The organism is Ewingella allii (genome assembly GCF_044430645.1).
Classification (GTDB): Bacteria; Pseudomonadota; Gammaproteobacteria; order Enterobacterales; family Enterobacteriaceae; genus Ewingella; species Ewingella allii.
Window position 1 is genome coordinate 283,334 of the sequence record NZ_JAWUDN010000003.1, and the last position, 115,343, is coordinate 398,676.

The window sequence follows — 115,343 nt, forward strand, 5'->3', positions numbered from 1 at the left end:
TCAGGGTCTGAATTCCAAAGCGGAAAAAGACATGCAGTCCATCTGGTGCACCGGCAACCGCAAACAGTCCTTTGATGCGGCGATGCGTGGCGACGATATTTCTCCAGCGAGCTGCAAAACCGACATCTCCAAACATTTCCAATTGGGCGTTCAGTTCGGCGTATCGGGAACTCCGGCGATTGTGCTTGAAAACGGCATGATGATCCCAGGTTACCAGCCGCCAAAAGAGATGGCCGCCATGCTCGACGCGCAGGAACCTTCACAAAAAACCGGTGGTTGATTTTAAGTGACTTTGCAGACCCAACTTCGTCGTCGTCAGGCAGCTGACGGCGCTAATCTCCCTGCCGAGCTTTCACCTTTACTGCGCCGCTTATACAGTGCGCGCGGTATTAAAGGTTCACAGGAGCTTGAGCGCAGTGTTAAAGGATTGCTGGGATATCAGCAACTTGATGGCATTGATGCTGCCGTAGAATTATTGCAGAAAGCCCTGCGCGACCGCCTGCGCATTATGGTGGTGGGCGACTTCGACGCCGATGGCGCGACCAGCACCGCGCTAACCGTACTCTCGCTGCGCAGCATGGGATGCAGCGAGATAAAGTATCTGGTGCCTAACCGTTTTGAAGATGGTTACGGGCTTAGCCCGGAGGTGGTTGAACAAGCCGCCGCGCGGGGGGCCGAACTGATTCTGACGGTGGATAACGGCATTTCATCTCACGCGGGCGTCGACTTAGCCCACGAGAAAGGCATTCAAGTGCTGGTCACCGATCACCACTTGCCGGGCGACACCCTGCCTGCCGCTGAAGCCATTATTAACCCCAATCTGCACGGTTGCGAATTCCCCTCCAAATCCTTGGCGGGCGTTGGCGTAGCCTTCTACTTGATGCTGGCCCTTCGCGCCGCGCTCAATAAAAGCGGCTGGTTCGAAGAGCAGGGCCTTACCGCGCCAAATCTTGCCGAATGGTTAGATTTAGTGGCGTTAGGCACCGTGGCTGACGTGGTACCTTTGGATGCCAATAACCGCATTTTGGTTTATCAGGGGCTGAACCGCATTCGCGCAGGTAAGTGCCGTCCGGGCATTCGCGCCTTGTTAGAAGTGGCAAATCGCGAAGCGCGCACGCTGGCGGCCAGTGACCTCGGCTTTGCCCTCGGCCCGCGTTTAAATGCGGCGGGGCGCTTAGATGATATGTCGGTGGGCGTGGCGTTGCTGCTCAGTGATGACATTGCGCAGGCGCGGGCGCTGGCCAGTGATTTAGACGCTTTGAACCAAACCCGTCGAGAAATTGAGCAGGGGATGCAGGTCGAGGCGCTGGCGCTGTGCGACAAGCTGGAAAGCAGCAGCGACGCGCTGCCCTATGGTCTGGCAATGTATCACCCAGAGTGGCATCAGGGCGTGGTGGGCATTTTGGCTTCACGCCTCAAAGAGCGTTTCAATCGGCCGGTCATTGCTTTTGCTCCGGCTGGCGACGGCGTATTGAAAGGCTCCGGCCGTTCCATTGCCGGTCTACATATGCGCGACGCCCTCGAACGTATTGATACCTTGCATCCGGGTCTAATGATGAAATTTGGCGGGCACGCGATGGCGGCAGGCTTGTCGCTGGAAGAAGCCAAATTTGATGAGTTCCGCGATCGGTTTGCAGAATTGGTCGGCGAATGGCTGGATCCCTCGCATCTGGAAGGCGTGATTTGGTCTGACGGCGAGCTGGCGGGTCAGGAGCTGACCATTGATACCGCCGAGCTGTTGCGCGACGGCGGCCCTTGGGGGCAGTCCTTCCCCGAGCCAACCTTCGACGGGCGTTTCCGCATCTTGCAACAAAAGCTGCTTAAAGAGCGCCACCTAAAACTGATGATTGAGCCTATTGGCGGCGGGCCGCTGCTCGACGGCATTGCGTTCAACATCGATCCGACTTTTTGGCCGGACAGCAGCGTGCGAGAAGTTGAACTGGCCTATCGGCTGGATATTAATGAATATCGCGGAAATCGCAGCGTTCAGCTGATTATTCAGCATTTGTGGCCGAAATAAGCCTTTTCTACCCTCTCGGATAGGCTTAGCGTCGTCTCACAGACGGCGCTAAAAAAACAGCAACTTGCTATAAAAGAGCCGCTAATTCCGCTAGAATCAGCGGTTCGAATGGCATTGGGCCAACTCCGAATCAACGTAAGACGCGAAAATCATGTTTGAAATTAATCCGGTAAAAAACCGAATTCAGGACCTGTCCGAGCGGACAAACGTCCTTAGGGGGTATCTTTGACTATGATGCCAAGAAAGAGCGCCTAGAAGAAGTTAACGCCGAGCTGGAACAGCCGGACGTTTGGAACGAGCCAGAACGCGCACAGGCGCTGGGCAAAGAGCGTTCCGCACTGGAAGCTATCGTTGAAACCATCGACCAGTTAACTCAGGGCCGTGACGATGTGTCAGGCTTGCTGGAACTGGCGGTTGAAGCTGACGACGAAGAGACTTTCCACGAAGCCGTTGAAGAACTCGACCAACTGACAGCCAAGCTGGAGCAGTTGGAATTCCGCCGCATGTTCTCCGGTGAATACGACAGCGCAAGCTGCTATCTGGATATCCAAGCCGGTTCCGGCGGTACAGAAGCTCAGGACTGGGCCAGCATGCTGGTGCGTATGTACCTGCGCTGGGCCGAAGCCAAAGGCTTTAAAACTGAGATGATTGAAGAGTCCGACGGCGACGTCGCGGGCCTGAAATCAGCCACCATCAAGATCACCGGTGACTACGCTTTCGGCTGGCTGCGCACTGAAACCGGCGTTCATCGTCTGGTTCGTAAAAGCCCGTTCGATTCCGGCGGCCGTCGTCATACCTCCTTCAGCTCGGCCTTCGTTTACCCAGAAGTGGATGACGATATTGAGATTGAAATTAACCCTGCCGACCTGCGTATCGACGTATACCGCGCGTCAGGTGCGGGTGGTCAGCACGTTAACAAAACGGAATCTGCGGTACGTATTACCCACCTTCCGACCAACATTGTGACCCAATGCCAGAACGACCGTTCTCAGCATAAGAACAAAGATCAGGCCATGAAGCAGATGAAAGCCAAGCTTTATGAGTTTGAGATGCAAAAGAAAAATGCTGATAAACAGCAGATGGAAGACAACAAGTCAGACATCGGCTGGGGCAGCCAGATTCGTTCTTACGTGCTCGATGATGCACGTATCAAGGATCTGCGCACTGGCGTTGAGACACGAAACACGCAGGCCGTTTTGGATGGCGACCTGGATAAATTCATTGAAGCAAGTTTGAAAGCCGGGTTATGAGGAACCAAAATGTCTGAGCAACAACCGTCCGCTGAACAGCAATCAAAAGCGCAGGGCGCTGAGCAAGTACCAGATCTGAACAACGAGCTGAAGGCGCGTCGTGAGAAGCTGGCTGCACTGCGTGAAACCGGCATCGCTTTCCCGAACGATTTCCGTCGTGACAGCATTTCTGACGAAATCCACGCTAAATACGACAGCAAAGAGAACGAAGAGCTGGAAGATTTAGGCGTTGAAGTGACCGTCGCTGGCCGCATGATGACACGCCGTATTATGGGTAAAGCCTCTTTCGTTACCTTACAGGACGTGGGCGGTCGTATTCAGCTTTACGTTGCTCGCGATGATCTGGCTGAAGGCATTTATAACGAACAATTCAAGAAGTGGGACTTGGGCGATATTCTGGGTGCTCGCGGTAAGTTGTTCAAAACTAAGACCGGTGAGCTGTCTATCCACTGTTCTGAACTGCGTTTGTTGACCAAAGCGCTGCGTCCGTTGCCGGACAAGTTCCACGGTCTGGCGGATCAGGAAACGCGTTACCGTCAGCGTTACCTCGACCTGATTGCTAATGACGAATCGCGCAAAACCTTCAAAGTGCGTTCACAAATCATGGCTGCGATCCGTACCTTTATGGTCAATCAGGGCTTTATGGAAGTGGAAACGCCGATGATGCAAGTGATCCCTGGCGGCGCTGCGGCTCGTCCGTTCATCACTCACCATAACGCGCTTGATATCGACATGTACCTGCGTATCGCGCCGGAACTGTACCTGAAGCGTTTAGTGGTTGGCGGCTTTGATCGCGTATTTGAGATCAACCGTAACTTCCGTAACGAAGGCGTTTCTCCGCGTCATAACCCAGAGTTCACCATGATGGAACTCTATATGGCGTACGCGGATTACAAAGACCTGATCATCCTGACCGAGAGCCTGTTCCGTACGCTGGCTGAGCAAGTCAACGACGGCAACCCGCAGATCGTTTATGGCGACCAGACCTTCGACTTCGGGAAGCCTTTTGCCAAGCTGACGATGAAAGAAGCCATCTGCAAATACCGTCCTGAAACCAACGTAGCTGATCTCGACGATATGGTGAAAGCCACGGCGATCGCGGAGTCCATCGGGATCAAGATTGAGAAGAACTGGGGCCTTGGCCGCATCGTAACTGAGATCTTCGAAGAGACCGCTGAAGCGCAACTGATCCAGCCAACCTTCATCACCGAATACCCGGCAGAGGTTTCTCCGCTGGCGCGCCGTAACGACGAGAACCCAGAAGTGACAGATCGCTTCGAGTTCTTCATCGGCGGTCGTGAAATCGGTAACGGCTTCTCCGAGCTGAACGATGCAGAAGATCAGGCACAGCGTTTCGCCGATCAGGTTGCAGCGAAAGACGCAGGCGACGACGAAGCGATGTTCTTCGACGAAGACTACGTCACCGCGCTGGAGCACGGTCTGCCGCCGACGGCTGGTTTGGGTATCGGTATCGACCGTATGGTTATGCTGTTCACCAACAGCCATACCATCCGCGACGTTATTCTGTTCCCGGCGCTGCGCCCAACGAAATAAGTTCGCAACGGCGAGTGTGATAAAAGGGAGCTTCGGCTCCCTTTTTCATGCCCGAAGCAGTCCGCAAGGCTAATTGCTTAAATCTCAAGCGCATATCGCAAAACACGCCTTGCTCGCCGCACGTAACGGGTTATAATGCCCACGCATACCTAAGCGGGTGTAGTTCAATGGTAGAACGGTAGCTTCCCAAGCTGCATACGAGGGTTCGATTCCCTTCACCCGCTCCAAGTACACTCTTGAGTATCTCAAACGACTCCTTCAAAGCGCCAGCACGGCCAGTTTTGCCACTTCCGAAATAAATAACTGCTTTAAAAATCCGTTTGGCTAACCGGCATTTCACTACCTGATAGATAAAAAAAGCCCCGAGTCATCGAGGCTTATCTAGAAATATTGCGAAGGTTAGTCAAAAACGCCGTTAATGACCGAAGCGACAATCGCAGTGCTCAGGGCAACTAATATCAGATCGTCTCCAGCGATACGCCATTCATAACCGGGATAAGAAGGGAGTTGGTCTAACATGGCAGAAGGCACCATTTTCTTGGCAATGCCTGGGGGGAGTGGTTTGCCCCGAGCCAGATTCTTCGCAATCCCCGGCGGTAAAGACTTATAACCCGTTAAGCCATAGTTCACTGCCAGCGAGCGAACGCGATCATAAGAGACATTTACAGAGACCAGATTATCATGGCTATTCTGGGCTGCTTTACCCTTGTGAGCATTACCTTTGCCGTTCCCGTGGGAGCCACTATTACCATGATTACCGCTGCTATTACCATTGCCTGGATTGGCCATAATGGGAAGAGATGCTAACGATATCGACATAACCAGCGCTAAGGCGGCGACAGACCTGCAACGTTTGAACATTTTTGTGGCCTTTTTTAAGCAGTTATACTCAAATCTAGTGCTTATTCACCTTACAGACAAGATGGACTTTTCTTATATATATTCTTAGTCAACGAATGCAATCGAAGTCCCTGAATCAGCTTATATTTATAATGGTCAAATTAAGGCATCTGACCTTTTACAACGTTCGATAAAGCGTATGGCAATGTGTCCATCTCTTTTTGTACTCCATCGAGGGTTTACCGAGATTCACGCGCATCGCTTTTTGCGCAGCCTGTGCCACAGTCTGGGCCTCTTGGATATTTAGCCACATGAGTATGCTGCCCAGGCTGAGGTGTTTGTATTTAGGATCCAGCCCGCCATTCACGACATCAAAATATAACCATTCGGGGGAGTCGGTTTTAACAATATAATCAATGGCGCACGGCTGGTTATCAATCAGCAGGACGTGCCCAAAAAGCATTTTCTGAAATCTATTTGAAAATGATTTGAGAGAGTTAAAATAATCATCTCTAAAGCTTTTCCCCCATCGCATAGCGAAGAGTTTCTTATAAATATGACAGATTTCATCGGGTGTGAAATCTTTTATGGAGCGAATTTCCCCGCCACTGCGTTGAAAACTATGTATTTCATTTCTTCTGTTCTTTTTTGTCTTAGAACAGAAGTTATCTTTTACCAGGCAAACGGTGCGTTTATTAAAAACGTTAGGCAGCAAATTGATAATGTTTTCTTTATTAACGTCAGAGATGATTTTCGATTTGAAAGGTAAGATAAACCGCGAACTCGGTTTGGCAGGAAAAATCGTCTCATCGAAGTTAACATGCTGGTGTGATGACGTGGACGGCGGCGGGCACAGGTCCATCTTATCGTTAGTAAAGATGGCAGCGACCTTCTCGCCATGTTCCTGTTTGGCAAAATAGCGCAGTTTATGACGGCTTTGCGAATTAATGAAATCAACAATCTCTGGATGAGTATTACTACTGCCACCATAGAGCATATAGATATCGGTATAATCAGAAGCTGTACATTCTTTCCATCCGCAAACGGATGATAATGATTCCCTGAGCATATATTCATTCCTTGAATAATGTTTTTTAATGTTATTTATATTTTATATGTATTTTAATGGCTATGATTTTATCTAGTCGTCTAGTACTCCTTGCGCTAAAAGGTTGGACTATTCCTAATTGGTCATAGAGTAAAAGAGTATAATCTTGCGAAACTAAATAAAAGTTAAATGGAATAGCGAGTATTTATCTCAGGTGAATAAAGGGTAAATAAATCATTGGTATGAGTTTTTTTTTTGGTTTTACTTAATCGTTTAGTTATTAAAACTAAAAGTTATTTAGCGATTCTCTTACTTAAAGAGGGGAGATATCCATTTATCTAGTATTCAGCACTTCACTTTCCCAATCGCAAAAAAGAACGCTATAGCCGTTTACGCTTTAACGCGGGGCGAAGACCAAACTTTCTTTTCATAAAAATGATGGAGTTACTCTTTAGGTGCTGCAAAAGTTATCCAACGGAGAACTTTAGGCCTATTCTTACAGCGTATGCGGTAAAACGGGTTCATGCTGTTATCAGGTTAAAATAAACGTATCTGTCCAATGAGGGAGTATTATGAAAAAGGCAATTATTGCTCTGTCCGCGATTTTACTGGCTTCACCTGTGTTTGCTGCCGATACCGTCAGCCACGCAACTGATGAGACTGTCGCTGAAGCGCACAAAGGTGCAGATACCGCTAAAGAAAAACTGCACAAAGAGCAGAATAAAGGCGAAGAGCAAAAACAGAAAGCTAAGCACGCCGCTGAAGGTAAGCGTGACTCTACCACCAGCAAAGTGTCAGAAGGCACTAAAAAAGGCTGGGATAAAACCAAAGAAGGTTCGGAAAAAGCGTGGGACAAAACCAAGCAGGGTAGCGAAGACCTGAAGAATAAAGTCACTAACTAATCGACTTATTCTCCACACTGAAGGCCGGTTATCCGGCCTTTTTTTATGGGCGTGGCGCTTGAATTTTCTTGCTGCAGACCATAAAAAAGCCCGCCATGTTCGGCGGGCTTTTGCATTTCAGCTTCTCGCTAGCGAGCTTATTTCACCACGCACTTGGCGCACTGGTTGATGCGGATTTGCTCGAAGAAGTCGTTACCTTTGTCATCCACCAGAATGAACGCCGGGAAGTTTTCCACTTCGATTTTCCAGATAGCTTCCATCCCCAGTTCAGGGTACTCGACGCACTCGAGGCTCTTAATGCTTTGCTGAGCCAGCACTGCCGCCGGGCCGCCGATACTGCCGAGGTAGAAACCACCGTGCTTGTGGCAGGCGTCGGTCACTTGCTGGCTACGGTTGCCTTTCGCCAGCATGATCATGCTACCGCCGTTGGATTGCAGCAGGTCCACGTAGGAGTCCATGCGGCCTGCGGTGGTTGGGCCGAGGGAGCCGGAAGCATAACCTTCAGGGGTTTTGGCCGGACCCGCGTAGTAAATCGGGTGATCCTTCACATACTGTGGCAGGCCTTCGCCGTTATCCAGACGCTCTTTCAGCTTGGCGTGCGCAATGTCGCGGCCAACGATGATGGTGCCGCTCAGAGAGAGGCGAGTTGAGACCGGATACTCAGACAACTGCGCGAGGATCTCTTTCATCGGACGGTTCAGGTCAACTTCAACCACGCCGGTTTCACCCTGCTGGCGCAAGGCTTCAGGGATGTATTTGCCCGGATTGTCTTCCAGTTTCTCAATCCAGATACCGTCACGGTTGATTTTAGCTTTGATGTTACGGTCGGCGGAGCAGGAAACGCCCATGCCTACTGGGCAAGATGCGCCGTGGCGTGGCAGACGAACCACGCGGATATCGTGCGCGAAGTATTTGCCGCCGAACTGTGCGCCGAGGCCGAGATTATTGGCTTCCACCAGCAGCTCTTTTTCCAGCTGTACGTCGCGGAACGCCTGACCGTGCTCATTACCTTCGGTCGGTAGACCGTCGTAATAGTGGGTAGAGGCCAGTTTAACGGTTTTCAGCGTGGCTTCTGCTGACGTCCCGCCAATCACGAAGGCGATATGGTACGGCGGGCAGGCAGCCGTTCCCAAAGTACGCATTTTATCGACCAGATAATCTTTCAGCTTGGCCGGAGTGATCAGCGCCTTAGTTTCTTGATACAGATAGGTTTTGTTGGCCGAGCCGCCGCCTTTGGCGACGCAGAGGAATTTGTATTCGTCGCCATCTACGCTGTAGAGATCGATTTGTGCTGGCAGGTTGGTGCCAGTGTTCACCTCTTTATACATATCCAGCGGGGCGTTTTGCGAGTAGCGCAGGTTATCTTCGATAAAGGTGTTGTACACGCCTTTGGAAAGCGCGGCTTCGTCGCCACCGCCGGTCCAGACGCGTTGACCTTTTTTACCCATGATGATCGCCGTGCCGGTGTCCTGACAGGTTGGCAACACGCCTTTGGCGGCGATTTCGGAGTTTCTGAGGAATTGCAGCGCGACGTAACGGTCGTTCTCGCTGGCTTCCGGGTCATCAAGAATGGCCGCCACTTGTTTCTGGTGAGCCGGGCGCAGCATGAAAGAGGCGTCGTGGAAGGCTTGCTGTGCCAGCAAAGTCAGACCTTCTGGCGCGACTTTCAGCACTTCTTCGCCATCAAACTGGCTAACGGAAACGTGGTCACGGGTTAACAGATAATATTCGGTGTCCTCTTTGGCGAGAGGGAATGGATCTTGATAATGGAAAGTTTTATTCGACATTGTTTTCTCACTTAATCCGTTATTGCCGCCATGGGTACAGCGATTTCCTGGAGTGATCTTCGGGTAGATCGGGGGCGACGTTTTTATTCGTGTGTATGTTGCCAGCCAAGGTGATTGGCTGGCAACAGGCTGGGGATGTTTTATTTGAGTAAAAGCTCTGTTAATGGCTTGAGTGTCAAATTAATCCTCCTTTAGAACAGCATGGCCATCCAAGGGTAGCCGATAAACAGCAGGGCGGCTAAGAACAGTGCGCCGAAGATGGTGCCTAAGCGCCAGTAGTCTTTGGTTGGCAGATAACCGCTGCCGTAGTAAATCGGGCTTGGGCCAGTACCGTATGGAGTGATGATCCCCATCACACCCAGAGACGTCACCATCAGCAGGCAGAAGACTTGCAGATTGATGCCTGGGATAGCGGCACCGATGGTCAGCATCGCAGGCAGCAGCGCCGTGGTGTGCGCGGTGGTGCTGGCAAACAGGTAGTGCAGCAGGTAGAACGCCAGCAGCAGGACGATGGTCGCTGTTCCCGGAGAGATGCCGCCCATCAGCAGCGCGCCTTCTTTACCTAACCAAGAGATGAAGCCGGTGCGAGATAAGCCGTCGGCCAGAGCCACCAATGTGGCGAACCACGCGAAGGTGTTCCACGCCGGTTTGTTGCTGGTGATGTCGTTCCAGTTCAATACCCCGGTCCACAGCATCAGCACCACTACCAACAGGGCAGCCATCGCAGGTTCAATGAAGCTGGCGGCGAAAATCCACATCATCAGGGCGCAGCATACAAAGACCAGCAGCAGGATTTCATGACGGGACATTTTGCCCAGTTTGGCCAGCTCGGCGGTGGCCCAGCGCGGCACTTCATCATTCACTTTGACTTCCGGCGGGTAGAGCCAGTAAGCCAGCAGCGGCATGGTCAGCAGTAACAACAGACCCACTGGCAGGAAGGCGAAGAACCACATTCCCCAAGAGATATTGATGCCGGTGATGCTGTTAACGATGCCCAGTGCCAGCAAGTTAGGTGCCAGCGCGGAGAGGAACATGGAGCTGGTGATACAGGCTGCGGTGATAGCGACCCACATCAGGTAAGAGCCGATTTTACGCGCACTTGGGTCATTCGGTTTTGAACCGTACAGCGGCGGTAAGTTAGCAATGATTGGGTAAATAGTCCCGCCGCTGCGCGCCGTGTTTGACGGAGTGAAAGGCGCCAGAAGCAGATCCGCGAAGGCGATGGCGTAACCCAGCGTCAGGCTGCGGCGGCCAAGATATTTCACCAGAATCAGTGCCAGACGGCGACCGAACTGGGTTTTATCGTAGCCTGCGGCAAACATGAATGCGCCGAAGATAAGCCACACGGTGGAGTTGCCGAAGCCGCTCACTGCCCATTTAAAGGACTGCGCCGCCATTTTGAATTTCGGGTCAGCCAGCTCAGCCGGGCTAAACAGCAGCCACTGGCTGAACAGCGCAATCACCACCACGCCGGTCAGGCCAATCACCGCGCCAGGCAGAGGCTCAAAAATCAGACCGACAATGACACCGACGAACACGGCGAAGAAGTGCCATGCGTGAGGCTGCAAGCCTTCAGGGACTGGGATAAACAACAGAATTACGGTTACCAGAATGGGCATAAGCATCATCATCAGGCGGTTTTTTTTACCGCCTGAAACTTTGCTAACCGGAGGTGTCACCATCGTTTTAGAGATATCAGTCATAGGTTTGACCTAACAAGTAGTTGAGAATTCTGAGTACCCAAGATCTCGCGAGCGGCAGGGAGGTCACTGCGGGCTCTTAACGGCTCTGTTGGGTTGATGTGCGTAATAAAGTCAGCGTCTTTTTGATTTTTTTAGTTACTTAACTTTCTTAAGCTATTTAATGGCGGCATTTACGTTGCTCCATTATTGATATTCATTATTTGGTAGGGTTATCCCCCTTAATGGGGAGAAGTTATTTATATAATGCGATTTTCCTGTTTATTACTTTTGATCTGGATCAAGAAAAGCTATTTATATTTTTCTTTTTAATCATGCACAAAAATAAAGGTTAATTTTGGCGGGAGTGATACTAAGTGAAATTGAGATAGGAATTTTAGTATGAAATGCTTGCTCCCGTAATCATTGGTCATCCTCTGGGGGAGGGTGATTGATTTTAGTTTTATGATTTTAAAGGGTTATTTTAGTTGATGGCTTGTATCGATTTATTGCGTCTCATTCTTGATAAAGCATTTTCCCCTAATTAAATATAAAGCTGGTGAGTGTTTGATTAAATGTGATCATTCTATTTGTCATTTAACAATGTATTAATAAATACAGCGGAGTATTAATAGGTAAATAGTTAAATAACTAAGGTTAGAGATTATGAAACTAAAGAAAGTAATATATTAATACTATGAGAACGGAGACTAACTAAAAAGAATTAATTAATCCGATACCGAATTCACAAAATATTAAACACTTTAGGTTGGAGTTAATTATTATGAAAAATCGCGATCGGTTATTGAGTCCTATTACTCTGCCAAACGGCACCGCGTTGAAAAACCGTTTCCTGATGGCACCGATGACCACCTGCACCGGCTTTTACGACGGCTCAGTGAACAGCGAGCTGGTGGAATACTACCGCGCCCGTGCTGGCAGCATCGGCACGGTTATCGTCGAGTGCTGCTTTATTGACGACAAAGGTCTGGCCTTCCCCGGCGCCATTGGTATCGACACCGACAGCAAAGTGCCGGGGCTGGCTAAAATTGCGCAAGCAATCAAAGAGAAAGGCTCAAAAGCCGTATTGCAGATTTATCACGGCGGCCGCATGACCGAGCCAAAACTGATTGGCGGCCAGGCTCCGGTTGCGCCGAGCGCGCTGGCCGCGCCGCGTGAAGGTGCCGCCACCCCCATCGCGCTGACCACGGAAGAAGTGGACGGCATGATTGCTAAGTTTGGCGAAGGCGTGCGTCGCGCCATTGAAGCCGGATTCGACGGCGTGGAGATCCACGGCGCCAACACCTACCTGATTCAGCAGTTCTTCTCACCAAACTCTAACCAGCGCACCGACCAATGGGGCGGCAGCCGCGAAAACCGCGCCAAATTCCCGCTAGCGGTGCTGGAAATCACCCACCAGATGGCGCAGCAATACGCCGATCCTTCTTTCATTATCGGCTACCGCTTCTCGCCGGAAGAGATTGAAGAGCCGGGCATTCGCTTCGCTGACACCATGTACCTGCTGGAAAAGTTGGCGGCGCGCGGTGTGGATTACCTGCACTTCTCCGTCGGCTACACCCTACGTCCTTCGATTGTTGATAGCCAAGATCCAACGCCGCTGATCGACAAATATGTCGCGATGCGCTCTGAGACGCTGGCTAAAGTGCCGGTGATGGGCGTCGGTGGCGTGGTGAATATGGAAGATGCCGAGCTGGCGCTGGAGCACGGTTATGACATGGTGGCGGTCGGCAAAGCCTGCATCGCTTATCCAGATTGGGCGGATCGCATCACCCAAGATAAGAAACTCGAGCTATTTATCGACAGCACCCAGCGCGAAGCTTTGACCATCCCGGAGCCGCTGTGGCGCTTCTCGCTGGTCGACGCGATGATCCGCGACATGAGCATGACGTCGAAAAAATTCAAAGCCGGCGTCTTTAATGAAAAAGTGCAGGACGATACCCATCAGCTGGCGATTAACGTCAGTCTGGAAACCGATCGCATTGCTGACATCGAGCTGGATGCCGATGCCGAGCTAGACGTGGCCTTCACCACCAGCTTCGAAATCATCCGCAGCCGCATTCTGGATGCTAACAGCCCGCACGTGGACGCCGTCACCGGCGCGACCACGCAAAGCGAAGCCGTGAAGAAAGCCGTTTCAAAAGCTATCGCTAAATCCTGCAAAGCCCAGCTGCTGGAAGAGGGCGGCAGCCCGTCAGCGCCGCAAAGCTATGACGTGGTGGTGGTCGGCAGCGGCGGTGCCGGTTTGGCCGCGGCGATCCAAGCCTGTGATGAAGGGGCGAAAGTGCTGGTGGTGGAGAAAATGTCCACCATCGGCGGCAACACCATCAAAGCCTCTGTCGGCATGAACGCGGCGGAAACGCGCTTCCAGAAACTCAAAGGGATTGAAGACAGCAAAGAGTTGTTCTACCAAGAGAGCCTGAAAGGCGGCCAGTTCAAGAACAATAAAGTCTTGTTGAGAGAGTTCGTCGAGCGCGCGCCGCAGGCCGTGGAGTGGCTAGCCGAGCACGACATCGAGCTGAGTGATATCACCATCACCGGCGGGATGAGCATCGACCGTACTCACCGCCCGGCGGATCGCAGCGCGGTGGGTGGCTTCCTGATTAGCGGCCTGGTGAAGAACCTCAACAAGCGCAATATTGACGTGATGCTCGATACCTCGGTGACCCAGATTCGTTATGAGCAGGGCGCAGTGCAGGGCGTCGAGCTGTTAAACGATGAAAACGAAGTGCTGACTATCAATGCTAAAAGCGTAATTGTGGCTACCGGCGGTTTTAGCGCCAACCGCGACATGGTGGTGAAATATCGCCCTGAGCTGGACGGCTTTGTCACCACTAACCATAAAGGCGCAACCGGCGGCGGCATCGCGATTTTGCAGAATATCGGCGCGGATACCGTGGATATGGGCGAAATTCAAATCCACCCGACGGTTGAGCAAACCACCTCTTACCTGATTTCCGAAGCCATTCGCGGCGGCGGGGCGATTCTGGTCAATCAGGCTGGCAAACGCTTCTTTAATGAGATGGAAACCCGCGACAAAGTCTCGGCGCAAATCATCGCCCAGCCGGAAAAATACGCTTACGTGGTGTTTGATGAGCAAGTTCGACTGAACAACAAGGCTGCCGATGAGTATATCGCGCGCGGTTTTGTAATTAGCGCCGAGTCTCCGCGCGAGCTGGCGAACAAGCTGGAGATGGATTTCCACGCCTTCCTCGCCAGCCTCGAGACTTACAATGTGGCGGTGGATAAGCAGCACGACGCCGAATTTGGCCGCACCACGGCGATGCGCCACCCGATTAATCAGGGGCCGTTCTACGCCATTCGCATCGCGCCGGGGGTTCACCACACCATGGGCGGCGTGACCATTAACACCGAAACATGCGTGCTGGACAGCCAGAAACAGACCCTGAACGGCGCATTCGCCGCCGGTGAAGTGGTCGGCGGCATCCACGGCGGCAACCGAATTGGCGGTAATGCCGTTGCGGATATCATCATCTTCGGTATTCTTGCAGGACGCAACGCCGCTCGCTTCTCGATGAATTAACGGCGAATAGCCTGCGTCGCCTCCCCGACGCAGGCTTTATCCACTTGATTGACGAGATAACGCTATGACGCCAGACGATCGAATTTATGCTTACTCCGCCGTGCTGATGGGCTCCCCCATTCTGCTCAAGCTGTTTGAACATAATGAGAGTCTGGCGTCACGCGTTTTCCGGCTGATCAAACAGCAAGAGAACATCTTCACGGTCAATCGCCCGCACTCTGAAGTGATGGCGGTAAACCACGCGGCGGGCAGCCACCCGGTGGTGGTTAGCCCGCCGGTTTACGAGCTGATAAAACGCGCCAAGGCCGTGAGTTTGCTCGAAGACAGCCTGTTCAACTTCACTATCGGCCCTGTGGTAAAACGCTGGAAAATTGGCTTTAGCGGCCACAGCGTGCCCGCCGCCAGCGACCTGCAAAGCCTGCTCGCCCTGACCAACCCTAGTGACGTGGTACTCGATGACGCCGCGCGCTCCGTCTTCCTGCAATACGCCGGAATGGAAATCGATTTGGGGGCCATTGCTAAAGGCTATATCGCCGACGTGGTGAGGGATTTCCTGCTGGCCGAGCAGGTGCCGCACGGGCTGATTAACCTCGGCGGCAATGTCCAGACGCTGGGCGCCAGTGGGGAACAGGGGTGGGGGATTGGGCTGAAAAAGCCGTTTGCCGCCGAAGATGCGCTGCTGGGGGTGATCCATGTCAGCAACAAATCTGTGGTTACGTCGGGCATCTACGAACGTTATTTCGAGCTGGACGGCCGCCGCTACCACCATATTCTCGACCCGAAAACCGGGTATCCGCTGGATAACGAGTTACAGAGCGTGACGGTGATTTCTGAGGATTCCATCGACGGCGATATCTACACCACGCTGCTGTATGGCATGGGGGTAGAAAAAAGCCTCGAGTATCTGCAAGACCTTGCACATATCGAGGCGATTTTTGTCACTAAACAGCGGCAGATTGTCTGCTCGTCACAGCGCCAGTTTGGCTTCACGCTGCTGGATAATAGCTACCAGCTGCTGCGTTAATTCCCCAAATACTACTGGCAATACTGTTTTAGCAGGGCGTGATGATCTTCTTGCAGCCGATAGCGATAGACCGGCCTTCCCGTCACACCGTAGTGAATGCTGGTGAACAGGATATGGCTGTCAGCTAGCCAAATTAGGTACTTACGGCAGGAAACGCGCGAGATATTCACCGAGTGCGCCAGCTCGTCGGTGGAGAACTCGGTGTCAGGATGGGCGTCAATCCACTGGCACAGGGTGCGCAGGGTCTGCGGCGTTAAGCCCTTCGGCAGCTTTTTGTTGTCAGACGTGGTCTGCGGCTCGCCGTGTATCAGCCGATCCACGTCAGACTGCTCATAATACTGATGGTGATCCATCAGCGTTTTCTTCTGCTGCCAGTGGGTCAGCGCCTCTTCAAAACGCGGGAACTGGAAAGGCTTGATCAGGTAATCCACCACGCCGTAGTTCAGCGACTTCTTAATGGTGGCGGCATCGGCGGCGGAGGAGATCACAATCACGTCGATTGGCCGACCGGCATCGCGCAGTACGGGAAGCAAATCCAGCCCGTTCTCCTGCTGCATATAGACATCAAGCAAAATAAGGTCGATAGGATGTTGAGGATTCAACACCAGATCTTTGGCTTGTTGTAAGGTTGAGGCCACGCCAGTGCAGGTAAACCCTTCAATCTGAGTCACATAACAGCGGTTAAGCTCTGCAACCATGGCATCATCATCGACTATCAGCACATTGATCATGCCGGTTTCCTCTCACTATCCCACGGGAGTTGTACAAAAAATTGGGTGTATACGTCAGGTTCTGACTCAACGCTTATGCTTCCGCCAAGGTTCTCAATTTGCTGTTTCGCCAGGGATAACCCGACGCCGCGCTCTTCACCTTTCGACGAAAACCCTTTCTCAAAAATAGCATCAATATGCTCAGGCGGAATGCCGGGGCCGTCATCGCTGACCACGCCAGCGAGCCAGCCATTTTGGTAATGCAGCAACACGCTTATCTCTCCGTTCGGCTGCTGGCCCAGAGCGTCCAGAGCATTCTCAATCAAATTACCTAGCGCGGTGATCAGCGCCGCCACCTGATCTTCATTGGCATTGTCGGGCAGCAAGCTGTCATCGCTGAGCGTAAGCTGATGGTGCATATCCGTGGCGCGTTTCATCTTGCTTAACAAGAAACCGGCAATAACAGGTGATTTGATTTTTAACAGCAACGAGCCAATTTCTGTCTGATAGTTATTGGCCGTTTTGAGAATGTAATCCTCAAGCTGCGTGTAGCTCTTCATGTGCAGTAACCCGAGGATCACGTGCAGCTTGTTCATAAACTCGTGCGAGCGCTCACGCAGCGAATCGGCGTAGTTTACCATGCCGCTCAGGCGCTGCATCAACTGGCTGACTTCGGTCTTATCCCTGAAGGTACAGATAGCGCCGATAATCACCCCATTGCTGCGCACCGGCACGGTATTACTCAGCAATAAACGGCCTTTGACGTTGATCTCTTCATCCTGACGCGGCACCCCGGTCTGGAGCACGTCGTTAAGATTATGGATCAGTGGCTGGGAGCCGCCGATGTTCTCGACATTAATGGAAAACTCAGGGGCGGTTTCGCCAAACAGGTGGCGTGCCTCTTGATTAATCAGCGTCACCCGCGCGTCCTGGTCGACGGCAATCACCCCCTCTTTGATCGACTGTAACATCGCCTGGCGCTGTTCAAAAAGTGTCGATATTTCATAAGGTTCCAGCCCGAACAAGATGCGTTTGAGCATCTTCACTAAGGCGAAGGTCCCCAGCGCGCCGACCAGCGTACCAAACAGCACGGTCCACAAAATGCTCCAGCGGCTCTTATTGATTTGCTCGGTCACTTTGCTGAGGGAAATGCCAATCGCCACCACGCCAATTTGCTTATGCTGGTCATCATAAACTGGCGTGAACACCCGCAGCGCCTCCACCAACACTCCGTGATTGATCGCCACATTCTCTTTGCCCTGCAAGGCTGGATTGATGTCGTCACCAATAAAGCGGCGGCTAATCACCTCTTTATTCGGATGCGAGAAGCGAATGCCGCTCATGTTGGTCACCACCACGAACAGCAGGTCATTTCTCTTGCGCGCCGCGTCGGCAATCGGCTGAATGATGCCGCTGTCCGAAGGCTGAGTCAGCCCGCGCCTGATTTCCGGCAGGTCAGCCAGCGTGCGGGCCACCGCCAGCGCCTTCTCTTTCACGCCGTCGCGGGTGGTGTCGCTGACCTGAATAAGATAGAGCAGATGCACAACCAGCAGGACGGAGAGGATCACTGCGCCAATCATCAAAATGACCGACGTCATCAGTTTCATGGGGCGTTTGCGCGTGGCAAAAGGTTGTTTGGTGTCTCTCATTGAAGTCTCAAGGAAAAGTGTCGTTAACCATAGGGGGTAGCTTATGGTCCACGTTTGTCAGCCGAGAGTCTAGCTTGTTACTCTATTGCCGCAAACTGAACGCGAAGCTTTCTCGCCTGATGGCTAAACGATTATTTTTTGCTCAACTCCCGTGTCGAGGGCACGCAATTTATGTTAAAACGTTCGCTCTCAAAATTCGCACCCGCTCGACTCTCTCCACCAAAGGTTTCATGACATATGACAGATAATCTTCTCGAACGCATTTCGACAGCGTTAGAAGCAGAATATACGCTCGAAGGACTGGTTCGGCAGTTGCTGGAGATGCTCGAGCTGGTGACCAATATGGAGTCCACCTACCTGACTCGTATTGACGAAGATGGCGGGCAGCAGCACATTCTGTTTTCCCGCAATGGCAGCAATATGCATATCCCCGAGGGGCTGTCGGTGCCTTGGGGAGACACCCTGTGCAAGCGCGCGCTGGACGAAGGCCGCCGCTACACCTGCGACGTTGCCGGGATTTGGGGGGATTCAGAAGCCGCGAGGGCGCTGGGGATCACCACCTATGTCAGCACGCCGGTAACGCTGGCCGACGGCTCGCTGTACGGCACGCTGTGCGCCGCCAGCTCTGAACACCGCGAATTGTCCGAGCGCAGCGAGCAGGTGCTTCAGCTGTTCGCCAACCTGATTGCTCAACAGATCCAGAGCGAACAACTGTTGAAGAAATTACAGCTCGCCAACGACGCGCTGACCACCGCCAGCTATACCGATGAGCTGACCGGCTTGCCGAACCGCCGTTCGCTGTTCAACCAGCTGCCGACCCTGTTTTCTCAGGCCCACGCCACTTCGCGCTATGTGCTGATCGCCTTTGCCGATCTGGATGATTTTAAAGAGATCAATGACCTCCACGGCCATGAAGTGGGGGATGATTTTCTGGTGGCGGTGGGAGAGAGGCTGAAAGAGGGCGTGCGCGGCGATGAAGTGATGGCCCGCGTGGGCGGCGATGAGTTCGTGGTCGCGGGGGCCGGGCCGATGGAGTTTAGTGAAGCTCAACAGGCGGCGCAGGCTTTCAAAAAGCGCCTGTCCGAACTGCTGACCGGCGAGTATCAGCTGCAATCTTGTCTGATTGATTACGCCGGGCCGAGCATCGGCGCGGTGGCCATCAACCCAACGGACAGCACGCCGGACATGGCGCTGCGCGAAGCCGACGCCCAGATGTATGAAGAGAAAAACCGCCGCAGAAGATGGCGCGTGGTCTGACTTTTCCCTTTCTCCCGGCGAAATCCCCAAACCTCCCCAGTAAACGGGGAGGCATTGTTGATTCAATCAGTCGTTTTTCTTCTGGGGAATAAAGCCCGGCACGCCCGTCTCCACCACCGAGTTCAGGCGAATGCGGGTAGTTATCTCCTGCTTCATTCTGCTCAGCGCGCTCTCCGGCAGGGTCGAAATATCCCAGTTTTCTTCAATGTGGCTGCGGCGGGTAGACGTGGTCAGGAACGCCGTTCCGCGCTGCGCCGCCCAAGCCAAGGCCACCTGCGCCGGGGTTTTCTCCACCTGCTGGGCGATTGTGGTGATCACATTATCCTCCAACACTCGCGGCTCCATGCCGTGCCCCAGCGGGGCGAATGCCAGCAGGATAATGCCCTGCTGTTGGCAAAACTCCAGCAGCTCCCACTCGGGCAGATAAGGGTGGGACTCCACCTGCACCACCGCCGGTTTGATGCGCGCGTCGGCGACAATCTGTTTTAACGCGGGCAGGGTGATGTCGGACAAACCGATAGCCCGGCAGCGCCCGTCGTCCACCAGCTTCTCCATCGCCCGCCATGTCTCGAGTAAGGTCACGCCAGAGTCATAAATCACTTTCCCCTCGGCGTCGCGCGGGTCGAGATTGTCTCCCGGCTGGAAAGCAAATGGCGTGTGAATCAAAAAACAATCCACATAGTCCACCTGCAAACGGCGGCAGCTGGCCTCCAAAGCCGGGGCGACATATTCCGGGCGATGGTGGGTATTCCACAGCTTAGTGGTGACAAACAGCTGCTCGCGGCTAACCTTTCCAGAGGCTAATGCCTGCTGAAACGCCGCGCCAACCTGAGCTTCATTTTGGTAGCGCTCGGCGCAGTCGAAGTGGCGGAAACCGGCCTCCAGCGCCTCTGTTACTGCCTGCGTGGTGACGCTAAGATCCTTAAATAGCGTGCCAAACCCTGCCGCTGGCATCGCGCCGCTGCCGTGTTGAATCGGGAATCTTGTCTCGCGGAGCCTGTCTTGGGTACTCATATTCTGACCTCTTGGGTTCTATTTACGGGCTGGGTTTTCGTAACAGCAGCACCAGTGGACTCACCACCAGCATCACTACCATTAACGTTTTGAACTGGCCGATCAGGGCGATAAACGCCGCCTGGCCGGTGATGGCTTCATTGAGCGCCGCCAGCTGTGGCAGATTGTCGGCGGGGGTGCGAACAGCCGCGAAGTAATACGGCGTCAGGTGGCTGGCGAAAGCCAGGTGCAGCGCCTGCGTATGGGTGAAAAACAGCGCCTGCACCACGGCGACCCCCAGAGTGCTGCCATAGGTGCGGGCTAAATTAAACAGCCCGGCCCCTTCTGGGCGAAGCTGCGGGGCAAGGGTGCTAAAGGCGACATGGCTCAGAGCTGGCATTAACACCCCCAGCCCAAGGCCCTGAATCGCTCCGGCAATCGCCACCGGCGGCCAATCCATTAACGGCGAGTAATCCAGCATCGTGGCATTGGCATAAATCACCGTGGCGATTCCCGCCGCTACCGCTAGCCGACGGTCAATCCCCCTCGGCGCGCGGCTCATCAACACAAAGCCGCCGACAATGCCGATGCCGCGAGGAAGGGTCAGCAGGCCGGTCGTCATGGGCGGGTAGCCCAGCAGCTCGTCGAGCATCGGCGAAGTCAGCGCCATGGTCGGCAGCAGCACAAAACCAGCGGCGAAAAACAGCAGCGTGCACAAGACAAAATTGCGATCGCGAAACAGCGCTTTGCTGAGGAAATGGCTTGGTGAAGTCAGCACGTGCACCACCAACCAACAGAACCCAAGCAGCGCCGTGGCGGCTTCCAGCCAAATCTCTGGCGAGTCCCACCACTCCAGCCGTTCGCCGCGATCCAGCACCATTTGCAGGCCGATAATGGCGGCGGTAAAACTGATAAAGCCAAAGAAATCAAAGCGTGCGGGCTGCGCGGATTTTTTCTCCAGCAGATCCAGACTGGTCACTAAGGCGATAAACGGCACCAAGGGAATGCTGGTGAGAAACAGCGACGGCCAGCCAAAGTCGTCGGCCAGCCAGCCGCCAATCGCCGGGCCGCTGACAATGCCGAGCAGCACGATGGCGGTCCAGCTCGCTCCAAAATGGGGGCGCCGCTCCGGGGGCAGGGTTTCCAACGCAATCGCCATGGAAAGGGGCGCAACAATGCCGCTGGCCGCGCCCTGAACAATACGCGTGGCGATAAATCCCAAGGGGGTATTGGCCGTGGCCGCCAGCCATAGTCCGCAAGCAAAGGTGGCTAAGGCCGCTAGATAGGTCCTCTTCAAGCCAAAACGGCCCGCGAGCCACTGGGCAATCGGCAGGGTAATGCCGCTGGCAGCTAGATAAGAGGTGAAAATCCAGCCCGCCTGATCGTCCGCCATCGACAGGCCACCCTGAATAAAACGCAGTGCCGAGTTGGGGATGGACAGGTTCATCGCCTGAAGATAGGTCGCCAGCAGGGCGGCAAAACGCAGCGCGCGGCGACTCATTTTGCTATCAGCCCGCTTAAGGCTTGCCACCAACTATTCTTGCCGGTTTCCACTTGTACGCTGGCGCTGGTGCCGGAAAACAGTGGGATTTGCGTCGCTATCTCCTCCAGTTCCAGGCGCACCGGCACGCGCTGCACCACTTTGACCCAGTTACCCGTGGCATTTTCCGGCGGTAGCAGGGAAAAGTCAGACCCCGCTCCCGGACTCATGCTGACCACGCGGGCCTTAAAAGCCCGGTCAGGGTAGCTGTCGAGATGCACGGTTGCCGACTGCCCGGCGCGCATCTGGCTGATTTGGGTTTCGCGGAAATTGGCCTCAATCCACACGTGTTTCTTTGACAGCAGGGCAAAGGCCGGTGCGCCGCTGTTGATAAAGTTGCCGACCTGTAAGTCGTCAACCTTGGTGACAATGCCATCTTCTGGCGCACTGACGGTGGCGTAAGAGAGGTAAAGCTGGGCCTCGTCGAGCTGGCTCTGGGCCTCGCGCACCGCCGGGTGACTGTCGACGTGGATATTTGGATCGCCATTCAGGGACACCAGAATGTTCGCCACCTGCTGTTCAATGGAGGCGATGCGCTGGCGGGCGACTTTCAGGTCGGTATCGGCGCGCTCGTACATCGACTGCGACACAAACTGATTCGCCAATAAGGCTTTTTTACGGGCAAAATCCTTTTGCTCGAAATCGGCCTGCTCGCGGGCTGATTGCAGCTCCGCCAGCTGTTCGCGGTAGCTGGTTTTCAGCCCTTCAATCCGCAGGCGAGCCACGCTGAGCTGGGCCTGCGCCCGGTTTACTGCGATTTGTAATGGCTCTGGGTTTATCTGGAACAGCACCTGACCCTTGCGCACCGGCTCATTGTCCACCACGGCAATATTGACCACCTGCCCCGACACTCTGGCGTTAATGGCGGTTTTCGCCACTCGCGCATACGCGTTATCAGTGGAAACCGAATTTAGCGTTGCCAGAAAGTAGCCGCCGCCCACCAGCGTGAGCAGCACGGGCAATCCCACCAGCAGTATCGGGCGTGTAAAGTGGAGGCGTTGCAGGGTTTGAGTGGCAGTGTTATCAGCGGCTTGGGTCATGGTAACTATCACTTTTCTCAGAGTGCGTGGTGAAAACCTGGAGCGATTTCAGCTCAGACAGGCGCAGTTTTTATTTTTGTGCGACAATGTAAGAATATCGATCCGCTAACCGAATTCAAGGAATTTTGTACAACATGGCACAAAATAAAGCGAAGGAGTCAAAAGGCCGCGGGCGTCCTCGCGCCTATAACCCTGAGGAAGCCTTAGGGCAGGCGCTGGGCGTGTTTTGGAATACCGGCTTTTCAGCGGCGTCGCTGGACAGCATCGCCAGCGCGGCGGGCATGAATCGCCCAAGTTTGTATGCTGCATTTGGCGATAAGCACGCGCTCTACCTCAAGGCGTTGGGCCATTATTGGTCGCAGGCCGCCGCCGCCATGGACGCCGCGCTGGGCGATGACGGCCTCACGCTGCGGCAGGCGCTGGAACAGTTCTACCAAGGCCAACTGGAGATCTATTTCTCGGGCGAGGGACAGCCACGCGGCTGCTTTATGATTGGCACCGCCGCGACGGAAGCCATTGAAGATGCTGAGATTAAAGCTTTTCTACTCGAGGGGATGGGCAAGTTGGATGCTTTTCTTACCGGGCGGATTCAGGCCGCCATTGACACCGGAGAGCTAGGCCAAGAGGCCAGCGCCGCGACCTTAGCGATGCTGGCTTCATCGGTTTTACACAGTATTTCGATACGGGCGCGGGCCGGGCAATCTCGCGCAGAACTGACCGAGATTGCCGATGGCGCGGTGAAGATGATTTGCGGTTAGGAAGGCTTAAACCCGCCAGAACTTCTTCTTACTGGTTTTGCCGACCCCGGCGTTGAAACTGTTGGTTGGGTCAAGCTGGTGCATATGCCGCTCGTAGTCTGGCGAAGCGTGGTACTGGTTGCCGACATTGTGCTCGGCGGGGTATTTCGCCCCGCGCGTTTCGACATACTCCAGCACGCCGTGCTTGAAGGCAGTCGGGTCATAGCCGGGTTTGAGGATGTAATCCTGATGATTGACGAAACAGAAGAAGTGGCCGCAGCAGGACTCCAGCAGCACCTGCTGTTGTAAATGAGCCGGTAGTTTCAGCCGCCATTCGGGGTCGTTGGAGCGCAGCGCCACGTCGAACGCCACCAGACGCTGGTTGATATCCAGCCCCTTGCCTTCGCAATAGTAGACGGTACAGGCCCCGACGCCGAAGCGAATCAAAAACGCATTCTTCTCTTCGGCGCTGCTGCACTCAAAGAATTTACCCTGCCGGCTGGCAAAGAAACTCTGCAAAAGCTCTTTCAGCTCCGGCGCGTCTTTTTGCTCGGTTTTCAGCATCAGGTGATGCTCAAACTGGTGGTGGAAATCCATGATGCGCGGCTCCACGCCGTCTGCCGTGACGCGATTGTAAAGCTGGATCAGGCTGTCAAACGCGTGGTTTGGCAGGATCGGGATGGCGCGAACGATTTTATCAATCTGGTTTTTCTGCGCGAACATTTCAGGGATCTTTGCCGCGCCCTGTTTGCCAATGGCCTTATACACGTGTTTGGCATAGCGAATAGTTAAATCAAAGGCCTGACGATGAATGTATTCAGCCTGCAACGGCGAGGCTTTAAGGCTTTTTAGCAAGAAGCGGCGCAGCTCCACCAGCTCGGTTTCATCATTGGCGCCAATATAAAACGTCGTCGTGCCACGGCTGCTTTCAAAAGTCGGCAGGCGCACCGAGAACACCGCCAGCTTGCCGCTGGAACCGGCGCTTTCGTGCAGATACTCCGGGTTGCCGTTGTAGCGCGTGGGCTGGTCAGAATCGACATCGCGCAGCTTTTTCTCATAATCATCGGCCCAGATCCGCCCCTGCCAGTCCGCCGCGTCGCCGGTGGTGTATTTTTGGCTGACCAGATTGGCGAGGATCTCTTCGGGCGTTTCGCCCAGCTCAATGCCCAAATGGTTAATCAGCTGCAGCTGGCCCTGCTCATCAATGGCGGCATAGAGCGATTTTTCAGTGAAGGCAGGCCCACGGCGGATCAGCGAACCGCCAGAGTTATTGCAGATGCCGCCAATCACCGACGCCCCGATGCAGGAGGAGCCAATCACCGAGTGCGGCTCGCGTTGGTAAGGCTTCAGGGCATTTTCCAGCTCGGTGAGGGTCGTGCCGGGGAAGGCCAGCACCTGATTGGCATTATCCAGCAGGTGCAAACCGTTAATTTTGCGAGTGCTGATAATCACGATATCGCGGTCATAATCATTGCCGTCCGGGGTGGAACCGCCGGTGACGCCGGTGTTGGAGGCTTGCATCAAAATGATGACATCATGGGCGACGCAGACTTTCAGCAACTGCCACATCTCCATCAGTGAATTCGGCAGCGCGACGGCCAGCGCCTCGCCCTTGCCGACGCGAAAACCTTTGGTGTAGGGCACTTTGTCGTTGGGTTTGGTCAGCACGTGGCTATGCCCAACCACGTCTTTTAACTGGTTAATCAAAGGTGTATTCATAATGATAGGCTCCTTGCTGAGCATCCTCCCTAAGTGAACGATTTATCAACATACACCATGAAAAATGAAATGGGTGAAAGCGCCAATAAAAACAATGACCGCTTGTCCCTCACCCCGTGAGAACGGGCATAATTTGGGGCAACAGAGGGCGGCTAAATCCCGGTTTTTAGTGATCCTTTTCACAGATTAACTGCGCAATCACCCGATGAGGCGGGATGCCTCTTTCCAATCTTCCGCGAAGTGATAACCATCCCTAAAGAGGATGCGCCGAGGTGAGGGGAAAAGATGCAAAAAGAGATCGTGATTGTTCTGGACTGTGGAGCCACCAATATTCGCGCGATGGCCATCGATAGCCAAGGCAATGTGTTGGCCAGCGCCCATGAGCAAAATTTTACGCTGAACCCGGCAGAAAACCCGCTGTGGCACATTTGGCCGCTGGCGAGAATTATGCAAAGCCTCGAAAGCTGCTGCCAGTCGTTGGTGGCCAAGCTGCCCGACCATCCGGTTCGCGCTCTAACCGTCACGGCCTTTGGCGTCGACGGCGCGCTGGTAGACCGTCAGGGCGAGCTGCTTTACCCGGTGATCAGCTGGAAATGCCCGCGCACCGAAGCTGTGATGAATAACATCGAAAAATACCTTCCCGCCGCCGAACTCAAGGCTATTACTGGCATCGCGCCTTATAGCTTCAACACGCTGTATAAGCTGATTTGGCTGCGCGAAAATGCTCCAGACTTGCTCGACCGCGCCCACGCGTGGCTGTTTATGTCGTCGCTTATTAGCTTCCAGCTGACCGGCGAAATGACCACCGAAAGAACCATGGCGGGCACCAGCCAGCTGCTGGACGTCACTCAGGAAGTGTTCAGCGAGCGGCTGCTGAAACTGGTGGGCATCGACGCTTCGCTGTTCCCGCGCATGATTAATGCCGGAGATAAAATTGGCGAATTGCAGCCGCAGATAGCGGCGCGGCTGGGTTTGACGCCGGGCATTCCGGTGATTTCCACCGGCCACGACACCCAATTCGCCCTTTACGGCTCGGGCGTAGGCATCAATCAGCCGGTGCTGTCGTCCGGTACCTGGGAGATTCTGATGGTGCGATCGGCCAGCATCAATACGGATCTGCTGCAATCTCACCACGCGGCGACCTGTGAGCTGGACAGCGCCCGTGGCTACTTTAACCCCGGTTGCCAATATCTGGCTTCCGGCGTGCTGGAGTGGATCCGCAAACTCTATTGGCCTGAGGTGCCCGCGCCGCAGGTTTATGAACAGATGCTGCTGGAGGCCGGGCGTATTCCGGCGGGGAGTGAAGGGGTGACCATGCGCAGCGACCTGATGGGTGATAAGCAGGCCGGGTGGCAGGGCGTCACGCTTTCCACCCAGCGCGGCCATCTCTATCGCTCGGCGTTGGAGGCGCTGTCTGTGCGCCTGCGCGAGCAGTTGGCGATGCTGGAGCAGGTGGCCGGATTTAACACTCAGGAGCTGGTCTTAGTCGGCGGTGGCAGCCGCAATGCCCTGTGGAATCAGATAAAGGCTGATACTTTGCAACTGCCGGTGAAGGTGCTGGCAAAGGCGGAAACCACGGTGTCGGGCGCGGCGATGTTTGCCTGGGCGGGAATTGGTGTTTATGGCTCAGCCGACGAGGCGCGGCAGCAGGTCAGCTTCGATTACGATACCTATTATCCCCGTTAAATTATTGGCGGATAACCGTCGTCACGGCCGAAACCTGGCCGATAATCACCTCACCGCTGCGCTCAATTTTGCTGGAATCCACCAGCAAAATGCTTTGCAGGCTCTTCTTCAGCATAAATTTTTTAAACAGCGTGTTGCCGTTATCCGTGTCCCAGATATTGCCGTCGGCATCCACGCCGTCGCAGGAGAAAATGAATAAATCGATGTCGATGTTGCGCACCATGTGCAGCGGCGAATCATTAATATAACTGGCGTATTTCCTGTCCAGCGTGCCGCCAGAGCATAAAATCTCAATCTGCGCTTTTTTCTCTAACTCGTGGCAAATTCGGTAGCTGTTGGTGTACACCGTCAGCGGCTGGTCGCGCAGTTTCTTCGCCAAGTGCCAGCAGGTTGAACTGGCATCCAACGCGATGCACATCCCCGGCGTTATCCACTCAATAGCCTTATCCGCCAGTAGGCTTTTGCGCTGGGCGTGGCTTTTCGAGCGTGATTCAAAGGCCACGCTGGGGTCGTCGAAGGGGCGTTTCAGGCTTTTCGCTTTGCCATATTCCCTCACCAGCAGGCCTTTGAGTTGCAGATATTTGAGATCCCGGCGTAGCGTCTCTTTGCTGACATTCAGTGACTCAGCGAGATCATTGACCCGCAGAGAGGCATTGCCTTTGAGTAAGGCAACAATTTCATCCAGCCGTGCCTGCTTATTCATCTTCACTGCAAACCCTTATTCGACATTCGGCGGCTCAATAAATGGCACTTTTCGGCCCGCCAAGTCAAGGATGCGCTAACTGCCCGTTTGCCGCAAAGGCGCTGAAAACGGGCGCTGGAGAGGTTTTCCGGCGTGGGTGAAATCGCGCTTTTTTCAGCGATATTTTGAAGACGGTCACACATCCACGCGGCCAACTGTTGCCAGCCGGCATCGCACCAGAAGATAGGCGCAACGTCACCACACCGCAGTTTGCCGCGCCGAGGAAATCACCATGGAAAGAAACGTTATTGCACGCCAGATAATCGACACCTGTCTGGAAATGAGCCGCATGGGCCTGAACCAAGGCACATCCGGGAATATCAGCGTTCGCTTTGGTGACGGGATGCTCATCACCCCGACCAGCGTGCCTTATGAGCAGTTGAGCGAAGATGACATCGTGTTTGTCGATGGTCAGGGCAATGCCGAAGCGGGTAAAACCCCCTCCAGCGAATGGCGTTTCCATCTGGCGATTCTGCAAGCCAAGCCGGCGGAAAACGTGGTGTTGCATAACCACGCGGTACACGCCACGGCGGTGGCGATTCTGAATAGAGAGATCCCGGCGATCCACTACATGGTGGCAGCGGCGGGTGGCAAAAAGATCCCCTGCGCGGGGTATGCGACCTATGGCACTCAGGCGCTGTCGGACCATGCGGTGACGGCGTTGACCGGCTATAAAGCCACGCTGTTGCAGCATCACGGCATGATAACCTGCGGGAAAACCTTAGAAAAAGCGCTGTGGCTGGCGCAAGAGGTGGAGGTGCTGGCGAGGCTCTATCTGCTGACGCTGGCCGTCACGCCGGAAGTGCCGTTGCTGAGTGATGAAGCCATTGATGAAGTGCTGCGCAAATTCCACGGATATGGCCTGAGTGACGTGGCCTAAACAGCCATAAAAAAGGGCACGCGAGGTGCCCTTTTCCACTATCGGCCGTTATTACAACACCTTACTCAAGAACGACTTGGTGCGCGGATTGGTTGGATTGGTAAACAACTGCTCCGGCGTGCCTTGCTCTTGGATCACGCCCTGATCGATAAACACCACGCGGTCGGCCACTTCGCGAGCAAAGCCCATTTCGTGGGTAACGATCACCATCGTCATGCCTTCCAGCGCCAGCTGTTTCATCACCGCCAGCACTTCGCCAACCAACTCCGGGTCCAGCGCCGAAGTCGGCTCATCAAACAGAATCAACGCCGGTTCCATCGCCAGTGCGCGAGCAATCGCCACGCGCTGCTGCTGGCCACCGGACAGGCTGGAAGGCCAGGCGTCGATTTTGTCGATCAGTCCCACCTTTTGCAGCAACTTTTCAGCGCGCGACACGGCTTCGGCTTTCGACAACCCTTTCAAAGACATAGGCGCCATGATCAGATTTTCCAGCACCGTCATGTGCGGGAACAGGTTGAAGCGCTGGAACACCATGCCCACGCCGGAACGCAGCGTGTTCAGGTTGGTTTTCGGGTCGTGCACCGCAAAACCGTTGACCACTACTTCGCCGCCGTTTGGCTTCTCCAGCGCGTTTAAGCAGCGCAGGAAGGTACTTTTGCCAGAGCCTGACGGGCCAATCACGCAGACCACTTCCTGCTCCGCGATATCGCAAGAGATGCCGCGCAAGACGTGAGTTTCGCCAAACTGCTTCTGTAAATCCTTAACGTGAATCACTTTTGCCGAACCTCTTTTCCATGTGTTGAACCAGCAGCGACAGCAGGAACGTCAGTACCCAATAGACTAAGGAGATAGTCAGGTAGGGTTCCCAATAGGTGGCATAAGCGCCGGAAACGGTACGCGCGGCGTAGGCCAGGTCGGCCAGCCCGATAGCCGAGGCCAGCGAGGAATCTTTAACGATGGCGATGGCGTTGTTGCCCAGTGGCGGCAGAATGCGGCGAAACGCCTGCGGCAAAATCACTTTGCGCATGGTTTTGCCCCAGCCCATGCCGAGCGCGCGGGACGCTTCCATCTGGCCGTTGTCTATTGACTGAATACCGGCGCGGAAAATCTCCGACACGTAGGCACCGGCGTTCAGGGTGATCGCCACCACGCAGGAGAGGAACGCGCCGTAATCCGAACGCAGAGAGCGAGCGAAGTCCGAGGACATCAGGCCGTTGGCGACTAAAATGCCGTCACGCGGGTTAATAAATAATGGCACCAGTGCGAAGTGCACCACCATGATTTGCACAAACAGCGGCGTACCGCGGAAGGCGCTGACGTAAACGCGCACCGGCCACTGGACCGCGAAGCGCAAAATGAGTTTCCACGGACCATCATCAGCGCGGGCCATGCGACCCAGACCCAATAACAGCCCCCAGGTGGTGCCCAAAATAACGCAAATAATGGTGCATTTGATGGTCATCAACGCGCCCTGAACAAACAGCGGGGCGTATTCGGAGATGATCTCCCAACGAAATCCGGTCATGCTTTTCCTTGATTGGGGGCCGAGCTGGCCCCCATTTTATGCGTAATTACTTAGTTGGCAGGGTTGGTACGTTGTTATCGAACCAGTTGGCGTAAATCTTGGCGTAGGTACCGTCAGCAATAATGGTTTTCAGACCGGCGTTGATTTTGCCCAGCAGCTCGGTGTTACCTTTCGCCACCGCGATGCCGAAGTATTGACGCTGGAATTTGCTGTCCGGAACCAGCTTCAGCGCTTTCTCAGGATGGGATTTGATGTAGTACTTCACCACGCCCACGTCGCCAACCGCCGCGCCGATACCGTCTTCAGACAGCTCTTGCAGCATCAGCGGGGTGTTGTCGAAACGTTTGATATCCGTGCTGTTTTTGCCCAGCTCGTCAGAAACCACGATGTCGCCGGTGCTGGAGTTAACCACGCCCACTTTCTGGCCTTTCAAGGCCGCGACGGAGTCTACTTTTGAATCCGCTGGCACCACAATGGACTGCTCGGCCGGGAAGTAAGGAGTAGAAAAATCAACCATTTGCTGACGTTTGTCAGTGATAGTGATACCGGAAATGATGATGTCGCGGTCGCCAGAGTTCAGCGTCGCGAAGATCCCTTCCCACGGCGTGTTAACCAGTTTAACGTTGAAGTTCTCAGCCTTGGCGATGGCTTTAATGATATCAATATCAAAACCTTCCAGCTCTTTCTGGTTGTTTTCATATTCGAACGGACGGTATGTACCACCAGAGCCAACCACGTAGGTTTGCTGTGCCGCGAAAGCAGAAGTGGCGAGAGAGGAAAGCAGGCACCCGGCGAGAATAAAGGACTTAAACATGGTAACTCCTGTTGTGTTTGTTGTTTTATGCACTTAACTTGCATAAAAATACATAAATTGACGAATAGCTTCAACTAAAAACAACGGAGTTTTGTGTATTACATGGCGGGCAAGCGAGGTGGATTAAGGGTTCCAGCACCAATGCCAGGGTTCGTAAATGAAGCCCCAAGGGTTATTCGGCGGGAAGGAGAGGGTGAAACCAAAACGCGCCGCGTTGCCGCTAAGCCAGCGGAAAGCCTCGGTTTCGCCGAAAACGCCGGTGACTTCATCACAATCGGGGGTATTGATGTCCACCGCACGGCCTGTGTGGTGTTCGCTACAACCGGGAGGGGCCAGCGAGCTGAAAATCTTCTCGGGCGAAAGCCCGGCTTGCAGCTTCTGCTGAATCAGCCCGGATTGATAAGCCACATCGCGCCATGCCGAAATCAGCACAATCTCCACGCCATCCTGCTCGGCGGCGCGCTTCATCGTCAGCCAGGCATCGGCAGCGGGGGCCGTCAGCCGATGGGCTTTGCCGGTTTGGTCCGTCTCGGCAATGACCAGCAGGCTGGGATCGATATCCTCGAAAAACGGCAACGCGCGGTGAGCAATCACCTGTGGGTCAATGCCCAACGCACGTAAGGCCTGTTCGGTGGTCGCAGCCAGTGGGCGGCTCATTCTTCAGCCTTGCCCAGACGGTTCATAGCCAGGGCCATAGCCCGGCCGCTGCTACGCATGTTCTGCTGATAATGGGTGGCGGCGCTGACGAAGGCGGCTAACAGCTGCTGGTCCTGCTCATGCTGCTGATATTCAGGATGCCACTGCACGCCAAGGCAAAAATCGTAGCCTTCGCACTCAATCCCTTCGATCACCCCGTCCGGCGCGACGGCGTTGACGCGGCAACCTTCGCCGACGCTTTTCACCGCCTGATGGTGGGAGCTGTTGACCTCATAACGAGCAGCCTTCACGCAGCGAGCAAGCAGGGTATCAGCCACAATGTCGACCGGATGGCGGGCGCGCTTTTTGCCGCCAGCGTTCTCGGTATCGACCGTGGTGCTGTGCTCGAGGGCGTCAGGCAGGGCGTCGGGAATGTGCTGATGCAGGGTGCCGCCGGTCAATACCGCCAGCAGCTGTTGCCCACCGCAAATACCCAGCAAGGGCATATTGCGGCGCATTGCCCCTTGGATAATGGCGATTTCGAACTCGGTTCTGGCAGGTTTCAGGCGAATCTGGTCGCTCGACTGCTGCTCGTTAAACAGCGCGGGGGAAACATCAAACGCGCCGCCCGTGACCACGATGGCGTCGCAGAGCGACAAATACTCTTCAGCCAACTCGCCGTGATGGGGAAGCGCCAGCGGCACCGCGCCGAGCGAAGCCAGACTCGTCATATAATTTTGCCGTAACGCATACCATGGAAAATCGGCATAGCCGCCAGCCTCTTCACTATCAAGTGTCACACCAATAACCGGTTTAGAGGGAAAATTCGCGCTCATAGCTCTCCGCCGAGTTCTGTTATTAACTCAAATTAGAATGATGAGAAAAACACTTTCCTTCAACATATCAACAGGGCGGCGAGTGAAACAATACAAATTATCAATGTTTTTGTTATTTGATATTAGGTTCTGTAATGTGTTCGTTACGGTGACTGGAAAGGTTGGTTTAGAGTGGGGAAGTGGCGTGCGTGCCAACTTTACTGCTCCCACGGCGCTGGGGTATTCAGTAAAGTATGCAGACGATCATTGCTCAGGGCTGGTTTTTCAATACGAGTGACCAATTCGGTGTAAGTCTCTGGACTAACCGTTATCACTCCTTGATCCAGCAATATAGCTTGTGCGCTTTGCTCGGGTTCTAGTTTCATTTTCTAACCCTCTGAAAGGTGGGAGTTATTAATTTGGCGCCAGATAGCGCCAGCATTGCGAGTTTCAGATTGCATACTCATATTTCTTCAACACCAACTGGGTGCCTTCATTCAGCAGATCATTAATCGAATGACCTGTAGCCTGTGAAGCAATAACCAGCGCTTCATGGTAGGCCGGAGACAGTCGGGTGGTGACTTTGCCACTGAAGGATTTAAACGGATTTATCTCTTTCTCTTTGCAGACGTCGAAAAACACCTTCAGGGAAATAGCCCCTTCTTTCTTCAGCTGCTCAACACTGTCGGCATAAAAATCGGCACCGCCGTTAAGGTTTAAAAACTCGCCGCGAAACATTTCAATGTCAGGATCAAAAGTGATGACAGCCGTGACTCCGTCAATTTTAAGGGTATTGCGCATCATGGTTTAAACCCTAATTTTTGGCATGATTTTCATACAATGATGATACCAAAAAATGACACTACGACAAGCTATTTTAGTGTCACAAAATGGTGTCATTGGTTGGTAATCTTTCTCACTTACGCTCAATTCAATGTTAGAATTCCACCCATTCACCCGAAATATACTTTCTTAATTGTTAACGCAATCTTTGCGTAGTCCTAAAACCGCCGCAGGTATTTTTCGGGATAATAAATGCCGGGTAACGGAACTCTCTGGTTGAAGGATCGTTTTCAGCTGCTTTCTTCTCATAATTAGTGCGAAGCCAATAATTTTATGCTGCCAAATACCTCTTCTCGTCCTAAGAACCGCAATAGATTGTGGTTAGTCATCGCGGTAATTATCGCGGCTATTCTGGTTTGGTATTTTGCCTTCCATCACAGCAGTTCGAGCGCGCCAGAAAAGCATGCCGGGCAGGGCCGTGGCGGTATGCGCGGTGCGGCCATGGCGGGGATGCAAACGCCAGTGCAGGCGGGGAAAGCGGAACAGGCCGACGTGCCGGTTTATCTGCGCGCGCTGGGGACCGTGGTCGCCAATGCCACGGTGACCGTCACCAGCCGGGTGGACGGCCAGCTGATGAAGGTCTACTTCACCGAAGGACAGAAAGTGGAGCAGGGGCAGCTGTTGGCGCAGATTGACCCGCGCAGTTATCAGGCGACGCTGGAGCAGTATCAGGGCGACTTAGCCCAGAATCAGGCGCTGGCGAAAAGCGCCGAACTGACCCTGGCGCGCTATAAGAAACTCTACGCGCAAGACTCCTTAGCCCGACAAGATTTAGAGAGCCAGATGGCGACCGCAGGCCAGTACGCCGGTGCGGTGAAGGCCGATCAGGCGCAGATCGCCGCCGCCAAGTTGAACCTCGAATTTGCCAAAATCACCGCCCCGGTTAGCGGCCACGTCGGCCTGCGTCTGGTCGATCCGGGCAATATGGTCACCAGCGGCAGCACCACGGGCATCGTCACCATCACCCAAACTCAGCCGATTGCCGTCACCTTTAGCGTGCCGCAAAGCAATCTGCAAACCCTGCTCAAAGCCCTGCGTGGCGGGCAACAGTTGCCGACCACCGCCTTTGACCAAGACGGCAGCGAAGTGCTCGGGCAGGGCAAGTTACAGTTCATCAGCAATGAAATCGACACCAGCACTGGCAGCATCAAGCTAAAAGCCCTGTTCGACAATCAGGATGAAAAGCTCTATCCGAATCAGTTTGTAAACGCGCGTCTGCAAGTTGGCACGCTGGAAAAAGCCACGGTGATTCCGGCGGCGGCCTTGCAGCTCAGTGGCAACGGCGACTTCGTCTATGTGGTGAAAGCCGACAACTCCGTCGAGCGCCGCGAAGTGAAAGCAGGCCCGGCCTTTGGCGACGACAAAGTGGCGATTCTGTCCGGCATTCAGCTGGGTGAGCAGGTAGTGACGACCGGCATTGACCACCTGAATAATGGCAGCAAGGTGCAGGTGGTGACCGCCAGCGCCGAGGATGAAGCCACCGCCAGCAAGGCCGGAAGCTCGAAACAGCGCGCTGAACAAGGCGGCGTTGATAAGGCCACCACCGGCAAAGACAGCGGGTCGAAATGAATCCATCACGCCTCTTTATCCAAAGGCCGGTCGCTACCATCCTGCTGATGGTGGCGGTGATGCTGTCGGGCATTTTCGCCTACAACATGCTGTCTACCTCGGCCTTGCCGCAGGTGGATTACCCGACCATTCAGGTGACCACGCTCTACCCGGGCGCCAGTCCGGACGTCATGGCGTCGGGCATTACCGCGCCGCTCGAGCGACAGCTTGGGCAGATGGCCGGGCTGAGCCAGATGTATTCCACCAGCGCCAGCGGCTCGTCGATTATCACCCTGAAGTTCTCGCTAGACCTCTCTCTCGACGTCGCCGAGCAGGAAGTGCAGGCGGCGATCAACGCGGCGGACAACCTGCTGCCAAAGGACTTGCCGAACCCGCCAACCTACAAAAAGGTTAACCCGGCTGATAGTGCGGTGCTGACCATGGCAGTCACCTCTGAGTCGCTGCCGCTGACCAAAGTGCAGGATCTGGTGAACACCCGCGTCGCACTGAAGCTGTCGCAGATTTCCGGCGTCGGCATGGTGACGCTGGCCGGCGGCAATCAACCGGCAATTCGCGTGCAGGTCAATCCGCGCGCGCTGGCGGCCCACAATCTGACGCTGGAAGACATCAACACGCTGATTGGCAACAGTAATGTTAACGGCTCGAAGGGCGGTTTCGACGGCAAGCACCACTCCATCACCATTGACGCCAACGACCAGCTGCGCACCGCGGCGGAGTACGGCAACCTGATTGTCACCTACCAAAACGGTGCGGCGCTGCGCCTGCGCGACATCGCCACGCTCTCCGAAGCGCCGGAAAACCAGTATTTATCGGCCTGGGCCAACAAGCAGCCAGCGATTATCATCAGCGTTCAACGCCAGCCGGGGGCCAACGTGATTGCGGTGGTGGACGGCATCAAGCGCCAGTTACCGACTCTTCAGGCCGCGCTGCCAGACTCGGTCAAAGTCACCATTTTGTCCGACCGAACCCAGACCATTCGCGCCTCCATCAGCGACGTGCAGTTCGAGCTGATGCTCTCCATCGCGCTGGTGGTGATGGTCACTTTCCTGTTCCTGCGCAACGTGGCGGCGACGCTTATCCCGAGCGTCGCGGTGCCGCTGTCGCTGATTGGTACCTTTGGCGTGATGTACCTGTGCGGTTTCAGCCTCAACAACCTGTCGCTGATGGCGCTGACCGTCGCCACCGGATTTGTTATTGATGACGCCATCGTGGTGGTGGAAAACATTACGCGGCGGCTGGAGGAGGGCGAAACGCCGATGCAGGCGGCGCTCAAAGGCTCGGCGCAAATCGGCTTCACCATTATCTCTTTGACCTTCTCACTGATCGCGGTGCTGATCCCGCTGCTGTTTATGGGGGACGTGGTTGGGCGGCTGTTCCGCGAATTTGCTATCACGCTGGCGGTGTCGATATTGGTGTCGATGGTGGTCTCCTTGACCCTCACGCCAATGCTCTGCGCCTATTTGCTGCGCCACATTCCCGAAGAGAAACAGAGCCGGTTCTACCGCAAAGGCGGCCAAATTTTCGACCGACTGATTGCCGGTTATGACCGTCTGCTGATCGTGGTGCTGAATCATCAGCGCATCACTCTGCTGGTGGCGGCGGCGACTCTGGTATTCACCGCGCTGCTCTATGTGATGGTGCCGAAGGGCTTCTTCCCATCGCAAGATACCGGCATGATCCAAGGCATCACTCAGGCGTCGCAGGATGTCTCTTTCGGCGAAATGGGCCGGCGCCAGCAGATGCTGACGGCGGCTATTTTGCAAGATCCGGCGGTGGACAGCGTCTCTTCCACCATAGGTGTGGACGGCAATAACACCAGCCTGAACAGCGGCCGCCTGCAAATTAACCTAAAATCTTTTGACCAGCGTGACGAGCGCGCTCCGGCGATTATTGCCCGCCTGAAGCAAGAAACCGCCTCGGTGCCGGGTATTTCGCTCTACATGCAGGCGTCGCAGGATTTAACCGTGGACGATCAGGTCACGCCAAGCCAGTACCAGTTCACCCTCGACGATGCCGACAGTGAAAATCTGGTGACCTGGACGCCGAAGCTGACCGAAAAACTCAGCCAACTGCCGGAATTCAGCGACGTGGTCAGCAACCTGCAAAATCAGGGGCAGGTGGCCTATGTCGAGCTGGACCGCGACGCCGCGGCGCGTTTTGGCATTACCGCGTCGGATGTCGATACCGCGCTGTATAACGCCTTCGGCCAGCGTCTGGTGTCCACCATCTTTACCCAGTCGAACCAGTACCGCGTGGTGCTGGAAGTTGCGCCGCAGTATCAGCAGTCTCCGGCGTCGTTCGACGACATCTATCTGGCGACCAGCAACACTAACTCGTCCTCGTCGGCTTCCACCGATGCCAACAGCACGACCACCACCAGTGCCTCGGGCTCGACCACCTCGACGTCCGACACCGGCACTTCCACCAGCTCGGCGACGGGCATGGTCAAGCTGACCTCGATTGCCAAAATCCATATGCGCACCGGCGCGCTGTTGCAGGCGCGGTTGAACCAGTTCCCGACGGTGACCGTTTCCTTCAACGTCAAAGACGGTTATTCGCTGGAGCAGGCGCAGGCCGCCGTCCAGCAGAGCATGGCCGAGCTGAAGGTGCCGGACAGCATCACGTTGCGCTATCAGGGGGCCGCTGCCTCGTTTGAAAGCGCCACCGGCAACACCCTGTGGCTGATCCTCGCCGCGCTGCTGACTATGTACGTGGTGCTGGGTATTCTGTATGAAAGCTTTATTCACCCAGTGACCATTCTGTCGACGTTGCCGTCGGCGGCGGTGGGGGCGCTGCTTTCGCTGCTGTTTGCCGATACCGAGTTCAGCCTGATCGCACTAATTGGCGTTATTTTGCTGATTGGTATCGTGAAAAAGAACGCCATTATGATGATCGACTTTGCGCTGGAGGCCGAAACCAAGCACGGCATGTCGCCGCGCGAAGCCATTCATCAGGCCTGTTTGCTGCGATTCCGCCCAATCTTGATGACCACCATGGCGGCGCTGCTCGGCGCACTGCCGCTGATGCTCGCCAGTGGATCGGGTGCTGAACTGCGCCAGCCGCTGGGCTTGGTGATTGTCGGCGGGCTGATTTTCAGTCAGGTACTGACCCTGTTCTCCACGCCGGTGATTTACCTGATGTTTGACCGTCTGGCGACCCGCTGGAACCCGCGCCTGAAGCGCAAACGCGCCGCTAAGCTGAACCAACAGCAGGCTGGCGAATAGATGAATATCTCGCGCTTTTTCATCTTCCGGCCCGTCACCACGCTGCTGCTAACCAGCGCGGTGCTGCTGCTCGGACTGCTGGGCTATCGTCTTTTGCCGGTGGCTCCGCTGCCGCAGTTGGACCTGCCGGTGATTCTGGTGAGCGCCAGCCTGCCGGGAGCCAGTCCGGAAACCATGGCGGCTACGGTGGCGACGCCGCTGGAGCGCGCGCTGGGACAGATTGCGGGCGTCACTGAGATGACCTCCAGCAGCTCGCAGGGCACCACCAGCGTGGTGCTGCAGTTCGACCTCGACCGTGAAATCAACGGCGCGGCGCGCGACGTGCAGGCGGCGATTAACGCCTCGCGGGCGCTACTGCCGAGCAGCATGCCGTCGCTGCCGACCTACCGCAAAGCCAACCCGTCCGACGCGCCGATCATCATGCTCTCTCTGACTTCGGCCACGCGCAGCAAGGGCGAGCTGTACGACATTGCCTCCAGCCAGTTGCAGCAAAAAATCGCGCAGGTGAACGGCGTGGGGCAGGTTTCGATTGTCGGCTCGGCGCTGCCCGGCGTGCGTATTGACCTGCGCCCGGAGGCGATCAGCCATTACGGCATTTCCCTCGACACCATTCGCGCCGCCATCGCTAACAGCACCACTAACTTGCCGAAGGGCGTGCTGCAAGGCTCGAACCAGTCGTGGATGATTGAAAGTAACGGCCAGCAGAGCACGGCGGCGCAGTACAAAACCCTGATTGTGACTTATATCAAGGGCGCGGCCATTCGCCTGAGCGACGTCGCCAATGTCTATGATTCGGTTGAAGATAAATACAACGTAGGCTACTACAACAGCACGCCGTCGGTGATGCTGGGCGTGACGAGGCAGGCCGGGGCCAACATGCTGGAAACCATTCAGGCAATTAAAAATGCGTTGCCGCAAATGGAAGAGAACCTGCCGGGCGACGTCGAGCTGCACATCGCGCTGGACCGTTCCGGCACCATTTCTGGCTCGCTGCGCGCCACTGAGGTAACCCTGCTGGAAGCCACGGTGCTGGTGATCGCCGTGGTGTTCGTCTTCCTGCGCAACCTGCAGGCGGTGATCATCCCGGCGCTGGCGCTGCCCGTCTCCTTGATTGGCACCTGCTCGGTGATGTACCTGCTGGGCTACAGTCTGGATAACCTGTCGCTGATGGCGCTGATCATCGCCACCGGCTTTGTGGTGGATGACGCCATTGTGGTGCTGGAGAACATTACCCGGCATATCGAAGAGGGGCTGGGGCCAGTGCGCGCGGCAATCAAAGGCGCGCAGGAAGTGAGCTTTACCGTGCTGTCGATGACCCTTTCGCTGGTGGCGGTGTTTATCCCGCTGCTGCTGATGGGCGGCATCCTCGGGCGGCTGTTCCGCGAGTTCGCCGTCACGCTCACCGTGTCGCTGGTGATTTCGATGCTGGTTTCTCTGAGCCTGACCCCGATGCTGTGCGCCCGTTTTCTGCGGCGTAAACCGGCGGTGGAAAAGCGCCAGCCGCGCATTTATCGCCTGATCGAGCGCTGGCTTAATCGCCTGCTGGCGGGCTATGCGGCGGCACTCGGCTGGGTGATGCGCCACCAGTTGATCACTATGTTCGGCCTGCTGCTGACTATTATGCTTAACTTCTACCTGTACACCGTGGTGGAGAAGGGCTTCTTCCCCGAGCAGGATACCGGCATGCTGATGGGCATGATGCGCGCGGATCAAAACACCTCATTCCAGACCATTCAGCCGAAACTGCTGGAGTACAGCAAGATCATTCAAGACGATCCGGCGGTGGACGCGGTGATGAGTTCGGCGGGCAGCGGCGGCTTTGGTTCGCGCAACACCGCGCTGTTCTTCGTTCGCCTGAAAGACATTAAAGACCGTACCGCCACCGCCAGCCAAGTGGCCAACCGGCTGATGGCGAAAACCAGCAAACTGGCCGGGGCGCAGCTGTTTATGCAAGCCGCGCAGGATCTGCGAGTCGGCGCGCGCAGTGCTAACGCGCAATACCAGTACAGCCTGCAAGCCGATGACCTTTCGCTGCTGCGCGAGTGGGGGCCGAAGGTCAAAGCCGCGCTGGAGAAGCTGCCGCAGCTGACCGGCGTGGATTCTGACTCGCAAACCGGCGGGCAGGAAGTGATGTTGAACATTGACCGCGACAAGGCCACGCGGCTGGGGGTTAACATCAAGATGATCGACACGCTGCTCAATAACGCCTTCAGCCAGCGGCAGATCGCCACCATCTACAAGACGCTGAACCAGTACCACGTGGTGATGAATCTGACCGACGACTACACCAGCAATCCTGACGTGCTAAACCAGCTTTACGTGGTCACGGACAGTGGCGAGCAGGTGCCGCTGTCGGCCTTCACCACCTTTAGCGGAGCCAACGCGCCGCTGTCGGTGGCGCATCAGGGGCAGTCGGCAACCACCACGCTGGCCTTTAACTTGTCCGACGGCGTGGCGCTGGGGGATGCCCAACAGCTGATTAAAACCACCATGGCGAAAATCGGCCTGCCGGACACGGTTCAGGCCGGATTTGCCGGCACGGCGCAGGCTTTTGACTCGTCGGTGAGCATGATGCCGTGGCTGATTCTGGCGGCGCTGGCGGCGGTGTATATCGTGCTCGGCATGCTCTATGAGAGTTACATTCACCCGCTGACCATTCTGTCCACGCTGCCCTCCGCCGGGCTGGGGGCGCTGCTGCTGATGCTGCTGACCAATACCCAGCTGACGGTGATCGCGCTGATCGGCATCTTGCTGCTGATTGGGATTGTGAAGAAGAATGCGATCATGATGATCGACTTCGCGCTCGACGCCGAGCGCCGCCTCGGGCTGACGCCGCAGCAGGCGATCACCCAGGCCTGCCTGATGCGTTTTCGCCCGATCTTGATGACCACGCTGGCGGCCTTCTTTGGTGCCTTGCCTCTGGCGCTGGGCAGCGGCGGCGACGCCGACCTGCGTAGTCCGCTAGGCTTGGCGATCGCCGGTGGTCTGGCCCTGAGCCAGATTTTGACCCTGTTCACCACGCCGGTGGTCTATCTCTATATGGACCGTTCGAGCCGGGCGACGCGCCGTTTATGGCATCGCCTGCGCCCGCACCATGAGCCATCGCCACCGGCAGGTTCACATGACTAATTCATTGAAAAGCGAAACGACTTTGATGACATTGCGTAATTCCGGCTCCGCCGTTTTCCGTCTCGCCCCGCTGGCGTTGGCATTGCTGCTGGTGGGTTGTACCGTCGGGCCTGACTATCAGCGGCCTTCGGCCCCTCTCTCTTTGGAGTTTAAAGAGGCTAAGGGCTGGACGGCGGCCATCCCGAAGGATACCCAAACCAAGGGCGACTGGTGGGCGGTGTATCAGGACCCTGAGCTGTCGTCTTTGCTGAGTCAGGTACAGATTTCCAACCAAAACGTAGCCCAGTACGCCGCGCAATATCGCCAGGCGCAGGCGCTGGTTTCCGAGGCGCGCGCCGGGCTGTTCCCGACGATTAGCGCCACCGGCGACAGCACGCGCAGCGGCACGGCGCAGGCGGTGACCAAGCAGCAGTCGGCCAAGCTTAGCGCCAGCTGGGAGCTCGACCTGTGGGGCAAACTGCGTCGCACCGTGGAGCAGGACCGGGCCAGCGCGCAGGCCAGCAAGGCCGAGCTGGCGAACGCCACGCTGAGCGCCCAGTCTGAGCTGGCGCAGGACTACTTCCAACTGCGGGTGATGGATGAACAAATCGCGCTGTATCAGCGCAGCATTGCCGCCTACGAGCGCTACCTGACGGTGATCCAGAACCAGTATGAAGGCGGTAATACCTCGCGCGCCACGCTGGCTCAGGCGCAAACTCAGCTGGAAAGCACCCGCGCCTCGGCGCTGGAAGCCCAGTGGCAGCGCGCTCAGCTGGAGCACGCCATCGCGGTGCTGATCGGCAAGCCGCCGGCGCAGTTCACCCTGACCGCGCGGGAGATCAAATTCACCCTGCCGGCGATCCCGCCGGGCCTGCCGTCACAGCTGTTGCAGCGCCGCCCTGATATCGCCATTGCCGAGCGCAACATGGCCTCGGCCAACGCGGCGGTGGGCGTGGCGACCGCGGCCTATTACCCGGATCTGACTCTCAGCGCCAGCGGCGGTTTTGCCAGTGACGCCTTCCACAACCTGTTCTCCCTGCCGAACCGCGTCTGGTCGTTGGGGCCGGAACTGAGCCAGACGGTGCTCGACTTCGGCGCGACTAGCAGCCGCGTAGCGCAGGCCGAGGCGGCCTATGACGCGCAGGTGGCCGCCTATCGCCAGAGCGTGTTAGGGGCGTTGCAGGAAGTGGAAGATTATCTGGTCGAGCTGCGCACGCTGGATGCCCAGACGCTGGCCCAGCAGCGCGCCGCCGACGCTGCCAAGGAGTCGGCGCGGGTGACTTACAACCAATATCAGGCGGGGATGATCGACTATCTCGACGTCGCCACCACTGAGAACACCAGCCTCAGCCAGCAGCAAAACGTCCTGTCCCTGCTCAGCACCCAGATGGTCACCAGCGTTAAGCTGATTGCCGCGCTGGGCGGCGGCTGGAATGGCGATGTAGGTCAGTAAAGTTTTAGATTTAGCTAAAGAAAAGGCCAGCGCTGAGCTGGCCTTTTTGCTTTGGTTTTGGGCCTATTTTGAGGCGTCGCGTGCCGCTTTCACCTGTTCGGCGGTGACAGCTTCGGCCTGATTTCCCCAGTTGCCGCGCAGCGTGTTGGTCAGCTCCGCCACCTGCTGATCGTTCAGCGCCCAGCCGTATCCCGGCATGGTTTTTGACATATGCTCTGCGGTAACTGGCGTCTGCCCGCCACTCAGGATAACCCGCAGCAGGGTTTGTGGATTTGGCGAGGTGACCGTCACATTGCCCGCCAGCGCCGGAATGTTGAAGTCCTGACCTTCGCCCTGAGTGCCGTGACAGGTCGAGCAGTAGCGCGCGTAGGTCTGCTGGCCGCTGGCGGTGACAGTTGCCGGTTTCGCCGGGGACCCGGCTGGCTCCGCTTTCAGACTCAGCAGATAAACCGCCATGCTGTTGAGGTCGGCGTCGGTCATGAACTGCGTGCTGTTGGTGATCACTTCGCCCATCGGCCCGCTGACCGCCGCGTGGGTGTTGCGGCCCGTTTTCAGCAGGGTAACCAGCTCTTGCTGGCTGCCTTTTATGCCGCGCAGGGAAGGGGCGTACCAGCCGTCCAGCTCGCCGCCGCTGAGGAATTTAGCGTCGCTTTCATCCTCGGCTTTCTCCTGCTGCGCCCAGCCCCGTGGCGTATGGCAGGCACCGCAGTGCCCCGCACCTTGCACCAAGTACGCGCCGCGATTCCACTCCTCGCTTTGATCGGCCCGTGGCTTAAATTCGCCGGAGGAGAGGAACAGCGAGTTCCACACCCGCAGCGGCCAGCGCATTGACAGTGGCCAGCTGATGGGGTTTTCGCGATTGGCTTCTGGCTGGGGTTTCACCTCATCCATCAGATAGGCGTAGAGCGCCCGCATGTCCCTGTCGCTCATTTTGGCGTAAGACGTATAAGGCATGGCCGGGTAGAGTGGGTGGCCGTCTTTGGCGATGCCTTGGCGCATGGCTTTGTCGAAATCGTCAAAGCTGTAATTACCGATTCCGGCGGTTTTGTCTGGCGTGATATTGGTGGAGTAAATGTCGCCAATCGGCGTGGCAAAGCGCAGCCCGCCCGCCATGTCGCGGCCCTGCGGCGCAGTGTGGCAGGCGGCGCAGTCGGCAGCTTTGGCGACATATTCCCCTTCGGACATCGCCAGCGCCGAGGAGCTGGCCACCATCAGCACGGTAAACATCATCAACTTTTTCATGCGTTCACCTTCTTCATGGCGGTCAGTTCGTTGACGGCGCGCCACGCCTGATCGATGGCCGAGTTGGCGTACGGGCTCCAGTCTGCATCAGAGTTGGCAATGGTAATGCGGCCGACCGGCTGGCGGGCGCGCTGAATGATTTTCTGCGCTTCGGCTTCATCATCAAACATGCCGCTGAGGAAGTAGGAGTAGCCGTGGGACCAGCGATTGACGGTGATCGCCATGATGTCGCGCTGATGGTCAAAACCGGCATCGCCAAACATGCCTTGCAGCTGCTCGCGGATCATCTTCTCGTGGGCGTCAAACGAGGTGCCCAGCAATAAAGCCCGTCCCTTGCGCGACTGCTCGCGCGGGCTGAGGCCGCTGCCCGGCAGGGTCGGCACGTAAACCATATGCAGACCAATCGGCTGGTTCGGGTCGCGCGGATGCTGATAGCCGCCCATATTGACCGGGTAGTCGAGCTTGACGCGGCTGTAGGGCGCGGCGGGGGAGTAAATCTCATGCACGCCAAGCTTGATGAATGGCTGCCAGTTGCGGATCACCACTTTGGAATAGACCAGCGGCGCTTTGACGTTCTCCTTCAGCGCGGCCTTTTGCTCTTCCGCCATTTCCGGCACCAGATAGGGGATCATCATGTTGTAACCGGCCATCACCGCCTGCCCGGCGCGCACGCGATGCAGCTTGCTGCCGGTCATGTAGGTCACTTCCACCGCAGGCTTGCCCTGATGCTCAATGTTTTCAACGTGCATGCCGGTGCTGTTCAGGCGCAGGCGCACCGGCGCGCCGTCGCGGTCGAGCTGGCTGTAATCGAATTTCGCCAGCACCACGTCGTCCATGGTGCTGCCCGGCGCCACTTCCTGGATCAGATGGCGCACCATCAGCCGCGCCAGACCGGCGTTGCCGTCCGGGAAGTGGAAGATGTAAGGCTCGTCGAGGTCGGCGAGGGATTCGGCATCCAGCGGCGGTAGGCCCATGCCTTCCAGACCCGGCAGGGCGCAGATCCGCGCGTCGCTGCACGAGGTGGCGTCAATGCCCACGGCCTGGAAATCGTTGGTCCGCTGCTGGAAGTAGCGAATGGCGATTTCGCTCAAGCCCACTTTTTCGCGCAGGAACTGGGTGTAGCTGTGGCTATCGACCCACTCGATTTTCTGCTCTTTGCTCATGCCTGCCAGATAATCTTTTGACTCCGTATGTAGCGCAATCAGCGCCTTACGGTCGGCGTCCGACAGCGGGAAATCGCTGATAAAGTCGCTGATGTCGCGGCCGTTGAGGCGCTCTGGCGGGATGTCATCGGCCACGGCGCGGCCCGGATCGCCACTGACGATTTTATCCACGCCGAAGTTTTTGCGGTCGAAATAGACGCCGCGGCTGAGGTGCAGGTCCGGATAGAAGGTCTGGTCGAAGTCTTTCGCCATGCGCTCGATATCGACATCCAGCGTCTTCAGCAGGCCCATCGCCACCGGGCTGAAATTGGTGCGCGGTGACTGAAAAGACTCACTGCCGCCGTAGCCGAGAATAGTTTTATCTTCGACGTGAAATTCATTGCGCTTGGCGTGACCGCCAAAGTCGTCGTGGTTATCCAGCAGCAGGATACGTTGCTGCTTGCCATGCTGCTCCTGCCAGAAGCACGCCGCCGCCAGCCCGCTGATGCCCGCGCCGACAATCACCAGATCAAATTCACCCTCAATCGGCAGGCTGGAAGGATCGACTTTTTTGCCTTCACGCCCAAGCAGGTGCGCCGCCTCATAAGAGCCCTGATGGTTGCCGCGCAGCCCAGTGAGCGAAGGCGGATAATAGAGCGTTTGCGTCGCGGTTTGCGGCGAGGCCTGCAGCGCCTGCCACGGCGTCATGCCGGCAGTGACGGTAATAGCCACACCGTTGAGAAAATCGCGGCGAGAGATAGCCATAGTGCTTCCTTAAAGAGTCTTGATTAACCCGCGCTTGGAGTGACGCGGTAAAAGTAGGGCTTTTATGGGGTAGTAATATTTTTAACAATTTTAACATAAGGAGATGTTTTGTAGGAAGTTGGTGGTACAGCCGCCCTTTATTAAACAAGTAAATGCTTGTTTAATTGCGTGAGGATAGGGTATGGTGGCCGGGTGAATTTCCAGCAACAGGATGCTAAATATGACTACTTTGACGACTCCCCATGCAGTGATTGATTATCAGGACAGCGGTGTTGGCGAGACGGCGCTGCTGCTCATGCCGGGATGGTGCCAGCCAAAAACCGTTTTTGCCGAGTTCTCCACGTTGGCTGCTCCTCACTTTCGCATCATCAGTATCGACTGGCGCGGACACGGCCTGTCCACCACGGATGGCGAAGATTTTGCTGGCGAAGCCTTGGTTGAAGACGCGCTGGCGCTGGTGGATCATCTGGAATTGAAACGCGTGGTGCCGGTGTCCGTGGCGCACGCCAGCTGGGCGGCGGTAGATCTGGTGGAGCGTTTGCAGGATCGCGCTCCTGCTGTAGTTTTTCTCGACTGGATCATGAACCACCCCGCGCCGGGCTTTTTTGCGTCAATCAGCCAAATGCAGCAAGAGCACAGTTGGCTGCAGGCGCGCGACGCGCTGTTTGAGTTTTGGCTAGCGGGGGATACTTCGTCAAAGATGACGCAGCATATGTATCGCGATATGGCCGAATCCAGCTTTCAACTCTGGCGCCTTGCCGGGCAGGTGATCGCCGATGCCTACCACCAATACGGCTCCCCGCTACAGCGCCTCGCCGGGCTGAAAAAACCGCCAAAATCCCTGCACATCTACTCCCTTGACCGAGACGACGAGTATCTCGCACTCCAGCAGCGTTTCGCGGCAGAGCATGATTTCTTTAAGGTGAAACGCCTGCAAAATGCCAAAACGCATTTGGCGGTGCTGGAAAATCCGGAGGAGGTGTTGCAAGGGATTCGCGGAGTTTTAGCTTTAGTCTAGTGGCATACGATATACCCCAAACTGTGATCCCATTCATACTCTCGGTCATTATGTCTATACAACTATACATTATGGTCTTTACTCAATAGGTGGTTCTTTTTTCGCCAACTTATTGAGGGGAAACGGATGATCAAACTAGGCAGCAAAATCCACGATCTGGGTAAAGCGCTGATGACGCCGATCTCAGTGATCGCGGCAGCCGGTATTTTTCTGGGTCTGGCGGCGGCATTGCAGAACCCGGCGGTAACGGGCGAAGCGTTCGCTGAGATAAAATCCTTACAACTGGTGATCGGCTTTATTCGTCAGGTTTCCGGCGCGCTGTTCGCCAACCTGCCGCTTTTCTTTGCCGTTGCGACGGCAATGGGGCTGGCCAATGCAGAGAAAGCCACGGCGGCTTTCTCTGCAGTGATCGGCTTTGTGGGGCTGCACGTTGGGGTTAATTATAGCTTACTGGCGCAGAATATTACGCCAGACACCATCAGCGTGGCGCACCTTACCGCGCAGGGCATGTCGCAAAGTGAGGCGATGATTTACGCCGCCGAGTTCACCCAAACGCTGGGTATTTTCACCTATAACATGAGCGTGCTGGGCGGGGTCTTAGTCGGTTTGATCACCATGTGGCTACACAATCGCTTCTACACCATCACCTTACCGACGGCCATCGCCTTCTTCGGCGGTCGGCGCTTTGTACCGATTATTACCGTGCTGGTGCTGCCAATTGTCGGCGTGCTGATGTCGCTGGTTTGGCCAACGGTGGCCGAAGGCATTCAGTGGGTGGGAGAGTTAATCGGGCGCACCGGCGAGATAGGCACCTTTATTTACGCCACCTCTGAGCGTTTACTGATCCCCACCGGTTTGCATCACATCATCAACGAAACCGTGCGTTTCACGCCAATCGGCGGGGTGACGGCGGTGGACAATCAGAGCATCGTCGGCGCGCTGAATATCTTCAACGCCTCGCTGGCTAACCCCGGCGCTATTACCGATACCGTCACCCAGCAGGCCACGCGCTTCCTGGCGCAGGGTAAAATCCCGGTGATGATGTTTGGCCTGCCCGCAGCGGCGCTGGCGATGTATCACTGCGCGCGGCCCGAGCACAAAGGGCGGGTGAAAGCCTTGATGCTGGCCGGGGCGCTGGCCTCCTTCACCACCGGGATCACCGAGCCGCTGGAGTTCTGCTTTATCTTTGTTTCGCCGGTGCTCTACGTGCTGCACGCCGTGCTGACCGGGATCTCTTTTGTGCTGATGCAGATGTTCCACGTGATGATCGGCAACGTGCAGGGGGGGGCGATCGACTTCCTGATCTTCGGCGTGCTGGGCGGGGCGAAAACCCACTGGTGGTATCCGCTGATCCTCGGGATCATCTACGCGCCGATCTACTACTTCAGCTTCCGCTGGGTGATCTTACGCATGCAGATCAAAACGCCGGGGCGCGAAGATGAGAATGATGCCGAAGAGCGCGCCAAGCCCGCCGAAGGCAACCAGAAGACCAAAGACATCATTCTGGGGCTGGGCGGCGAAGGCAATATCTCTCAGGTGGATTGCTGCTTTACCCGCCTGCGCGTGAAGGTGAAGGACATGTCGCAGGTGCAAGATGACAAGCTGCTGAGAACCGGGGCGATGGGCGTGAAGCGCGTGACTGACAATGACGTGCACGTGATTTACGGCCCGCAGGTCGAGCAGGTGGCGAATCTGGTGAAAGCCGAGCTTTCCGGTATTAGCTAATGCGTGTTGAAGAAGAGTAAAAAGTAAGAAGGCTGGCCCTGGGGTCAGCCTTTATTTTTGCTCTTTGCCTTTGACTCTGGCCCGAATGCTGAAGCTGTAGTGCTTCTGGTTGTAATACACGTCTGAGACTTCAAACAGCGTACCGTCGGTGAATTCCGAGATGGCGTGGGCGTGTAGCACCGGCTCATCGCGCGACAGGTGCAGGGCCAGACGGATTTCATTGGCGGGAAGTTCTGCCGATATCTGCTTATTGCTGCCTGCGGGTTCATACCCTCTAGAGCGCAGATAGGCGTATTTCGAGGTTTGCAGATGCTGCGGCGTGAGGTCGGGGAACAGGTCGGCCAGCAGCCAGCACTGCTCGTAAACAAAAGGCTCTTCCCCCAGCAGCCGCAGGCGCACCATATAGTGCAGGGCGGTGCCGACCGGCACTTGCAGCGCGTTGGCGATGTCGGGCGTGGCCGAGACGCGCTCGAAAGCCAGCACGCGGTTTTCAATCGGCGCGTTGATTTCAACCGCCAGCTCGCTGGAGGTCAGGTGACGGTCGAGAGGCAGGTTCACTTTGCGGGTCAGGGCCTTTTTCACCACAAAGGTGCCGCGCCCGCGAAAACGTTCGACCCGACCTTGGCGTACCAGATAGTCCACCGCCTTGCGCGCGGTCATGCGCGAGACGCCATAAATGTCACACAGCGCGGCTTCGGTGGGGATCGGATCGCCAGGTTTGATCTCTCCGACGCTGATCCGTTCAGTAAGCTGCTGTTCTATTTGTAGATAAAGCGGTACGAACGAGGTTTTGTCGATTTTCATCAGCCCTCCGGTTGTCAAAATTAATTGTATAGCGGGGTATACAATTGAACAAATTTGAGGCGGAGAATTGTGCGCTAGGATGGGTTTTGGCTTGCCTCTCCCCGCGCTGGGGCGAGAAGAGGCAAGGAAGGCAAGTGTTAAAGCTTACTCAGGTAATAGCGCGGACGCCGAGAAGTGGCTGCCGCCCTCTTCGCTGCGTTTGAAGCGCCAGCAGTGCTGGTGGTACTTGGCGACGGTATTGCGGTGCGCCACGCTTATCACCGAAGTGCCAGGCAATTCGCTGACTAACAGGCTGTACATGCGCTGCTCGGTTTCGTCATCCAGCGCGCTGGTGGCTTCGTCGAGGAACAGAATGGCAGGCTTAATCAGCAGTGCACGAGCAAACGACAGGCGCTGTTGCTCACCCGGCGACAGGCGCTGGCTCCAGTTGGCATAGTCATCCAGCACGCTTTGCAGATGCGGCAGGCAGCACTGTTCCAACACGGTATTCAGCTGGTCGTCAGTGTATTCACGATCTGACTGCGGGTAGCTTAGCGCTTCGCGCAAAGTGCCAATCGGAATATAACTGCGCTGGGGCAGGAATAAATAATTTTTGCCCGCGGCAAGGTGAATACTGCCCGCGCCGTAAGGCCAGATACCGGCGATAGCGCGCAGCAGGGTGGATTTACCGCAGCCAGACGGGCCGGCGATCAGCACACGCTCACCGGCCTGCAGGCTGGCGGAGACATTGCTGAACAGCGCGGTGCCGTTCGGCAGCTTGAGGGTTAAATCGTCGAGTTGCAGATCCAGTTTGTCGGATTCGCGCACGTCAATGCCGCGCGGCTGGGCGTTCACCTGTTCAATGGCGGCGTTAAAACCGGCCAGACGGTTAACACAGGCTTTCCAGCTGGCTAAATCGGTGAAGGCGCCGATAAACCACGACAGCGCGCCCTGCACCTGACCAAAGGCCGAGGAGATTTGCATCAAGGAACCCATCTGGATGGCGCCGGAGAAGTAACGCGGCGAAGCCACCAGAATCGGGAAGATGTTAGCGAACTGGGCATAGAAAGTGGACGCCACGTTAAGGCGACGGGTCACTTTCATAATCGACCACCAGTTGGTTTTGATGGATTCAAACTTGCTGCTCAGCTGGTCGCGTTCACTCTTCTCACCGTGATAAAGCGCGATGGCGTCGCTGTTCTCACGGATACGGATCAGGCCAAAACGGAAGTTTGCTTCGAACCATTCTTGGTTGAATCCTAAACGAACCAATGGCTTACCCACCCACCAGACAATCACCGAGCCGACCACCGCGTAGAGCAGGGCGAACCACACCATGTAGCCCGGAATGGTGAATTCATGGGAGGAAAACATAAAGGTCAGCGGGCCGCTGATCGACCACAGAATAAAGACAAAGGAGAACAGCGTGACCACGCTGGATAGCAGGCCGAGCACCAGAGAAAGGGTGCCGCTGGTCAGCGCGTTGAGGTCCTCAGCAATACGCTGGTCGGGGTTATCGACCTGATGCTGATACTCCGTGTAATAATAGGCGTGATTGCCCAGCCACTTGTCCATATACTCTTCGGTCATCCAGCGACGCCAGCTCATTTGCAGGCCCTGGGTCAGATAGACTTTGTAGATGGCAATGACGATAAAGATCAGTGCAAGCCAGGTGAATTTCAACAGCTGGGCTTTGAATACGGGGTAATTACGATTTTGCAGCGCATCGTAAAAGACTCTGTTCCATTCATTTAGCTGGACGCTCAGATAGACGCCGGCCAATGAGAGGATAATGATGGCGGATAACATGCCCCAGGCACGCCACTTCTCTTCGGAAAGCCAATAAGGCTTAATCAACTGCCAGACAGCACGCCAAGGTGCCGATTTCCCAGGTTTGTTAGTCATAAATAGCCATGTTTCAATATATTCATGTTGTGAATGCGTAATCATCCCAGAATGGGTCAGCCAGCGCGAGAGGGCAATGGCACACATGTAAGGATGTTTTTCCTGCAAAAAGTTCCATTTGGTTATAAGAAAAAGGTGTTCGATGAAATTGGGGTTGAATTTGCTGCTGGTGGCGGGCTGTTCTGTCAGTCTTCAGGTATTGGCGAAAATCGATGAGCCTGATATTGAAAAGGATTGTCTGAAGGCGGGGATTTACGCGGCGGCGGGGAAAGTCTCTTATCAGCAAGGCGATTATGACAAAGCGCGCGAGCTATTCCGCGATCAGGTGGCCTGGAGCGAGTTTTGCCACAAGCCACAGGACACTATCGCCACGGCCTACAACAACATCGCGCTGACCTATATCCGTCAGGGTCAATATCGCAAAGCTAAAGCCTGGCTGATGCTGGCGCCGGATGATAAAAAATCACAATTTAATCTTAGCCAAATCCAACCCCAGCTCGATGCCTTGCCTGCCGCACCCAGCGTGGCCGGGCAGTATTGGCAATATGCCGGTTACGGCAGTTGGAACGAAGTGGATGTCAAAGCGGAAGAAGCCCAGTTTAAAATCGATTTCAGTGGCATGTACATGGGGCTGATGTCGCTCTATTACGGGCCGAATACCGGCGAATTCTCGGTGGTAACGGCCGTGAAAGACGGCAAAGCGGTTTACAATCAGGCAGATGACCAGAACGCGGGCGGCGGAGAGTGTAAAGTGAGCATGGAATTCGCGCCAGAAACTGTCAAATTGCATACCGACGGTGATTGTGGCTTTGGCATGAACGTGCAGGCTGCGGGGACATTTGTTCGCGTACAGCCTTAATCAGTCGATACTCACTCTGCTTTGCAGATTATGTTGGAATCTGGCAGGCCATAAATAACCCTGCATCCCCTTGATATTCAGTGATGTTAAACCTCTGAGCTGCTCGGAGGTTTCCACCCCTTCGACAATGACGCCCTGACAGCTGCGGCCTAGCTGCTGAATCACCGACTTCAGCTCCTCGCTGCCCTGATGCTGCCAAAAGAAATGTTTATCCACTTTAATGCACTCAAACTGGTTGAGCATGACGGGCGATAAGCGTTGATGATCGGCGCTGAAGTCGTCGAGCCAAAGTGGGCAGCAGGCGGCTAACTTGCTGAGCAGAGGCTGGGGGCTTGGGTGGAAGAGTTCTGAGAAGTGCTCGTTGATCTCTAAACGAATAAAACCCATAGATTTGAGTCTATTGGTTAATGCCACGGAGCGAACGATGCCCTCGGCAATCTCAGTATCCACATTTAAAGAGACGCTAAACCGGTGCTCTAAGAAGAACTCCGCTTGATGGCTCAGCGTATTCAATTGGGTGTAAAAAATATCGAACTTGTGTTCAGGATGCAGCTGAGAAAATAGATGTTCAATGCTTCGGCATGGCCCATTGAGCGAATTTTGTCGCGTGAGCATTTCAAAACCCAGCACATTGCCTGCCGGGCTGACGATGGGCTCGAAAACAAAATAGAATTCTGACGCCGAAGCTGGGTCCATTCTTCTTTCTCTATATTTATCGCGGCTGGTATTTGCAACATCGCCAGACTATCGCTCTAGAGCGCAGTCATATCCGCAACGCTGTGGTTAAAGAGAAAGAATAGTTCCTGATTATTCGTTATGCCTATTTTTTTAAATAGATTGCATTTATGTGCACTGACCGTTTTGATGCTTCTTTTTAATATCATTGAGATATCGCGGATAGAAACGCCTGATACCAGCATAGAAAGAATCTTTATTTCCATTTTGGTGATCACCAGAAAGTGCTGATCGCATAAATCTGAAATATCTTTCAGCAGGATAAACTTGGTAATGAGGCTGGTCGTCTCTTGTAAGTTGTTGTTTTTAGAAAAAGAACGAATTCCTCTTTTCAGCAGCGTGGACATGATGGTAGCGTCCAGCGACTCAGAGTAAAAAATCATCCGGTTATCATCCATTCTCTCGTGATGCGCTAATAAAAACTCATAGCATCGAGAGAAGCTTTTATGTGAAGGGTCAAGGATAAAATAGTCAGAAGAGTCGAAAATAATATTATTTTTATTTTGTGGGAAATTTAAAACATCAACGTGGAAAGGCAACTTTAGAATAAGTGTCTCAAGCGCCAGTTGAGTGAATTGACATTCACTCCATATAATAACTCTTGGCATGATAGCCTTCCATGTAACACAAATAATCCAGTCAAAAAGGCGATTCACACAGAGAAAAAAAACCACCCAAAAGCATAAAGCATAAGCCCAGAAAAGAGTTTTCTGCGCAAAAAGTTGGTGAGTTTTTTATGAATAATTAACAATCAATATAAATTATATAAAGTTCGAAACAAATCGTTTAACCCGATGTTTGGGATTACTTTTAATAGGTTTTGACGATTGAAATGCTTTCACTGATCGTTTGAAGTGATTGGTTATTAAGATAATACTGAACATAATTAATTAAATAGTTAGAATAAACAATAAGATAATTAGAGTTTGGTTATTTGAGGGTTGGAAGTAAGAGTTTTCTGAAGATACTGCTGGAAGAACCGACAACGCCGCCAAAAAGCCGATTTTCTCTATTTAGAGAGCACTATTTGCCTTACTGGCGGAAATTTATGGAGAAATAGTCCCGTAAAAACTATTTGTTCGAAAATTGAAGATTTATCGATTGGCGTCCACGGTGTAAGGAAATTCTTAAGAAGGAGATTGGGACAGGATTATTGAGTATTTTTCGAGGTGTATTCTTATCAGTCTGCTAATTATTGCTCATTAACCGGGTTTTGTTATGACGTTAAAAAATGGGTCCACTTTTAAGGACCCATCAAATCGTTTTATGCAAAAATTGACTTATTTTACTGCGGCCACTTCATTTCGCCTTTCAGCACTTTGGCGCTCATTTCTAATGACTCATCGCCTTTCAGTGCCGGGTAATGTCCTTTCATGGCTTTCACCAGCCCCTCCGCATTCTTAGCTTTTGGCAGTTCTTTCTCCAGCGTCTGTAAATACTGCTTGGTGAACTCGACCGACTTCAGCGTCTGTGCCGCACCGGGCAGGGAGTGGCCCGGCACCACCGTAGTTGGCTGCAACGCCGTGATCTGGTCCAGCGTGGCAATCCAGGCTTGGCGTGATTCAGGCGTTTGTGTATCTGCGACCCACAGATGCTGGGTATTACCATCCACAATAACGCCGCCGGCTACGGCTTTCAGCGCCGGTATCCATACAAAGGTGCGGGCGGGAGTTTGCCCTTTAATTTCAAACTTTTTGCCTTCCAGCTCGAAAGAATTGCCTTTCAGCGGCTCAGGGACAATCACCGTTTTTGGCGCGTTGTCTTTCAACTGCGGGCCCCAAAACGCCACTTTGCCGTCTTTGGTGGCGTTAATTTCATCAATTGTCGCCTGAGTGGCGACGATTTTGGCCTTAGGGAAGGCGGCGTGCAGGGTATCCAGGCCGAAGTAGAAATCAGGATCTGCCTGGCTGATGTAAATAGTGGTGAGGTTCTTGCCACTGGCTTTGATCATCTCCACCAGCTTCTGCGCATCGTTGCGCTGGAACTGGGCATCAATCAGCACGGCGTCTTTCTCGCCAGAGAAAATTTCTGACGAAACGGCAAAAATGCTGTTTTGACCCGGATTGTAAACGTCCATTTTCATGTCGGCAGCGCGAGCCGTCAGGCTAGTGCCCAGAAGCAGCGCGGCGGTAAGAGCCAATTTTTTCAGGCGCATAATGTGTCCTCGGAGGTTGGGCGTTGTCGCCAAATAATGTGGGTTAATGCCGCTACTTTACGTTGCATAAATCGAGAGAAAAACCGGATAATGCGCAACTGTTTATTGCGTAAATCGGATGAATAATATGGACAGGATCACCGCAGCCGAAGTCTTTGTCGCCATTGTTGAACGGGGAAGCATGGTCAGCGCCGCCGAATCGCTGGATATGTCCCGTGCGATGGTCACGCGCTATTTATCTGAAATGGAGAAGTGGTCCGGCGCGCGCCTGCTGCACCGCACCACGCGCAAACTCAGCCTGACCGATGCCGGGGAGAACACGCTGGCGCGCTGCCGGAAGATGCTGTCAGTGGCGGCGGAAATGACCAGCGCGGGGGAGAGCCAGGATGACGCGCTGCGCGGCCTGCTGCGCCTGAGCTGCTCTCAGTCCTTCGGGCAGGGGGCGGTGGCGATCGCCGTGACCGAGTTTTTGCGACTACACCCGCAGGTGAGTATTGATCTGCAACTGGAGAGTAAGGCTATCAATCTGGTGGAAGATCGAATCGATCTGGCGCTGCGCATTACCAATGATCTCGATCCTAACCTGATAGCCCGGCCGCTGGCCGAGTGTGCCTCGGTGATCTGCGCCTCTCCTGCCTATCTGGCGGCCCACGGCGTCCCGCAAAAGCCGGAGGATTTGGCGCTGCATAACTGCCTGACCTACAGCTATTTCGGCAAAAGCCTGTGGCAGTTGGAGCGCCAAGGCGAAAAGCTGGCGATACCGGTGAGTGGCAATCTTAGCGCCAACGAGTCGCAGGTATTGCTGAGCGGGGCAGTAGAGGGGGCGGGGATTGTGATGCAGCCCTATTACTCCGCCGCGCCGCTAATTTCCAGCGGGCAGTTGGTGGCGCTGCTGCCGCAATGGCAGCCGCAAACCTTGGGGATTTACGCCATCTATGCGTCGCGCCGCCAAATGCCAGCCGCATTGCGCGCCTTGCTGGATTTTCTGGTGGCATGGTTTGCCGGAAATCCTCGCTGGGTCATGGCCGGGACCTAAACTCCATTTTTCGAAATATTTGCACACATCTTCTAATCGATGATTTATCAGTGAGTTATCACTTATTCCCTAACATTTTGTGCCGTTGATTGGGCCGCTAACTGGTCAAAAGTGTGATCTGCGTGGTATTTCTGTTGGCAAGATACAACATTGCGCTAACAAATGAATTAACGCAGCAATGTACTTTGCAACGGGTTTTAGCGGCCCGTTACACCATCCTGATATCTTGATCTCTTGCTTACTTTTCGCGGACTGACTGCACGAGTCAGCCCGCTTTAGTGGTGTTCGTTGGGTAAATAATTAATCAATGGGGAGTTTCCTATGCCTGTTTCGTTACTGGCACTGGCGCTGAGCGCATTTGCGATCGGCACAACTGAGTTTGTCATCATGGGGCTGTTGCCCAATGTGGCCAATGATTTACAGGTGAGTATTCCGCTGGCGGGTTGGCTTATCAGTGGCTACGCGCTGGGCGTGGCCATCGGCGCGCCTATCATGGCCGTGCTGACCGCCAAACTGCCGCGTAAAAAAACGCTGTTGCTGCTGATGACTATCTTCATCTTCGGCAACCTGATGTGTGCGCTCTCTTACAGCTACGGCTTCCTCATGCTGGCGCGGGTTATCACGGCGCTGTGTCACGGTGCCTTCTTCGGCATTGGTGCCGTGGTGGCGGCCAATCTGGTGGCGCCGAACCGCCGCGCGTCTGCCGTGGCCCTGATGTTTACCGGCCTGACGCTAGCGAACGTGCTGGGCGTACCTTTAGGTACCGCGCTGGGCCAGGCGCTCGGCTGGCGTTCTACCTTCTGGGCGGTGGCGATTATCGGCGTGGCGTCGCTGTTTGCACTCTATAAAAAACTGCCGGACACCAAAGACGAAGAGCCGACGGACCTGCGCAAAGAGATGGGCGCGCTGCGTGGTTTGGGCCTGTGGCTGTCGCTGTCGATCACCGTGTTCTTCTCCGCCGCGATGTTTGCCCTGTTCACCTATATTGCGCCGATGCTGACAGAGATCACCGGCGTGTCTGAGCACGGCGTAAGCTGGACTCTGCTGCTGATCGGCCTTGGGCTGACTATCGGTAACGTGCTTGGCGGACGTCTGGCTGACTGGCGTTTAGGCGCTACGCTTACCCTTATCTTCTTACTGATTGCCATCTTCTCGGCACTGTTTAGCTGGACCAGCGTGAACCTACTGGCGGCGGAAGTGACGCTGTTCTTCTGGGCTATGGTCAGCTTTGCCGCCGTGCCTGCGCTGCAAATTAACGTGGTGACTTATGGCAAGAATGCGCCGAATCTGGTGTCGACTCTCAACATCGCCGCCTTTAACGTCGGTAATGCCTTGGGGGCCTGGGTAGGCGGCGCGGTTATCGCTCGTGGCCTGGGTCTGACGGCGGTTCCGCTGGCGGCCGGGGCGTTGGGGCTGGTTGGCTTTGTGCTCTGTATTATCACTTTCCGCCGCGCGGCGAAGAAAGCTGAAAAAGCGCTGGCTTAAGACATTCACCGCCCTCTGGCTCTGGCCGGGGGCGGCTTCTTTCTTCTTCTTATTATTGCTTTTTACCCGTCGCCGGGGTTATCCACACATAATCCGCCTGCTGGTTATCCACTTCCGCCCCCTGTTCCGCCAGCATGACTACCGTCACCTGCGCCTTAGGCTGTAAATCGCGAAGATGCACCGGCACCCCGACATTACGTTTGGCATGATAGCCACCGACGATCAGTAAAGCCGGCGTTGGCGCGGCTAGCAGCCGTTCAGCCATGCGGCGGTCGCGCTGTTGCTGGATTGCCAGCATGGCGTGAAGCTGCTCCGGCTCGATATTCTGCTGATGAGAAACCTTAATGGTGTCGGCAATGGCTTCCCTGACCTGTGGAGCCGCGCTGTTGGCTCCCGCCGGGAAGGCCGGTTTCTGGTAGAAAACCATGATTTCACTGCGATCCAGATTCGCCGCCAGCAGCGGATAAGGGGCTTTGATTGCTGGCATTACCACTTGGCCGTACATCGACCAATCCCAGCCTTTCTGCCATTTAAGCAGCTCCGCTACCTTCGTCGCCGACAGGTCCGGCTGGGTTTGCATCAGCCGCTTGGTGCTCTCGACGGCGGGTTGCTGGCTCGGCGTTAGCATCTCCATCAGCACGCTGCCCTGCGGGCGCTGGTCGGGCAGGTTTTCCACCAGCCAGGCTTCAATCTGGTGATGAGTCGGGTTGTCGTGCTTCTCGCCGACAATCACCCGTGGCTGTTTCGCCAGTTGCGCCAACAGCTGCTGCGGCGTAAGAGTTTCCCCGGTATGCAGATCTTTAATGCTGCTGGAGGCCAAATTGGGCGAAGCCGGGTGCTGGGCGCAGGCGGCCAGCAGCAATGTGGCTAAAAACAGTAAATTTTTCATGACGATCCTCATCATCCCATAACCGGGTAAATCACAAGTTGCCAGCATGTTATGGATAATGATTATCATTTACAAGTTAAGGTTACGCCTTATTCATGCGCCATTACCGCCCGTAAACGCTGAGGAAAACGCTGTGCCTGCTGATGGCAGTGATCGATAAAGGTTGAAACCAGTGCCGAGGCGGGGCGGTGCAGCGGGCGGATCAGGCTGACGGTGAACGGTACCGGCAGGCTGAACGCTCTGATCACCATGCCGCTGTTGCCGCGCTCCACATAGTCCAGCGCGGTGAGTGGGTTGACTATCGATACCCCAACCCCTTCGCGCACCATGCTGCACACCGAGGCGGCGCTGTGGGTTTCCAGCACCAGACGGCGCGCCACCTGATGCTCGCCAAACAGCGCGTCCAGCAGCTGGCGGTAGCTGTCAGTCGCCGACAGGCTGATGAAGTTTTGCCCAGCGAAATCCTGCGGCGTCAGGCGCTTTTTCGCCGCCAGCGGGTGGTCGGCGGGCAGCACGCACACTTCGTTTAAGGTCAGCAAAGGCTGGCGCTCGGTGCCCGCGGGCGTATGGGTATTCTCCGTCAACCCAAGGTCGTGGCGCTGGGCGGAAAGCCACTCTTCCAGCAGCGGCGACTCCTGCGGCACGATATTGAAACTGACGTCAGGGTAGCGATCCAGAAAAGGCTTACACACGGCGGGCAGCAGCGACTGGCTGAACACCGGCAGGCAGGCAATGGAGAGCTGCGCCTGCTCGAACTGGCGAATGCCCTCCGCCGCGCTGACGATGCGATCCAGCCCGTAATAGGAACGCTGAACCTCCTCAAACAGCCGCAACCCCTGCACCGTCGGGTAAAGGCGGCCGCGCAAACGTTCGAAAAGTTGTAGATTCAGCAGCTTCTCGCAGCGCGCCAATTCTCGGCTCACCGTGGGCTGCGAGGTGTTGAGCAGCGCGGCGGCTTCGGTCAAATTGCCGGTGGTCATCACGGCGTGGAAGATTTCGATATGGCGCAGGGAAATGGCGGGCATAGGCTTCTCCGTGGGAGAGTAATTTCCATATCATAAATGAATAGAGTGGTGCGAAATAGATATTTTTCAGCAGTCGCCGAGTGCGGGATACTCAGGTTAACTTTCGCTTCTTCAGACTTCAGGATCTTGTATGCCACGCGCCTTAAACGACACTTCTACTGCTCTGAACGCCGCTAATTTACTGGCACTGACCCAACAATTTGGCTGCCCGGTATGGGCTTATGATGCCGAGATCATCACTCAGCGTATCAGCCAGCTGCGCCAGTTCGACGTGATCCGTTTTGCTCAGAAGGCGTGCTCCAATATCCATATTCTGCGCCTGATGCGCGAGCAGGGCGTGAAAGTTGACTCAGTTTCTCTGGGTGAAATCGAGCGCGCGCTGCTGGCCGGTTTTAAGCCGGGCCGCGAAGCCAGCGAAATTGTCTTTACCGCCGACGTGCTGGACCAGCCGACGCTAGACCGCGTCACCGATCTGGATATTCCGGTTAACGCCGGTTCTATTGATATGCTGGGGCAGATTGGCCGCCAGAAAGCCGGGCACCCCGTTTGGCTGCGCGTTAACCCGGGCTTTGGTCACGGCCACAGCCAGAAAACCAACACCGGCGGCGAGAACAGTAAACACGGTATCTGGTTCGGCGATTTGCCGCAGGCGCTGGCGGAGATTCAACGTTATGACCTGAAGCTGGTGGGCATTCATATGCACATCGGCTCCGGCGTGGACTACGGCCATCTGGAGCAAGTGTGCGACGCCATGGTGCGTCAGGTGATTGAAACCGGGCATGATATTGACGCCATTTCTGCCGGTGGCGGCCTGTCGATTCCTTACCGTTTCGGCGAAGAAGCCATCAATACCGAGCATTATTACGGCTTATGGAACCGCGCCCGCGAGCAGATTGCTGCACATCTGGGCCATGCCGTTCATCTGGAAATTGAGCCGGGCCGCTTCCTGGTGGCCGAATCCGGCGTGCTGGTGGCGCAGGTGCGTGCCGCCAAAAATATGGGCAGCCGCCACTTCGTGCTGTGCGATGCCGGTTTCAACGATTTAATGCGCCCGGCGATGTACGGCAGTTACCACCATATTTCCCTGCTACCCGCCGATGGCCGCGACATCAGCAATGCGCCACTGATTAACTCAGTGATCGCCGGTCCGCTGTGTGAATCCGGCGACGTGTTCACCCAGCAGGCGGGGGGCGGGGTAGAAACCTTCGCGTTGCCACAGGTGGAAATCGGCGATTATCTGGTCTTCCACGACACCGGCGCTTACGGCGCGTCGATGTCTTCCAACTACAACAGCCGCCCGCTGTTACCAGAAGTGTTGTTTGAAAATGGCGTACCGCGCCTGATCCGCCGCCGCCAAACCATTGAGGAATTGCTGGCGCTGGAGCTGATTTAAGGCTTAGCTCGCCGGGCTGGTGACGGAATGACGGCGCACCAGCGTCGGGCTAAACATGTGGGTAGTTTCCGGCAGCGGCTGGTTGTTCGCTAAAGCTAATGCCAGCTGCGCCGCCTGATTGGCCATCGCCACCACTGGATATCTCACCGTGGTTAAACGCGGGCGCAGGTAGCGGGAAATCAGCACGTCGTCGAAGCCGACCAGTGAAATATCGGTCGGCACATCAATGCTGTTGTCGCTCAGCACCGACAGCGCCCCTGCCGCCATTGAGTCATTGTAGCAAGTCACCGCCGTGAAGCTGCGCCCTAGCCCCAGTAAGTCCGCCATCGCCTGCTCGCCGCCAATCTCGTCCGGCTCGGCGTAGGCAATCAGTTTATCGTCCACCGGAATATTGTGTTCTTGCAGCGCGTCGAGATAGCCCTGTAGGCGATCGCTGGCGTCCGAAATTCCGTGGTTGGAGCATAAAATCGCAATCCGCTGATGGCCGCTTTGAATCAGATGGCGGGTCGCCAGCCATGCCCCGTAGCGGTCGTCCAGCGCCACGCAGCGCTGCTCGAAACCTGCCAGGGTTCGGTTAATCAGCACCATGCCGGGGATCTGTTTCATTAAGCTTTGCAGCTCGTCGTCCGGCAGCATCTTGGCGTGAACCACCAATGCCGCGCAGCGATGGCGAATCAGTTGCTCAATCGCCTGACGCTCTTTATCCACATTATGGTAACCGTTACCAATCAGCAGGAAGTTGCCGGTGGCGTAAGCCACCTGCTCGACGGCTTTCACCATTGCGCCGAAGAAGGGGTCAGAAACATCGGCCACGATCAGACCAAGGGTTTCCGTAGACTGCTGTGCGAGGGCGCGTGCATTGGCATTCGGATGATATTGCAAATGTTGCATGGCGCTAAGCACCGCCTCCCGCGAGCTATCACTCGCCTTTGGCGAATGATTTATTACGCGAGAAACCGTGGCGACGGAAACACCCGCCAGTCTTGCAACATCTTTGATGGTAGCCATTACACGTCCAAAATTTGTGTGAGGGTAAACGCTTACACTATCAGTTTTACGGAAAATGACTCGGGCCGCAAGGCCATGGGATGGTAAGCATGTGATCTGAGTCAAATGTTGACGGGGCAAATTCAACTTCAAGGTCAAGACCGTGGGCCGACGCCCACGGTCTTGACCTTAAGGCGGGCTTGGGCAGCCGCCCAAAAAAGTTCCCGGCGTTGAACTGAACGCCAAACTAGTGCATGTTTCCCCTGAAACTCCTACTCCCGAGACAGAAACCCTTAATGACTATTCGCCGATTCCCACAGTTGGCCCACTGGGGGGCTTACACCGCCGTTGTTGAAGATGGACGCCTGATCCGCTGTGAACCCCACATCGCAGACAGCGATCCCTCGCCAATGCTGGACTCCATCATCCCTCTGGTCTATTCCGACAAACGCATTCGCAAACCGGCGGTGCGTCGCTCTTGGCTGCAAAAGCGTGAGCACAGCAACCGGGCGCTGCGGGGCAAGGAGGACTTTGTCGAAGTGGATTGGGATCTGGCGCTGGATCTGGTGGCGGAAGAGAACCGCCGGGTGCGGGACAAATATGGCGCGGCGGGGATCTTCACTGGCTCCTACGGCTGGTCGTCGGCGGGGCGTTTGCACCACGCGCGTTCGCTGGTGCGGCGTTTCTACTTTACCGGCGGCGGCGGGGTGGATCAGGAGGGGAACTACAGCTGGGGGACGGCGCAATTCTTCCTGCCTTACATTATCGGCACCTTCACGCCGCTTACTGGCCGGGTGACGACTTGGCCGAGCGTGGTGGATAATGCCGAGATCTTGCTGGCATTTGGCGGCTTAGCGCTGAAAAATGCCCAAGTGGCGTCGGGCGGGGCGGTGGCTCATACCCTCAAACCGGCGCTGGAACAGCTGGCGAAAAAGGGCACGCCGATCGTCAACATTAGCCCGATGCGCGATGACTGCCCAGAGTTTGCCAACGCCGAGTGGATCCCGATTCGGCCCAACACCGACGCCGCGCTGATGATGGCGCTGGCTTTTGAAATTCAAAGGCTTGGCGCGCAGGATGATGCCTTCCTTGCCTCTCACTGCGTGGGTTATCCCCAGTTGGCGGCTTATTTACAGGGTAAAAGCGACGGCGTGGAAAAGACGCCGGAGTGGGCCAGCCAGATCACTGGCATCCCCGCTGCGCGCATCGCCAAACTGGCGCAACAGCTGATTGGCGTGCGCAGCTTTATTACCTGTGCTTACTCGGTGCAGCGCGCCCATCGCGGCGAGCAGCCTTACTGGATGATGATTGCCCTGTCGGCGATGCTCGGACAGGTTGGGCTGCCGGGCGGCGGTTTCTCCTTTGGTCACGGCTCGATGAACGGCGTCGGCAACCCGCGTTTCGACACGCCGGGGCCTGCCGTCAGCACCGGACCGAACCCCTCGGGCTTATCTATTCCCGTGGCACGCATCAGCGACATGTTGCTTAATCCGGGCCAGCCTTATGAGTTTCAAGGCAAAACCTTTCATTATCCCGACATCCATCTGGTGCACTGGGCGGGCGGCAATCCCTTTCATCATCACCAGCAGCTGAATCGGCTGGTAGAAGGCTGGCAGCGGCCGGATACCATTATCGTGCAGGACAGCGTCTGGACCGCGGCGGCGCGCATGGCCGATATTGTCCTTCCCGCCACCACTTCCCTTGAGCGTAATGACATTGGCGGCTCTTCACGCGATCGCTACGTGCTGGCGATGCATCAGGCGATTGCGCCACGGCATCAGGCGCGCAATGACATCGACATTTTTGCCGATTTGGCTGAGCGCTTGGGCTATCGCGAGCAATTTACATTGGGGCGCGATGAGAATGCTTGGCTGAGGCAGATTTACCAGCAGTGCGGCGTGGCGCAGCAGGGGACGGGGGCGGAATGGCCAGATTTCGACACCTTCTGGCAGCGCGGCTCGGTCGAACTGCCCATGCCAGAGCAGGATTATGTGTTTTTCGAAGAGTTCCGTAAAAGCCCGCGCGCCAACCCGCTGGCGACGCAAAGTGGCAAGATTGAGCTCTTCTCCGAGAAAATCGCCGGGTATGGCTATGACGACTTCGCGGGGCACCCTGAGTGGCAGCCGCCGGTGGAGTGGCTGGGGGCCGATACGGCAAAAACCTGGCCGCTGCACCTGATCTCCATTCAACCCAAGGATCGTCTGCATAGCCAGATGGATCAATCCCCTCTGGCGCAAAGCAACAAAACCGCGGGCAAAGAGACGCTGCTGATGCACCCCGCCGATGCCGCTGAAAGGCAACTGGAGAGTGGCAATCAGGTCAAAATTTCTAACGCACGGGGCAGCTGCTTGGCGGGCGTGGAGCTGAATGAAGGTATTGCGCGCGGCGTGGTGCTGATGGCGACCGGAGCCTGGTTCGATCCGGGATTTGGCGGCCCGTGGCAGGAGACGGAGCAGGCGGGAAACCCCAACGTGCTGACCTTAGACATCGGCACCTCGCGGCTGACACAGGGGCCAAACGCCATGAGCTGTCTGGTGGAAGTAGCGCGGCATAAGTGAGGTCGAAATGACGGATTTCTGCACCGAAATGGTGAGATAAATGTTCAAAAAATGAGGTAACTGCCTGATGTTTCATGAATGGCTAAACTCAGGCAGTTTTTCACCACTGGTTACACTTTGCGTGATTATGTTGCGATTGGCTGCTGGCTGTTGATCTGCCAAAGCGGATAAATTGAACGTCCCAGAGGTATTGATTGGTGAATCATCAACGTACACTGTATGTTGATACCGATTAAATTTGCACCAACCTACGCGGATGCGTAGGTTTTTTTTTGCCAAAATTCGGTTGTAATATGGGCACACCTCGCAAAGTCTTAAACTTCTTCCCTTCCTTCGTCAAATCTCCGTCTCCTATAGTATGCTGTTTCTATAACCTTTTTTTTCTTAGACTCAGGGATGGCTCATAAGGAGATGGCACTGATGTATCGATTTCTTTTCGCTCTTTTCCGTATCGTATTCCGCCTGGCGTTTCGCGTGACGGTGACCCCGGCTCACCCCAATTTCAATTACCCTAAGCTGCTGATAACGCCCAACCATGTGTCATTTATCGATGGCGTGCTGCTGGTGCTGTTTCTGCCCGTTAAGCCGGTGTTTGCGGTCTATTCGGATATTACCGACAGCTGGTATATGCAGTGGTTGAAGCAGTATGTGGACTTCGTGCCGCTGGACCCGACCAAGCCGATGGCAATCAAACGGCTGGTGCGGGAAGTGGAGAAAGGTCGCCCGGTGGTGGTATTCCCCGAGGGGCGCATTACGGTGACCGGCTCATTGATGAAAATTTATGACGGCGCGGCCTTTGTGGCGGCGAAGTCGCAGGCCACGGTGCTGCCGGTGCGCATTGATGGCGCGGAGTACACGCCGTTTGGCCGCCTGTTCGGCAGCTTTAAAATCCGCTGGTTCCCAAAAATCACTATCAACGTTTTACCGCCGCAGCAGGTGTCTATGCCTGAAGCGCCGCGCGCCCGCGACCGTCGCGTACTGGCCGGGCAAAAGCTGCACGACATCATGATGGACGCGCGGATGAACACCCGCGAACCGCAGACTCTGTATCAGGCGCTGCTTTCAGCTCAAACTCGCTACGGCCGCCGTAAGCCTTGCATTGCTGATATCGCCTTTAAAGAAGATAGCTACCAAGGGCTGCTGAAAAAATCCCTTGGCGTGAGCCGCATCTTGCAGCGCTTCACCCGCGAGGGCGAGCACGTTGGCATGCTTCTGCCCAACGCCACCATTATGGCCGCCGCGCTGTTCGGCGCCTCGATGCGCAACCGTATTCCTGCTTTGCTCAACTACACCTCTGGCGCGAAGGGCATCAAAAGCGCCATGAAAGCGGCAAACATTGAAACCATCATCACCTCGCGCCAGTTTTTGGAAAAGGGCAAGTTGACTCATTTACCGGAGAACGTGCCTGAGGCGAAATGGGTCTATCTCGAAGACTTAAAAGATACCGTCACCAAAGAAGACAAACTGTGGATTTTATTCCACCTGATTTTCCCAAGCCGGGCCATGCTGCCGCAGAAACCCGACGACGCCGCGCTGGTGCTGTTCACCTCCGGCTCCGAGGGCAATCCGAAAGGCGTGGTGCACTCTCACGCCAGTCTGCTGGCCAACGTCGAGCAGATCCGCACCATTGCAGACTTCACGCCGCGTGACCGTTTTATGTCGTCATTGCCGCTGTTCCACGCCTTTGGCCTGACCGTCGGCCTGTTAACGCCGCTGATGACCGGCGCACGCGTGTTCCTCTACCCGAGTCCGTTGCATTATCGCATCGTGCCGGAGCTGGTTTATGACCAGAACTGCACCGTGCTGTTTGGCACCTCCACCTTCCTCGGCAACTATGCCCGCTTCGCCCATCCTTATGATTTTGCGCGTCTACGGTACGTGGTGGCGGGAGCTGAAAAGCTGTCTGAAGGTACCAAGCAAATCTGGCAGGACAAGTTCGGCATTCGCATTCTTGAAGGCTACGGCGTGACCGAGTGTGCCCCGGTGGTGTCGATTAACGTGCCGATGGCGACCAAAATTAAAACTGTTGGCCGTATTCTGCCGGGCATGGAGTCGCGACTGATCAAGGTGCCGGGGATTGAAGAGGGCGGCCGCTTGCAGCTGCGCGGGCCAAATATCATGAAAGGCTACCTGCGGGTAGAAAATCCGGGCGTGTTGGAAAAACCGCAGGCCGAGAACGCCGAGGGCGAGATCCAGCCCGGCTGGTATGACACCGGCGATATTGTCACCTTAGATGAGCAGGGCTTCTGCACCATCAAGGGCCGCGTTAAGCGTTTTGCCAAGTTGGCCGGTGAAATGGTCTCTTTGGAAAGTGTGGAGCAGTTGGCGCTGAAGGCGTCACCTGATGGGCAGCATGCGGCGACCTCGCGCACCGATAGCAGTAAGGGCGAGGCGCTGGTGCTGTTCACAACGGATGCAGAATTACGTCGTGACGCCTTATCCAAAGCCGCCCGCGAACTTGGGCTGCCGGAACTTACCGTGCCGCGCGATATTCGCGTGGTGAAAGCCTTGCCGCTGCTTGGCAGCGGAAAACCAGATTTTGTCACTCTGCGAGAGATGGCAGAAAAACCGGAGCCCCAAGAATGAATCAGCCTTTAGCCGCCAAATCTCCGCTGATGTCGCGCAGTATGGTCGCGGTAATTGTCGCCCAGTTTTTGTCAGCCTTTGGCGATAACGCGCTGCTGTTTGCCGCGTTGGCGTTGATTAAACAACAGCTTTACCCCGACTGGAGCCAGCCTATTCTGCAAATGGCTTTTGTCGCCACTTATATCATTCTCGCGCCTTTTGTCGGCCAGTTCGCCGACAGTTTTGCCAAAGGCCGGGTGATGATGTTCGCCAATATCCTCAAATTGGCGGGGGCGGCGGTGATCTGCGTCGGGTTAAATCCCTTCTTGGGTTACACCCTGGTGGGCATCGGCGCGGCGGCCTATTCACCCGCCAAATATGGCATTTTGGGCGAAATCACCGAAGGCGAGCAGTTGGTAAAAGCTAACGGCCTCATGGAAGGTTCGACCATCGCCGCTATCCTACTGGGTTCCGTGGCTGGTGGTGCATTGGCCGACTGGAACGTGCTGGCTGCGCTGGGCGTTTGTGTGCTGACCTACGGCCTGGCGGTGGTGGCTAACTGGTTTATTCCTAAACTGGCCGCCGCGCGTCCGGGCCAGTCATGGCGCTTGTCGGCGATGACCGGCACCTTCTTCCGCGCCTGCCGTATTCTGTGGAATGACGCTGAAACGCGATTCTCACTGGTTGGTACCAGCCTGTTCTGGGGCGCGGGCGTGACGCTGCGCTTCCTGCTGGTGCTGTGGGTGCCGGTGGCGCTAGGCATTACGGATAACAAAACCCCGACCCTGCTTAACGCCATGGTGGCGATTGGTATTGTGTTCGGTGCCGGTGCGGCGGCCAAGCTCATCACGCTAAAAACGGTGAAACGCTGTCTGCCTGCGGGTATCGCTATCGGCGTGGCGGTGGTGGTGTTCACGCTGCAAACCAAGATGCTGAATGCGTATATTCTGTTGGTGCTGGTGGGGATATTGGGCGGCTTCTTCGTGGTGCCGCTGAATGCCTTATTGCAGCATCTCGGCAAGGCGTCTGTCGGCGCGGGTAACGCGATTGCGGTGCAGAATCTCGGTGAGAATACCGCGATGCTGCTGATGCTCGGCCTGTATTCGCTGGCGGTGATGGCCGGTGCGCCGGTTCTCGCCATTGGTGTCGGCTTCGGCGTCGTCTTTGCTCTGGCGATTATCGCGCTCTGGGCGTGGCAGATTGCGCAAAAGCGCCGCGCGCCATAATGAGTCACAGATAAAAGAAAAGGGCGCCTCGGCGCCCTTTTTTGTGCCCACCGTTCAGACTTAAGGTGCAGGAATGGTGAAGCGTTTGTGGATCTCTTCCAGCGAGTTCAGCACTTCTTGGTCCAGCGTCAGGTTCTGGCTGTCGATGTTGGTCTTCAGCTGTTCCAGCGTGGTGGCGCCAATCAGGGTGCTGGCAACGAATGGCTGTTGGCGAACAAAGGCCAGCGCCATTTGTGACGGGTCGAGATTGTGCTTCTTAGCCAGCGCGACGTATTCGGCAATCGCCAGTTCAGACTGCGGCGAAGAGTAGCGAGTAAAGCGGCTAAACAGCGTGTTACGCGCGTTGGCAGGCTTAGCGCCGTTGAGATACTTGCCGCTCAGAGTGCCGAACGCCAGGCTGGAATAGGCCAGCAGCTCAACGCCTTCGTGCTGGCTGATTTCCGCCAGACCAATCTCAAAGCTGCGATTCAGCAGGCTGTAAGGGTTTTGAATCGACACAATGCGCGGCAGGTCGTGCTTTTCGGCCAATTGCAGATAGCGCATCACGCCCCAAGGTGTTTCATTGGAGACGCCGATATAGCGGATTTTCCCGGCACGAACCTGCTCGTTTAACGCTTCTAACGTTTCCAAAATGGTGACAGGAGTGCTGTCTTCACTGTACTGATAACCCAGTTTGCCGAAGAAGTTCGCCGGGCGCTGCGGCCAGTGCACCTGATACAAATCGATATAGTCGGTGTTCAAACGTTGCAGGCTGGCGTCCACTGCGGCGCGGATGTTCTTGCGATCCAGCATCTGTGCCGGGCGAATGGCGTTATCGTTATTGCGTGAAGGCCCGGACACTTTGCTGGCGAGAATGATTTTCTCGCGATTGCCGCGCGCTTTCAGCCAGCTACCAATATAAGACTCGGTCAGCCCCTGAGTTTCAGGGCGCGGTGGCACGGGGTACATTTCTGCAGTATCAATAAAGTTGATACCCGCCGCCACGGCGTAATCCAGTTGTTGGTGGGCATCGGCTTCGCTGTTTTGTTCACCAAAGGTCATGGTGCCGAGTCCCAGTAGACTCACTTCTAAAGAACTATGGGGTATACGGTGATATTGCATTGCCGGTCTTCCTTACTCTCTGAGAATGTCAGGCCGATAAAAGCGCCTCAACTGACTTATCTTCACAAAACGGGTGTTAACTGACTATATACAAGCGGTGCAAGTGGGGGAAGTGCGGCAGCGGAGATAGGCAGAAAATGGCAAGAGCGCCTAAAAGGCCAGCGGAAAGGGCCGCTGGCAATTCATGTTAATTAGCGTTTCATCACCTGACTCACGTTATCGTTGTTGATCTGACGCTCATTGCCTTGATCATCGGTGTAGCTCAGCAGGCCAGTAGATTTATCCAGCTTAGGTTTGCCATTGGTCAGGATCATACTGCCGTCTTTGGTGGAAATGACATAATCGCTGGCACACCCTGCCAAACCGACAACCATCAGCGCAGCGCTGATTATCATTAAGCCTTTTTTCATGATTATTCCTCTAAGTAATGGGCTGTAAATAAAGATAGTCAACAGCCTAGCAAAAGGGCCAGACGACCGTTGAAAAAAAAGCGTTTTATTTCGTATAGATCAATAAGGCTGATTTAAAGCAGGAAATGTCGGGCCAGCAGCGGGCCGGTAAAGCTTTTCTTCAAGTAAAAGCCACGGGGCAGAGTCATGATCGGCTGCCCAAACTCACCAATGGCTTCCGTCAGGGCTTTGCTGTTGGCCCCTTTAGGACGAAGTTGTAAGAATTCGCCTTTACGCGCGGTTATGGTTTCGACCTTGCCTAAAACAATCAAATCCATCAGCTCTTCCCAGTCTTCGCGCAGTTGCTGCTCTTCCTCTTCGGAAGGACTCCAGATGAGCGGCGCACCAATGCGGCGCTCTGCCAGCGGGATCTGCCGCTCGCCTTCGACCGGTATCCACAGCACTCGCGCCAGTTTATGTCTAACATGGCTATTTTCCCACGTCACGCCGCTGTTGCCGGTCAGGGGCGCGACGCAGACAAAAGTGGTCTCTAAGGGTTTACCCTGTGCATCGATGGGGATGGTTTTTAACTCGACGCCGATGTCCGCAAAGTCCTGCTCCGGCTTACTGCCCGCCATCGCCCCTAAATAGACCTCAAGCAGCATACCGACCCAACCCTTCTCGCGCTTGAGATCAGGAGGAATAGGCAAAGAAGCCCGGGCAGCCAGCTCACCCAGTGAGTAACCAGCCAGGGACTGGGCGCGCGCCAGCAGGCTCTGTTCATCCTTGGGAGGTTCTGTCATAGGAAATGGAATCGACATACAGCAAGTCTCAGATTTATTGGTTAATTTTCATACGCACGTTTAATCACATCGGGAATTAAAAGTTATACCCGTGGATAGGTCGAATAATAGCATGATTTATTGCGCTTTTTTTTCCGCATAGCCGCGATCGCGAGAGGGATAATATAAAGTTGATCCACAGTTGCGGGTGACAATGAACAGGATCTTCCCCCTAGTTATCCACAGATTTTCTGGATAACCTCAGCTTATTCCGAGCACTGGTTCGATTTACAGGCTTGACGGAGGGGGTATTTTGTCTTTTTGTCCCATAATTAGACAAAGTAGCGACTTTCTCTGTGGATAAAAACGGCGTTGATGGATCTTTCGCCAATAGCGATCGCAGTTACTCATTAAGGGCTGAGTAAACCCAGTGAAGAAGCTGTGAATTACTTTTAATTATATGAAATATATATCTTTAATATCACTGCCATCTGAGGGTAAGAAAAAGCTAAAAATAGTTTTACCCCTCTTGCTATGAAGTTCTTCACACATCTATCCACAGAAAAAGTGAATAAAATCGCGCGACATGGCGAGCTTCTGTTTATAACTTTGCCATTCTCTGTGAGTTATCCCATTTTTATTCGTGAAGATAGGGGGTAAGCAGTGGTTTACCGCCTGTTGGTAGTATGAAACAATCAAGACATCTATGATTTGAAGTTATTGAGGTAGTCCGGTGATCGATGATGATGGCTACCGCCCGAATGTTGGTATCGTAATCTGCGACAAGCAGGGCCAAGTTTTATGGGCCAGACGATACGGCCAGCACTCCTGGCAGTTTCCGCAAGGGGGCATCAACCCTGGCGAAACCGCCGAACAGGCCATGTACCGTGAACTGTTTGAAGAGGTAGGTCTCAGCAGAAAAGACGTACGTATTCTGGCTTCGACCCGCAACTGGTTGCGCTATAAATTGCCAAAACGTTTGGTGCGTTGGGATACAAAGCCGGTGTGTATCGGCCAAAAGCAAAAATGGTTCTTGCTGCAATTGATGTGTAATGATGCGGACATCAACATGCAGCGCAGCAGTACGCCAGAATTCGATGGCTGGCGCTGGGTGAGTTTCTGGTATCCGGTGCGTCAGGTCGTGTCCTTCAAACGTGATGTTTACCGCCGCGTAATGAAAGAGTTCTCCACGACTGTGATGCCAATACAGGAGATCCCCGTGCCCCGGACATCGCCCGCTTACCGTCGGAAAAGAGGCTAAGTCGCAAAGAGATGCTCACGCGTTTGCGAGAAATTGTTGAAAAGGTAGCAATGGCGTCCAGCCTGAATGATGCGCTGGACGTTTTGGTCAATGAAACCTGCCTGGCGATGGACACAGAAGTGTGTTCCGTTTATCTCGCTGATAATGACCGCCGTTGCTACTACCTGATGGCGACGCGAGGTTTGAAAAAACCTCGCGGGCGCACTATCACGCTAGCCTTTGACGAAGGGATCGTCGGGTTGGTAGGGCGGCTTGCCGAACCCATCAACCTCGCCGACGCTCAGAGCCACCCTAGTTTCAAATATATTCCTCAAGTTAAAGAAGATCTTTTTAGATCCTTCCTCGGCGTCCCGATCATTCATCGTCGTCAGCTGCTTGGCGTGCTGGTTATCCAGCAGCGTGAGCATCGCCAGTTCGACGAAGGTGAAGAGTCCTTTATGGTCACGCTGGCCAACCAGCTGGCCGGGATACTTTCGCAGGCGCAGCTCAACGTTCTCTATGGCCGCTTTCGCCAGACTCGCGTCAAAGCGCTGGCTGCTTCGCCCGGTGTGGCTATCGGCATTGGCTGGCAGGACAGTACCCAGCCTTCTCTCGACCAAGTCTACATGGCGTCCACGCTGGACACCGTGCGTGAACGCGAACGCCTGACCCGCGCGCTGGAAGAGGCCGGTGCCGAGTTCCGCCGTTTCAGTAAGCGTTTTAGCGCCAGCGCGCAGAAAGAAAGCGCCGCTATTTTCGACCTCTACTCGCACCTGCTCAACGACGCACGCCTCAAACGCGATCTCTTCACTGAAATCGACAAAGGCGCCGTGGCCGAGTGGGCGGTTAAGAAAGTGGTCGAGCAGTTCGCCGCGCAGTTTGCCAGCTTGCAAGACACTTACATGCGCGAGCGTGGCAGCGATTTGCGCGCGCTGGGCCAGCGGCTGGTTTTCCACCTCGATGACACCATTCAGGGCAACACTACCTGGCCTGAGCGTTTCATTCTGGTGGCCGATGAACTGACGGCAACCCTGCTGGCGGAAATGCCTCAGGATCGCCTTGCTGGCGTGGTAGTACGCGACGGCGCGGCTAACTCGCACGCCGCGATTTTGGTGCGCGCCATGGGTGTGCCGACCATCATGGGGGCCGATATTCAGCCTTCGTTGCTCAGCCAGCGCCAATTAATTGTGGATGGCTATCGCGGCGAGTTGCTGATCGACCCGGAACCCGTGCTGGTCAATGAATATAAGCGCCTGATTAGCGAAGAGATGGAGCTAAGCCAGCGCGCCGAGTATGACGTAGAACAGCCAGCGGCGATGAAAACCGGCGAGCGCGTTCAGGTGATGCTGAATGCCGGTTTGAGCGCCGACCACGAGAAACTGTTTGGCAGCCGTGTCGACGGCGTGGGCCTCTACCGTACTGAAATTCCCTTTATGCTGCAGAGTGGCTTCCCCTCTGAAGAAGAGCAGGTGGCGCAGTACCAGGGTATGCTCCAGCTGTTCCCAAGCAAGCCGGTGACGCTGCGTACGCTGGACATCGGTTCAGACAAACAGCTGCCCTACATGCCCATCAGCGAGGAAAACCCTTGCCTCGGCTGGCGCGGTATTCGCATTACCCTCGACCAGCCGGAAATCTTCCTGATACAGGTGCGCGCGATGCTGCGTGCCAATGCCGCCACCGGCAATCTCGGTATTTTGCTGCCGATGATCACCAGCCTGGAAGAGATTGACGAAGCGCGCCGCCTGATTGACCGTGCGGGGCGCGAAGTGCAGGAGCAGTTGGGTTACGATCTTCCGAAAACCCGAATTGGCGTGATGATCGAAGTTCCTTCGATGATTTTCATGCTGCCATCGCTGGCAGGTCGGGTCGACTTCATCTCGGTTGGTACCAACGACCTGACTCAGTACCTGCTAGCCGTCGATCGCAACAACACGCGGGTCGCGGGTCTGTATGACAGTCTGCATCCGGCAATGCTGCGTGTCTTGAAGCAGATTGTGACCGAAGGCGAAGCGGCGGGTTTACAAATCAGCCTCTGTGGAGAAATGGCGGGCGACCCAATGGGCGCGCTGCTGTTGACCGGCATGGGCTACCGCAACCTCAGTATGAACGGCCGCAGTGTGGCAAGAATTAAATATTTATTGCGCAGTATTGAGCTGGCGGATGCTCAAGAGTTGGCGCGCCGGGTGCTTGAAGCCCAGTTCACCACTGATGTGCGACATATGACTGCAGCCTTTATGGAACGCCGAGGTTTAGGCGGTTTGATTCGCGGCGGTAAATAGCCCTAAGGCGTTAAATCACTGCTTTTCCAGCCGTCAGTCAGTATTAAACTGGCGGTAATGAGACGTTTTTTTACAGAACTTTTCCAGCCCTGCTTGTCCGTGGCTCGTATTGCCTGTGCTATGATCCGCGACCTGCTGACCCCTAACCGGGCGATATCTGTGTACGTCGTGTTGCAGGAAGGCAACGAGCACACCTGCACCCGAAGTATGAAGGGTATAAAACAATAAACTACTTGTGGTGATAGATGAGCAATAGCTATCTGGCGTTTCCCCAGTTTGATCCGGTCATTTTCTCGCTAGGACCGGTTTCACTTCACTGGTATGGCTTGATGTATCTGGTCGGTTTCGTGTTCGCAATGTGGCTGGCCGTGCGCCGTGCCAACAAGCCGGGCAGTGGCTGGAAAAAAGAAGAAGTTGAGAACCTGCTGTATGCCGGATTCTTAGGCGTCTTCCTCGGCGGCCGCATCGGCTATGTCTTTTTCTACAACCTGCCACTGTTCCTCGAAAACCCGCTTTATTTGTTTAAAGTCTGGGATGGCGGCATGTCCTTCCACGGCGGTTTGATTGGCGTTATCGTGGTGATGCTGTGGTTTGCGCGTCGCACAAAACGCACTTTCTTCCAGGTTTCAGATTTTATTGCTCCGCTGATCCCATTTGGTCTCGGTGCAGGGCGCTTGGGTAACTTCATTAATGGCGAACTGTGGGGCCGTGTGACCACTGTGCCTTGGGCAATGCTGTTCCCAGGCTCGCGTCAGGAAGATATCGCCATTGCCTCCGCTGACCCGCAATGGCAGCCGCTGCTCAACCAATACGGCGTTCTGCCGCGTCACCCTTCGCAGGTTTACGAACTGCTGCTGGAAGGCGTAGTGCTGTTTATTATTCTCAACTTGTTCATCCGTAAGCCACGCCCAATGGGTGCTGTTTCAGGTCTATTCCTGATTGGTTACGGCGCATTCCGCAGCATCGTTGAGCATTTCCGCCAGCCCGACGCTCAGCTGGGGCTGTTCGACGGCTTCATCAGCATGGGACAGATCCTTTCGCTGCCGATGGTTATCGCTGGTGTCATCGTGATGATCTGGGCCTACCGTCGCCCGCAGAAACAATTATCTTGAGGTAACATGAAACAGTATCTGGATTTAATGCAGAAGGTGCTCGATGAGGGCACACCTAAAGCTGACCGTACCGGTACGGGTACGGTGTCAATTTTTGGTCATCAGATGCGTTTCAATCTGCAAGATGGCTTTCCACTGGTAACCACCAAGAAGTGCCATTTGCGCTCTATCATTCATGAGCTGCTGTGGTTCCTGAAAGGCGAAACCAACATTGCTTATCTGCGTGAAAACAACGTCACCATTTGGGACGAGTGGGCAGATGAGAATGGCGATCTTGGCCCGGTTTATGGCAAACAGTGGCGTGCTTGGGGCGCGGCCGATGGCAAGCAGATCGATCAGTTAAGCAACGTCATCAAACAGTTGAAGCAAGATCCTGACTCTCGTCGCATCATTGTTTCCTCTTGGAATGTCGGTGAATTGGATCAGATGGCCTTGGCGCCTTGCCATGCTTTCTTCCAGTTCTACGTGGCTAACGGCAAGCTCTCTTGCCAGCTATACCAGCGCTCATGCGACGTCTTCCTTGGCCTACCATTCAACATTGCCAGCTACGCTCTGCTGGTGCATATGGTGGCTCAGCAGTGTGACCTCGAAGTGGGTGACTTCGTCTGGACAGGCGGTGATACCCACCTCTATAGCAACCACATGGAACAGACTCATTTGCAACTGAGTCGCGAACCCCGTGCCTTGCCGAAACTGGTTATCAAACGTAAGCCGGCCTCACTGTTTGATTACGAGTTCGACGATTTTGCTATTGAGGGTTATGACCCTCACCCACCGATTAAAGCGCCGGTCGCTATCTAAACTCGCGTTATTCCCGCCAGCTCCCCGCTGGCGGGAAACTCACTCTCCCTTTTCTTGTCTTCCTCCCTCAACGCCATCTTCCCTGAACGCTTTTCTACACCTTTTCTTCTGCCGGTATCCGGTATTTTTTCATCCGCTATTCAAGTTTGCGAGGCATCACGCAAAATCCTTGTGATTGATGATTTTTGCAGAATATTTTCTCGAGGTTTCTTGGAGATCAAAGGCTTACCCGTAGCGCAGAGAAAATGGCTGGATAAACTCGCCTCATGGAAATGACCAACGAAGTAAAAGAGCGGGGCATGACGCTGATTGAAATACTGGTGGTGATCGCGCTTATTGCGATGTGCAGCTTATGGGGGCTACAGGGCTGGCGGGCCTATCAGCAATCGCTGGTACTGGAACAGCATGCCCAAAGGTTACGTTCATACCTGACTGAACTGCAGGCCGAGGCGAATGCTTATAACCGCTCTGCTATTTTATGGGTTATCGGCGGGAGCGGAGGCTGCGTGGGGCAGGGAAACAAGCCCGTGCGCTGTGACGCAGATAGCCCCGCGCCGCACTTTCGCATTATTGATGCCGAGGTGGAAATTGCCAATTTTACCCACAAGGTGATGGGCTTTTATGGCATCCGCAATGCTGCTCAGGCTGGGCATATTACTCTGCGTAATTCTGCCGGCAGCCTGCGCATTATTCTTTCTGCCAGAGGCAGACTTCGAATATGCAGTGAAGGCAAAGCCATATTGGGAATATCACTATGCATCTGAAACAGCGCGGTTTTACTCTGCCAGAGGTGTTGATGGCCTTGAGTATCGGCAGCATGCTAATGCTCAGTTCGGCGCAGCTTTATCCTTTACTGCGCCAGCGCAGCCAAAACCTTAGTCATCACTTCCGATTAGACCAATTACTGAGAAGCGCGGCTTCTAATCTCGAGAAAGATCTGCGTCGCGCCGGCTTTTGTAATGGTGAATGCAGAGGGAGCGCCACGGTTTTTGGGCAAAGCACAGGAGAGCCCGCACATTCCTGCATCATCATAGCCTATGACCTCAATCGTAATGGCCGTTGGGAGCCTGCCGGCAATGACAATGCCGAATACTTTGCCTATCGCTTACGCGCAGGCGCCATTGAAACCCAGCGAGGTGCCGCAAACTGCCAAGGGAGCGGTTGGGAGAAATTGCTGGATCCCGCCGAAGTCAAAGTGACCGATTTTAACGTCACAAAGCGGCTAACTCCACGTGGCAATTCATTGTTTACTATAAATATTGCTGCACACTGGCGCGAGACGCCGACGGTGCATCGCCGGGTTGAAACCCGGGTGGCAGGGCGGGCGAGATGATGGTATCAGGATGGCGGATTCAGCGGCAGAGAGGCAGCGCCATGATGCTCAGCGTCATGATGATGATGTCTCTTGGGATTATCGTTCTGACTAACCTTGGGCAGCAACTGGCAGATAGCCTGACACTCACTGGCCATGAGCATCGCTATCTAAAAGCGCGCGAGCAGGCCGAATCCTCACTGAACTGGGGACTTAACCAAACATGGCAAGCTTCAGCGAGCAATCAATGGCAGTGCCAGCATGCTGATATCCACATTCCCGGCCTGCCGCCGCAGAGCTTACGTAGCTGTGTACGTCCCTCCCTGCGCCAAGGCGTTTTTTTGCTCAAGGGGGAGGGCACAACTGATAACCACACGCGACCGCTGGTGGTCTATCAGCAGGCGAGGATGCTGGGCTCGCCGAACGGCAGCCGCCGATTTGCCGCAATTGTGCAGGGCTGGTTAGATTTCTGCCCTGAGTCAGACCCTGATTATTGTGAAGAAGATGCAAGAGAGGATAACAATGCAAAAGGGATTTAGCCTGCCAGAGGCGCTGATAGCGACTTTGCTACTCGCGGTCTCTTTATTGGCGCTGTTGCAATATTACCAATCACTGAGCAATGGCTTTAGCCGCCAGTGGCAGTTCAGACAGGCCAAGTCTGAGGCACACGCCAAGCTCGAGGTCTTTGCTGTTAGCGGCAAAGGTTATCCACTGGCGGCTGGCTGGCAAAGCCAGATAACTGTGGCAAATCAGCTCGGCGGATGCCGAAGCGTAGTGACTCAGGTACAAGCCCCTGCTGGATATCTCGCCCGTGCGGCAAGAATATTGTGTGATTCAGATAGCGAACCCGTCTTATGACGCCAATCCGCCTAGGTCACGGGTTTTCATTAGGTTCTAAGCTGGTTAGAGTAGTCTGCTGAATCTTCAAAAATGCACATATAAATTCGTCTTTTTTCCTCAAGGAAGCGCCAATGTTTACGGTTTATCACTCAAACCAATTAGATATTCTGAAAACGCTGACCACGGCGCTAATTGAGGGGCGCCCGCTCGCCGATCCTTTCAGCCAAGAAGTGATTCTGGTGCAAAGCCCAGGCATGGCGCAGTGGCTGCAAATGGAGTTGGCGCAGACATTTGGTATTGCAGCGAATATCGCATTCCCGCTTCCCGCGACCTTTATCTGGGATATGTTCACCAAGGTCTTGCCGGGCATTCCCAAAGAGAGCGCCTTTAGCAAAGACGCGATGACGTGGAAACTCATGTGGCTATTGCCGCAAAAACTGGGTGAAGAGGATTTTGCCTCGCTGCGCCACTATTTAGATGACGATGAAGATAAACGTAAAATCCATCAGCTCGCCGCCCGGGTAGCTGACCTTTTTGACCAATATCTGGTTTATCGTCCCGAATGGCTTAAAGCATGGGAAAGCGAGCGACAGGTGGAAGGGCTTGATGAGGCGCAGCGCTGGCAATCCTCCCTGTGGCGCGCGCTGTGTACCTATACCCAAGAATTGCAACAGCCGGAATGGCATCGTGCCAACCTGTATCAGAACTTCATTTCTCAGCTGGAAAACGCCAAAGTCACTCCGGCGGGCTTACCTTCTCGCGTATTTATCTGCGGGATCTCTGCATTGCCTCCGGTCTATTTGCAGGCCTTACAGGCGTTAGGCAAGCACATTGATATTCATCTGATGTTCACCAACCCGTGCAAATATTATTGGGGTGATATCCAGAACTACGCCTTTCTCGCCCGGCTGCAAAGCCGCAAGCGACGCCACTATCTTGAAAAGCTGGAAGATGCCTCTCTGTTCCGTGAGCCGGCACAAGCCGCTCAGCTCTTTAACGATGACGGCATGCAGAACCTGAGTAATCCATTGTTGGCTTCATGGGGCAAGCTTGGGCGCGACCACATGTTCCTGTTGTCGCAGGTGGACGATATTCAGGAAGTCCACGCCTTCGTTGATGTGGGAGATGGCTCTCTACTCCATGCCGTTCAGCAAGATATGTTGGAATTAGAGGACCATGCCATCATAGGGATGACGCCGGAAACCCTGCTCAGCAGTGACCAAAAGAGGGTGTTGAATCCAAAGGATCGCTCCCTAAGCCTGCATGTTTGCCACAGTCCGCAGCGCGAAGTTGAGATTCTGTATGACAATCTGCTCGCGCTGATGGCTGAAAACCCGGCGCTTACCCCGCGCGATATTATCGTCATGGTAGCGGATATCGACAGCTACGCGCCTTATATTCAGGCGGTATTTGGTAATGCGCCAGCAGAGCGCTATCTGCCCTTTGCCCTGTCGGATCGTAAAGCAAGTCAGGCTCACCCCGCTCTGCAAGCCTTTATCTCCCTGCTCGATTTACCGCAAAGCCGCTTTACTGCCGAACAAGTTCTCGGGCTGTTGGAAGTCCCCGCGCTGGCTTCGCGCTTCTCCATTGATGAAGATGGACTGCGACTTTTGCGCCAGTGGGTCGGGGAATCTGGGATTCGCTGGGGGCTGGATGACGACAACGTCCGTGAGCTGTCACTGCCCGCGACTGGCCAGCACACCTGGCACTTTGGTTTGACCCGCATGCTGCTGGGCTACGCCATGGATAGCCAGTCGGGAGAGTGGCAGGGCGTCTTACCTTATGATGAATCAACCGGGCTGGCCGCCGAATTGGCCGGGCATTTAGCCGAGTTGCTGATGCAGCTTAGCCAGTGGCGCATAACCTTATCCAAGCCGCGCAGCGTCAGCGAGTGGCTGCCTCTGTGTCAGGAAGTGCTTAGCACATTCTTCTCCGCCGAAGGGGAAACCGAAGTGGCATTGGCACTGATTGAGCAGCAGTGGCAAAAAGTTCTCAGCCACGGCGTTGCTGCTCAATATCCAGATCTTGTCCCGTTGTCTATCTTGCGTGACGAACTGGCGTCAAAACTCGATCAAGAGCGCATCAGCCAGCGTTTTCTGGCCGGCCCGATTAACTTCTGTACCCTGATGCCAATGCGGTCCATCCCCTTCAAAGTGGTGTGCCTGCTGGGAATGAATGATGGCGTCTACCCAAGAACGCTGCCGCCGCTGGGCTTTGACCTGATGGCGCAGAAAGTAGAAAGGGGCGATCGCAGCCGCCGCGACGATGACCGTTACCTGTTCCTCGAAGCGCTGCTCTCCGCTCAGGAGCATCTCTACATCAGCTACATTGGTCGCTCGATTCAGGATAATAGCGAGCGCTACCCTTCGGTGCTGGTGACTGAGCTGTTGGAGTACATCGGCCAAAGTTACTGTCTCGACGGTGATGAAGGCTTAACGGCGGATCAAAGTGCTGAGCGCGTCACAAAGCATCTGCTGTGCTGGCATCCGCGCACGCCTTTCGACGCCACTAATTTCGAGGCCGGTAACGAACATCAAAGCTTTGCGGCAGAATGGCTGCCTGCGGCCAGTCGAAAGAGTGATGACGTTCTGGATTTCAACCAACCTTTAGAGCCAGTGGCAACCACTGAAGTGACGTTAGAAAACTTGCTGCGTTTTTATCGTCACCCTATCAAGGCCTTTTTCCAAATGAGGCTCAATGTGAGTTTCGTGCTGGAAGAGACCGAATTGTCGGATGAAGAGCCTTTCATTCTGGACAATCTTGACCGTTACCAGTTCAACACCCAACTTCTCAACACGCTGATTGAAGAGCGGGATCCTGCACAACTCTTTACCCGAGTTCGTGCGTCCGGCGGCCTGCCGTACGGCCCGTTTGGTGAAATTTACTGGCAGAAGCAGTTGGAAGAAATGACTGAATTAGCCGACACCGTGCGCAGCGAAAGACAGGAGTACGGCAGCGTTGAACTAGATTTGTCCGTGGGCGATATCAAACTGACGGGTTGGCTACATCAGGTACAAGACAATGGGCTGCTGCGCTGGCGTCCTGCGGCCTTGCTGGCCAGAGACGGTCTGTTATTGTGGATTGAACACTTGGCCTATTGCGCCGCCGGTGGCAAGGGCGACAGTCGGATGTATGGTCGCGGTGCCACGGCATGGCGATTTGCCGCGATGCCAGCTGACAGAGCAACGCAGCATCTACAGGATTTGATTAACGGGTATCTGGAGGGGATGTCTGAACCTTTGATTTTACTCAACAAAAGTGGCTGGGCATGGTTATCGCAGTGTTTTGATAAAGATACTGGTACGGTAAGTCATGATGAGGAAAAGCTTGAGAAAGCGCGCAACAAGTTACTTCAGGCATGGCAGGGGGATATTCGCGTGCCGGGAGAAGGTGCCGATCCTTATATTCAGCGGGTGTTCCGTCAGTTAGATACGCAAAAATTACAAATTATTATCCGTGAAGCGGAACGCTTCCTTTTGCCCCTAGCCCGACACAATCTGGCATAGTGGCATGAGTTCAAAAATTTACCTTATTGGGGGAGAGTGGCAATGTTAAAACAGCTTACCCGTGTTTCAGGGTTACTGTTGTTATCAGTCTTTTGGATACCGGCAGCATGGTGTGCGACTGACTGGCAGCCGTATGCACAAGCAATCAATAAGAGTCAAAACGACCCGCGTCAGTATCAGGCGATTACGTTGAATAATGGGATGACGGTGTTATTGGTTTCCGACAGCGAAGCCAGTAAATCTCTGGCTGCGTTAGCGATTCCCGTGGGATCTTTAGAAGATCCCGACTCCCAACTCGGTCTTGCACACTACACCGAACATATGCTGCTGATGGGCTCCAAAAAGTATCCCGAGCCGGAAAGCCTGTCTGAGTTTTTGAAAAAGCACGGTGGCAGCCACAATGGCAGCACCGCCTCCTACCGCACGGCTTTTTATCTTGAGGTTGAAAATGATGCGCTACAGCCCGCGGTTGATAGATTAGCGGACGCCATTGCCGAGCCGCTGCTCGACCCATTGAATGCCGACCGTGAACGTAACGCGGTCAATGCCGAGCTGACCATGGCGCGTTCCCGAGACGGCATGCGTATGGCGCAAGTTCGCGCTGAAACCCTGAACCCTGCTCACCCTAGCGCCCGTTTTTCCGGCGGCAACCTTGATACGCTAAAAGATAAGCCAGGGAGTAAATTACACGATGAGCTTACGGCGTTTTATCATCGTTATTACTCGGCTAATCTGATGGTGGCCGTGATTTATAGCAATAAACCCTTGCCCGAACTGGCCCAGCTGGCCGCAGACACCTTTGGTAAAATTGGCAACCACAACGCCAGCGTCCCTGCCATAACTGTTCCGACGCTTACTGAGGCGCAAAAGGGTGAGATTATTCATTTCATTCCGGCCCAGCCGCGTAAACAGCTGCGCATTGAATTTGCCATTGATAACAACAGCGCTGCTTTCCGCAGTAAAACTGACACCTATATCAGTTACTTAATTGGCAACCGGAGCCCTAATACCTTATCGGACTGGTTACAGAAAGAGGGGCTGGCTGATGGGATTAATGCCGGAGCCGATCCGATGGTGGATCGCAATCAGGGCGTGTTCAATATCTCAATTTCCCTTACGGATAAAGGGCTGGCTCAGCGCGACAGAGTGATTGCGGCGGTGTTTAGCTATCTGAATGAGATGCGCCTGCAGGGGATCAAAAAAGAGTATTTCGACGAAATCGCGCACGTCATGGCATTGGATTATCGTTATCCGGCGTTAACTCGCGATATGGATTATGTCGAGTGGCTGGTTGATACCATGCTCAGAGTGCCTGTCGAGCACGTTTTAGATTCGCCATATTTAACCGACCAGTTTGACCCTGCGGCTATCGCTGCTCGCCTTGATCAACTGACACCACAGAATGCTCGTTACTGGTACATCAGCCCTGATGAACCCCACAATAAAGTGGCCTATTTTGTGAATGCGCCTTATCAGGTTGATAAGCTCCCCGCCGCGACCTTTGAACAATGGAAGCAGCAGAGCCAGCAAATTTCGCTCTCTCTGCCTGCGCTGAACCCCTACATTCCTGACTCATTGGCGTTGGTGAATAAGCAGGGCGACCAGACCAAACCTAAGCTGGTGGTGGAGAAAAACGGCCTACGCGTTTTCTACATGCCAAGCCGTTATTTTTCGCAAGAGCCCAAAGCCAATGTGATGGTGTCGTTCCGCAACGCTCAGGCGCTGGATAATGCTAAAAACCAGGTATTGTATGGCCTGACAGACTATCTGACCGGCGTGGCCTTTGACCAACTGAGCTATCAGGCCTCTATTGGCGGCATTAGCTTCTCCACCTCGCCAGACAATGGATTGCAGTTTGCAGCCACTGGCTTTACCGAGCGTTTGCCGGTATTGCTTAGCAAGCTGGTGGACAGCTATCCGGATTTCAAACCGACCCAAGAACAGCTTGATCAGGCTAAGTCCTGGTATCTGGAACGTTTAGCGTCAGCGGATAAAGGCAAGGCCTTTGAGTTGGCCCTGCAACCCGTCCAGCTGGTTTCCCGCATCCCTTATACCGAGCGAGAAGAGCGCGAAAAGCTAGTGGCTGGCATCACCCTTGAGCAAATCAATGCCTATCGTGAAAGCCTGATCCATAACGCGGCGGTAGAGATCATGGTGATCGGCAACATGACCGAGCCTGAAGTGAAGGCCATGTCAGAAGCTATCGTCAATAAGGTTGGGGTGCATGGCTCTCAGTGGTGGCGTGGAAGCCACGTTGAAATCAAAAAGTCGCAGAAGGTGAATATTCAGCGTCAGGGCAGCAGCACCGACTGCGCGCTGGCGGCAGTCTACATCCCGACAGGCTATGATGAAGTGCAGAGCATGGCCTACAGTTCGCTGCTTGGCCAGATTATCCAGCCTTGGTTCTACAGCCAGCTGCGTACTCAGGAGCAGCTGGGGTATGCCGTGTTTGCCTTCCCAATCCCTGTCGGCAAGCAGTGGGGGATTGGCTTCCTGCTGCAAAGCAACAGCAAGCAGCCGCAGTATCTTTATCAGCGCTATTTGGCATTTTATCCTCAGGCGGAAAAACGGCTGCGTGCCATGAAGCCTGACGAATTTGCGCTGTACAAACAGGCGCTGATTAATGAGATGCAGCAGCGTCCGCAAACGCTTGATGAAGAGGCCGATCGCTTAGGCAATGATTTCAGCCGTGGAGAAAGCGACTTTAATACGCGCGACAAGGTGCTGGCGGTTATTAAGAGCCTGACCCAAGAGGAGTTGGCGGATTATTTCCATAAAGCGGTGATCAAAATGAACGGCCTGGCGATGCTTTCGCAAGTGTCAGGCAATGACGCGAAAACGGCTGACTATGCCAAACCGGCCGGGTTTAAAACCTACCCGAACACGTCTTCAATCCAGAAAACATTTCCTCATCAGGTAAACAGTCAATGACAGAGATTATCCCGCAGAAGCTTGAACCGCTGACGCTGCCCCTCACCGGAGCACGGTTGATTGAGGCCTCTGCGGGCACGGGCAAGACCTTCACGCTGGCCGTGCTTTATCTGCGGCTATTGCTCGGGCTGGGCAAGGAGGCCGCTTTTCCCCGCAGTTTGACGGTGGAAGAAATTCTGGTGGTTACCTTTACCGAGGCGGCCACTGAGGAGCTACGTGGCCGTATCCGCAGCAACATTCATGAGCTAAGAATTGCCTGCGTGCGGGGCCAGAGCGACAACCCGATGATGATGTCGCTGATGGCGGAAATCGAGGATTTAGCTTCGGCAGCCCATATTTTGCTGGCGGCAGAGCGGCAGATGGATGAAGCCGCGATTTACACCATCCACGGATTTTGCCAGCGAATGCTCACTCACAACGCATTCGAGTCAGGCATTCTGTTTGAACAGACCTTAGTTCAAGACGAGTTACCTTTGCGCCGTCAGGCCTGCGCCGACTTCTGGCGTCGCCATTGCTATCCGCTGCCACTGGACATCGCGCGCGTGATTTCGCAGGAGTGGAGCGGGCCGGAAGCCTTACTCAGTGACTTATCGCCTTATTTGCATGGTGAAATGCCCCAGCTCCGCCAGCCACCGGCTGAGGACGAAACTATTGAGACGCGTCACCAGCAGATACTCGAACGCATTAACAGCATCAAGCAGCAATGGCTGGCGGCATCGGCTGATATCGCCGCTATCATCAATGACTCCGGGGTCGATAAACGCAGTTATAGCTCGCGATATCTGCCGGTGTGGCTGGAAAACGTCGGGTTATGGGCTGCGCAAGCCACTGAAGACTACCAGTTGCCGAAGGAACTTGAGCGCTTTAGGCAGTCGGTACTGTTGGAAAAAACCAAGAAAGGCAATGCTCCGCAGCACGGCGTTTTCGACAGCATAGACGCCATCTTCACCGAGCCTCTGACGCTGCGCGATTTGATTATTGCGCGAGCATTAAGCGAAATTCGTTTCACCATTCAGAAAGAGAAGCGCCAGCGCGCCGAGCTAGGCTTTGACGATCTCTTGAGCCGCCTTGACGCCGCGCTGCACCAGCCTGGCGGAGAGCTGTTAGCACAGGCTATTCGCAGCCGTTATCCGTTGGCGATGATCGACGAATTCCAGGATACGGACCCGCAGCAGTACCGCATCTTCCAGCGCCTTTATATCAACCAGCCCCAGTGCGGCTTGCTGCTAATCGGTGACCCTAAACAGGCGATTTATGCGTTTCGCGGCGCTGATATCTTTACCTATATGCGCGCTCGTTCTGAAGTTAGTGCTCACTACACTATGGACACCAACTGGCGCTCATCAGTAAGCATGGTTAAAGGCGTTAACCACCTGTTTTCCCAGCTGAATAACCCGTTCGTATTCTCTCAAATTCCTTTTATTCAGGTCTCTCCGGCGAGGAAAAATACCTTGCTCGACTTTGAACTGAATGGGCAGAGCCAACCTGCTTTGCATTTCTGGTTACAACAAGGGGAAGGAGTTGGAGTAAGTGATTACCAACAGCTGATGGCGCGCCAGTGCGCGGCGCAGATTCGCGACTGGCTGACGGCCGGGCAAAATCAGCAGGCGTGGCTGGTGAATGCCAAGGGTGAACGTAGTCTGGTTCAGGCGTCCGATATTACCGTTTTGGTACGCAGTCGGGCAGAGGCGGCGCTGATCCGCGATGCCCTCAGCGCGCTCGACATTCCTTCTGTGTATCTCTCCAACCGCGACAGCGTTTTCGAAACGGCGGAAGCCAAGGACATTTTGTGGCTGTTGCAGGCGGTGCTGACACCTGAGCACGAGCGCACCCTGCGCAGTGCCATGGCCACCGGCATCATCGGCCTTGATGCCCTGACGCTCGATAACTTGAGCAAAGATGAGCGGGCCTGGGATGCCTTAGTCGACGAGTTTGACGGCTACCGCCAGCGCTGGGCGCGGCGCGGCGTGCTGCCCATGCTTAAGTCATTGATTGCTCATCGCCATTTGGCCGAGAACCTGCTGGCGGCAACCGGGGGCGAGAGAAGACTGACCGATTTACTGCATCTTGGCGAGTTGTTGCAGGAAGCCGCCGCCCAGCTTGATAGTGAGCACGCACTGGTGCGCTGGTTGGCGCAGCAAATCGCCTCCCCGGATCGCCAATCGCAGAGTCAACAATTAAGGCTGGAGAGCGATAAACACTTGGTGCAGGTGGTGACCATTCATAAGTCCAAAGGTCTGGAGTATCCGCTGGTCTGGCTGCCGTTTATCAGTAATTTCCGCCAGCAGCAGCAAGGCTTGTACCACGACCGCAGCACCTTTTCGGCCATGCTAGACCTCAACAGTGATGAGCAAAGTAAGGAGTTGGCCGAAGAGGAGCGTCTGGCGGAGGATCTCCGTCTGCTCTATGTGGCGCTGACGCGTTCGGTTTACCACTGTAGCGTGGGCATTGCGCCTTTGATGCAGGGCAACCGCAAAAAGCAGGGCGATACCGATTTACACCTCGGAGCGATGGGCTATTTGGTACAGAAAGCTCAGGCTGCCGACGCCGCAGGGTTAGTCGTCTGCCTCAGTAGCCTTAGCAATGAGGATGTGGTGTTCTCCGCTATTGAATCGCCAGAGCAAACGCCGTGGGCCGCGCCAAGCGATGAGCTAAAAACACTTTCCGCACGCCAAATGAAACGCCAAATTCAAGACAGCTGGCGCATCACCAGTTACTCCGGCCTACAGCAGCACGGCACGGCGTTGGCGCAAGACCTGCTGCCGAAGCTAGATGTTGAAGCTGCGGGTGAGCAGCAAGAGGCCGTCGAGCCACAAATGAATGCCCACACGTTTCCGCGCGGTGCTTCGCCCGGGACCTTCCTGCACAGCATTTTCGAGGAAATCGCCTTTGACGCAGAGGTTGATGACCAATGGCTGACGGAAAAGCTAACAGCTCAGGGCCTTGATGCTGAGTGGCTACCCGTGCTTAAAGCCTGGATTGAAGCCATTTTAAACACGCCGCTCGGTGAGCCGCAGATGAAACTCAGCGCGATTGACCAAGGCAAATTGCAGTCTGAATTGCAGTTCTACTTACCTATCGACAGCTTGCTTCAGGCTTCGCAACTCAACGCCGTGGTGAAACATTTCGACAGTTTATCCGCCCGCTGCCCGTCGCTTAACTTCCAGCAGGTGCAGGGCATGCTCAAAGGCTTTATCGACTTAGTATTCTTCTGGGAAGGGCGTTTTTACTTGCTCGATTACAAGTCCAACTGGCTGGGTGATGACAGTAGTGCTTATACCGAAGAAGCGATGGAAAGCGCGATGGCTGAGCACCGCTATGACCTGCAATACCAGCTCTATACGCTGGCGCTCCATCGCTATTTAGGCCATCGGCTGGCCGATTATGACTATGAGCGCCATTTTGGTGGTGTGATTTATCTGTTCCTGCGCGGCGTGGATCCGGAGCATCCGGGTAATGGCGTTTTCCGCCGTCGCCCGTCGCAGGAGTTCATCGAGTGCCTTGACCTGTTATTTAGAGGCGAGTTTGTCCCTGATGAAGCCATGCTTGAACAGGCCAGAATGCTGGAGGGGCAGCTATGAATAGCTCTGCGACATTGAAAAGTGGCTCAGCGGTTGATGCCCTGTTCGAGCAAGCCTTACTGCAAGGCGCGTTGAGATCACTGGACGTGCAGTTTGCCCGCATGATTGCCGGAGGAACGCAGGCAGAGACTGAATATGCCGCGTTAATGCTGGCGGCCGCCTGCCTGAGCAGTGAAGCGGGGAGTGGTCACGTGTGCCTGCATTTGGACCAGCTCAGCCCTGATTCCCTGTTTGACGGTCGTTATCCGCAGCTAGCTATCGAGCTGTGGAAAACAGCCGGTGAGCCGGATACCAAGCAGTGGCTGGCACTATTAAACCGCCATGCAGCTGTCAGCGACGGCAGCCAGCCAACGCCGATGGTCTTGCAGGAAAACCGTCTTTATCTCCAGCGAATGTGGCAGAGCGAGGGCGAGGTTGCCGATTTCTTCAGTGCTGAAAAACGTCTGGATACCTCGCCCATTTCACCACTGACCGTGGATGAAACGCGGCTTAAAACGATTCTGGATGACCTGTTTGGTCGCACAGACTCGGCCGAGATTGATTGGCAGAAAGTTGCGGCGGCGGTGGCGGCTACCCGGCGGATTTCAATCATTTCCGGCGGGCCCGGTACCGGCAAAACCACCACGGTTGCCAAGCTATTAGCCGCGCTGGTTCAGCTCTATCCGCAGCAGAAACTGCGCATTCAGCTCGCCGCGCCCACCGGCAAGGCGGCAGCGCGTTTGACCGACTCTCTGGGGCAGGCCAGTCTGCGTTTACCTCTTAGCGAAGCCGAGCGCGCCGCTTTCCCGACTGAAGCCTCGACATTACATCGATTGCTGGGCGCACAACCCGGTAGCCAGCGCATGCGTTACCACCGTGGGAATCCGCTGCACCTTGACGTGCTGGTGGTGGATGAAGCCTCAATGGTTGACCTGCCGATGATGGCGCGGCTGATTGAAGCACTGCCCGCGCAGGCGCGAGTGATTTTCCTTGGCGACCGTGACCAGTTGGCTTCGGTAGAAGCAGGGGCGGTGTTGGGAGATATCTGCCGCTTTGCAGAGCAGGGGTACAGCGCAGAGCGCGCCACCCAACTGAGTTATTTGACCGGCTGCCCTGTCGCGCCAACCGAAGTGGCTAACGCCGCCAGCGTGCGCGATAGCTTGTGCCTGCTGCGCCGCAGCTATCGGTTTGATTCGGCGTCGGGTATTGGTCAGTTGGCGAAAGCCGTCAATGCAGGGGAGAGCGCCGCCGCGTCTGCCGTGCTGGCGCAAGGCTTGCCGGACGTGACGGGCTATCCGCTCAATGAAACTGAGGATTTCCAGCCGCTGCTCGATGCCTGCGTGGCGGGCTATCTTCCTTATCTCCAAGGCGTCAGACACAGCGCATCGCCGGATAGCATTTTGCAGGACTTTGGCCGTTTTCAGGTGCTATGCGCGCTGCGCGAAGGACCGTTTGGCGTAAAAGGGCTGAATGAGCGCATCGAACAACTGCTAAATCGCAAAGGGCTGATCCGCCGACCTGCCGTGCTGGCGGGGAAATGGTATGCCGGCAGGCCGGTGATGATCAGCCGAAATGACAGCGCGCTGGGGTTATTCAACGGTGATATCGGTATCGCCTTGCAAAGCGAAAGTGGCGAGCTGAGGGTCTACTTTCAGCTTCCGGGCGGTGAAGTGAAATCCGTGCAGCCGAGTCGTTTGCCAGCCCATGAAACGGCTTACGCCATGACGGTGCATAAGTCTCAAGGCTCTGAGTTTGACCACACGCTGCTGGTGCTGCCTAACCATTTCCTGCCGGTGCTAACCCGGGAGTTGGTCTATACCGCCATTACCCGAGCTAAAAAGCAGTTGTCGCTTTATGCCAGTGAGAAGGTGTTCAACATTGCGACCCGCACGCGAACTCGCCGCCGCAGCGGGCTGGCGGAACGGCTGAGCGAACATGGCGAGTCGTCCTCTCTCAATCCTGAGTAGTAAAAACAAAACGGGGCTTCTCTACGCGTGAGAAGCCCCGTTATTTTTTATCACTAACCTAGTGTAAGCCCTGCTTTAAAGCTCGGTCAGCAGAATTTTGGAGCGGCGCTGATAGTTGTACATTTCCTGTTTCTGGATTGGCAGAACGTCAACTTCAGCCGGCTGGAAACCGCGCTCCTGGAACCAGTGGATGCTGCGAGTGGTTAACACAAACAGGCGATCCAGCCCCATTTGCTTCGCCTGACTGGCGACGCGTTTCAGCAGCATTTCGCCGCGTGACGAGCTGCGATAGTCGGGATGCACCGCCACGCAGGCCATTTCGCCAATACGCTCTTCCGGGAACGGATAGAGCGCGGCGCAGGCGATGGTCAGATTATCGCGTTCGATAATGGTGAACTTGTCGATTTCCATCTCTAGCTGCTCGCGCGAGCGGCGAACCAAAATACCCTGCTGCTCCAGCGGGCGAATCAGCTCAAGAATGCCGCCGATATCGTTAATTGTCGCACGGCGCACCTGTTCGGCACTTTCCATCACGATTTGCGTACCGATACCGTCGCGGGAGAACAGTTCCTGAACCAAGGCGCCGTCTTCCTGATAGCTGATTAAGTGGCTACGGCGCACGCCGCTGCGGCAGGCTTTGACTGCCCCGCGCAGGAAGCGCACGGTGCCGGACTGATAATCGCCACTGGCTTCCATGGTGTCGATTCGAGCCTGCGCATCGTTCGGGAACAGTTCCGAAATAATATTATCGTCTTCGTCGATCACGCCCTGAGACGAGCAGAAGCCAATCATTTTTTCGGCTTTCAATTTGATTGCCAGCTGGGTCGCCACCTCTTCGGAGGTCAGGTTGAAGCTCTCACCCGTAACGGATACGGCAACCGGCCCAAGCAGCACAATGGCGTTGCTGTCGAGTTGGCGGTGGATCGCTTCCTCATCAATGCGGCGAATACGGCCGGTATGGCAGTAGTCGATACCGTCGTCGACCCCCAAAGGCTGGGCGATGATGAAGTTACCGCTGACCACATTAATATGCGCACCCTGAAGTGGCGTATTATTCAGGCTCATGGAGAGGCGGGCGGTGATGTCGAGCTGCAATAAGCCCGCCGCTTGCTTGACTAGTTCGAGGGTACGGGCGTCGGTGACGCGGGTATTCTTATGGTAGATAGGTTCATAATTATGCTCCGCCAGATTTTCATCAATTTGCGGGCGAGCGCCGTAAACCACCACCAAACGGATGCCCAGACTGTGTAACAGCCCGATATCATTGACGATGTTGGTAAAGTTCTCATGCTCAATGGCTTCGCCGCCTAGCATGACAACGAACGTTTTGCCACGGTGTGCATTAATGTAGGGAACCGAGTGGCGAAAACCCTGAACCAATTCAGTACTACGTTCCTTCACGGCAAAACCTCATTTGAATTTTTATTCGTAATTTCTGTATTTTTATTCTTTTATGTCGATGTGGCAAGTAAGAAATCTCTCTTTTTGTTCACAAACCATCAACAAGCTTAAAATTTAGCCAATCCCGTTTATGAATGACAGGGGGGAGTCGATTCGTTAGAATTTTCCTATTGAGCCTTTTTGGCTGTTTTGTTTTTTGCTCATTTTGAGCCCTTACCTTTGAGACTGCATGACTGACGATAATCACAATTTTGGCCGAAGACGCCTGTTACAAAGCGTAGCTGCTTCGTGGATGCTCAGCGTCAGCCGGGTGGGTTTTGCCGCCAGTTCACAAGTGGTTGCCGTGCGCGTCTGGCCCGCTTCTTCCTATACTCGCCTGACGCTAGAGTCCAGTACCCCGCTGAAATATAAGCATTTCACTCTCACCAATCCTCATCGGCTGGTTATCGATATTGAAGGTGTTCACCTCAATAGCGTGCTTAAGGGCGTAGGTAAGCAGATCCAGCAAAATGATCCTTTTATCAAACAGGCCAGAGTAGGCCAGTTTGATAAAACGACGATCAGGCTGGTGATGGAGCTGAAAAAGCAGATTAACCCGCACGTTTTCACCCTTAAGCCGGTTGCCGGAATTCACAACCGCTTGGTGGTGGATCTCTACCCGCAAGAGGGGGCAGTGAGCGCGGAGGATGATCCACTATTGGCATTGCTGGAAGATTACAACAGGGGCGATGTGGCGCGAACCCTGCCGCCGGAGACGGCCAAAGATGGCAAAGCGGGGCGCGAGCGGCCGTTGATCATCATGCTCGATCCGGGGCACGGCGGCGAAGACCCCGGTGCCATCGGCAAATATAAGACCCGTGAGAAAGATATCGTTTTGCTGATTGCCCGCAAGTTGCAGAAACTGATTCAGCGCGAGCCGAACATGAAGGTCCACATGACGCGCAACGAAGACGTCTTCATCCCTTTGAAAGTCCGGGTCGCTAAGGCGAGAAAGCTGCGGGCAGACCTTTTTGTGTCGATTCACGCCGATGCCTTCACCAACCGTGCCGCCCGTGGCTCTTCGGTTTTCGCCTTATCGACCAAAGGGGCGACCAGCGCCGCGGCGCGTTTTCTGGCGCAGACGCAGAATGAGTCCGATCAAATCGGCGGCGTGAGTAAAAGCGGCGACCGCTATCTCGACCACACCATGTTCGATTTGGTGCAGACCGCCACCATCAGCGACAGCCTGAAGTTTGGTAAAGAGGTGCTGACGCGTATGGGCAAAATCAATCATCTGCATAAGAACAAGGTCGATCAGGCAGGATTTGCAGTGTTAAAAGCGCCAGACATTCCTTCCATTCTGGTGGAAACGGCGTTTATCAGTAATGTGGAAGAGGAGCGCAAGCTGAAGACCAGCCACTTCCAGCAGAAGGTGGCGGAGTCCATACTGGCGGGCATCAAGGCCTATTTTGCCGATGGTGGCATGTCGGTCAGAAGGTGATGGGCTAAGGCTTTACGAATAAGAAGGTCAGTGGAGAACATCGCTGGCCTTTTTTGATCGGCTGAAAGAATTTCCAGACGCCAGAAACAAAAAAACACCCGTTAAGGTGTCTGTTGTTTTTTCTTTTATGCTGATTTGTAGTTGGTTGCGGAGGCCGGATTTGAACCGACGACCTTCGGGTTATGAGCCCGACGAGCTACCAGGCTGCTCCACCCCTGCGGAGGCCGGATTTGAACCGACGACCTTCGGGTTATGAGCCCGACGAGCTACCAGGCTGCTCCACCCCGCGTCCGATGAGGGCGAACTATACGCTGCGTGAGATTTCGTGCAACCCTTTTTTCCAAATTAATGTGATAAACCGCCTGTTTAACTGCTTTTTATACACTCTGATGGCTTTTTAAACAGCCCGATCGAATTCATTTTTTTCGATGGTGGCAATTCCTTTCTGATAGGGCCTTTGTTATCGTTTTGGCGGTAGTTTCCCCCCTGAAAGCAAGAGAGCGCGGCAATAATGAAAGGACGTTGGAGTAAATATCTGCTGAGTGGTCTGGTCATCGCGATATTGGCGGGCTGTTCATCCAGACCGACCGATCGCGGGCAGCAGTATAAAGATGGTCGACTGGAAAATGCGCTCGAGTATGTGAATGAGCCGAACGCCACGGGCAAACCGGTAAATGCCAAAGATTACGCCAATCAGGTAATGGAAGTGCAATACGCTTCTTCCACGCTATACGGCAGAAATAATACGACTTTTCAGGCCGTGGAGCAGTGGCTCCGCGCCGGTGCTGATACCCGCACGCTGAGCCAATACGGCATCAGCGCTTATCAGATGGAAGGCGCAGACAACTTCGGTAATGTGCAATTGACCGGCTACTACACGCCGGTGCTGCAGGCGCGCTACACCCGTCAGGGTGAGTTCCAATATCCTTTATATCGCATGCCGCCAAAACGCGGGCGCCTGCCTGATCGCGCTTCAATCTACTCCGGCGCGCTGAGCGATAACTATGTCATTGCCTACACCAACTCGCTGATGGACAACTTCATGATGGAAGTTCAGGGCAGTGGTTATGTGGATTATGGCGATGGTCGCCCATTGACCTTCTTTGGCTATGCCGGCAAAAACGGTCATGCTTACCGCAGTATCGGCAAAGTACTGATTGACCGTGGCGAAGTGGCGCGTGAAAACATGTCGATGCAGGCGATTCGTCAATGGGCCGATACTCATAGCGAAGCGCAAGTTCGCGAGCTGCTTGAGCAGAATCCTTCTTTCGTTTTCTTCAAGCCAGAACCTTTCACGCCAGTTCGCGGTGCGAGCGGTATCCCGTTGATTGCCAAAGCTTCCGTGGCTTCTGACCGTTCGCTAATCCCGGCAGGTTCCACCCTGTTGGCGGAAGTGCCTGAGTTGGACAACAAAGGCAAATTCACCGGCAAATACCATATGCGCTTGATGGTGGCGCTGGATGTCGGCGGGGCAATTAAAGGCCAGCATTTCGATATGTATCAAGGGATTGGCCCGGATGCAGGCCACTCGGCGGGCTTCTACAATCACTATGGTCGCGTGTGGGTGCTGAAATCAGCACAGAGCGGACAGCCGCTATTTACTGCTTATAACGCCGCAGGCGCGTCATCCGGCCCGGCGACCACCTTGGCTCCGGCTCCGGCGGCGAGCAGCAACGGTGGTTCCTTCTTGTTGAAGTAGCATTATTTCGGCTTCGCGCCTAATTGAGTTAAAATAGTCCATCAAAAGCAGCCTCCGGGCTGCTTTGTTTTTCTGATTCAGAAGCCATTCCCTTGAATTTTAAAGCAAGTACAGAGGTTAATCCGTCATGACAGCAGCTTACTCCGATGCCTATTTACAGCGTTTTGGCGGCACTGCGCGCCTTTACGGCCAGCAGGCATTGACGCTGTTCTCTCAGGCTCACGTCTGTGTAATTGGGATCGGCGGTGTGGGTTCATGGGCCGCCGAAGCGCTTGCGCGTACCGGCATTGGCGCTATCACCTTGATTGATATGGACGATGTCTGCGTAACCAACACCAATCGCCAAATTCACGCGCTGCGTGAGAATGTCGGGCAGGCGAAAACGGAAGTCATGGCCGAGCGTATTTTGGCGATCAATCCTGAGTGTAACGTCACCTGTATTGATGATTTCATTACGCCCGAAAACGTGGCGGAAATGCTGAATCGCGATTACAGCTATGTCATTGATGCGATTGACAGTGTGCGTCCCAAAGCTGCACTTTTGGCTTACTGCCGCCGCTATAAAATCCCGGTGGTTACCACCGGCGGGGCGGGCGGGCAAATCGATCCAACCCAAATCGCCGTGGTGGATTTGGCGAAAACCATTCAAGACCCGCTGGCGGCAAAACTGCGCGAGCGCCTGAAGAACGATTTTGGCGTGGTGAAAAACAGCAAAGGCAAGCTAGGGATTGACTGCGTGTTCTCGAGCGAGCCGCTGATGTACCCGCAGGCCGACGGCAGCGTCTGCGCGTCACGCGCCACGGCAGAAGGGCCGAAGCGAATGGACTGTGCGTCCGGATTTGGCGCCGCCACCATGGTGACCGCCACCTTCGGTTTTGTCGCCGTGTCGCACGTGTTGAAGAAGATGATGGCCAAAGCGCAGCGCCAGCAGGCCGCCGCTTAAGGCTGTTTTATGGCGTAAAGCCGGTCAGTCAGGCGTGTTGGCGAGCCAGTGCCAAGACGCCTTCGGCCAGAGCGGAAAGGCCACTGGCCCGGCTAGTGCTTAACTGTTCGCGCAGCCCCAAGGTGTCGAACAGCGCCAGAGGGTCACTCGTCAGGATCTCCTTTGGCGTCTTGCCTTCCATCGTGGTCAGTATTACCGCCAGCAGGCCTTTGACAATGCGGCCTTCGCTGTCACCGTAGAAATGCATCCCGCCGTTTTCCGCCAGTTCTCCCCCCAGCCATACACGATTTTCACAACCCGAAAGCTCTATGTCGGCAGTTTTCAGCTGGGGATCCAGCGCGGGGACTCTTTTCGCCAATAAGATCAGCTGGCGATAACGATCCTCCCACTGGCGCAGGCCGGAGAATGTCTCGGACAGCGACTGGGGGGTGATCTCATGTCCAAAAGGATGGGGCGCTAACATGTTAATTCTCTTTATTCGGCTTAATATCAATGGGTTAATCGGCGAGTAGCTCCAGGGCGTACTTCACCGCAGCGATCAGGCGTTCGACATCATTTTGCGTATTATAAGGCGCGAAAGAGACGCGTAATGTGCCACTGACCCCCATCGCATCCATTAAAGGCTGTGCGCAGTGCTGCCCGGCGCGCAGCGCAATACCCTGCTCGGCCAGCAGCGCCACCAAATCACTGTGGTGCACGCCGGCAATATCAAAAGCCAATATAGACGCGTTTTGGCAGCGGAAACTGCGAAAGCCCGGCAATAGCGTCAGTTGCTGTTCAGCCAGCGTAGCCAAGTGCTGCGCGTACTTTTCGCCGCCAGCCGTATCAATAGTTTCTAGCCATTCAAGCGCGGCGTCAAAGCCGATAACGCCGGCGATATTGGGCGTGCCTGCTTCGAAACGCTGGGGAACCTTCTGCGGCGTAAAGCCCTTCATGGAGGCCTGAGTGAGCATTTTCCCGCCGCCGTGCCAGGGCTGCATCGCCTCGAGCAGCTCAGTTTTGCCATACAGCACGCCAATGCCGGTCGGGCCGTAGAGCTTATGGGCGGAGAAAGCATAGAAGTCGATGTCCATAGCCTGCACGTCCGCCGCGCTGTGAACCACGCCCTGCGCGCCGTCCACCACCACCAGAGCGCCGTTGGCATGGGCCAAACTGATAATGCGCTCGAGCTGGGGCATGCCTCCGGTCACGTTGGACATCTGCCCAATCGCCACCAGACGCGTTTTGCTGTTGAGCAGCGCGGGCAGGGCTTCGGCATCGGGCATAAATTGGGCGTTAAGAGGTAATGTCACCACCTTGGCCTGACAGCGTTCTGCTAGCATCAGCCAGGGGATCAGGTTGGCGTGATGCTCGGCCTGACTAACAATAATCTCATCGCCGGGCTGTAGGCGCGGAGCAAAATAGCTCTGCGCCAGCAGATTAATTGACTCGGTGGTGCCTCGGGTCCAGACGATATTTTCTGCTGTCGGCGCATGGATCAGACGTGCGACGCGCGACCGCGCTTTTTCATATTTTTCGGTTAAAGACTGAGCAGCACGGTGCTGACTGCGATGAACCGTCGCGCCTTCTTGAGAATAAAATTCCAAAGTTGCATTTATTACATTTTGCGGCTTCAGCGCGGTTGCGGCGCTATCCAGATAGCATTGCCCGTGCGTAAGTGACGGAAAATTATCACGAAAAGCAGCAAAGTCGAAATCAGTCATAGTGAAGTAAATCTCTTAAATCGGCTGAAAAACATGAAAATTATCCCCGCTGGTACTCCGCATTTATTCATTTTAGGAATGGTTACCGTGGAAATATACCAGAAGCTTGTTATGCTGAATTACGAAGGCTAGAAGAATTAGTCAGATGACTTATCTGGCAACTAAAGCATTTTAATCTATCCCCTTCGTACTTGGCGCTGTAACGTTGTTTTCAGCAGTGCCAAAAACTTTGGGTATAACAAGGAGTCTATGATGAAAAAGATCGCCGCCGTAGTTTCAGCTGTACTGCTGACTTGTACTCTTGCTGCGTGTTCAAGCAACTATGTTATGCATACCAATGATGGTCGTACAATCGTTGCAGAAGGGAAGCCAAGTACCGATGACGATACAGGTATGATCAGCTATACCGATGCGTATGGCAACAAACAGCAGATCAACAAAGCTGAAGTGAAAGAGATGGCTAAAGGTAACTAATCCTTAGTCGAGTCTTTCCAATACGGGAAGCGCTCTTGCTGAAAGTGGCATGAAAATGCCCATCGACAAAACCGGCCATCTTCGGATGCTGCCGGTTTTGTTATTTTATAGTGTCGGTACTTTTAAAAGGCTAAAACGCAAGGGATCTGTAAAGGTTGCGCGTTGGCGCAGAATGCTATCGACAGGCAAAAAAAAGCACCGCAAAATGCGGTGCTAAAAAATCACTTTGGACAGACAGGGTAATGTACAGGAAGTGAAAATTTGTAGCATTTAAGCTACGCGTCTGGATTGCCAGACAATTGCAAACACAACATCACAACCACAAGCCAAAAGTATTTCAGCATCCTCATACCAATCTACTTTTCGTTCCGGCCTAGGAAGTGGCGCCACTATAGGTTTTTGCCTGTACATCCTCAACGGACAATTTATAATGTCTCGGATTAAAAAAACTAATAGTAAAATCCACGGTGAAGCGCTTTGCTGACCGGCGAATAATAAGTATCCACTCAATGTCAAAACGTTTACCACCTCTCAACTCTCTGCGCGTTTTTGACGCAGCGGCACGCCACCTTAGTTTTACTAAAGCGGCGGAAGAGCTATTTGTGACGCAAGCGGCAGTAAGCCACCAGATCAAGTCACTTGAGGACTTTTTAGGCTTAAAACTGTTTCGCCGCCGCAATCGTTCGCTGCTCTTGACCGAAGAAGGGCAGAGTTATTATCTGGATATCAAAGAGATATTCTCAGCTCTCAACGAAGCTACCCGTAAGCTTCAGGCACGAAGTGCTAAAGGCGCGTTGACCGTCAGTTTGCCGCCAAGTTTTGCTATTCAGTGGCTGGTTCCGCGTTTGTCTGGCTTTAACTCAGCTTATCCGGGAATTGACGTTCGTATTCAAGCCGTTGACCGTGAAGAGGATAAACTGGCCGACGACGTGGATGTGGCGATTTTCCACGGTCGGGGAAACTGGCCGGGGCTGCGCGCCGAACGTTTGTATGCCGAATATCTGCTGCCGGTCTGTGCGCCTTCGCTGCTGCTCGGCGATAAACCGCTGAAGCTGCCGGAAGATTTGGCGCACCACACGCTGCTGCATGATGCTTCTCGTCGCGACTGGCTGGCTTACACCAAACAGCTTGGTTTGCAGCATATTAATGTGCAGCAAGGGCCGATTTTCAGCCATAGCGCCATGGTAGTGCAGGCCGCCGTTCACGGACAGGGCATTGCGCTGGCTAACAACGTGATGGCGCAAACCGAGATTGAAGCAGGGCGTTTGGTATGCCCCTTCAACGAGGTGTTAATCAGTAAAAATGCTTTTTATCTGGTTTGTCATGACAGTCAGGCAGAACTGGGTAAAATAGCCGCCTTTCGTCAGTGGATACTCGCACGGGCGGCGAGTGAACAAGAAAAACTACGCTTTCGATACGATCAGGCTTGAACGTGAATCACCCACTAACAACGAGAACAGGTAACGTCCCATGACCAGTCGTTCAATGTTGATTTTTGCCGCCATTAGCGGCTTTGTCTATGTTGCCTTTGGTGCGTTTGGCGCACATATATTGAGTAAATCTCTCGGGCCGGCCGAAATGGCCTGGATTCAAACCGGTTTAACCTACCAGAGTGTGCACACGCTGGCCGTGTTGGTGCTTGGTGTTGCAATGCAGCGCCAGCGCAACCTGTGGTTTTACTGGAGCAGCGCCTGCCTCGCGCTAGGAACAGTGCTGTTTAGTGGCAGTCTCTACTGTCTGGCGCTGTCGCATTTAAGGTTATTTGTGTTTGTCACTCCGATCGGTGGAACCTTCTTCCTGATCGGCTGGATACTGATGTTGATCGGCGCTTTGCGTCTGAATAATAAGGCAAAACGCCATGAATAAAGTTGCTCTCTACTGCCGCTCTGGTTTTGAAAAAGAGTGTGCGGCCGAAATTACCGCCAAAGCCGCCCAGATGGAAATCTTCGGCTTTGCCCGCGTGAAAGAAGACAGTGGGTATGTGCTGTTCGAATGTTTTCAGCCGGAAGACGCCGACCGTCTGGCGCGCGACTTGCCTTTCCGCGAGCTGATTTTCGCTCGCCAGCTGATCGTCGTTGGTGAGCTGCTGAAAGACCTGCCGCCGGAAGATCGCGTATCGCCTATCGTCGGTATGCTGCACGGGGTTATCACTAACGGCGGCGAACTGCGTGTTGAAGTGCCTGACACCAATGAAAGCAAAGAGCTGACCAAGTTCTGCCGTAAGCTTACCGTGCCGCTGCGTTCCGCCATGCGCGAACAGCGCATTTTGGGCAAAAAGGAGAACCCTCTGCGCCCGGTGGTCCACGTGTTCTTTATTGCGTCGGGGTGCTGCTACGTCGGCTATTCCTACAGTAACAACAACTCGCCATTTTATATGGGCATTCCGCGTCTGAAATTCCCATCCGAGGCACCAAGCCGTTCAACCCTCAAACTGGAGGAGGCGTTCCACGTCTTTATTCCTGCGGATGAGTGGGATGAGCGTCTCGCCAGCGGCATGTACGCGGTAGACCTCGGAGCTTGTCCCGGCGGTTGGACTTACCAGTTAGTGCAGCGCAGCATGATGGTGACGGCGATTGATAACGGCCCGATGGCGCCTAGCCTGATGGACACAGGGCAGGTTATTCACCTGCGTGAAGACGGTTTCCGCTATAAATCGACCAGTACCAAAAACTACTGGCTTGTGTGTGACATGGTTGAGAAGCCAGCGAAAGTCGCGGCTTTGATGTGTGACTGGCTGATTAATGGCTGGTGCCGCGAAACTATTTTCAACCTGAAGCTACCGATGAAAAAGCGTTATGAGGAAGTGTCAAACATCCTCGAACGTATCAAAGAGCGTCTGGAAGAAAACGGCATCAACGCTGAGATCCACGCCAAGCAGCTCTACCACGACCGTGAAGAAGTGACGGTGCACGTCCGCCGCTTCTGGTCCGCCGTGGGTGGGCGTCGCGATGAGCGCGACCATTAATTAGCTCTCTGGCCTGAGGCCATTTTCAGGCAATAGTGCGCAAAACGCCGGTGCTGGTGCAGTCCGGCGTTTTTTATTGGTGCGGCATCAGCCAGGCAAACGCAGCTGTTGCAGGTTGCCGCTGAGGGCTAAATCAGTTTGCAGCGTGGAGACGCGCTTACAGGCATAGGCTAAATCGCGATGCTCGAGCAGTTTGGTCCGCCACTTCTCTGGTACAGCCTCGAGATTGTCATACAGCGCGTCTAAGCTTCCGGCCTGCGATAGCAGCGTGACCGCTGCCTTGGGGCCGATACCGGGAACGCCGGGGATCTTACTGCTGCTAATGCCCGCCAGTCCCCAATAGTCGGTGAGCTGTTGCGGCAATACGCCAAACGTCTCTTGCACGAAAGGCATATCAAGCCAGCGCTTTTGGAAGTAATCGCGGATTTGCACAGTAGGCGCCAGCAGCTGGCAGTAGCCTTTGTCGGTCGACACGATGGTCACCTGATGCCCACTCCCCGCCACCTTGGCGGTTAGCGTGGCGGCCAAATCATCGGCTTCATTCCCCGCGGAGTGCCAGCAGGCCACGCCGCGCGCGGCAAAGCCTTCTTTCAGGCTCGGCATCTCGGCAAACAGGTTCTCCGGCATGGGGGAGCGGCCCGCCTTGTAGTCGGGAAGGCACTGGTGACGCCAGCTGTCGTTGCGATCGTCTTCATCAAACACGGCCACGGCGTGGGTGGGCTGCACGTGTTGAATTAGCTGACCCACGGCGTTTTGGCAGGTCAGTAAGCAAGGGGAGCCTTGAACGGCATGGATGCGTCGAATGAGATTCAGCGCGTCAATAATTAGCAGATGTATAGCCATAGTCAGATTGATTCCATCAATAAGTAGGGCGACTCGCGCCGCCCTACGTTTCCCTTAAATCTGCGCGTCACTTAGCGTCAGGCGCAGATTTCATAGCAAGGAATATAGGCGCTGCCCGGCAGCTTCATACGGTGCTGGGCGACGAAACCTTGCAGCAGGCTGTCCATTTTCTTCATTAATGCCGGGTCGCCGTGCAGCTTGAAACGACCATGTTTCTCGATTTCACGGATGCCGAACTCTTTCACGTTACCTGCCACAATCCCCGAGAAGGCTCGGCGCAGCGCGGCGGCCAGCTCTTCGGGTGGCTGGTCCGGGTAGAGATTCAGCGCGGCCATATTTTCGTGGTTCGGCTCAAACGGCATTTGCAGGTCCGGCGCGATACGAATCGACCAGTTGAAACTGTAAGCATCGCCACTGTTGCGACGATTCTCTTTCACTAATGGCATCGCGCGCTTCATTTGGCGCGCCACTTCCACCGGATCATCAATGATAATGGTGTAGTGTTTGCGCGCCTCTTCACCCAGCGTGTCTTTAATGAAGGCGTCGAGCACGGTGAAGTAGTCGGCGCTCTCTTTCGGCCCGGTCAGAATCAGTGGCAGCACTTGGTCGCTGTTTTCCGGATTCATCAGAATACCCAGCAGATACAGCAACTCTTCGGCCGTGCCCACGCCGCCAGGGAAGATGATGATGCCATGCGCTATACGCACGAACGCCTCAAGGCGTTTTTCGATATCTGGCATGATAATCAGTTCATTAACCAACGGGTTAGGTGGCTCTGCCGCGATGATTGATGGCTCGGTCATGCCGATAAAGCGGCCGAGTTTATAACGCTGCTGCGCGTGGCCTACTGCCGCGCCTTTCATTGGGGCTTCCATCGCGCCCGGCCCACAGCCGGTGCAAATATTCAGTTCGCGCAGGCCTAATTGGCTGCCGACGTTGCGCGCATACTGGTATTCCACTTCATTAATAGAGTGACCGCCCCAGCAAACCACCATGTTAGGGTCTTCATCCAGATGCAGCGCCCGGGCGTTACGCAGGATAGAAAACACCATGTTGGTCAGGTGGACGGAGTTCTCTTTGTCGAAGTTTTCGAAGCGATTATTGTTGGCGATCTGCGCGTTTACAAACAGGATATCGCGCAGCACGGCGAACAGGTTGGCTTGCAGGGAGCGAATGATCCGGCCATCGACAAAGGCATCTTCCGGTGGGTTCACTAACTCCAGTTTCACGCCGCGCTCGCGGCGTAACACGTTTATATCAAAGCTTTCGTAGCGGTCGAGCAGCTCTTTACTGCTATCAGTCTGGCTGCCGCTATTGAGCACGGCGAGTGAGCAATTGCGGAACAGGCGGTACAGGTCGCTGCTCGCAGTGCGTTTGAGCATGTCGACTTCCAACTGCGACAACAAATCCATTGAGCCCAACGGGCTGATATGTGTGATCAAAGTTGCTCCTTTACGCCCGATGGGCGGTATTCACTTCTGCCGGCAGAAAGGCTGCACATGATTTTTGGGATCTCGCTTTTTGCGGCGTGCCGGATCCTGATGGCAGGAATATTTAGCTGATTCCGAAGGCGCCGTGGCGATGAGATACGCCGCGTAACGCCTTCAGAATTAACAGTAACCTCGTCCTCCGGCTTTTACCAACTCAAGCTGACTGTTAGGTCAGTTCTTGAGCGGCATCTCGCATTATTGTCTGACAAGACGAGCCGTTGCAGGAGTGAACGGGAAGTTGGATCGCCACGGGTTAATGTCTAAACCGCCGCGACGGGTGTAACGAGCATAAACGGCTAATGTTTCAGGCGTGCAGAAATGCATGATGTCGTTAAAGATGCGTTCAACACATTGCTCATGAAATTCATTGTGATTGCGGAAGGAAACCAGATAGCGCAGCAAGGCTTCGCGATTGATTTTCGGCCCGCGATACTGAATTTGCACCGAGCCCCAGTCGGGCTGATGGGTGATCAGGCAGTTGGATTTCAACAAGTGGCTGACCAGCGACTCTTCGACCATCTCATCGCCGGCGGCTTGTGCCAGATAATCGGTGCTGAATTCGTAGCTGTCGATGGTGATGTCTTGATTGTCGATGCACTCACCGGCAAAACGGCCAACCGGGCTGCCTTCCACGTCTTCAAGGCGAGTGAGGGTGACGCTGACGTCCCCTTCGGCGCAGGCGCTGAGATCACGAGTTAATGTCTCTAACACCACGTCCCAGCTGGCGAATTTGGTCTGGTTGAAGCTGTTCAGGTACAGCTTAAAGCTTTTGGATTCGATCAGATTAATGCTGTTAGCATTCAGGCTAATCTCACCTACCGCCACCTGCGGCAAGCCTTTGTCGTTGAGCCAGGACAATTCGTAGAGTGTCCAGATATCCGCGCCGTGAAACGGCAAATTGTCGGGGAACAGCCCCAAAGGCTCGCGGTTCATGCTGCGCGGAACGGCTTGCAGCAGCGACGCGTCATACTGGTCGCGATAAGGCGTTGATTTGCCCAATGTCAGCTGCGAGAGGGCGGGGTTATCCTGATATAAGGACATGCTGTCACCTTAGTCTAAGTTCTGGGTACAATAGAATATGAGAAAACCTTTCACGCTAGTTTAACTTAGCCCGGTATGAAGATGAGAGAATTTATGGCTTCAGATGTTTCTGTAGCATTACGTGAGTTTACCCAGCGTTATGTGGATTTTTGGCAGCAAGAGACAGGTTTCCCGCCGTCGAGCGAGGATCTGCTGGGCGTTGACTCCCCCTGCGTAGTGAAAAGCAGCGACACCGCCGTCTACTGGCTGACCCAGGTTTTCAGCCCTGAAGAGACATTAGTCAACGTTGAACGCGCGCTCGACTTGCAGCTGCGCCCCGAAGCTCACGCGTTTTATACCACCCAGTTCGCCGGGGATATGTCGGCTAAATGGCAGGACCAGCGCCTAACTCTGCTGCAGGTTTGGAGCCCGGAAGACTTCACTCGTCTGCAAGAAAACCTGATTGGCCATCTGGTGACTCAGAAGCGACTAAAACTCACACCGACCATTTTCTTGGCTACCACTGACTCCGAAATGAGCATGGTTTCGCTGTGCAATGTTAGCGGCGAGGTGGTGCTGGAACAGTTTGGTAGCAAGAAGCGAACTCTGCTGGCACCTACGTTGTCAGAGTTTTTAGCAGGGCTTTCTCCTGCTTTTCCGGATTAAGTCAGACAGTTGATTCAAGCCAATTGGCTCACAAGCGTGTGAGAGATCTCTCACACGGCCTGTAAGATATGTCGTTTAATCGTTCGCGCTATTTCTTCAGTCCATTAGTACAACCTTTAAATAACAATGAGTTAGGTTGTGGTTGCCCATAAGTGATAGTTACTTAGCTATCATTTGTCTCACAAGCTACCTTGTTCGACGTCACAAAATAGACGATTCTAACTGTGTCGAAGGATGACATGAGACAGAACATTAGGATGATGGCTGTTTCATAAAGTAGGGGATAGGCTCAGGAAGAGTCAGGACAGCATCGGAGTATGCTAGGATGTTTCAGGACGAAACAAGGGACACCTCCAGGACGGAGATTGAGAGCTCGGAAAGGATAACGAGTGGGTCAGGAAGACTAAAGGATCAATATCAGGAAGATATTAGGAAGACTCGTCAGGATGAAAGTTGGACGATGCAAAGGATGGCTGGTTAGGATAACCAAAGGAAAAGTTTTCAGGGATTGAGCAGGGAGCACTTAGGTAGCTGGATTGCTATAAAACGAACCGGGGGCACTGTGCAAACAGTGCCCCCAACTTTTTGTCTCTATCTTCTGCTTTCAACATCTTCTCATTTTAACCGCGCATTTCTCTGCCCAAGCCCTGTTCAGCGGCTCAGGCAGTTGCCTTCTCAGTGCCTATTTGCCAATAACTTACCCAATAGCGCCCAGCGCATCTTCTTTACTTTGGCGCTTTGGCAGCAAGAATAAAGTCGCATAGATATCTAACAGGTAGATGGCTGCCAGCAAGCTGATGGCGGCGGTGAAGGAGACTTGCGACACCAGCATGCCTATCACCAGTGGCCCGAAACCGCCCACGCCCCGCCCGACGTTAAACAAGATATTTTGTGCCGTAGCGCGAACATTTACCGGATAAGTGTCTGATATCAAACCGCCATATCCCCCAATCATGCCATTGACGAACATCCCCATCACGGCACCGGCGAACAGCATCGCCGTAGGATCGGTGAGCTGGGCGTAGCACACTACCATCAGCACCGCGCCGATTTGGTAAATCAGGAAGATTTTCCAGCGCGGGAAACGATCCGCCAGCACGCCGAACAGCCAGATGCCGAACGTCATGCCAATCACCGTCACGGCGGTCCACAGGCCCGATTTGGTCAGCGAGAAGCCGAAGTTCTTCGACAGGTAGCTTGGCATCCAGATCATCAGCCCGTAATAGCCAAAATTCTGCACCGAGCAGAGGATCAGAATGCCGATGCTGGCTTTGGTGGTAGGTACATCTTTGAACAGCAATTTGACCCGGCTGAACAGCGATTCCGTCGGCGCGCTGCTGGCGTGTTTGACGAACTCCTCTGGCTCACCCATGGTGCGGCGAATCAGGAAGGAGGCGAGGGCAGGCAGTAAGCCTACCAGGAACATGCCGCGCCAGCCGATGACACCTAGCAGCAGCGGCGTCAGGAATGCCGCAAGCAAGACGCCAAGCTGCCAGCCCATGCCGACGTAAGCCGAAGCCCGGTTGCGCTTCTCTGCGGGCCACGCCTCGGCGATTAACGCCATGCCAATGCCAAACTCTCCGCCCAGACCAACGCCCGCCAAGGTGCGGTAGGCCAGCAAATCCCAGTACCCCTGAGCGATAGCGCACAGGCCGGTAAACAGGGAAAACATCAAAATCGTGAAGGTCAGGACGCGAATTCGCCCGAAGCGATCGCTGATAGGCCCGAAAATCACGCCGCCAAGCACGGCACCTATTAGCGTCCAGGTGACCAGTGAACCGCTTTGAGATGAGGTCAGGCCCAGCTCTGTGGCGATGGCGGGCAGCATAAATCCGAGAATTAACAGGTCGAAACCATCCATGGCGTAGCCAGTGACGGAGGCAATCATCGCTTTGGCCGGGGTGGCGTGGGCTTTTTTGGTGTGTTGGACAGGCATAGTCAGCGTCAAGTTATGTAAAGTTGGATTATTTTGCCCGCAGAGCACGCTAAGTACCAGTATGAAAAACCTATAGATAAGAATTAGCGATAAGCTTAGAAGGGGCATAGCTGGCAGTTGGGGCCTTACGGCTTCAATGCTATGCTTTGCCACATTGTGAGAGCCTTTGACGCCCACAAATAATGAATGCAGAGAGAGTGCGATGAGTTCAGAAAGTACAGAAAATCAGGTTCGCCATATTTTACACGATATTGAACAGGCTATGCGTCGGCTGGACCTGTGGAGCGAAGTTCCACCTGAGGCGGAAGCCTTTGACAGCGTTGAGCCTTTCTCCGTCGACACCATGAATGCCGAGCAGTGGCTGCAATGGGTGCTGGTACCAAGGATGTTTGCTTTATTGGCCGCCGAAGCCGATTTACCGACCCGCTTTGCGATTACGCCTTATTTCGAAGTCGCCTTGCCTGAGGCTTACTCCCTGCTGGCTGAGCTGCAGCGTCTGGACGATTTGCTGAATATAGAAGACTGACATGCTGGAAATTTTGTATCAGGACGAGCATCTGGTGGCGGTGAACAAGCCCGCTGGCATGTTGGTTCATCGTAGTTGGCTGGACAAACATGAAACCGTTTTTGCGATGCAAACGTTGCGCGATCAAATTGGTCAGCACGTGTTTACCGTGCATCGTCTGGATAAGCCGACCTCGGGCGTGCTGCTGTTCGCACTGTCCAGCGAGGTTGCGCGGCTGCTGTCGCAGCAGCTAGAAACGCGCCAAATGAATAAGACCTACCACGCGGTGGTGCGCGGCTACGTGGCTGAAGACGCCACGCTGGATTATCCTTTGACCGAAGAGCTGGACAAGATTGCCGATAAGTTCGCCAACCCTGACAAAGCCCCTCAGCCTGCCGTGACGCACTATCGCGTGCTGGCTCAGGTGGAGATGCCCGTGCCGGTTGGGCGTTACGACACGGCGCGCTACAGCTTGGTTGAGCTTAAACCGGAGACCGGCCGCAAGCACCAGCTGCGCCGCCATATGACCCACCTCCGCCATCCGATTTTGGGCGACAGCGCCCACGGCGACTTGAAGCAAAATCGTGGCATGGTGGAGCACTTTGACTGCCCCGGCTTAATGCTGCACGCCAGCCATCTGCAATTGCCTCACCCGGTGACGGGCGACATGCTGGAGATCACCGCCAAGTGGGATAATCGCTGGCAAAGTTTGGTCGAACGTTTCGGCTGGCTGGCGCGTGTCCCTGCACTTGAAAGGGTTGAGTTTGCTGCCGACTGCGGTCAGGATAGCTAACCATTTTTCAATGACTTTTAGATTAACGAGGGAATTACACCATGGCTGAGATTGGTATTTTTGTCGGCACCGTTTACGGCAATGCGCTGCTGGTAGCAGAAGAGGCTGAAACTGTTCTTAAGAAGCAGGGGCATCAGGTGAAACTGTTCGAAGAAGGCACATTGGAAGCCTGGCAATATTATCGTCACCATTTTGCCTTGGTAATTACCTCTACCACCGGTCAGGGCGACCTGCCGGACAGCATTGCGCCGCTGTTTGCGGCTATCCGCGATACCGTCGGTTATCAGCCAGAATTGCGCTATGGCGTGATTGCACTGGGTGACAGCAGCTACGACCACTTCTGCGGCGGCGGCCATAAAATGGATGATTTGCTGCAAGAGCAGGGCGCATCGCGTCTTGGCGATTTGCTGGAAATTGATGCCATGGAAACCGCCGAGCCGGAAACCGTGGCGGTTCCTTGGGCTGAAAAATGGGGCCAGCTGCTTAAATAAGCTTTCATGTCGCAGCGGCAATAAAAAAGGTCAGGTTATTCACCTGACCTTTTTTTATATCAACCGAACGCGGCGGGCGTCGAAACTTATCGGCCGCTGGTCAGTTTTTCCAGATCAGATTCGATCTCGGTGATCTTGTTTGCCACCACGGATTCCAAATGACGCAGGTCATCAAGAATTTTACGTTTCAGATCGACTTCAACCTGATCGCGCTGACAGATTTGATCTAACTCATCAATGACATAGCGTAGATTCGGGCTGATTTCGTGAATTTCTTTATAGCCTTGGCCCGCATTGTCGGCCACGATCGTTTTACGCTGGCGTGGGTACTTAAACTTCACGCTTTTAGCAAAAAACTCGCCTTTATCTTTGCGGAAGTAGATCTTCAGAATGTCGTTATTGGCCTCCTGACGCAGGCTGTAACGATCGATGTCGTCAGGATTCGTAATACCCAAGCTTTTCAGGTTGTCATACATAGCGCCACCTTTATTAGATTCTACTAGGAAGTTGTCATAATGAGCGAAACGACGGCCATTATCATTGATTTAAGGCAGAGTTTCCCATGATAAAAACGGCCGTCATAAAAGGGAATCACATCAATAAAATAGCGGGTAAATTCACCCGCCAAATTGAGTTTAGTCGATGGAACGCAATAACTCATTAAGACCGGTTTTGCCCAAGGTTTTGGCATCCACTTTCTTAACGATCACGGCACAGTACAGGCTGTATTTGCCATCTTTAGAAGGCAGGTTGCCGGAAACCACGACTGAGCCTGCTGGCACACGGCCGTAATGCACTTCGCCGGTTTCACGGTCATAAATCTTGGTGCTTTGACCGATGTAAACGCCCATGGAAATCACAGAGCCTTCTTCTACAATCACGCCTTCCACGATTTCTGAACGTGCACCGATGAAGCAGTTATCTTCGATGATCGTTGGGTTTGCCTGCAGTGGCTCCAGAACGCCGCCGATGCCCACGCCGCCGGACAGGTGAACGTTTTTACCGATCTGCGCACAAGAGCCTACGGTCGCCCAGGTATCAACCATGGTGCCTTCATCAACGAACGCGCCGATGTTGACGTAAGAAGGCATCAGCACCACGTTACGGGCGATAAATGCACCTTTGCGCACAGCGGCTGGTGGCACGACGCGGAAGCCTTCACGCTTGAAGCGCGCTTCGTCGTATTCGGCGAATTTCATTGGGACTTTGTCGTAGAAGCGGTTTTCCGCGCCTTCCATCACTTCGTTGTCATTGATTCTGAAAGAGAGCAGCACTGCCTTCTTTAGCCACTGATGCGTTACCCACTGACCATCAATTTTTTCTGCAACGCGCAGTTCGCCGCTGTCGATCTTATTGATCACTTGAGTCACGGCATCACGGGTTACGCTGTCTACGTTTGTCGGCGTAATGTCTGCGCGACGTTCGAAGGCTTCTTCAATTAGGGTTTGTAGTTGCTGCATCCTGTTCTCTTTCCTGATAGTGGTGTTAAAAAGTTAATATTCTTTGTATCACATTTTATCGTTAGGGTTGAGCGCCTCGGTAAGACGACGCTGAATTTCCTGACGGGTTTTTTTGTCCAGCGCGCGGCGTTCGCCATTCGCCAGAATGAATAAATCCTCAACGCGCTCGCCGATGGTGGAGATGCGCGCGCCGTGCAGTGACAGCCCCAAATCAGAGAACACTTCCCCCACCCGCGCCAGCAGGCCGGGCTGATCGAGCGCGACCAGCTCCATGTAGCTGCGCCTGTCGGTATGAGTCGGCAGGAAGCTGACCTCGGTCGGCACGCTGAAGTGGCGCAGTTTTGGCGAAGGGCGGCGCGCACGCGGCGGCTGATAAGCCTGCGTCATGGACTGCTCCAAGGCGTGGCGAATCACTTCGTGGCGGTCCAGCGCCAGCGGACTGCCGTCCGGCTCAAGCACGATAAAGGTGTCCATCGCCATGCCGTCGCGATTGGTGAAGATCTGCGCGTCGTGAATGCTCAGGTTGCGGCGATCCAGCTCCCCGGCCACGGTGGCAAACAGGTAAGGGCGGTCCGGGCTCCAGATGAAAATCTCCGTGCCGCCGCGCGTTGCCTGCCGACTGACCAGCACCAGTGGCTTGGTGGAGTCATGCTCCAGCAGGTGGCGGGCGTGCCAGGCCAGCTGGTTCGGCGAGTGGCGCAGGAAGTAGTCGGCACGGCAGCGGCTCCAGATGCGGTGCAACGCCTCTTCGTCGATATTGTCCATGCGCAGCAGGGCCAGAGCCTGCAGACGGTGGTGACGGACCCGTTCGCGCAGGTCCGGCGTGTTCTGCATCCCACGGCGCAGCTGCTTCTCGGTAGCAAAATAGAGCTCGCGTATCAGGCTCTGCTTCCAGCTGTTCCACAGGGTTTCGTTGGTGGCGCAAATATCCGCCACGGTCAGGTTTACCAGATAGCGCAGGCGGTTTTCGCTCTGCACTTCGGCGGCAAACTGCTGAATTTCAGCCGGATCTTGAATGTCGCGGCGCTGCGCGGTAACCGACATCAGCAGGTGACAGCGTACCAGCCAGGCGACCAGCTGGGTTTCGCGCGAATTCAGCCCGTGTAGCTCGGCGAACTCCAAGACATCCTGCGCGCCCAGAATCGAGTGGTCGCCGCCACGGCCCTTGGCGATGTCATGGAACAGCGCCGCCATCAGCAGTAATTCCGGCTGAGGCAGGCGCGGGTAAAGCTCGACGCACAGCGGGTGGCGCGGGCGAGTGGCCTCGTCGGCGAAGCTTTCCAGCTTTTGCAGCACGCGAATCGTGTGTTCGTCCACGGTGTAGGCGTGGAACAGGTCAAACTGCATTTGGCCGACAATCAGCCCCCACTGCGGCATGTAGGCCCACAGCACGCTGTGGCGATGCATCGGCACCAGCGCGCGGGAGACAGCCCCCGGATGGCGCAGAATCGACATAAAGATGCTGCGCGCTTCGGGGATCATACACAGCGGCGTTTTGAGATGGCGGCGCGCGTGGCGCAGCAGGCGAACGGTGGTGGAGTAAATCCCCTTAATTTCGCGGTGGCGCACCATCAGGTAGAACATGCTGATGATGGTTTCCGGGCGCTGGGTAAACAGCGACTCGTCGCGCAGGTCAATCAGGTCGCCGCGCAATTGGAAGTGCTCGTCCAGCGGGCGCGGTTTTTCATTCGGCCCGATAGCCAAAATAGCTTCGTCAAACAGCTGAAGCAGCATCTGGTTCAGCTCACCAACCCGGCGGGTCATGCGATAGAAATCCTTCATCATCCGCTCGACCGGCTCGTTGCCTTCCCCCTGATATTGCAGCAGTTGGGCGACATTCAGCTGGCGGTCGAACAGCAGGCGGTTGTCATAGCGCGGCAGCACCAGATGTAGCGCAAAGCGAATGCGCCACAGGAAGCTCTGGCATTCAATCAGCTCATTGCGCTCGGCTTTGGTCAGGAAGCCGAAGGCCACCATTTCGTCCAGAGAGGTGGCGCCAAAGTGGCGGCGGGCTACCCATAAAATGGTGTGGATATCACGCAGGCCGCCGGGGCTGCTTTTGATGTCCGGCTCGAGGTTGTAACTGGTGCCGTGGTAGCGCTGGTGGCGCTCATTTTGCTCGTCAATCTTGGCGCGGAAGAAGGTTGGCGAAGGCCAGAAGCCGTCGCTGAAAACGTGTTTTTGCATGCTGAGGAACAGCGCGACGTCGCCGCAAATCAGCCGCGATTCAATCATGTTAGTGGCGACGGTGAGGTCGGCCAAGCCTTCCAGCAGGCACTCCTCGAGGGTGCGCACGCTGTGGCCAACTTCCAGCTTTAAGTCCCACAGCAGGGTGATAAGCTCACCGATGCGCTGCGCCTGATCGTCGTTGAGGCGGCGCTGGCTGAGGACCAAAACGTCAATGTCGGAAAGCGGATGCAGCTCGCCGCGCCCGTAGCCACCGACCGCCACCATCGCGGTTTCCGGCACATCGTCGAAACCGTAAAAGGTCCACAGGCGCTGTAGCAGATGGTCAATGAACAGGGATCGCGCGTCGACCAGCTCTTCCGCGCGTTGCCCGGCATTAAAAGCATCAGCTAGCCACAGTTGGAACTGCTCCATGTGCTGTTTCAAGCTCTGGCGAGTTAAGTCGTCGTCAGGATAGGTAATAGGGGAGGCGGGCTGCGGGGGGATCGCGGGAAGAGATTCCGAAGATGGCGGAGTGGGAAGATCTTGTTCAGCAGGTGAATGTTCAATCATTTTTGCGCAGCCCATTCTTACAGTAAGAGACAAAAAAGCCGACTTGCGTCGGCTTGATCACCAGATTTAAACCGCCTTCTTCAGAAGGGGATCACTGCTGGTCGTGCGTAATGATATTCGGGATGGTGTCATCCTTACGCAGCGTCATAATTTCACAACCGTTCTCGGTGACCACAATAGTATGCTCGTATTGCGCCGACAAGCTGCGATCTTTAGTTTTTACTGTCCAGCCATCTTTCATGGTGCGAATGCGGTAATCACCGGCATTAACCATAGGTTCGATAGTGAATGCCATGCCGGCTTGCAGCACCACGCCGCCGTCATCTGCATCATAGTGAAGCACCTGCGGCTCTTCGTGGAAGACTTCACCAATCCCGTGGCCGCAGTACTCGCGAACCACGGAGAAGTTTTCAGCTTCGACGAATTTCTGGATCTCTTTACCCAGCGTGCGCAGGCGAATGCCCGGCTTAACCATTTTCAGCGCCAGATAGAGGCTTTCCTGAGTGATACGGCACAGGCGCTCGCCCAGAATGGTCGGTTTACCGGCGATGAACATCTTGGAGGTGTCACCGTGGAAGCCATCTTTAATAACGGTCACGTCGATATTCACGATATCGCCGTCTTTCAGAATCTTATCTTCGCTTGGAATTCCGTGGCAAACCACTTCATTAATCGAGATGCAGACAGATTTCGGGAAGCCGTGATAATTCAGACAGGCGGAAACGGCCTGCTGCTTATTATTAATGTGATCAGCACAAATGCGGTCTAATTCGCCAGTGCTCACGCCGGGCTTAACGTAAGGTTCGATCATTTCCAGCACTTCAGCAGCCAGACGGCCAGCAACGCGCATTTTTTCGATGTCTTGAGGGGTTTTGATTGAAATTGCCATGGGTGATCCTGCGGGTATCCTGTGTTGACGCCTTTCATTCTGCTAAAACGTCGTCAATAATTAGCTTAGACTTATGGTATCAGCCCTGATATTGCCTGCCAAACTATCATTTTCCGCGAACTAAAGTTCCCAACAAAAGTTGCCGTCAGGTCGTGAATTATGGTATAAAGCGCGCCGGCAATCCGCGACAGCCCTTCGGAGCTTGAGCGTGATTAAAGCCGAACACTCACTCATATGTGTACTTATTAACGTAAGTAATAACACACACGTATCGACACATTCGCCGGGGTGCTCTGGGAATTCGTTCTGCAGGGTCGGCGTTATGGGATACGTGGAGGCATAACCCCAGCATCTACTTATAGAGGTTTTATCATGGCAACTGTTTCCATGCGCGACATGCTCAAGGCCGGTGTTCACTTCGGTCACCAGACCCGTTACTGGAACCCGAAAATGAAGCCATTCATCTTCGGCGCTCGTAACAAGGTTCACATCATCAACCTTGAGAAAACTGTTCCAATGTTCAACGAAGCTCTGGCTGAGTTGCAGAAGATCTCCTCCCGTAAAGGAAAGATCCTGTTCGTTGGTACTAAACGCGCTGCAAGCGAAGCGGTAAAAGAAGCTGCACACAACTGCGACCAGTTCTTCGTGAACCATCGCTGGTTGGGCGGCATGCTGACTAACTGGAAAACCGTTCGTCAGTCAATCAAACGTTTGAAAGACCTGGAAATTCAGTCTCAAGACGGCACTTTCGAAAAGCTGACCAAGAAAGAAGCGCTGATGCGCACTCGTGAGCTTGCGAAGCTGGAAAATAGCCTGGGTGGTATCAAGGATATGGGTGGTCTTCCTGATGCTCTGTTCGTCATCGACGCCGATCACGAACACATTGCAATCAAAGAAGCTAACAACCTGGGTATCCCGGTATTCTCCATTGTTGATACCAACTCCGATCCGGATGGCGTTGACTTTGTTATCCCAGGTAACGATGACGCAATCCGTGCAGTTAATCTGTACCTGAGCGCTGTTGCTGCCACTGTCCGTGAAGGCCGTTCGCAAGATCTGGCTGTTCAGGCAGAAGAAAGCTTCGTAGAAGCTGAATAATAAGACAGGCTCTCGTAAATACCCTGATGGGTATAGAGTAGCCCTTATTAACCAGGTATTGAATATGTTGGTTAGGGGGCCTTTATTGGCCCCCTTTGCTTATCTTAAATGCGAGAAATATCTCACCGCAAAAGTCTCTTTTGCAGCGAGATAATCGAGGAAAATACAATGGCTGATATTACCGCTGCCCTGGTAAAAGAACTGCGCGAACGTACTGGCGCTGGCATGATGGATTGTAAGAAAGCTCTGGTTGAAGCTAACGGCGACATCGAGCTGGCAATCGAAAACATGCGTAAATCTGGCGCGATCAAAGCTGCTAAGAAAGCAGGCAACGTAGCTGCTGACGGCGTGATCAAAACCAAGATCGAAGGCAACTATGGTGTGATTCTGGAAGTTAACTGCCAGACTGACTTCGTTGCTAAAGATGCTGGTTTCCAAGCGTTTGCTGACAAAGTGCTGGACGCCGCTGTTGCTGGCAAAATCACTGACGTTGACGTTCTGAAAGCTCAGTTCGAAGAAGAGCGTATCGCTCTGGTTGCTAAAATCGGTGAAAACATCAATATTCGCCGCGTTTCTACTCTGGAAGGCGAAGTTCTGGGTAGCTACCTGCACGGTGCTCGCATCGGTGTTCTGGTTGCTGCTAAAGGCGCTGACGAAGAGCTGGTTAAGCAAGTTGCTATGCACATCGCTGCAAGCAAGCCAGAATTCGTTAAACCAGAAGACGTGTCTGCTGAAGTGGTAGAGAAAGAGTACCAAGTTCAGCTCGACATCGCGATGCAGTCTGGCAAGCCGAAAGAAATCGCAGAGAAAATGGTTGAAGGCCGCATGA

91 protein-coding genes and 2 tRNA genes (2 of these 93 running past the window's edge) are annotated in these 115,343 nt (G+C 54.8%); 50 read left to right on the forward strand and 43 right to left on the reverse strand.

What is annotated here, in order from left to right:
• From dsbC to SBO83_RS10170, 5 genes are all read left to right on the forward strand, one after another.
• Window positions 1-280, forward strand: the 3' portion of a protein-coding gene (gene dsbC / locus SBO83_RS10150; protein WP_353504026.1) for a bifunctional protein-disulfide isomerase/oxidoreductase DsbC. 437 nt of this gene lie to the left of the window's left edge; only the last 280 of its 717 coding nucleotides appear in the window; its start codon lies beyond the left edge, outside the window; the stop codon is at window positions 278-280.
• A 6-nt stretch (window positions 281-286) separates the two neighbouring features.
• The gene (recJ, locus tag SBO83_RS10155) at window positions 287-2,020 is read left to right on the forward strand and encodes a single-stranded-DNA-specific exonuclease RecJ (RefSeq protein WP_396131417.1); all 1,734 of its coding nucleotides are present in this window, start codon (window positions 287-289) and stop codon (window positions 2,018-2,020) included.
• A gap of 151 nt (window positions 2,021-2,171) precedes the next feature.
• Window positions 2,172-3,270, forward strand: a protein-coding gene (gene prfB / locus SBO83_RS10160; protein WP_100936909.1) for a peptide chain release factor 2 whose coding sequence is annotated in 2 segments (ribosomal slippage) — window positions 2,172-2,246 and window positions 2,248-3,270 — 1,098 coding nt in all. Because the reading frame shifts where the segments join, the coding sequence is not laid out codon by codon here.
• Window positions 3,271-3,279: 9 nt separating this feature from the next.
• The gene (gene lysS / locus SBO83_RS10165) at window positions 3,280-4,824 is read left to right on the forward strand and encodes a lysine--tRNA ligase (protein ID WP_185689270.1); all 1,545 of its coding nucleotides are present in this window, start codon (window positions 3,280-3,282) and stop codon (window positions 4,822-4,824) included.
• Between the two features lie 153 nt (window positions 4,825-4,977).
• Window positions 4,978-5,051: transfer RNA gene (locus SBO83_RS10170), tRNA-Gly, on the forward strand.
• A gap of 172 nt (window positions 5,052-5,223) precedes the next feature.
• Here the strand turns inward: SBO83_RS10170 and SBO83_RS10175 are convergent.
• Window positions 5,224-5,685: an anti-virulence regulator CigR family protein gene (locus SBO83_RS10175; protein ID WP_396131418.1), complete on the reverse strand. Its 462-nt coding sequence runs from the start codon at window positions 5,683-5,685 to the stop codon at window positions 5,224-5,226.
• Between the two features lie 157 nt (window positions 5,686-5,842).
• Window positions 5,843-6,733: a GNAT family N-acetyltransferase gene (locus SBO83_RS10180; protein ID WP_396131419.1), complete on the reverse strand. Its 891-nt coding sequence runs from the start codon at window positions 6,731-6,733 to the stop codon at window positions 5,843-5,845.
• 551 nt (window positions 6,734-7,284) lie between these two features.
• On the opposite strand from SBO83_RS10180, the gene SBO83_RS10185 reads away from it, so the two are divergent.
• A complete protein-coding gene (locus tag SBO83_RS10185) occupies window positions 7,285-7,614 on the forward strand; it encodes a hypothetical protein (RefSeq protein ID WP_034792948.1) in 330 nt (109 codons plus the stop codon).
• Between the two features lie 137 nt (window positions 7,615-7,751).
• On the opposite strand, the gene fumA is transcribed toward SBO83_RS10185, so the two are convergent.
• A complete protein-coding gene (fumA, locus tag SBO83_RS10190) occupies window positions 7,752-9,401 on the reverse strand; it encodes a class I fumarate hydratase FumA (protein ID WP_353503319.1) in 1,650 nt (549 codons plus the stop codon).
• A gap of 191 nt (window positions 9,402-9,592) precedes the next feature.
• Window positions 9,593-11,104 (reverse strand): anion permease, encoded by a 1,512-nt coding sequence (locus SBO83_RS10195; RefSeq protein WP_353503318.1) that lies wholly within the window; start codon window positions 11,102-11,104, stop codon window positions 9,593-9,595.
• 760 nt (window positions 11,105-11,864) lie between these two features.
• Between SBO83_RS10195 and SBO83_RS10200 the strand changes: the two genes are divergently transcribed.
• Window positions 11,865-14,642, forward strand: coding sequence for a flavocytochrome c (locus SBO83_RS10200; protein ID WP_396131420.1), 2,778 nt, complete (start codon window positions 11,865-11,867; stop codon window positions 14,640-14,642).
• Between the two features lie 64 nt (window positions 14,643-14,706).
• A complete protein-coding gene (locus tag SBO83_RS10205) occupies window positions 14,707-15,666 on the forward strand; it encodes an FAD:protein FMN transferase (RefSeq protein WP_396131421.1) in 960 nt (319 codons plus the stop codon).
• Window positions 15,667-15,677: 11 nt separating this feature from the next.
• Here the strand turns inward: SBO83_RS10205 and dcuR are convergent, their stop codons facing one another.
• Together dcuR and SBO83_RS10215 are read right to left on the reverse strand one after the other, a co-directional pair.
• Window positions 15,678-16,397, reverse strand: a complete 720-nt coding sequence (dcuR, locus tag SBO83_RS10210) for a two-component system response regulator DcuR (protein ID WP_353503315.1) — start codon at window positions 16,395-16,397, stop codon at window positions 15,678-15,680.
• Window positions 16,394-18,025 carry a sensor histidine kinase gene (locus SBO83_RS10215; protein WP_396131422.1) on the reverse strand — a complete coding sequence of 544 codons (1,632 nt, stop codon included), beginning with the start codon at window positions 18,023-18,025 and terminating at the stop codon, window positions 16,394-16,396. The genes dcuR and SBO83_RS10215 overlap by 4 nt, the downstream gene beginning before the upstream one ends.
• 237 nt (window positions 18,026-18,262) lie before the next feature.
• On the opposite strand from SBO83_RS10215, the gene SBO83_RS10220 reads away from it, so the two are divergent.
• Window positions 18,263-19,282 (forward strand): sensor domain-containing diguanylate cyclase, encoded by a 1,020-nt coding sequence (locus SBO83_RS10220; RefSeq protein WP_396131423.1) that lies wholly within the window; start codon window positions 18,263-18,265, stop codon window positions 19,280-19,282.
• 66 nt (window positions 19,283-19,348) lie between these two features.
• On the opposite strand, the gene SBO83_RS10225 is transcribed toward SBO83_RS10220, so the two are convergent.
• From SBO83_RS10225 to SBO83_RS10235, 3 genes are read right to left on the reverse strand one after another with little or no spacing between them, the layout of a single operon-like run.
• Window positions 19,349-20,296, reverse strand: a complete 948-nt coding sequence (locus tag SBO83_RS10225) for an aldo/keto reductase (protein ID WP_396131424.1) — start codon at window positions 20,294-20,296, stop codon at window positions 19,349-19,351.
• A gap of 22 nt (window positions 20,297-20,318) precedes the next feature.
• Complete coding sequence (locus SBO83_RS10230) at window positions 20,319-21,776, reverse strand: DHA2 family efflux MFS transporter permease subunit (RefSeq protein WP_396131425.1); 1,458 nt, start codon at window positions 21,774-21,776, stop codon at window positions 20,319-20,321.
• On the reverse strand, window positions 21,773-22,855 hold the full coding sequence (locus tag SBO83_RS10235) for an HlyD family efflux transporter periplasmic adaptor subunit (RefSeq protein WP_396131426.1): 1,083 nt from the start codon (window positions 22,853-22,855) through the stop codon (window positions 21,773-21,775). The genes SBO83_RS10230 and SBO83_RS10235 overlap by 4 nt, the downstream gene beginning before the upstream one ends.
• 134 nt (window positions 22,856-22,989) lie before the next feature.
• Between SBO83_RS10235 and SBO83_RS10240 the strand changes: the two genes are divergently transcribed.
• Window positions 22,990-23,613 carry a TetR family transcriptional regulator gene (locus SBO83_RS10240; RefSeq protein ID WP_396131427.1) on the forward strand — a complete coding sequence of 208 codons (624 nt, stop codon included), beginning with the start codon at window positions 22,990-22,992 and terminating at the stop codon, window positions 23,611-23,613.
• A 6-nt stretch (window positions 23,614-23,619) separates the two neighbouring features.
• Here SBO83_RS10240 and dld read toward each other — a convergent pair whose 3' ends face one another.
• Window positions 23,620-25,311, reverse strand: a complete 1,692-nt coding sequence (dld, locus tag SBO83_RS10245; RefSeq protein WP_396131428.1) for a D-lactate dehydrogenase — start codon at window positions 25,309-25,311, stop codon at window positions 23,620-23,622.
• 285 nt (window positions 25,312-25,596) lie between these two features.
• Between dld and fucK the strand changes: the two genes are divergently transcribed.
• Complete coding sequence (gene fucK / locus SBO83_RS10250) at window positions 25,597-26,997, forward strand: L-fuculokinase (RefSeq protein WP_396131429.1); 1,401 nt, start codon at window positions 25,597-25,599, stop codon at window positions 26,995-26,997.
• A 1-nt stretch (window position 26,998) separates the two neighbouring features.
• On the opposite strand, the gene fucR is transcribed toward fucK, so the two are convergent.
• Window positions 26,999-27,700, reverse strand: a complete 702-nt coding sequence (fucR, locus tag SBO83_RS10255) for an L-fucose operon activator (protein WP_396131430.1) — start codon at window positions 27,698-27,700, stop codon at window positions 26,999-27,001.
• A 271-nt stretch (window positions 27,701-27,971) separates the two neighbouring features.
• Here fucR and SBO83_RS10260 point away from each other — a divergent pair, with 271 nt between their 5' ends.
• Window positions 27,972-28,619 (forward strand): L-fuculose-phosphate aldolase, encoded by a 648-nt coding sequence (locus SBO83_RS10260; RefSeq protein ID WP_396131431.1) that lies wholly within the window; start codon window positions 27,972-27,974, stop codon window positions 28,617-28,619.
• Between the two features lie 51 nt (window positions 28,620-28,670).
• Here SBO83_RS10260 and SBO83_RS10265 read toward each other — a convergent pair whose 3' ends face one another.
• From SBO83_RS10265 to SBO83_RS10295, 7 genes are all read right to left on the reverse strand, one after another.
• Entirely contained in the window at window positions 28,671-29,393 is a 723-nt protein-coding gene (locus SBO83_RS10265) for an amino acid ABC transporter ATP-binding protein (protein WP_353503303.1), read from the reverse strand.
• Complete coding sequence (locus SBO83_RS10270) at window positions 29,380-30,144, reverse strand: amino acid ABC transporter permease (protein WP_100936893.1); 765 nt, start codon at window positions 30,142-30,144, stop codon at window positions 29,380-29,382. Before SBO83_RS10270 ends, SBO83_RS10265 begins: the two co-directional genes overlap by 14 nt.
• Window positions 30,145-30,190: 46 nt before the next feature.
• Window positions 30,191-30,958 (reverse strand): basic amino acid ABC transporter substrate-binding protein, encoded by a 768-nt coding sequence (locus tag SBO83_RS10275; protein WP_396131432.1) that lies wholly within the window; start codon window positions 30,956-30,958, stop codon window positions 30,191-30,193.
• A 123-nt stretch (window positions 30,959-31,081) separates the two neighbouring features.
• A complete protein-coding gene (locus SBO83_RS10280) occupies window positions 31,082-31,615 on the reverse strand; it encodes a D-alanyl-D-alanine carboxypeptidase family protein (RefSeq protein WP_396131433.1) in 534 nt (177 codons plus the stop codon).
• Window positions 31,612-32,430, reverse strand: coding sequence for a gamma-glutamyl-gamma-aminobutyrate hydrolase family protein (locus SBO83_RS10285; RefSeq protein WP_396131434.1), 819 nt, complete (start codon window positions 32,428-32,430; stop codon window positions 31,612-31,614). The genes SBO83_RS10280 and SBO83_RS10285 overlap by 4 nt, the downstream gene beginning before the upstream one ends.
• Before the next feature lie 197 nt (window positions 32,431-32,627).
• On the reverse strand, window positions 32,628-32,795 hold the full coding sequence (locus SBO83_RS10290; protein ID WP_396131435.1) for a type II toxin -antitoxin system TacA 1-like antitoxin: 168 nt from the start codon (window positions 32,793-32,795) through the stop codon (window positions 32,628-32,630).
• Window positions 32,796-32,859: 64 nt separating this feature from the next.
• Window positions 32,860-33,213, reverse strand: coding sequence for a toxin-antitoxin system HicB family antitoxin (locus SBO83_RS10295; RefSeq protein ID WP_396131436.1), 354 nt, complete (start codon window positions 33,211-33,213; stop codon window positions 32,860-32,862).
• 312 nt (window positions 33,214-33,525) lie between these two features.
• On the opposite strand from SBO83_RS10295, the gene SBO83_RS10300 reads away from it, so the two are divergent.
• From SBO83_RS10300 to SBO83_RS10315, 4 genes are read left to right on the forward strand one after another with little or no spacing between them, the layout of a single operon-like run.
• Window positions 33,526-34,821 (forward strand): MdtA/MuxA family multidrug efflux RND transporter periplasmic adaptor subunit, encoded by a 1,296-nt coding sequence (locus SBO83_RS10300; protein WP_396131437.1) that lies wholly within the window; start codon window positions 33,526-33,528, stop codon window positions 34,819-34,821.
• Window positions 34,818-38,045, forward strand: coding sequence for an efflux RND transporter permease subunit (locus SBO83_RS10305; RefSeq protein WP_396131438.1), 3,228 nt, complete (start codon window positions 34,818-34,820; stop codon window positions 38,043-38,045). The genes SBO83_RS10300 and SBO83_RS10305 overlap by 4 nt, the downstream gene beginning before the upstream one ends.
• Window positions 38,046-41,174, forward strand: coding sequence for an efflux RND transporter permease subunit (locus SBO83_RS10310; RefSeq protein WP_396131439.1), 3,129 nt, complete (start codon window positions 38,046-38,048; stop codon window positions 41,172-41,174).
• A gap of 25 nt (window positions 41,175-41,199) precedes the next feature.
• A complete protein-coding gene (locus tag SBO83_RS10315; protein WP_396131503.1) occupies window positions 41,200-42,606 on the forward strand; it encodes an efflux transporter outer membrane subunit in 1,407 nt (468 codons plus the stop codon).
• A 63-nt stretch (window positions 42,607-42,669) separates the two neighbouring features.
• Here the strand turns inward: SBO83_RS10315 and SBO83_RS10320 are convergent, their stop codons facing one another.
• The gene (locus tag SBO83_RS10320; RefSeq protein ID WP_396131440.1) at window positions 42,670-43,848 is read right to left on the reverse strand and encodes a c-type cytochrome; all 1,179 of its coding nucleotides are present in this window, start codon (window positions 43,846-43,848) and stop codon (window positions 42,670-42,672) included.
• Window positions 43,845-45,755, reverse strand: a complete 1,911-nt coding sequence (locus tag SBO83_RS10325; RefSeq protein WP_396131441.1) for an NAD(P)-binding protein — start codon at window positions 45,753-45,755, stop codon at window positions 43,845-43,847. The genes SBO83_RS10320 and SBO83_RS10325 overlap by 4 nt, the downstream gene beginning before the upstream one ends.
• Window positions 45,756-45,975: 220 nt before the next feature.
• Here SBO83_RS10325 and SBO83_RS10330 point away from each other — a divergent pair, with 220 nt between their 5' ends.
• Both SBO83_RS10330 and SBO83_RS10335 read left to right on the forward strand, forming a co-directional pair.
• On the forward strand, window positions 45,976-46,773 hold the full coding sequence (locus SBO83_RS10330) for an alpha/beta fold hydrolase (protein ID WP_396131442.1): 798 nt from the start codon (window positions 45,976-45,978) through the stop codon (window positions 46,771-46,773).
• A gap of 126 nt (window positions 46,774-46,899) precedes the next feature.
• A complete protein-coding gene (locus SBO83_RS10335; RefSeq protein WP_396131443.1) occupies window positions 46,900-48,498 on the forward strand; it encodes a PTS transporter subunit EIIC in 1,599 nt (532 codons plus the stop codon).
• A 51-nt stretch (window positions 48,499-48,549) separates the two neighbouring features.
• Here the strand turns inward: SBO83_RS10335 and SBO83_RS10340 are convergent, their stop codons facing one another.
• Together SBO83_RS10340 and SBO83_RS10345 are read right to left on the reverse strand one after the other, a co-directional pair.
• Window positions 48,550-49,302 carry a UTRA domain-containing protein gene (locus tag SBO83_RS10340; RefSeq protein WP_396131444.1) on the reverse strand — a complete coding sequence of 251 codons (753 nt, stop codon included), beginning with the start codon at window positions 49,300-49,302 and terminating at the stop codon, window positions 48,550-48,552.
• Window positions 49,303-49,446: 144 nt separating this feature from the next.
• Entirely contained in the window at window positions 49,447-51,186 is a 1,740-nt protein-coding gene (locus SBO83_RS10345; protein ID WP_396131445.1) for an SbmA/BacA-like family transporter, read from the reverse strand.
• Between the two features lie 142 nt (window positions 51,187-51,328).
• Between SBO83_RS10345 and SBO83_RS10350 the strand changes: the two genes are divergently transcribed.
• Complete coding sequence (locus SBO83_RS10350; RefSeq protein ID WP_396131446.1) at window positions 51,329-52,045, forward strand: tetratricopeptide repeat protein; 717 nt, start codon at window positions 51,329-51,331, stop codon at window positions 52,043-52,045.
• Here the strand turns inward: SBO83_RS10350 and SBO83_RS10355 are convergent, their stop codons facing one another.
• The 3 genes from SBO83_RS10355 to SBO83_RS10365 all read right to left on the reverse strand — a co-directional run bounded on the left by SBO83_RS10355 (window position 52,046) and on the right by SBO83_RS10365 (window position 54,935).
• Window positions 52,046-52,741 (reverse strand): EAL domain-containing protein, encoded by a 696-nt coding sequence (locus tag SBO83_RS10355; protein ID WP_396131447.1) that lies wholly within the window; start codon window positions 52,739-52,741, stop codon window positions 52,046-52,048. It abuts the gene before it with no gap.
• 56 nt (window positions 52,742-52,797) lie between these two features.
• Window positions 52,798-53,388 carry a helix-turn-helix domain-containing protein gene (locus tag SBO83_RS10360; RefSeq protein WP_353503284.1) on the reverse strand — a complete coding sequence of 197 codons (591 nt, stop codon included), beginning with the start codon at window positions 53,386-53,388 and terminating at the stop codon, window positions 52,798-52,800.
• Window positions 53,389-54,065: 677 nt separating this feature from the next.
• Window positions 54,066-54,935, reverse strand: coding sequence for an MBL fold metallo-hydrolase (locus SBO83_RS10365; RefSeq protein WP_396131448.1), 870 nt, complete (start codon window positions 54,933-54,935; stop codon window positions 54,066-54,068).
• A gap of 127 nt (window positions 54,936-55,062) precedes the next feature.
• On the opposite strand from SBO83_RS10365, the gene SBO83_RS10370 reads away from it, so the two are divergent.
• Together SBO83_RS10370 and SBO83_RS10375 are read left to right on the forward strand one after the other, a co-directional pair.
• Window positions 55,063-55,971 carry a LysR substrate-binding domain-containing protein gene (locus SBO83_RS10370; RefSeq protein ID WP_396131449.1) on the forward strand — a complete coding sequence of 303 codons (909 nt, stop codon included), beginning with the start codon at window positions 55,063-55,065 and terminating at the stop codon, window positions 55,969-55,971.
• A gap of 321 nt (window positions 55,972-56,292) precedes the next feature.
• The gene (locus tag SBO83_RS10375; RefSeq protein WP_396131450.1) at window positions 56,293-57,456 is read left to right on the forward strand and encodes an MFS transporter; all 1,164 of its coding nucleotides are present in this window, start codon (window positions 56,293-56,295) and stop codon (window positions 57,454-57,456) included.
• A 52-nt stretch (window positions 57,457-57,508) separates the two neighbouring features.
• Here SBO83_RS10375 and SBO83_RS10380 read toward each other — a convergent pair whose 3' ends face one another.
• Entirely contained in the window at window positions 57,509-58,345 is an 837-nt protein-coding gene (locus SBO83_RS10380; protein WP_396131451.1) for a ChaN family lipoprotein, read from the reverse strand.
• Between the two features lie 89 nt (window positions 58,346-58,434).
• A complete protein-coding gene (locus SBO83_RS10385; protein WP_396131452.1) occupies window positions 58,435-59,370 on the reverse strand; it encodes a LysR family transcriptional regulator in 936 nt (311 codons plus the stop codon).
• A gap of 130 nt (window positions 59,371-59,500) precedes the next feature.
• On the opposite strand from SBO83_RS10385, the gene lysA reads away from it, so the two are divergent.
• On the forward strand, window positions 59,501-60,763 hold the full coding sequence (gene lysA / locus SBO83_RS10390; protein WP_396131453.1) for a diaminopimelate decarboxylase: 1,263 nt from the start codon (window positions 59,501-59,503) through the stop codon (window positions 60,761-60,763).
• Between the two features lie 3 nt (window positions 60,764-60,766).
• Here lysA and galR read toward each other — a convergent pair whose 3' ends face one another.
• A complete protein-coding gene (gene galR / locus SBO83_RS10395; protein WP_353503277.1) occupies window positions 60,767-61,771 on the reverse strand; it encodes an HTH-type transcriptional regulator GalR in 1,005 nt (334 codons plus the stop codon).
• A 275-nt stretch (window positions 61,772-62,046) separates the two neighbouring features.
• Here galR and SBO83_RS10400 point away from each other — a divergent pair, with 275 nt between their 5' ends.
• The 3 genes from SBO83_RS10400 (at window position 62,047) to lplT (ending at window position 68,099) form a co-directional block, all read left to right on the forward strand.
• Window positions 62,047-64,308 carry a molybdopterin guanine dinucleotide-containing S/N-oxide reductase gene (locus SBO83_RS10400; RefSeq protein ID WP_396131454.1) on the forward strand — a complete coding sequence of 754 codons (2,262 nt, stop codon included), beginning with the start codon at window positions 62,047-62,049 and terminating at the stop codon, window positions 64,306-64,308.
• Window positions 64,309-64,728: 420 nt separating this feature from the next.
• Window positions 64,729-66,894: a bifunctional acyl-ACP--phospholipid O-acyltransferase/long-chain-fatty-acid--ACP ligase gene (gene aas, locus SBO83_RS10405; protein WP_396131455.1), complete on the forward strand. Its 2,166-nt coding sequence runs from the start codon at window positions 64,729-64,731 to the stop codon at window positions 66,892-66,894.
• Window positions 66,891-68,099, forward strand: coding sequence for a lysophospholipid transporter LplT (gene lplT / locus SBO83_RS10410; RefSeq protein ID WP_396131456.1), 1,209 nt, complete (start codon window positions 66,891-66,893; stop codon window positions 68,097-68,099). The genes aas and lplT overlap by 4 nt, the downstream gene beginning before the upstream one ends.
• Before the next feature lie 60 nt (window positions 68,100-68,159).
• Here the strand turns inward: lplT and SBO83_RS10415 are convergent, their stop codons facing one another.
• The 3 genes from SBO83_RS10415 to mutH form a co-directional block, all read right to left on the reverse strand.
• Window positions 68,160-69,200 carry an NADP(H)-dependent aldo-keto reductase gene (locus SBO83_RS10415; protein ID WP_353503273.1) on the reverse strand — a complete coding sequence of 347 codons (1,041 nt, stop codon included), beginning with the start codon at window positions 69,198-69,200 and terminating at the stop codon, window positions 68,160-68,162.
• 191 nt (window positions 69,201-69,391) lie between these two features.
• Window positions 69,392-69,610, reverse strand: coding sequence for a YgdI/YgdR family lipoprotein (locus tag SBO83_RS10420; RefSeq protein WP_396131457.1), 219 nt, complete (start codon window positions 69,608-69,610; stop codon window positions 69,392-69,394).
• Between the two features lie 113 nt (window positions 69,611-69,723).
• Window positions 69,724-70,410: a DNA mismatch repair endonuclease MutH gene (gene mutH / locus SBO83_RS10425; RefSeq protein WP_353503271.1), complete on the reverse strand. Its 687-nt coding sequence runs from the start codon at window positions 70,408-70,410 to the stop codon at window positions 69,724-69,726.
• 694 nt (window positions 70,411-71,104) lie between these two features.
• On the opposite strand from mutH, the gene rppH reads away from it, so the two are divergent.
• The 12 genes from rppH (at window position 71,105) to recD (ending at window position 89,919) form a co-directional block, all read left to right on the forward strand.
• Entirely contained in the window at window positions 71,105-71,632 is a 528-nt protein-coding gene (rppH, locus tag SBO83_RS10430; RefSeq protein WP_353503270.1) for an RNA pyrophosphohydrolase, read from the forward strand.
• Between the two features lie 11 nt (window positions 71,633-71,643).
• Window positions 71,644-73,890: a phosphoenolpyruvate--protein phosphotransferase gene (gene ptsP, locus SBO83_RS10435; protein ID WP_396131458.1), complete on the forward strand. Its 2,247-nt coding sequence runs from the start codon at window positions 71,644-71,646 to the stop codon at window positions 73,888-73,890.
• A gap of 245 nt (window positions 73,891-74,135) precedes the next feature.
• On the forward strand, window positions 74,136-75,002 hold the full coding sequence (lgt, locus tag SBO83_RS10440) for a prolipoprotein diacylglyceryl transferase (RefSeq protein ID WP_353503269.1): 867 nt from the start codon (window positions 74,136-74,138) through the stop codon (window positions 75,000-75,002).
• Window positions 75,003-75,008: 6 nt separating this feature from the next.
• On the forward strand, window positions 75,009-75,803 hold the full coding sequence (gene thyA, locus SBO83_RS10445) for a thymidylate synthase (protein WP_034792863.1): 795 nt from the start codon (window positions 75,009-75,011) through the stop codon (window positions 75,801-75,803).
• Window positions 75,804-76,069: 266 nt separating this feature from the next.
• Window positions 76,070-76,567: a prepilin peptidase-dependent protein gene (locus tag SBO83_RS10450; protein WP_396131459.1), complete on the forward strand. Its 498-nt coding sequence runs from the start codon at window positions 76,070-76,072 to the stop codon at window positions 76,565-76,567.
• A complete protein-coding gene (locus tag SBO83_RS10455) occupies window positions 76,558-77,136 on the forward strand; it encodes a prepilin peptidase-dependent protein (RefSeq protein WP_396131460.1) in 579 nt (192 codons plus the stop codon). The genes SBO83_RS10450 and SBO83_RS10455 overlap by 10 nt, the downstream gene beginning before the upstream one ends.
• A complete protein-coding gene (locus SBO83_RS10460) occupies window positions 77,133-77,654 on the forward strand; it encodes a YgdB family protein (RefSeq protein ID WP_396131461.1) in 522 nt (173 codons plus the stop codon). The genes SBO83_RS10455 and SBO83_RS10460 overlap by 4 nt, the downstream gene beginning before the upstream one ends.
• A complete protein-coding gene (locus SBO83_RS10465; RefSeq protein WP_396131462.1) occupies window positions 77,638-77,973 on the forward strand; it encodes a prepilin-type N-terminal cleavage/methylation domain-containing protein in 336 nt (111 codons plus the stop codon). Before SBO83_RS10460 ends, SBO83_RS10465 begins: the two co-directional genes overlap by 17 nt.
• A gap of 113 nt (window positions 77,974-78,086) precedes the next feature.
• A complete protein-coding gene (gene recC / locus SBO83_RS10470; RefSeq protein ID WP_396131463.1) occupies window positions 78,087-81,461 on the forward strand; it encodes an exodeoxyribonuclease V subunit gamma in 3,375 nt (1,124 codons plus the stop codon).
• A 42-nt stretch (window positions 81,462-81,503) separates the two neighbouring features.
• Window positions 81,504-84,392: a pitrilysin gene (gene ptrA / locus SBO83_RS10475; protein WP_396131464.1), complete on the forward strand. Its 2,889-nt coding sequence runs from the start codon at window positions 81,504-81,506 to the stop codon at window positions 84,390-84,392.
• On the forward strand, window positions 84,389-87,973 hold the full coding sequence (gene recB, locus SBO83_RS10480; protein ID WP_396131465.1) for an exodeoxyribonuclease V subunit beta: 3,585 nt from the start codon (window positions 84,389-84,391) through the stop codon (window positions 87,971-87,973). The genes ptrA and recB overlap by 4 nt, the downstream gene beginning before the upstream one ends.
• The gene (gene recD, locus SBO83_RS10485; RefSeq protein WP_396131466.1) at window positions 87,970-89,919 is read left to right on the forward strand and encodes an exodeoxyribonuclease V subunit alpha; all 1,950 of its coding nucleotides are present in this window, start codon (window positions 87,970-87,972) and stop codon (window positions 89,917-89,919) included. Before recB ends, recD begins: the two co-directional genes overlap by 4 nt.
• Before the next feature lie 75 nt (window positions 89,920-89,994).
• Here the strand turns inward: recD and argA are convergent, their stop codons facing one another.
• Window positions 89,995-91,320, reverse strand: a complete 1,326-nt coding sequence (gene argA / locus SBO83_RS10490) for an amino-acid N-acetyltransferase (protein ID WP_353503259.1) — start codon at window positions 91,318-91,320, stop codon at window positions 89,995-89,997.
• Between the two features lie 229 nt (window positions 91,321-91,549).
• Between argA and amiC the strand changes: the two genes are divergently transcribed.
• A complete protein-coding gene (gene amiC, locus SBO83_RS10495; protein WP_353503258.1) occupies window positions 91,550-92,800 on the forward strand; it encodes an N-acetylmuramoyl-L-alanine amidase AmiC in 1,251 nt (416 codons plus the stop codon).
• A gap of 215 nt (window positions 92,801-93,015) precedes the next feature.
• Here the strand turns inward: amiC and SBO83_RS10500 are convergent.
• Window positions 93,016-93,089, reverse strand: a tRNA-Met gene (locus SBO83_RS10500).
• A 222-nt stretch (window positions 93,090-93,311) separates the two neighbouring features.
• Between SBO83_RS10500 and mltA the strand changes: the two genes are divergently transcribed.
• Window positions 93,312-94,499 carry a murein transglycosylase A gene (gene mltA / locus SBO83_RS10505; protein WP_396131467.1) on the forward strand — a complete coding sequence of 396 codons (1,188 nt, stop codon included), beginning with the start codon at window positions 93,312-93,314 and terminating at the stop codon, window positions 94,497-94,499.
• Window positions 94,500-94,626: 127 nt separating this feature from the next.
• Entirely contained in the window at window positions 94,627-95,442 is an 816-nt protein-coding gene (tcdA, locus tag SBO83_RS10510) for a tRNA cyclic N6-threonylcarbamoyladenosine(37) synthase TcdA (RefSeq protein WP_396131468.1), read from the forward strand.
• A 28-nt stretch (window positions 95,443-95,470) separates the two neighbouring features.
• On the opposite strand, the gene csdE is transcribed toward tcdA, so the two are convergent.
• Complete coding sequence (gene csdE / locus SBO83_RS10515; RefSeq protein ID WP_396131469.1) at window positions 95,471-95,905, reverse strand: cysteine desulfurase sulfur acceptor subunit CsdE; 435 nt, start codon at window positions 95,903-95,905, stop codon at window positions 95,471-95,473.
• Between the two features lie 34 nt (window positions 95,906-95,939).
• Window positions 95,940-97,145 (reverse strand): cysteine desulfurase CsdA, encoded by a 1,206-nt coding sequence (gene csdA / locus SBO83_RS10520; RefSeq protein ID WP_396131470.1) that lies wholly within the window; start codon window positions 97,143-97,145, stop codon window positions 95,940-95,942.
• A 252-nt stretch (window positions 97,146-97,397) separates the two neighbouring features.
• Here csdA and SBO83_RS10525 point away from each other — a divergent pair, with 252 nt between their 5' ends.
• From SBO83_RS10525 to rlmM, 4 genes are all read left to right on the forward strand, one after another.
• Window positions 97,398-97,619, forward strand: a complete 222-nt coding sequence (locus SBO83_RS10525; protein ID WP_034792834.1) for a YgdI/YgdR family lipoprotein — start codon at window positions 97,398-97,400, stop codon at window positions 97,617-97,619.
• Between the two features lie 509 nt (window positions 97,620-98,128).
• Window positions 98,129-99,049, forward strand: a complete 921-nt coding sequence (locus tag SBO83_RS10530; protein WP_034792832.1) for a transcriptional regulator GcvA — start codon at window positions 98,129-98,131, stop codon at window positions 99,047-99,049.
• Window positions 99,050-99,089: 40 nt separating this feature from the next.
• On the forward strand, window positions 99,090-99,485 hold the full coding sequence (locus SBO83_RS10535; RefSeq protein WP_034792830.1) for a DUF423 domain-containing protein: 396 nt from the start codon (window positions 99,090-99,092) through the stop codon (window positions 99,483-99,485).
• Window positions 99,478-100,584, forward strand: a complete 1,107-nt coding sequence (gene rlmM / locus SBO83_RS10540; RefSeq protein WP_396131471.1) for a 23S rRNA (cytidine(2498)-2'-O)-methyltransferase RlmM — start codon at window positions 99,478-99,480, stop codon at window positions 100,582-100,584. Before SBO83_RS10535 ends, rlmM begins: the two co-directional genes overlap by 8 nt.
• A gap of 87 nt (window positions 100,585-100,671) precedes the next feature.
• Here the strand turns inward: rlmM and xni are convergent, their stop codons facing one another.
• The 3 genes from xni to queF all read right to left on the reverse strand — a co-directional run bounded on the left by xni (window position 100,672) and on the right by queF (window position 103,958).
• Window positions 100,672-101,427, reverse strand: coding sequence for a flap endonuclease Xni (gene xni, locus SBO83_RS10545; RefSeq protein ID WP_396131472.1), 756 nt, complete (start codon window positions 101,425-101,427; stop codon window positions 100,672-100,674).
• Between the two features lie 77 nt (window positions 101,428-101,504).
• Window positions 101,505-102,869, reverse strand: a complete 1,365-nt coding sequence (ppnN, locus tag SBO83_RS10550; RefSeq protein ID WP_034792824.1) for a nucleotide 5'-monophosphate nucleosidase PpnN — start codon at window positions 102,867-102,869, stop codon at window positions 101,505-101,507.
• A 243-nt stretch (window positions 102,870-103,112) separates the two neighbouring features.
• Window positions 103,113-103,958, reverse strand: coding sequence for an NADPH-dependent 7-cyano-7-deazaguanine reductase QueF (queF, locus tag SBO83_RS10555; RefSeq protein ID WP_396131473.1), 846 nt, complete (start codon window positions 103,956-103,958; stop codon window positions 103,113-103,115).
• Between the two features lie 93 nt (window positions 103,959-104,051).
• On the opposite strand from queF, the gene syd reads away from it, so the two are divergent.
• Window positions 104,052-104,603 carry a SecY-interacting protein gene (syd, locus tag SBO83_RS10560; RefSeq protein ID WP_396131474.1) on the forward strand — a complete coding sequence of 184 codons (552 nt, stop codon included), beginning with the start codon at window positions 104,052-104,054 and terminating at the stop codon, window positions 104,601-104,603.
• Between the two features lie 697 nt (window positions 104,604-105,300).
• On the opposite strand, the gene SBO83_RS10565 is transcribed toward syd, so the two are convergent.
• On the reverse strand, window positions 105,301-106,539 hold the full coding sequence (locus tag SBO83_RS10565) for an MFS transporter (protein WP_396131475.1): 1,239 nt from the start codon (window positions 106,537-106,539) through the stop codon (window positions 105,301-105,303).
• 202 nt (window positions 106,540-106,741) lie between these two features.
• Here SBO83_RS10565 and SBO83_RS10570 point away from each other — a divergent pair, with 202 nt between their 5' ends.
• The 3 genes from SBO83_RS10570 to SBO83_RS10580 are packed head-to-tail and all read left to right on the forward strand — an operon-like array spanning window position 106,742 to window position 108,328.
• Complete coding sequence (locus tag SBO83_RS10570) at window positions 106,742-107,065, forward strand: YqcC family protein (protein ID WP_396131476.1); 324 nt, start codon at window positions 106,742-106,744, stop codon at window positions 107,063-107,065.
• A gap of 1 nt (window position 107,066) precedes the next feature.
• Window positions 107,067-107,837, forward strand: a complete 771-nt coding sequence (gene truC, locus SBO83_RS10575) for a tRNA pseudouridine(65) synthase TruC (RefSeq protein ID WP_396131477.1) — start codon at window positions 107,067-107,069, stop codon at window positions 107,835-107,837.
• Window positions 107,838-107,878: 41 nt separating this feature from the next.
• Window positions 107,879-108,328, forward strand: coding sequence for a flavodoxin (locus SBO83_RS10580; RefSeq protein WP_396131478.1), 450 nt, complete (start codon window positions 107,879-107,881; stop codon window positions 108,326-108,328).
• A gap of 86 nt (window positions 108,329-108,414) precedes the next feature.
• Here the strand turns inward: SBO83_RS10580 and SBO83_RS10585 are convergent, their stop codons facing one another.
• The 4 genes from SBO83_RS10585 to map all read right to left on the reverse strand — a co-directional run bounded on the left by SBO83_RS10585 (window position 108,415) and on the right by map (window position 113,416).
• Window positions 108,415-108,804, reverse strand: a complete 390-nt coding sequence (locus SBO83_RS10585) for a DUF3461 family protein (protein ID WP_034792811.1) — start codon at window positions 108,802-108,804, stop codon at window positions 108,415-108,417.
• Window positions 108,805-108,963: 159 nt separating this feature from the next.
• Window positions 108,964-109,788, reverse strand: coding sequence for a 2,3,4,5-tetrahydropyridine-2,6-dicarboxylate N-succinyltransferase (dapD, locus tag SBO83_RS10590; RefSeq protein ID WP_034792809.1), 825 nt, complete (start codon window positions 109,786-109,788; stop codon window positions 108,964-108,966).
• A 48-nt stretch (window positions 109,789-109,836) separates the two neighbouring features.
• Window positions 109,837-112,527, reverse strand: a complete 2,691-nt coding sequence (gene glnD / locus SBO83_RS10595; RefSeq protein WP_396131479.1) for a bifunctional uridylyltransferase/uridylyl-removing protein GlnD — start codon at window positions 112,525-112,527, stop codon at window positions 109,837-109,839.
• 91 nt (window positions 112,528-112,618) lie between these two features.
• Complete coding sequence (gene map / locus SBO83_RS10600) at window positions 112,619-113,416, reverse strand: type I methionyl aminopeptidase (protein ID WP_034792806.1); 798 nt, start codon at window positions 113,414-113,416, stop codon at window positions 112,619-112,621.
• 372 nt (window positions 113,417-113,788) lie between these two features.
• On the opposite strand from map, the gene rpsB reads away from it, so the two are divergent.
• Window positions 113,789-114,514 (forward strand): 30S ribosomal protein S2, encoded by a 726-nt coding sequence (rpsB, locus tag SBO83_RS10605; RefSeq protein ID WP_013574193.1) that lies wholly within the window; start codon window positions 113,789-113,791, stop codon window positions 114,512-114,514.
• 168 nt (window positions 114,515-114,682) lie between these two features.
• On the forward strand, window positions 114,683-115,343 hold the 5' portion of the coding sequence (gene tsf / locus SBO83_RS10610; protein ID WP_353503243.1) for a translation elongation factor Ts. Its footprint extends 191 nt past the window's final position; only the first 661 of its 852 coding nucleotides appear in the window; the start codon lies at window positions 114,683-114,685; its stop codon lies off the right edge, out of view.

Bases quoted from the DNA above. Each gene is read 5' to 3' on its own strand.
- lysS (WP_185689270.1), top strand. From the start codon at position 3,280: ATGTCTGAGCAACAACCGTCCGCTGAACAGCAATCAAAAGCGCAGGGC.
- SBO83_RS10175 (WP_396131418.1), bottom strand. From the start codon at position 5,685: ATGTTCAAACGTTGCAGGTCTGTCGCCGCCTTAGCGCTGGTTATGTCG.
- SBO83_RS10180 (WP_396131419.1), bottom strand. From the start codon at position 6,733: ATGCTCAGGGAATCATTATCATCCGTTTGCGGATGGAAAGAATGTACA.
- SBO83_RS10185 (WP_034792948.1), top strand. From the start codon at position 7,285: ATGAAAAAGGCAATTATTGCTCTGTCCGCGATTTTACTGGCTTCACCT.
- fumA (WP_353503319.1), bottom strand. From the start codon at position 9,401: ATGTCGAATAAAACTTTCCATTATCAAGATCCATTCCCTCTCGCCAAA.
- SBO83_RS10195 (WP_353503318.1), bottom strand. From the start codon at position 11,104: ATGACTGATATCTCTAAAACGATGGTGACACCTCCGGTTAGCAAAGTT.
- SBO83_RS10200 (WP_396131420.1), top strand. From the start codon at position 11,865: ATGAAAAATCGCGATCGGTTATTGAGTCCTATTACTCTGCCAAACGGC.
- SBO83_RS10205 (WP_396131421.1), top strand. From the start codon at position 14,707: ATGACGCCAGACGATCGAATTTATGCTTACTCCGCCGTGCTGATGGGC.
- dcuR (WP_353503315.1), bottom strand. From the start codon at position 16,397: ATGATCAATGTGCTGATAGTCGATGATGATGCCATGGTTGCAGAGCTT.
- SBO83_RS10215 (WP_396131422.1), bottom strand. From the start codon at position 18,025: ATGAGAGACACCAAACAACCTTTTGCCACGCGCAAACGCCCCATGAAA.
- SBO83_RS10220 (WP_396131423.1), top strand. From the start codon at position 18,263: ATGACAGATAATCTTCTCGAACGCATTTCGACAGCGTTAGAAGCAGAA.
- SBO83_RS10225 (WP_396131424.1), bottom strand. From the start codon at position 20,296: ATGAGTACCCAAGACAGGCTCCGCGAGACAAGATTCCCGATTCAACAC.
- SBO83_RS10230 (WP_396131425.1), bottom strand. From the start codon at position 21,776: ATGAGTCGCCGCGCGCTGCGTTTTGCCGCCCTGCTGGCGACCTATCTT.
- SBO83_RS10235 (WP_396131426.1), bottom strand. From the start codon at position 22,855: ATGACCCAAGCCGCTGATAACACTGCCACTCAAACCCTGCAACGCCTC.
- SBO83_RS10240 (WP_396131427.1), top strand. From the start codon at position 22,990: ATGGCACAAAATAAAGCGAAGGAGTCAAAAGGCCGCGGGCGTCCTCGC.
- dld (WP_396131428.1), bottom strand. From the start codon at position 25,311: ATGAATACACCTTTGATTAACCAGTTAAAAGACGTGGTTGGGCATAGC.
- fucK (WP_396131429.1), top strand. From the start codon at position 25,597: ATGCAAAAAGAGATCGTGATTGTTCTGGACTGTGGAGCCACCAATATT.
- fucR (WP_396131430.1), bottom strand. From the start codon at position 27,700: ATGAATAAGCAGGCACGGCTGGATGAAATTGTTGCCTTACTCAAAGGC.
- SBO83_RS10260 (WP_396131431.1), top strand. From the start codon at position 27,972: ATGGAAAGAAACGTTATTGCACGCCAGATAATCGACACCTGTCTGGAA.
- SBO83_RS10270 (WP_100936893.1), bottom strand. From the start codon at position 30,144: ATGACCGGATTTCGTTGGGAGATCATCTCCGAATACGCCCCGCTGTTT.
- SBO83_RS10275 (WP_396131432.1), bottom strand. From the start codon at position 30,958: ATGTTTAAGTCCTTTATTCTCGCCGGGTGCCTGCTTTCCTCTCTCGCC.
- SBO83_RS10280 (WP_396131433.1), bottom strand. From the start codon at position 31,615: ATGAGCCGCCCACTGGCTGCGACCACCGAACAGGCCTTACGTGCGTTG.
- SBO83_RS10285 (WP_396131434.1), bottom strand. From the start codon at position 32,430: ATGAGCGCGAATTTTCCCTCTAAACCGGTTATTGGTGTGACACTTGAT.
- SBO83_RS10290 (WP_396131435.1), bottom strand. From the start codon at position 32,795: ATGAAACTAGAACCCGAGCAAAGCGCACAAGCTATATTGCTGGATCAA.
- SBO83_RS10295 (WP_396131436.1), bottom strand. From the start codon at position 33,213: ATGATGCGCAATACCCTTAAAATTGACGGAGTCACGGCTGTCATCACT.
- SBO83_RS10300 (WP_396131437.1), top strand. From the start codon at position 33,526: ATGCTGCCAAATACCTCTTCTCGTCCTAAGAACCGCAATAGATTGTGG.
- SBO83_RS10305 (WP_396131438.1), top strand. From the start codon at position 34,818: ATGAATCCATCACGCCTCTTTATCCAAAGGCCGGTCGCTACCATCCTG.
- SBO83_RS10310 (WP_396131439.1), top strand. From the start codon at position 38,046: ATGAATATCTCGCGCTTTTTCATCTTCCGGCCCGTCACCACGCTGCTG.
- SBO83_RS10315 (WP_396131503.1), top strand. From the start codon at position 41,200: ATGACATTGCGTAATTCCGGCTCCGCCGTTTTCCGTCTCGCCCCGCTG.
- SBO83_RS10320 (WP_396131440.1), bottom strand. From the start codon at position 43,848: ATGAAAAAGTTGATGATGTTTACCGTGCTGATGGTGGCCAGCTCCTCG.
- SBO83_RS10325 (WP_396131441.1), bottom strand. From the start codon at position 45,755: ATGGCTATCTCTCGCCGCGATTTTCTCAACGGTGTGGCTATTACCGTC.
- SBO83_RS10330 (WP_396131442.1), top strand. From the start codon at position 45,976: ATGACTACTTTGACGACTCCCCATGCAGTGATTGATTATCAGGACAGC.
- SBO83_RS10335 (WP_396131443.1), top strand. From the start codon at position 46,900: ATGATCAAACTAGGCAGCAAAATCCACGATCTGGGTAAAGCGCTGATG.
- SBO83_RS10340 (WP_396131444.1), bottom strand. From the start codon at position 49,302: ATGAAAATCGACAAAACCTCGTTCGTACCGCTTTATCTACAAATAGAA.
- SBO83_RS10345 (WP_396131445.1), bottom strand. From the start codon at position 51,186: ATGACTAACAAACCTGGGAAATCGGCACCTTGGCGTGCTGTCTGGCAG.
- SBO83_RS10350 (WP_396131446.1), top strand. From the start codon at position 51,329: ATGAAATTGGGGTTGAATTTGCTGCTGGTGGCGGGCTGTTCTGTCAGT.
- SBO83_RS10355 (WP_396131447.1), bottom strand. From the start codon at position 52,741: ATGGACCCAGCTTCGGCGTCAGAATTCTATTTTGTTTTCGAGCCCATC.
- SBO83_RS10360 (WP_353503284.1), bottom strand. From the start codon at position 53,388: ATGCCAAGAGTTATTATATGGAGTGAATGTCAATTCACTCAACTGGCG.
- SBO83_RS10365 (WP_396131448.1), bottom strand. From the start codon at position 54,935: ATGCGCCTGAAAAAATTGGCTCTTACCGCCGCGCTGCTTCTGGGCACT.
- SBO83_RS10370 (WP_396131449.1), top strand. From the start codon at position 55,063: ATGGACAGGATCACCGCAGCCGAAGTCTTTGTCGCCATTGTTGAACGG.
- SBO83_RS10375 (WP_396131450.1), top strand. From the start codon at position 56,293: ATGCCTGTTTCGTTACTGGCACTGGCGCTGAGCGCATTTGCGATCGGC.
- SBO83_RS10380 (WP_396131451.1), bottom strand. From the start codon at position 58,345: ATGAAAAATTTACTGTTTTTAGCCACATTGCTGCTGGCCGCCTGCGCC.
- SBO83_RS10385 (WP_396131452.1), bottom strand. From the start codon at position 59,370: ATGCCCGCCATTTCCCTGCGCCATATCGAAATCTTCCACGCCGTGATG.
- lysA (WP_396131453.1), top strand. From the start codon at position 59,501: ATGCCACGCGCCTTAAACGACACTTCTACTGCTCTGAACGCCGCTAAT.
- galR (WP_353503277.1), bottom strand. From the start codon at position 61,771: ATGGCTACCATCAAAGATGTTGCAAGACTGGCGGGTGTTTCCGTCGCC.
- SBO83_RS10400 (WP_396131454.1), top strand. From the start codon at position 62,047: ATGACTATTCGCCGATTCCCACAGTTGGCCCACTGGGGGGCTTACACC.
- aas (WP_396131455.1), top strand. From the start codon at position 64,729: ATGTATCGATTTCTTTTCGCTCTTTTCCGTATCGTATTCCGCCTGGCG.
- lplT (WP_396131456.1), top strand. From the start codon at position 66,891: ATGAATCAGCCTTTAGCCGCCAAATCTCCGCTGATGTCGCGCAGTATG.
- SBO83_RS10415 (WP_353503273.1), bottom strand. From the start codon at position 69,200: ATGCAATATCACCGTATACCCCATAGTTCTTTAGAAGTGAGTCTACTG.
- SBO83_RS10420 (WP_396131457.1), bottom strand. From the start codon at position 69,610: ATGAAAAAAGGCTTAATGATAATCAGCGCTGCGCTGATGGTTGTCGGT.
- mutH (WP_353503271.1), bottom strand. From the start codon at position 70,410: ATGTCGATTCCATTTCCTATGACAGAACCTCCCAAGGATGAACAGAGC.
- ptsP (WP_396131458.1), top strand. From the start codon at position 71,644: ATGCTCACGCGTTTGCGAGAAATTGTTGAAAAGGTAGCAATGGCGTCC.
- lgt (WP_353503269.1), top strand. From the start codon at position 74,136: ATGAGCAATAGCTATCTGGCGTTTCCCCAGTTTGATCCGGTCATTTTC.
- thyA (WP_034792863.1), top strand. From the start codon at position 75,009: ATGAAACAGTATCTGGATTTAATGCAGAAGGTGCTCGATGAGGGCACA.
- SBO83_RS10450 (WP_396131459.1), top strand. From the start codon at position 76,070: ATGGAAATGACCAACGAAGTAAAAGAGCGGGGCATGACGCTGATTGAA.
- SBO83_RS10455 (WP_396131460.1), top strand. From the start codon at position 76,558: ATGCATCTGAAACAGCGCGGTTTTACTCTGCCAGAGGTGTTGATGGCC.
- SBO83_RS10460 (WP_396131461.1), top strand. From the start codon at position 77,133: ATGATGGTATCAGGATGGCGGATTCAGCGGCAGAGAGGCAGCGCCATG.
- SBO83_RS10465 (WP_396131462.1), top strand. From the start codon at position 77,638: ATGCAAAAGGGATTTAGCCTGCCAGAGGCGCTGATAGCGACTTTGCTA.
- recC (WP_396131463.1), top strand. From the start codon at position 78,087: ATGTTTACGGTTTATCACTCAAACCAATTAGATATTCTGAAAACGCTG.
- ptrA (WP_396131464.1), top strand. From the start codon at position 81,504: ATGTTAAAACAGCTTACCCGTGTTTCAGGGTTACTGTTGTTATCAGTC.
- recB (WP_396131465.1), top strand. From the start codon at position 84,389: ATGACAGAGATTATCCCGCAGAAGCTTGAACCGCTGACGCTGCCCCTC.
- recD (WP_396131466.1), top strand. From the start codon at position 87,970: ATGAATAGCTCTGCGACATTGAAAAGTGGCTCAGCGGTTGATGCCCTG.
- amiC (WP_353503258.1), top strand. From the start codon at position 91,550: ATGACTGACGATAATCACAATTTTGGCCGAAGACGCCTGTTACAAAGC.
- mltA (WP_396131467.1), top strand. From the start codon at position 93,312: ATGAAAGGACGTTGGAGTAAATATCTGCTGAGTGGTCTGGTCATCGCG.
- tcdA (WP_396131468.1), top strand. From the start codon at position 94,627: ATGACAGCAGCTTACTCCGATGCCTATTTACAGCGTTTTGGCGGCACT.
- csdE (WP_396131469.1), bottom strand. From the start codon at position 95,905: ATGTTAGCGCCCCATCCTTTTGGACATGAGATCACCCCCCAGTCGCTG.
- csdA (WP_396131470.1), bottom strand. From the start codon at position 97,145: ATGACTGATTTCGACTTTGCTGCTTTTCGTGATAATTTTCCGTCACTT.
- SBO83_RS10525 (WP_034792834.1), top strand. From the start codon at position 97,398: ATGAAAAAGATCGCCGCCGTAGTTTCAGCTGTACTGCTGACTTGTACT.
- SBO83_RS10530 (WP_034792832.1), top strand. From the start codon at position 98,129: ATGTCAAAACGTTTACCACCTCTCAACTCTCTGCGCGTTTTTGACGCA.
- SBO83_RS10535 (WP_034792830.1), top strand. From the start codon at position 99,090: ATGACCAGTCGTTCAATGTTGATTTTTGCCGCCATTAGCGGCTTTGTC.
- rlmM (WP_396131471.1), top strand. From the start codon at position 99,478: ATGAATAAAGTTGCTCTCTACTGCCGCTCTGGTTTTGAAAAAGAGTGT.
- xni (WP_396131472.1), bottom strand. From the start codon at position 101,427: ATGGCTATACATCTGCTAATTATTGACGCGCTGAATCTCATTCGACGC.
- queF (WP_396131473.1), bottom strand. From the start codon at position 103,958: ATGTCCTTATATCAGGATAACCCCGCCCTCTCGCAGCTGACATTGGGC.
- syd (WP_396131474.1), top strand. From the start codon at position 104,052: ATGGCTTCAGATGTTTCTGTAGCATTACGTGAGTTTACCCAGCGTTAT.
- SBO83_RS10565 (WP_396131475.1), bottom strand. From the start codon at position 106,539: ATGCCTGTCCAACACACCAAAAAAGCCCACGCCACCCCGGCCAAAGCG.
- SBO83_RS10570 (WP_396131476.1), top strand. From the start codon at position 106,742: ATGAGTTCAGAAAGTACAGAAAATCAGGTTCGCCATATTTTACACGAT.
- truC (WP_396131477.1), top strand. From the start codon at position 107,067: ATGCTGGAAATTTTGTATCAGGACGAGCATCTGGTGGCGGTGAACAAG.
- SBO83_RS10580 (WP_396131478.1), top strand. From the start codon at position 107,879: ATGGCTGAGATTGGTATTTTTGTCGGCACCGTTTACGGCAATGCGCTG.
- SBO83_RS10585 (WP_034792811.1), bottom strand. From the start codon at position 108,804: ATGTATGACAACCTGAAAAGCTTGGGTATTACGAATCCTGACGACATC.
- dapD (WP_034792809.1), bottom strand. From the start codon at position 109,788: ATGCAGCAACTACAAACCCTAATTGAAGAAGCCTTCGAACGTCGCGCA.
- glnD (WP_396131479.1), bottom strand. From the start codon at position 112,527: ATGATTGAACATTCACCTGCTGAACAAGATCTTCCCACTCCGCCATCT.
- map (WP_034792806.1), bottom strand. From the start codon at position 113,416: ATGGCAATTTCAATCAAAACCCCTCAAGACATCGAAAAAATGCGCGTT.
- rpsB (WP_013574193.1), top strand. From the start codon at position 113,789: ATGGCAACTGTTTCCATGCGCGACATGCTCAAGGCCGGTGTTCACTTC.